Here is a 112,159-nt window from a genome sequence, read left to right on the forward strand (position 1 = left end):
CGGGCACCCGCGGGCCCCGTGCCCCTGTCGCACACCGGACGGCGGCGCCGACTGCTCCGTATGGTCCGTTCGGCCCTGTCGGGTACCCGGCGCGCGCGGGAGGGTGGGGGAGTGCGGACCGGCACGCCACCGCCCGACACCAGATCCGGAAGGGACCCGACATGTCCGTCGACACCCGGCAGGCGCCCACTCGGCTGAGCGACGAGGAGCTCAGGACCCTGGACGCCCACTGGCGCGCCGCGAACTACCTGGCAGTCGGCCAGATCTACCTCATGGCCAACCCCCTGCTGACCGAGCCGCTGCGGCCCGAACACGTCAAACCCCGGCTGCTCGGCCACTGGGGCACCTCACCTGGCCTCAACCTCGTCCACACCCACCTCAACCGGGTCATCCGTGCCCGCGATCTGAACGCCCTGTGCATCTGGGGACCAGGGCACGGCGGGCCCGCGGTGCTGGCGAACGCCTGGCTGGAGGGCTCGTACACCGAGACCTACCCCGACGTCACCCGGGACGCCGCCGGAATGGCCCGGCTGTTCAAGCAGTTCTCCTTCCCCGGGGGCGTCCCCAGCCACGTCGCGCCCGAGACGCCCGGCTCGATCCACGAGGGCGGCGAGCTCGGCTACTCGCTCTCCCACGCCTACGGCGCCGCCCTGGACAACCCCGACCTGACCGTGGCGTGTGTCATCGGGGACGGAGAGGCGGAGACGGGACCGCTCGCCGCGTCCTGGCACTCCAACAAGTTCCTCGATCCCGTGCACGACGGCGCCGTCCTGCCGATCCTCCACCTCAACGGTTACAAGATCGCCAACCCCACGGTCCTGGCCCGGCTGCCCGAGAGCGAGCTCGACGATCTGCTGCGCGGCTACGGCCATGACCCTCTGCACGTCACCGGCGACGACCCGGCGGCCGTGCACCGCGCGATGGCACAGGCGATGGACACCGCTCTCGACCGGATCGCGGCGCTCCAGCGGGCCGCCCGCGAGGAGGGCGCCGACGAGCGCCCCCGCTGGCCGGTGATCGTGTTGCGCACCCCGAAGGGCTGGACCGGCCCGCCGGAGGTCGACGGCCTGCCGGTGGCCGGCACATGGCGCTCGCACCAGGTGCCGCTGGCGGCCGTCCGCGACAACCCTCAGCACCTGCGGCAACTGGAGGCGTGGCTGCGTTCCTACCGGCCCGACGAACTCTTCGACGAGCACGGCCGCCCCCACCCGGACGTCCTGGCCTGCGTCCCCGACGGCCCCCGCCGCCTCGGCGCCACCCCGCACGCCAACGGCGGGCTGCTGCTGCGTGAACTCCCGCTGCCCGCGCTGGAGGAGTACGCCGTCGGCGTCGACAAGCCCGGCACCACCCTGCACGAACCGACCCGCGTCCTCGGCGACATGCTGCGGGACGTGATGGCGGCCACCGAGGAACGACGCGACTTCAGGCTCGTCGGCCCCGACGAGACCGCCTCCAACCGCCTGCAGGCCGTCTACTCCGCCAGCGGCAAGGCATGGCAGGCGCAGACCCTGCCGGTGGACGAACATCTGGACCGGCACGGCCGGGTGATGGAGATCCTCTCCGAACACACCTGTCAGGGCTGGCTGGAGGGTTACCTCCTGACAGGCCGTCACGGGCTGTTCTCGTGCTACGAGGCGTTCGTGCACATCGTGGACTCCATGGTCAACCAGCACATCAAGTGGCTCCGGGTGACACGCCGGCTGCCCTGGCGCGCCCCCATCGCCTCCCTCAACTACCTGCTCACCTCACACGTGTGGCGCCAGGACCACAACGGCTTCTCCCACCAGGACCCCGGCTTCGTGGACCACATCCTCAACAAGAGTCCCGAGGCCGTCCGCGTCTATCTGCCGCCGGACGCCAACACGCTGCTGTCGGTGGCCGACCACGTCCTGCGCAGCCGCGACTACGTCAACGTCGTCGTCGCCGGCAAGCAGCCGTGCTTCGACTGGCTCACCATGGAGCAGGCGAAGGCGCACTGTGCCCGCGGGGCCGGGATCTGGGACTGGGCCGGCACCGAGGACGGCGCCCGGGAACCCGACGTCGTCCTCGCCTGCGCGGGGGACGTGCCCACCCAGGAGGTCCTGGCGGCGGCGCAACTGCTGCGCCGGCATCTGCCGCAGCTCGCCGTGCGCGTGGTCAACGTCGTCGACATCGCCCGGCTCCTGCCCGCGGAGGAACACCCGCACGGCATGAGCGACTTCGAGTACGACGGGCTGTTCACCACCGACAAGCCCGTCATCTTCGCCTACCACGGCTACCCGTGGCTCATCCACCGGCTCGCCTACCGCCGCACCGGCCACCCGCACCTGCATGTACGCGGATACAAGGAGATCGGGACGACCACCACGCCGTTCGACATGGTCGTGCGCAACGACCTGGACCGCTACCGTCTCGTCATGGACGTCATCGACCGCGTCCCCGGCCTCGCGGTACGCGCCGCGGCCCTACGACAGCGCATGGAGGACACGCGCCTGCGCCACCACGACTGGATCCGGATCCACGGCACCGACCTGCCGGAGGTCACCGACTGGACGTGGGACGACGCCTGACCGCCGTGCGCACGGGTGACGGTCCGGCCACCGGCCGCCCCGTGACTCTTCACGGCCGCCGCCGACACGCGCGATGCACCTCGAGGTGGGACGTCCGGGAGGCAGAGCCTAGGCGTCCGGGTTCCGCGGCAGGAAGTACAGCGCTGTGTCCAACTCGCGCGGGCTCCAGGCGCGGAATCGGTCCGGGGCTGTGGTCAGCAAGCGGTCGACGGTCTCGATGTAGCGGCCGTAGCGCCCGCGGCCGTCGGTGAGGGAGATGTGGAGGGAGCGCAGTCCGGCGTGGGCGCGCCGGTCGTAGACGGCCATGCGGTCGGGTGCGGCAGCAGTCAGCACGGCCGACGCCAGGGCGTCTCCGAAGCGGAACCCGGGCAACTCGGCCAGCGCCGCGCGGCCGGCCCGGGCGGCCGCGCCGGGGCTCAGGGAGGTGTCGCGTACGGCGGTGACGGCTGCGGCTGTCACCTTGCGTACGGTGCCGTCGGCGAGCGCCATCAAGTCGCCCGCCCAGCGGGTGTCGCCCCGGAGGCGTTTCCACAGCAGCAGGGCGCCGATGTCGGCCTTGCCGATGGACCCCTCGCGGTGCGCGCGCTCGGTGACCTGGTGCAGGACCTCGTCGTAGTGCGGGCTGACGGCGTCGCTGTATGCCTGGCGCGCGGTCGCGAGCCGTTGCCACTGGGTGTCGGAGAGCGCAACGTCCTGATCGTTCGGGTCCACCTGTGTCCTCCGTCAGCGGATGGTGTCCGGGCAGCGTGCGGCCGGCCGGCCGGTCGCGGGGCGGGGCCCGCCCCGCGACCGGTCTCATGCCGTGCGAGGCTCAGCCGTGGTAGGTGATGTAGCCGTTGCCGTCCCGGTCATCGGAGCTCTTGGTGTAGGAGTGCACATCGGCGCGGGCGCCGCCCGGCTTGTACAGGTAGATGGTGTCCTTGTCGTTGTTCCATATGAAGTTGCAGTTCTGGCGGTAGACGACGTTGTAGCGGTCGGAGTCGGTACCGCGGCCGCCGCGCAGCTGCACGTAGTCGCCCGGCTCGAGAGTGTGGTTCGCGGTGAACGCGAATCTGTTGCCGGCGGCGTCCTTGACGACGTAGCCCTTGAGGTTGACGGTCGTGCGCGAGTAGTTCTTGATCGTCAGATACTCGTTCCTGGTGTTGCCGCCGTTGCAGCGGTTGTCGTCGCGGCCCGGTGCGTCGTACTGGACGCCCTTGATCTTCAGGGCCGAGGAGTACTCGGCGGCCTGGGCGGGCGCGGCGGTCACGACGGCCATCATCGCGGCGGAAGCGGCGGCGAACGCGACAGCGTGGCGCAAGCGGATGCGCATGAGGTGATCCCCCCTCAGTTGTGGCAGCGGTGCGGGCTGGAGCCTACCGGTCGTATGAGATGTGTGGCGGCCGTGTGAGGAAAATGTGAACGGCCGGTCCCGGCCCTGTCGGGCGCCGCCTCGGCCGCGAGCTGGTGGCGCTGGGTCGTCGGGCGGTCGGTGTCGTGTCGGAATCGCACTGTGCGGCGCGCTCGCCGCTATGCAGGGCTCCACGGCGGGGATGCGCAATACGCATGATTCATGCCTGTTGCGCGGTAGAGTGGCCCCGTGGTGATGGGTCTCGATGAGCGGGTGCGGTCGGCTGTGGCCGCTCTGCTGTATGCCTCAGGGGAATCGCAGGGGATTCTCGCTGCCGGGCTGGGGGTGAGTCAGGCCCAGGTCAGTCGACGTCAGTCCGGTACGGCCTCGTGGAGCCTGGCGCACTGCGACGCGGTGGCCGCGCACTACGGTATCGACGTGCTCGACCTTCTTGCCGGACCGACCCGGGCCGTTCAGGCGCTGCCCGACGAGCGCCGTCGCGTGCCCGGCCGTAACACCGCCACCGCACGCCCCGAGACCGTAGGGGACGGTGGAGCGCGGTGACCGACTTCGAAGCGATCGACGCCCTGCTGGCCGGCGCACGCACAGAGGCACCGCTGCCGCCCGCGGAGGAGCGGCGCGCCCTGCGCGAAGGACTGAACCTCTCGCGCGCCCAACTCGCGCAGGCCCTGAGTGTCAGCCCGTCCACCGTGGCGGGCTGGGAAAGCGGACGGGACCCGAGCGGCGACGTACGCGAGAAGTACGCGTACTTCCTCAAGGGCGCGCGGACCAAACTGGAGGCCGGCGCGGCGCAGGCCAGGCCCGAAGAGGCCGAGGAGAAGCCCGCAGAAGAGAACATGGCCGCCGACTTCCCGGTCGCCCAGCCCACTGCCGCGGAAGACCCGTACGCCGGTCAGGACGACGTCGAGGCACTGGCCGCACCCGAGCCATGTGTCCTGTGCGGGCAGCCCGCCCGGCATCAGGTCGCGGGATTCCCACAGCACCTCGACCCCGCCGAATGCGGCACGTCCCGGCCCGCGCCGACCGTACGCCCCCCGCAGCGAGGGCAGGCGGCCGCGCAGGCCCCGTACACCCGGCGGTCGGCGCCGGCGGACCGGCCCGGCGCGCAGAAGGTCGTCCCGGTCGGCCGCCGGCTGAAGAGCGCCGACACCCCGGACATGATCGGGACGGCCGTGTCCGCCGCCCTGGCCGAGCACGGCGGCGACGTCGACGCGGCCACGAAGGCGCTGGTGAAGCGGGCCATTCCCGATGCGATGGCCCTGCTGGACGCCACCCGCAAGGGCGGCCGGTACGACATCGTGGCCCACCCCTGGCTGCCCGACATCCTGCGCAAGCAGACCGCGCGCGGCGCCGACGAGATCTGGGAGGCCCGGCCCAAATGGTCGCGCACCCACCTCCCGGCCGGTGAGCACGAGGTGACCGCCCTCGACATCAACGGCGCCTACCTGTCCGCGCTCAAGACACATCTGCCGCTCGGCCAGCTGGAGCACAGCGTCGGCGACCAGCACGACCGCCGCCGTGCCGGAGTCCACCTCATCACCCCGCCCGCATGGGAGCACGACGCCTACCTGCCCAACCCGATCGGCAGCCGGGACGAGCCGGGGCCGCTGTGGGTCACCGAGCCCACCCTGCGCCTGCTGCTGCGCCTGTCGGGACCCAGGTACGGCCTGTGCGACCCGCCGGAGATCCACGAGTCCTGGACGTCGGGGGCCACCGAGGGCCTGCTGGAGAAGTTCCGTGTCGCGTTGAAAGATGCCCGGGAACGCGCCCTCGCCGAGGACGACACGGTCACGCTGGAGTACGTCAAGGCGATGTACTCGAAGTTCGTCTCCACGATGGGGGAGTCGAACTACAACCGTGAGCTGTACCGCACCGACTGGATGCACCTGATCCGCTCCCAGGCGTTCGTGAACCTGTGGTGGAAGGCGCACCGCGCCTACGACGAGGGCCTGCTGGTCGTCCGTGCGATGGGCACGGACGAGCTGCATGTGATCGGTGACTGGCGCGCGGTGTTCCCCGAAGGACGCGGCGTCACCGAGGTGAAGGTGAAGGACGTCTACACCGTCGGCACCCCGGCGGCGGCGGACGAGGACCCCTCGCTGCGTTAGCGTGCGTGGCACCGGCGGCACGCTCGCGCCGCCCTACCCGCAGCCTGCGCCCGACGACCCGTCCGCGGGGACCCGACGACCCGTCCGCGGGGAAGAGAAGGTGTGACCGTCTTCAGCAGGGCGGACCGCACGCCGGCGGGCTGGGCAGCCGCGTACAACGCGACGACCTGAGCGACGCAGGTCTCCATGTACCGCGGTCTCAGCCCGCGTCGGTGAGCCGTTCCGCGAACCCTTGGTCGTCCGCCTTCCGCTGTGCCAGGACCGCGTTGTAGTCCCGCACCGCTGCCAGCCACCGCCACGGCCTGATCTCGTCCAGCGTCAGCCCGGGACAGGCCAGCTGGTGCGGGATCCGGCAGGTCTCGCCGGGGCGTGGCTCGTCCAGTCCGGCGTTGAAGGCGACACCGTTGCCGTCGACATGCCAGCGGTGCCCGCCGGGAACGAGATGCGCCGGCACGCTGAGCCGGGGTTCGAGGAGCACGTGCTGCCCCGTGTAGGTGCGGAGGCGGTCACCGCTCAGACCGCAGTGGGGACACAGGGGAGGGGCGGGCGGCTCGGGGCCGGTCGCGCCGTCACGGGCGGCCTGCGCGCGGTCCGCCTTCTCCCACGGCAGGGGCGTGCCCGGCGGCCGCTGCCGCTGTCCGTCCGGGCCGGGTAACGGGATGATGCGTTCGGTGTCGTCCCCCATGGCCTCGAGCGTGCAGGCGGCTGCCCCGACGGGGAAGGGCGCTATCCGGGCGCAACGGGAGCATGCGGGCGGGGCACACGGGGTCGCTCGGGTGCCGTGCGGGCGGCCGTCCGGTGCGGTACGACGGCCCACCCGCCCGCTTCCGGCTAGCCGTTGATGTCGAGCGCCGTCCCGTACAGCCGGTCCACCTTCAACCGGACGACCACACGCCGCTCGGCGACCAGCTGCTCCAGGAAGTCCTGTTCATCCGCCGGCCGCGCGTCCTGCGGGATCATGCCGAGCAGCTCCCGGCCGACAGCGTCACCAGGGACGGTCGTGGCCTGCGAAACCTCCGCCTCGCCCTCGGCGACGGCGAACGACCAGACGTCGCCGCCCTGCACATGCAACGCCGCACGCGGGTCGCGGCGCAGGTGCGTGACCTTGATGCGATCGGCGGTCGTCGAGAACCGCGCGATACGAGCCTCGGCATCCCAGCTGTACAGCATCGTCGTCAGATGCGGGTGACCACTGCGCTTGACGGTGGCGAGCGTACCGAAGCGCTGGGAGCCGAGCAGTTCCGAGAGGGCGTCGTCGGACAGCGGGCGAGGGGCGGGACCTTGAGTCATGACGTGACCAACACGACGGCCCCGGCCGATATTTCGCGGTCGGGTGTCAGCGAGCAGCACCGGGCCACGGAGTGTCGGTGTCGGTGGGGCCGGACGGGACGTGCCGTCACTTGGCTCCCGGTCGTACCCAGTCCGGGTCGCCGGCCGACAGGCGGTGGACCGTCACCGATGTCACCGCGAGCAGCGCCAGGGCCAGGATGAGGGTGAGGACCAGGTGGCCGTGCAGGACGAGGGCCGCGCCGACGAGCGCGCCCAGGAACATCGCCAGCACCGACAGCAGGCGCCGCCCGGGCCGGGACGTCTGCCCGCCGGCCGCAGTGGAGTCGGCGGCCAGTCCCGTCAGGGTCTGGGTCAGCACCGTGGTGGTGAGGTCGGGGACGGCGAGCCGTCGGGCGACCGCGTTCTGCAGACCCATGGCGAGCCCCAGGAACGCGATCAGCGCGTAACGGACGCCGGTCGTGACCTGCCCCTCCCCGGCCGCGGCGACCGCCACGGTCACCGCGACCAGGACCGTCTGCACACCCGTCGCCGCGCGCAGCAGGCGCCCGCGGTGCGCGGCGTGCCGTCCGCCGACCCGGCCCCCGGCCAGCGCGCCGGTGAGGAACGCGCCGAGCGACACGACGGACGCGAGCGCGGACAGGCTCGTGCTGCCGCCCAGGGCGAAGCCCAGGAGAACCACGTTGCCGGTCATGTTGGCGACGAAGACGTGCCCGAGGGCGAGATAGCTGACGGCGTCGACGAGCCCGGTGACCACGGTCAGCGTCAGCAGCAGCGGCGGCAGCGGTCCGTGCCGGCCGTCCCGGGGCGGCACCAGGGTGCGCAGGACGTCACTCGGCGAGCGGCGCATACGGCTCTCCTCCCACGACGGCGGACGGCGGACGGCGGCCGGCTCTCCGGCCCCTGCCGCAGACTTGCACCCCGTCCCGTGCACTTCCAGGACATCGTGCAGGCCGCCCAAGGTCAGGCGCGGACGCGCGTCGTGCAATCCCCGCACGAACCAGCCGGAAAAGCACCGCGTGCACTGTCGGAAAAGGGGGCGTGCGCGCGTCGGCAATCCGCCCCCCTCGAGCGGATCTAGCGTGGCTCACCGGCGCAATCGAAACACAGAGCCAGGAGACCGGACATGCCCGATGCCGTCGAGCCCGTACACCCCGTGCTGGAACCCGCAGCCGCCGCGTTCGCCGAGGCGACCGCCAACCCGCCCTACCTCTTCGACCTGACCCCCGCCGAAGGCCGCAAGGCCGTCGACGAGGTGCAGTCCGGCGAGATCGCCAAGCCGGCGATCGACGAGGAGTGGGTGACCGTCCCGGGCGGGCCCACCGGCAGCGTCCGCGCGCGCGTCGTCCGGCCCGCCGGCGCCACCGGCACACTGCCGGTCATCCTGTACATCCACGGAGCCGGCTGGGTGTTCGGCAACGCCCACACCCACGACCGCCTGGTACGCGAACTGGCCGTCGGCGCCGAGGCCGCCGTGGTCTTCCCCGAGTACGACCTGTCGCCCGAGGCCCGTTACCCGGTCGCCATCGAGCAGAACTACGCCGTCGCCCGCTGGATCGTCGACGAGGGCGCCGGCCAGGGCCTGGACGGCACGCGCCTGGCCGTCGCCGGTGACTCGGTCGGCGGCAACATGACCGCCGCCCTCACCTTGATGGCCAAGCAGCGCGGCGGGCTTCCGCTGCGTCAGCAGGTCCTGTTCTACCCGGTGACCGACGCGAACTTCGACACCCCGTCCTACCACCAGTTCGCCACCGGCTACTTCCTGCGCCGTGACGGCATGCAGTGGTTCTGGGACCAGTACACGACCGACGAGGCCGAGCGCGCCCAGATCACCGCCTCCCCGCTGCGCGCCACCACCGAGCAGCTGGCCGGCCTGCCCCCGGCGCTCGTCATCACCGGTGAGGCGGACGTGCTGCGCGACGAGGGCGAGGCCTACGCCAACAAGCTCCGCGCCGCCGGCGTCCCCGTCACCGCCGTCCGCTTCCAGGGCATCATCCACGACTTCGTGATGCTCAACGCGCTGCGCGAGACGCACGCCGCCGAAGCCGCCATCACGATGGCCGTCCGCACCCTGCACACCGCCCTGCACGGCGCCTGACCCTCAAGGAACCCCGCTCATGACCACTCCCACCGTCCTCCTCGTCCACGGCGCTTTCGCCGACGCCGGCAGCTGGACCGGCGTCATCTCCCGCCTGCAGGACCACGGCGTCCCCGTCATCGCCCCGCCCAACCCGCTGCGTGGCCTCGCCTCCGACGCCGCCTACGTCGCCTCCGTCGCCGCCCAGATCGACGGGCCGGTCGTGCTGGTCGGGCACTCCTACGGCGGCGCGCTCATCACCGTGGCCGGCACCACCGAGAACGTCGTCGGTCTCGTCTACGTCGCCGCCTACGTCCTGGAGGAGGGCGAGAGCCTGGGCGAGCTGCAGGGCCGCTTCCCGCTCTCCCCGCTGGTGAGCAACCTCAAGCAGTGGACGTACCCGGTGCCGGGCGGCGAGCCGGCCGTCGAGGTCACCATCGCCGAGGACGCCTTCCCGTCCGTCTTCGCCGCGGACGTACCGGCCGAGACCACCAAGGCCCTGGCCGCGGCGCAACGCCCGCTCGCCGCAGCGGCCTTCGAGGAGACCGCCTCCGCCGCCGCCTGGAGGACCAAGCCGTCCTGGGCGCTCGTGGCCGGCGCCGACCAGGCGATCAACCCGGAGGTCGAGCGCTTCGGCGCGAAGCGGGCCGGGGCGACGATCGTCGAGCTGGAGGGTGCCTCCCACGCGGTGGCCGTCTCGCAGCCCGAGGCGGTCGCCGACCTGATCCTCGAGGCGGTCCGCGCGACCGGCTGACCGCACGGCCCGCGACCCGGCCGCGCAGGCGACTCCCCCCGCCTGCGCGGCCGTTCGGCATGCCCGTACGCAGTCCGCCGCGGCCGAGAACCACCTCTGCGCTGACGCGCACACGGCCATGCGCTCTCGGACAAGGCAGCCAGGACGGCGGCACCTAGCGTCACCGGTGTACAGAGCGCACACACCGCAGGAGGCGGACATGACCACCGACACCGCGCACGCCGGCAGCCAGCCCCGGCTGCACCAGAAGGGCCGCGTCATCCAGGAGTTCGGCACCGTCAAGCAGTTCCCGCTGGCCCTGTCCTACGAGGCCCGCATGTACTCCTGCCAGCGGCTCAACAAGGTCCTCGCGGACACGCAGATCCTCCACGGCCTCTACAAGAAGCACCACTGGCTGATGCGCGGCGCGACCTTCTACCAGCTGCACCTGGTGCTGGACAAGCACGCAGGCGAGCAGCTGGAACTCGTCGACACCCTCGCCGAGCGCGTCCAGACACTGGGCGGCGTGGCCGTCGGCGACGCCCGCCATGTCGCCGAGCTGACCTCGGTCCCGCGCCCGCCCGACGGTGTCGAGGAGGTCCCCGCGATGCTCTCCCGCCTGCTCGAGGCGCACGAGACGATCCTCACCGACGCCCGTGACGCGGCGGCCCGTGTCGCGGAGCTGGGCGACGACGGGACCAACGATGTGCTGGTCTCCCAGGTGATCCGCACAGGCGAGCTCCAGACCTGGTTCCTGGCGGAGCACCTGGTCGACACGCCCCTGGTGCGGGCGTAGCTCCGAAGCGCTCAGGGCAGGATCGAGTCCACGTACCCGCCGTCCACCCGCAGCGCCCCGCCCGTGGTGGCGGACGCCTGGTCGGAGCTGAGGTAGACCACCATGTTGGCGATCTCCTCCGGCTCGATCAGCCGCTGCAGCAGCGACTGCGGCCGGTGCTGCCGCATGAACGCGCGCTGGGCCTCCTCCCAGGGCAGGTCCCGGCCGACCAGCTCGTAGACGAAGTCCTCCACGCCGCCCGTGTGGGTGGGTCCGGCAATGACCGAGTTCACCGTCACACCGGTGCCGGCCGCCTGCTTGGCGAATCCACGGCCGACGGCCAGGAGCGCGGTCTTCGACATGCCGTAGTGGATCATCTCCGCGGGGATGACCACGGCCGAGTCGCTGGCGATGTACTGCACCCGCCCCCAGCCACGTCGCGTCATCTGCGGCAGGTACAGGCGGGTCAGGCGGACGGCGGCGAGCACGTTCACCTCGAAGTAACGTCGCCACTCCTCGTCGGTGATCTCCAGCGGGTCGGCGGCGCCGAACACGCCGAGGTTGTTGACGAGGATGTCCACGTGGGGGAGGGCTTCGGCCAGCCGGGCCGTGCCCTCCTCGTGCGTGACGTCCGCGGCGACGGGGACCACGTCGGCGCCGGGCACCTCGTCGGTCAGCCGGGCCGCGGCCTCGGTCACGCGCTGCTCGGTGCGGCCGTTGAGAGCCACCCGGGCTCCGGCCCGGGCGAGGCCGGCGGCGATGGCCGCGCCGATGCCCTGCGTGGAGCCGGTGACCAGAGCGGTACGTCCTGTCAGATCGATGCGCATCCCTACGACTCTCCTTCAGGCGTCCTTGCTTGCATACGCATGCTAGACGCGCGTGCGGGCAAAGGGCGTGCGCCATGAGGCGGCCGGGTGCGAGCCTGGCGCTCAGCGGGGAGGTGCCGGGCGTACGGGGTGCTTGCTCATGACGGAGACGCGGTTGAAGGCGTTGATGGTGATCGCCACCCAGATCACGGCGGAGATCTCGTCGTCCGACAGGACGGCACGGGCGAGGTCGTACGCGGTGCTCTGTGCCTCGGCGTCCGCCGGGTGGGTGGTGGCTTCGGCCAGCGCCAGCGCGGCGCGCTCGCGCGGTGCGAACAGCTCGGTGTCACGCCAGGCCGGCAGCACGCCCAGCCGCTGTGTGGTCTCCCCGGCGCGCAGGGCGGCCCGGGTGTGCAGGTCCAGGCAGAAGGCGCAGGCGTTGAGCTGCGACACCCTGATGTTGACCAGCTCGACCAGGACGCGGTCCAGTCCCGCGTCGGCGGCGACCTTGCGGACCGCTTCGGCGGTGGCGGTCATCGCGCGATAGGCGTCAGGGCTCTGCTTGTCGACGTACACCCGTCCGCCGGTGGGCGCCGTCACGGTCTCCGCCACGTGATCTCCTTCATCGCGCGATCTTACGATGTACGTCCTATCATCAACGAGTGAATGTTGAAAATCGAACTTTCCTTTTCGGGGGAGGAGCAGAACGGTGAGCAACACAGAAGCACTGCCCGCCCCCGTCGCGTGCGGCGGCGAGGCCGACGGGCCGGCACCCGCGGACATCGAGGTCCTCACCCCGCGCGACGTACCGCTGGGCGGCCCCCGGGCCATGCGCGTACGCCGCACCTTGCCGCAGCGCGCCCGGACGCTGATCGGTGCCTGGTGCTTCGCGGACCACTACGGGCCGGACGATGTCGCGTCGAGCGGTGGCATGGACGTCGCCCCGCATCCCCACATCGGCCTGCAGACCGTCAGCTGGCTCTTCAGCGGTGAGATCGAACACCGCGACAGTCTCGGCATCCACGCCTTCGTGCGTCCCGGCGAGCTGAACCTGATGACGAGCGGCCACGGCATCTGCCACTCCGAGGTGTCCACCCCCGCGACCACGATCCTGCACGGCGTGCAGCTCTGGGTCGCCCTGCCCGCGGAACACCGCGACACCGCCCGGGACTTCCAGCACTACGCCCCCACGCCGGTGCCCTTGGACGGCGGCGAGGCCCGGGTCTTCCTCGGCACCCTCGCCGGGGACACCTCGCCGGTGCGCACCTTCACCCCGCTGCTGGGTGCCGAGCTGCACGTGGCCCCCGGCGCCACGCTCACCCTCGACGTGGCCCCCGACTTCGAACACGGCGTCCTGGTCGACTCCGGGCGCATCGTCCTCGACGGAACCGCGCTCCAGCAGGCGGAACTCGGTTACGCCGCCCCGCACCGCACGACCCTCACCCTGACGAACCCCACCGACGAGCCGGCCCGCCTCATCCTGCTGGGCGGCCCGCCGTTCCAGGAGGAGATCGTCATGTGGTGGAACTTCATCGGCCGGTCGACGCAGGAGATCAGCCAGGCGCGCCGGGACTGGACGGAAGGCCGGCGCTTCGGGGAGGTGCAGGGTTACGACGGTGATCCGCTGCCTGCTCCCGAGCTGCCGACGGTACCGCTGAAACCCCGGGGGAACCGGCGCTGAGCTGCGCGCCGACGTGGGATGGCGGTGTTCGCCTGGTCGCCTCCCGGCTCTCCCACGAGCGGCGCTCTTCGGGCTGACGGTCATGTACGGCCTTGCTCAGCTCCAGCCCCCGGTCCGGGTCGTCGCAGCCGGCCCCCGGTGTCGCATAATCCTCGCGTGTCCGAGATCATCGTCCCGATACCGGCTGATGCCGTGCCGCTGGGCACGCCCGCCTGGAGGTCCGCCGACGCCTCCCGCTGGGGCGAGATACGGGCGGCGTCCTGGGCGCGGCCGCTGTGGGCGATGGCAGCCCTGGTCGGTGCCGTGGCCTGGGCGATCGTCGCGGAGCCGGACGTACCTTGCAGCGATACGGCGCCCTGTGGTGCGGACTGGCCGGGCCTGGTGGAGATTTCACTGGTCCTCGGTCTGCTGTGTTGGCTCGCCCGACTGCCCGAGCTGGTTCTGCCTGCCGCGACCGCTCTGGCTGTCACCGTGGCCTGGACCGAACTGCCGGGCGCCGGGGCAATGTCGATGGCCGCCAACCTCGCGGTGCTGGCGGCCCTGGGCTTGGGCTGTGCCTCGGCCGGCGCGCGGCTGGCGGCGCGCCGACGGCAGAGGCGCCTTGCCGAGGCGGTTGCCGGCGTACGGCACCGGCTGCCCGAACCTACCGGTGCGGTAGGGCGCGGCGTCGCGCCGATCGTGATCGGTCTTGTCTTCTGCGCGGCAGCCGGCTTGGTACTCGGCCAGGGGATCGCGGGCGTCCGAGCGGACGAGCGCCACGCGGCCCGGGCCACGCGCACCTCCGCAACCGTGACGGCCCGGCACGAGGACGCGGTCGGGGTGCGCACCAAGGACGGACGTCGGCTCACCGTCGGCTCGGCCTACCCAGAGGACTACCGCATCGGCGGCTCCGTCACCGTGTTGGAGGATGAGTCGTCGTGGCGGCGCCTGAACGCCGAGCCGCACGACGCTTTCGGCCGGCAGCTGCTGTTCCTGGCCACTGGGCTGCCCGGACTGTCCCTGCTCGCCATGGGCGTCCTGCGCCGCCGCCGCGCCGCCTCACTGCGGCGCGTCCCCCAGCCCACCCTCCGGGTGCTGCACCGCACGGACCAAGAGTTCACGACATGGGTCTATGCCGCGGACGACACCTGCGCGGAGAAGCCGCTCTTCACCTGTCTCTTCACGGCGGTTGCTCCCGAGGATCACGCGTGCGGCGAAGGCGCGGATGTGAGACGGACAGTGGGGGCATCCGCGGAACCGGCGGCGAGCGGTGCCGATGACGACGAGGACACCTGTGACGTCATCGACACCCGCCTGCACGAAGCCGTCCTCTTCGGCGCGCCGTACGAGTGCGGTGAACTCGTTCTCCTCACCACCGACGCGGACGCGCGTGCGGTCCTGCTCCGGACCGCAAGCCCCGTCCGACGGCCGAGGCCCGGCACGAGGCCGCGTCTCGACGCCGGAGTCCCGGAAACGGTTCCGGGTGCGGTATCGGCCGCCTACAAGGCTCGGGCGGACGAGGTCGCAGCGGCGATGACGCCCACCCGGCGCCCACTGCGCTGGGGCCCCGGCCTCCGCTCCCGCGTCGGCGGGCTGGCCATGACCGCGGGTGTGCTGGCCGGCACCGGCTTCCTCACCCGATCCGTCGCCACGGACTGGCCCACCTGGCACGTGCTCCCCTTGCTGGCCCTCTTCGGCCTGGGACCCCAGGCGGCCCACACGCTCAATTGGCGCGTCGCCGCGGACTGCTCGGGGCTGTGGCTGACCGGTGCCTTCAGACGGCGGCACATCCCGTGGGGACGGGTGCGCTCGGCCCTTTACACCGACGAGGGCAGGGCGGAGATACACCTCGCCGACGGCACCGAGTGGCACGTGACCGGCTTCGGAATGCGGAGGTTGGAGAAACGGCTCAGCCACCGCCCGTCGTACGTGCGCATGGTCGAGGAAGTCGCGGCCCTGCACAGCCATCCGGAACTGCGCCCGGCCGAAACCGGCTCCCCTTCCGAGTACGGCAGACCCCTGGGCCCTGCCGTACTGCTGCTCATGGGCTTGGTCGCCGGAGCCGTACTCATGTGGTGACCCGCTCGCTCGGTTCGGGCTCGTGGGCGGTCGCGCAGCGAGGACCGATCGGCATCCGTTCGGAGTTCCGGCGCCCCGCCTTCGTGGAGGTGCCGTCGACCTGCAGGCCGACGCGGCCCAGCCGACCGACACCCTCATGGATCCCGTCATCCGGGGCCGACACGCGCGCCGGAACTTGGTGCTGGGGGCGACGGAGGTGCGTCCGCTTGAGTCGATCGGCACGCCGGCGCCACGGGGGTGTGGCTCCACGCGTGCCGCTCATCCCTCCGGCTGCTTCCTGGCCGCGCCTGCGCTCATCGAGAGCGAGTGCCGCAACGGCACCCCTGACGTCAGCCCCGCGCCGAGTGCCACAGGTGGACCGGCGTGGATTTCGAAGACGTTCGCGAGGCGTACGTACCGCAGGATCCGCAGGAACCCCGGATCGTCGGAGATGAGCCGCAACCTGCCCCAGCGGGCCAGCACCCGGTTCCTGGCCCGGCACAGCACGCCCAGTCCGGAGCAGTCGATGAACGAAACCCCCCGCAGGTCGAGCACGACGTCCGGCCGGCGGCCCGCTGTGAGCTCGTCCAACCGCACCGTCAGGGACGGCGCCGTGAGCATGTCGAGGTCACCCCGCAGCTCCACCAGCATCGTGCCGCCGACGACGCGGACACCGTGCTCAGCCGCGGACGCGGCATGGGTTTCGTCCATGACCTGAGACAACCTCGCCGCACCGGTCCGCCGACAGGGCCGTTCGGCCCACGTACCGGGCCGGCAGGGCCTGGCGGGGCCCCGCGCGACGCAAGGTCTGTCGGCCGGGGACCAGGGGCCGACCGGCCCAAGCGGCACCCCCACGCCCCGACGACGCTGGGGACATGGGAAATGCCCGCGGGTCGGAGGAGAAGGATCGTCATGAAGGGTTACGTCTTCCACGGCCCCGGCCAGTCCTCCTGGGAGGACGTGCCGGACCCGGTCGTCAAGGAGCCGGCCGATGCGGTCGTACGGGTTGACTGCGTCACCATCTGCGGGACCGACCTGCACATCCTCAAGGGCGACGTGCCCGAGGTGTCTCCCGGCACCGTGCTCGGCCACGAGGCCGTCGGGACGGTGGTCGAGGCCGGCCCCGACGTGCGCACCGTGCGGCCGGGCGACCGGGTCCTGGTCTCCTGCATCACCGCCTGCGGCCGGTGCCGCTACTGCCGCAGGGCGATGTACGGCCAGTGCCGGGGAGGAGGCGGCTGGATACTGGGCCACCTGATCGACGGGACCCAGGCGGAATACGTCCGTGTGCCGTTCGCCGATCTCTCCGTGCACCCGCTGCCCGAGACCCTCGCCGACCAGGACGCGGTGCTGCTCGCGGACATCTTCCCGACCGCCTACGAAGTGGGCGTCCTGAACGGCCGCGTACGGCCTGGTGACACCGTCGCCGTCGTCGGCGCCGGCCCCATCGGGCTCGCCGCGATCGCCACCGCGCGGCTGTACTCACCCGAGCGCATCATCGCCGTCGACCCGGCCGCCGCGCGCCGCGAGGCGGCCCGGCGCCTGGGCGCCGACGCGGTCGCGGACCCGGCGGAGGCCCCCGAGGAGCTCATCGCCGACCTCACGGACGGACTGGGCGCCGATGTCGTCATCGAGGCGGTCGGCCTTCCGGAGACCTTCGAGCTGTGCACCCGCATGGTCCGACCGGGGGGATGCGTGGCCAACGTGGGCGTGCACGGCAGGCCCGCCACGCTGCACCTCGAAGACCTCTGGATCAAGAACGTGACCATCACCACGGGCCTGGTCGACACCCACTCCACGCCCACCCTGCTGCGCATGGCGGCGGCGGGTCGGCTGCCCACACCGGCCCTGGTCACCCATACCTTCCCCCTGGAGCGCATGGAGGAGGCGTACGACGTCTTCGGCCGGGCCGCTCAGACCGGCGCGCTCAAGGTGGCACTGGGTGCGCAACCGCCCAAGGACCTGGCCGTCCGTGCGGCCTGAGAAAAGGAGGTGAGCACCATGGCCGAGCGCCACACCGCCCCGGGCCCGGTGCGTGACATCCCGGTGGGCGACCTCGGACACCGCGTCGCACTGCGCCGCAACCAGCTCGGACTCACCCGGGAGGAGACGGCCGTCCGTGCGGGCATGGCCACCGGCTACCTGCGCCACCTGGAGGAACACCCCGACGCGGTGCCAAGTGCCGGCACGTTGCTGCGGCTGGCCGGAGCGCTTCAGACCACGGTGACCGAACTGACCGGAGGCAACGCAGAGCGGCCACCCGGGCCGGGCCGGGCCGTCCGTGGCGCCGACCTTCGCGGGCTGGACGCCGAGGAGTGCTGGGCGTTGCTCGGTACGCACGGGGTGGGCCGGATCGCGGTGCCCACAGTCGAGGGGCCGGCCATCGTGCCCGTCAACTACAGCGTCGTGGACGGCTCCGTCACCTTCCGTACCGGCCCGCATGCGACACCCGCCCGGGCGGCTGGCCGCCGCGTCGCCTTCGAGGTGGACCGCATCGACGAGGCGTTCAGCCGCGGCTGGAGCGTCCTCGTGCGGGGCACCGCCCGGGAGGTCACCGACCCCGACGAGGTGCGTCGGCTGGCCGAGCGGGCTCAGGGCGAGCCCTGGGCCGGCGGACAGCGCCCGCTCTGGTTGCGCATCGACGCGACCGGCATCAGCGGACGCAGGATCACGGTCTGACGGACGGCCGCGAGGCCAGGGACGGACACCGGATGTACCGCAACGACGGATTTCGTGAACTCGACCGGCAGGAATGTCTCCGGCTGATGGCGAAGGCGCCTGTCGGCCGCATCGTCCATACCCGGGGCGCGCTCCCCGCCGTCCTGCCGGTCAACTTCCGCCTGGAGCCCGACGGGACGGTGGTGCTGCGCACCTCCGCCGAGTCGGAACTCGTGCGCGCCGTCGACGGCACCGTGGTCGCGTTCGAGGTGGACGAGATCGATGTCGTACGGCAGAGCGGCTGGAGCGTGGTCGTCACCGGAACCGCCTCGGTGGTCACCGATCCGGCCGAGCGCGAGCGGCTGATACGCACCGGTCCGCGGTCGTGGGCGCCCTCCCGGCAGGAGGTCTTCATCCAGGTCTCGTCGGAACTGGTGACCGGACGCGAGCTGGTCGGCGGCCGCAGCCTGTACGGCCTGGACCGCTCGTGAAGGCGGATTCCGTTCCGCCGTATCCCTGAGTGCGCGGTCGCCGCACTCTATGGGTACCTGGTCCAGGGCATGCGCGGCCCTACGGAACAGGGCCGAACGGCCCTGGCCCTCGGGCCCGCACCGGCGCGATGATCGCAGCCGAGGCCACTCTGCGCGCCGGCGCGGCCCGTCACGACAAGGAGCGACCGATGGCGGACAGCCAGGCACCCGGCCATGACGAAGCCATCCGCGTTTTCCTGCTGGACGATCATGAAGTGGTGCGCCGTGGGGTGCACGACCTGCTCGACGACGAGGCGGACATCACCGTGGTCGGTGAGGCCGCCACCGCGCAACAGGCGCTGGTGCGGGTCCCCGCTCTGCGTCCTGACGTGGCCGTTCTGGACGTCCGCCTGCCGGACGGCGACGGCGTCACGGTGTGCCGGGAGCTGCGCTCGCGCATGCCGGAGCTGGTCTGCCTGATGCTCACCTCCTTCGACGACGAGGAGGCCCTGCTGGACTCGATCATGGCGGGTGCCTCCGGCTACGTGCTGAAGCAGATCAAGGGCTCCGACCTGGTCTCCGCCGTCCGTACGGTGGCGGCGGGGCAGTCCCTGCTCGATGCCAGCGCCACCACGCGGCTCATGGCCCGGCTACGCCACGAACAGGAGCCCGAGAAGGAGGCCGACGCGCTGCCCGGGCTCACCGAGCGTGAGCGGCAGATCCTCGCCCTCATTGGCGAGGGACTGACCAACCGGCAGATCGGGCAGCGGTTGTTCCTCGCGGAGAAGACCGTGAAGAACCACATCTCCCGCCTGCTCGCCAAGCTCGGTGTGGAACGCCGCATCCAGGCCGCCGTGATCGCCACCCAGGTGCAGGACCGTATCCGCCGACAGGGTGAGTGACGCCGCCGCACCATCTGCAACGTTTCGTGGTCCTCCCGTGGCCGGGCGGCTACCGTGGCACATGAGGGGACGGCGGCCCGCACGGCGAGCGGATCTGGAGGACCACGCGTGGCAGGCTCCGGGGAGAAGGAGGCCCGCGTCCGGTTGCCGCAGCTCAAGCTGGACGAGCTGCTGGCCGAGTTGCAGGCCCGGCTGGACGCTGCCCGTGGCACCCGGGACCGGGTGCACAGTCTGCTGGAGGCGGTGCTGTCCGTCGGGCGGGAGCTCGACCTGGAGCAGGCCCTGCACAGCATCGTCGAGGCCGCCGCCGTGCTGGTCGACGCCGAGTACGCCGCCCTCGGCGTGATCGGCCCGGACGGCAGGCGACTGTCGGCGTTCCACACCATCGGCGTCAGCGAGGAGCAGATCGCGAAGATCGGTCCGTTCCCCGAGGGGCACGGAATCCTGGGGGAACTGATCCGCGACCCGGAGCCGCTCCGCCTGCCGAAGCTCTCCCAGCACCCCGCCTCGTACGGCTTTCCGTCCCATCACCCGCCGATGAACAGCTTCCTCGGGGTCCCCATCCGGGTGCGCGAGAAGGTGTTCGGCAATCTGTATCTGACCGAGAAGCGTGGCGGCGCGGAATTCGACGAGGAGGACGAGTCGGTCCTCTCGACCTTGGCCGTGGCCGCCGGAGTCGCGATCGACAATGCCCGCCTCTACGAGGAAGCCCGGTTGCGGGAGCGCTGGCTTCAGGCGAACGCCGAGATCACGCACAGCCTGATGTCGGGCAGTGACCAGACCGCGGTCCTCCGGCTGATCGCGGACCGTGCCCGCGAGATCGCCGGCGCCGCGCTGGCCGTGGTGGCCATGCCGATGGAGGGCACCGGCTCGCTGACGGTCGAGCTGGCGATCGGCGTGGAGGCGGAGCGCCACCGGGGACTGGTCCTGCCGGTCGACGGCAGCCTGATCGGTGAGGCCTTCTCCAGCGCGGCCCCGGTGACCAGCGGCGACGTCTCCGAGGATGCGAGGGTCTCGGCCGGCCCCAGGCGCTTCATCGGGCTCGGTCCGGCCGTGGCCGTACCCATCGGCACGGCCGAGGGCGTACGGGGTGTGGTCCTCCTCGTACGCGAGGCCGGGCAGACGGCCTTCTCGAGCAAGGAGATCGAACCGCTGCAGGGCTTCGCCGCGCAGGCGGCGGTCGCCATGGAGCTCGCCGAGCGCCGCCGCGACGCCGAAGAGATCGCGGTCCTGAAGGACCGGGACCGCATCGCCCGCGATCTGCACGACCTGGCGATCCAGCGGCTGTTCGCGACCGGGATGACCCTGCAGAGCGCGGGCCGGTTCATCGAGCACCCGGAGGCAGGCGAGCGCGTCGCGCGGGCCGTGGACGACCTGGACGAAACGATCAAGATCATCCGGTCTACGATCTTCGGCCTGCGGGCCCGGGAGTCCGACCGCGGATCCGGCCTGCGCGCACGTGCGGTGCGGACGGCCGGCGACGCGGTGCCGGCGCTGGGCTTCGCGCCGAGTCTCCGCATGGAAGGCCTCCTGGACACCCATGTGCCCCGGGAGGTCGCCGACCAGGTGGTCGCGGTTCTGTCCGAGGCGCTGACCAACGTCGCCCGGCACGCACAGGCCGACCGAGCGGACGTGGTGCTGGAGACCGACGGCCGAGAGGTGCGGCTGACCGTCACCGACAACGGCGTCGGCATCCCGCCCGAAGGCCGGCGCAGCGGTCTGCGCAACATGGGCGAGCGAGCCGAGCAGCTGGGCGGAAGCCTGGAGTGGCGGGCGGCCGAGAGCGGAGGCACACACCTGCAGTGGCGGGTCCCGCTGCCGCAGGAGTGATCGCGTCGGTGCCCCTGTGACACGGTCGCTCCCCGCGGTGTGGCGCCCTTCAGATCCGGCTCGGCCTTGGCCCGCTCGCCGCCTGCGGCAATCGCGTCGACAACCAGTCGCGGGTCAGGTCGGCGACCGCCGCCAGGGCCGCGGCCCCGGTCAGCAGGTGGGTGGCGCCCGGGACCACCACGATCCTGTGCTCGCAGCGCATCCAGTCGACGGCGAGTCGACTCAGGCCGAGCACACGGGTGTCGAGCGACCCCACGACGAACAGGGCGGGCGCGTGCACCCCGGCGAGCGCGGCCGGAGAGGCGAGGTCCGGACGCCCGCCGCGTGACACGATCGCGAACAGACCCGGAGTCGCCGCCTCCAGCGCGGCGGCCGCTCCCGTGCCGGCGGCGAGATAGGCGTACGGCAGGCCGGTCTGCCTGTGCAGCCACGTGGCGGCCGACCGCAGACGGCCGGCCAGCAGCGCCACGTCGAAGACGTCATGAGGGCAGCTCGCCTCGTCCTCGGTGAGCAGGTCCGCCACCATGGTGCCGAACCCGGCACGGCGCAGCGCTTGGGCGAGACACCGGTCGTCCGGAGTCCTGGCTCCCCCCGGAGCCAGGACGACCACGGCCCGGTCGGCATCGGTCAGACTCAGCTGGGCGGCCAACCGAACCCGGCCTGCGGGCACCTCGATCTCCGAGTCCTCCCCGGCCGGCGGGATCCGCGTTCCCGCGGCCGGCCCGGTGCCCCGAACCAAGGCTCCGTCCAGATTCCCTGCCCGGGCAACCGAGGTCCCGTGCGGTCCTGGAAACGCATCGGGACACCTCCTTGGGGCGCCGGTCGCGGTCATCTCAGGCCTCCGCTGCCGTACGGCCCGTACAGGTCGAGGAGCCGGGTGCGGGCCGTGTGCAGCCGGTGCGCGACGACCTCGCCCACCCACTGCGCGACGCCCCGGCCGAACTCCGGGTCGTCGGCGCACATCGCGCGGACCGCCCGTGCGTCGAACTCATAGGCCCGCACCGGGGTCGCGGCCTGCGCGCCCAGATGCCAGATGTGCGGGGCGAACAGCCAGGACCAGCCCACCAGTTCGTTGGGCCCGAGGGATTCGATGACGGCCGGCCGCCGGCCCGGTACCCGCATGTCGAGGTCGACGGTGCCGGTCCGGATGATCCAGAACCGGTCGGCGTGGCCGCCCTCAGGGATGAGGCGAGCGCCCATCGTGAACGCCACGTCACGGGCGGTCCCCAAGAGCCTCTGCCGGTGCTCGTCGGGCAGCGCCCGCGGCAACATCGTCGTGAGGGGAGCGTTCATGGCACGCCTCCGGGAAACTGATGGACCGGTCAACTCCAGGTTGGGCTGCCGGCACCGGCTGGGCCATGGGCCACCTGGCCCTTCGGCCGGGCCGTCCGGAGTCGGTGCCTGCCTGCCCGACGCTTCGCCCTGCGCTGATCTGCCCAGGGCGACCGCGTCGAAGGCGGCGGTACGCCATCGGCCGGTCGGATCGGGTCCCCCGGCCAGGCCGAAGCGGGGAGGGCCGGTCGGCCCACGCCGGGGACCTGCGGCCCCTGCGGAAGCCGGGTGCGGTCGACGAGGCTCGAAACACACCCCCCGATCCGGAGGAGCCCATCATGGTCCGCACTGTTGTCGCAGGACTGGACGGCTCGCACGAGAGCCGCGCAGCGGCCGAGTGGGCGGCGCGCGAGGCGAAGCTGCGCGGTCTGCCATTGAAGATCGTGCACGTCTGGGAACCGATGCCCGAGCCCCTGGCGCAGGCCCATCTGCTGGGTACCGAGACGGAGGCCCACTGGCGGGAGCGTGTTCCCCGGGAGGCGGCCCACGGCATCAAGGCGCACCATCCCGGCCTCGAGATCACCATGGAGCAGATCTCCGGCCGGGCCGGAGAGGTCCTGCCGGAGGCGGCCGAGGGCGCCGAAATGCTGGTGCTCGGCTCGCGCGGTATGAGCGGCGCCGGCGGTTTCCTCGTCGGGTCGGTCGGCCATGCGGCGATCGCGCACACCGAGGTCCCCGTCGTCCTCGTGCGGGCCGGTGAACAGGCCGACGACGAGCGCGAGCCGGACCCGGTCGGCGTTGCGTCCGCCGCCACGCGCTTCCGGCCGGTCGTCGTCGGCGTCGACATCAGCGGCTCGGCGGACACCCTGCTCGCCTTCGCCTTCGAGGAGGCAGACCGCCGGGACACCGGCCTCGAGGTCGTCCATGGCTGGAGTTTCCCGCCGTACTACGTGTACGGACTCGCCGCCGACCCGGAGTGGCACGACGAGGTCGCGCGCCAGGAGGCGGCTCGGCTCACCGAGGTACTGAGCCCCTGGCGGCACAAGTATCCGTCCGTGGACGTGATCGCACAGTCCCGCTCGGGCAGCGCCGCCGGCCACCTGGTCGACGCCGCCGCTGAGGCCTCGCTCGTCGTGGTGGGCCGCCGCATCCGGCGCCGCCCCTTCGGCGTCCACATCGGTTCGGTCACGCACGCCGTCCTGCACCATGCCACCGCCCCGGTCGCCGTCGTCGCGCACGACTGAGCCACCGCCCGCAGGAAAGACGCATCATGAAGGCAGCAGTCGTCCGTTGCACTGGGCCGGCCTCTGGTCATCGAGGAACGCCCCGACCCGGAGCCAGGTCCCGGACAGGGTCCGGGTGTGCCTGCGGGCCTGCGGATTCGTCGCTCACTGATGGCGGAGTCCTCTTCCGGCCACGTCTGCCCGTGCGCGGTGCTGCCTCACGTCCATGGCGGCCGGCCCCGCGTTCAGCGGTGGCCCTGGTCGGCCGGTTCGGTCTGCTCCAGATGGGTGGCGAGCACGGCGGCCTGCACCCGGCGCTGCACGCCCAGCTTGGCCAGCAGCCGGGAGATGTGGTTCTTGACCGTCTTCTCGGACAGGTAGAGGCGCATGCCGATCTCGCGGTTGGTGAGCCCGTCACCGATGAGTGACAGGATCTCCCGCTCACGGTCGGACAGCCCGGCCAGCTCGGACGGGACGTCGGTGGTGTCAGCGGGTCCGGCGCGTAGCGCGCGCATCAGCCGGGTCGTGGTCGCCGGATCGAGCAGCGACTGGCCGGAGGCCACCGTGCGTACCGCCGACACCAGGTCCGAGACCCGGATCTGCTTGAGGACGTAACCCGACGCTCCGGCCATGATGGCGTCCAGCAGGGCTTCCTCGTCGTCGAACGAGGTCAGCATCAGCACGCCCAGTTCGGGCATGCGGCTGCGCAGTTCGCGGCAGACCGTGATGCCGTCGCCGTCGGGCAGACGTACGTCGAGTACGGCCACGTGCGGTCGTACCGCGGGCGCCCGTACCAGCGCGTGGCCGGCGTTCGCGGCGTCGCCGACGACGGAGATGTCCGGCTCGGCGTCCAGCAGGTCGGTCAGCCCCCGCCGTACGACTTCGTGATCGTCCAGGAGGAAGACGCGGATGGGGTTCTGCGCCGTGAAGGTGCGTTCCTCGCTCATGCCGGGCCTCGCTCCTCGGTGTGCGGTGGTCAGCCGGCCACCGCTCCGGACACGATCGTCACTCGGCTGGTCCGGGAGCACCAGGGCCGTCCGGCCCTGGCGGCCCGGTCAGCGCGGCTGGGGCTCGGACGGGTCGAGCTCGAACCGCACGTCGACCACGCCTTCGACGGCCCGCACCAGCCGTGCGGCCGCCGGTACCAGGGAACGGTCTCGCATCCGGCCACCGAGGCTTACGACCCCGTCGTGGACGTCGACGCGGACATCGGACGCCGGCCCGGGGAAGAGGCAGGCGGTCACCTCACGCCGGACCTGCTCGGCGATGTCCTTGTCGTCGCGGAGAAACACCTTCAGCAGGTCGGCGCGGCTGACGATGCCGAGCAGACGGCCGGTGTCGTCGACCACGGGCAGCCGCTTCACGCGGGCCCGCGCCATGACGCGCGCGGCCTGGGCGAGCGTGGCAGCGGGAGCGATGGTGATCGCGGGGGACGTCATCAGCTCCTGCGCGGTGTCCGAACCGGCCTTGGCGAGATCGGCCAGTCGGCGCAGCTGGGTGCGGCGGTCGGGGTCCCGGTCGCGGAACTCCTCCTTGGGCAGCAGGTCCGCCTCGGACACGATGCCGATTACGCGTCCGGAGCCGTCCAGGACCGGCAGTGCGCTCACCCGGCGGTCCTGCAGGGCCCGGACGATGTCCTTGAACGCGGTCTCCAGACCGACGGCGGCCACCGAGCGTGTCATGACGTCGCTCACCAGGTGGACGAAGCCGTATGCCGCCTGCGCCTCAGCGCCCCTGTCCTTCTCGATCCCGGATCCGGTCATCGCAGGCCTCCGCTGCCGTAGGGGCCGTACAGGTCGAGCAACCGCGTGCGGGCGGCGTGCAGCCGCCGGGCTACAACGCTGCCCACCCACTGTGCGATGCTCCTGCCGAACTCGGGGTCGGCCTCGCACAGCGCGCGCACGACGGTGGCGTCGAACTCGTAGGCGCGCACCGGGGTTGCCGCCTCCGCCCCCAGGTGCCACCGGTGCGGGGCGAACAGCCAGGACCAGCCGACGAGTTCGTTGTGGCCGAGGGAGTCGATGACGGCTGCCCGGCGGCCCGGCACCTTCATGTCGAGGTCGACCGTGCCGGTCCGGATGATCCAGAACCGGTCGGCGTGGCGGCCCTCTTCGAAGAGGCGGGTGCCTGTCGTGAAGGCCACTTCGCGGGCGATCCCCATCAACCGCTGCCGGTGTTCGGCGGGCAGGACCCGCGGCATGCTCGTCGTGACAGGAGCGTTCATGGCGCGCCTCCAGAGCTCCGTGGCTTTCCCTTTCCAGCGTCGTCGCCCGTGGCGGGACGGTCCATGGGCCACATGGCCTCTTCATGGGCAGACCGCCGGCTGGGACCACTGGGGCCGGTCGGCCCCGGCACAGGACATGCGGCCCCTGTGGCGGTGGCCCCTTCGCCGCGAGGCTGAAGGCAGAAGCATTCCGACGAGGAGGCGTCATCATGGTCCGCACCGTTGTCGTAGGGCTCGACGGTTCGCGTGAGAGCCGGGCCGCGGCCGAGTGGGCGGCACGCGAGGCGAAGCTGCTGGGCCTGCCACTGACGATCGTGCATGTTGCGGAGCCGGTCCCGCATCCCTGGGCCCAGGCCCCGTTGTTGGGTGGGGAAACGCAGGCGCAGTGGTCCGAGCGGATCCCCGGGGAGGCCGTGGACGGCCTTCGTCTGCGTCACCCCGGAGTCGACGTCAGCCTGGTGCGGTTGTCCGGCGGGGCGGCCGAGCTGCTCGCGGCCGCGGCCGCGGACAGCGAACTGCTCGCTCTCGGTTCCCGCGGCATGAGCGGAGCCGGAGGCTTCCTGGTCGGGTCCGTGGGCCAGGCCGTCATCGCGCGTACCGACGTGCCTGTGGTGGTCGTACGGGCTGGTGAGCAGGCCGCCGACGAGCACGAGAGCGACCCCGCGGGGATTCCGTCCGCAGCCACCGCCTACCGGCCGGTGGTCGTCGGTGTCGACACGGAGAAGCCCGCCGACGACGTGCTCGCCTTCGCTTTCGAGGAGGCCGACCGCCGACGCACCACCGTCCGAGCCGTCCACTCCTGGTACCTGCCGGCGTACTGCGTCTACGGCCTCTCCTTCGACGCCTCCCTGCACGACGAGATCGTGCGTGAGAAGGCGGCGGAGCTGGCCGAGGTGATGCGGCCCTGGCGGCAGAAGTACCCGTCCGTCGAGGTGAGCGAGGAGTCACGGACCGGCAGCGCCGCCGACCGGCTGGTCGACGCCGCGCGCAGCGCGTCGCTGGTCGTGGTCGGCCGTCGTGTCCGGCGCAACCCCGTCGGTGTGCACATCGGCTCTGTCACCCACGCCGTCCTGCACCACGCCACCGCCCCCGTCGCCGTCGTGGCACATGAGTGACCCCTGGTCTCACTGGGACCCCTCGTAGGAGAAAGGGTGAGGAGGATGGAACTCCCCGTCGTCGTCGGAGTGGACGGTTCCGAGCAGAGCCTGAGGGCCACCGACATGGCGGCCGGCGAAGCGGCCCTGCGGGGCCTGCCGCTGCGTGTGGTGTACGCCTCGCTGTGGGAGCGTTATGAAGGCTCCGCGCTGGCTGATGATGTGGGCAAGCCCGCGGAGGAAGTCCTGGGCGAGGACATCCTCGACACCGCCGCCCGGCGGGCTCGGCAGCGGCAGCCCGATCTGAAGGTGTTCACCGACCTCGTGCCGGACGAGGCGGAGCACGCGCTGGTGCACGAGAGTGCCGACGCCACGCTCCTCGTCCTCGGCAGCAGAGGCCGCAGCAGCATCGCCGAGAGCCTGCTGGGGTCGGTGAGCATGGCCGTGGCCGCCCGTGCCGCATGTCCGGTCGTCGTGTTGCGTGGCAGCCACGACAACCAGGCGGCCGAGGCGGTACGAGGCCGCGTCGTCGTGGGCATCGGAGACGGTGCTGAGGTGAGGGCCGTCGTACGGTTCGCTGCCGAGGAGGCACGGTTGCGAGGTGTTGCTCTGCACGCCGTGCGGGCCTGGAAGTGCCCCGCACACGAGCCGGTCGACCACCCGCTCCTCGTCGGAGAACCCGCGCAGGTCTTCGAGCGGCGTGCCGGCGACGAGCTGGAGGCCGCGCTCGCGGCCCTCCCACCGGCACCGACGCTGTACCGGCATACCGCCGAAGGGCACGCACGCCGGGTGCTGAGCGCGGCCTCGCACGACGCCGACCTGCTGGTCGTCGGCGTGCGGCGAAGGCCCGACCACTACACGCCGCAGCTGGGACGGACCGCCCACGCGGTGCTGCACCATTCCGCTTGCCCGGTGGCCGTCGTGCCCCACCGCTGACGCGAGGCCTTGCTTCATCGGGGCCGACCGGCCCCCATCCGCCGCCGTACGGCCCATGGGCGGGTTCCCCGCTGTGCGGGACGCTCGAAGTGGAGCGAAGGCCCACGAGGAGGCCCGCGATGAAGGACGACATCCTCAGCCATCCACCGGGGCACGCCCTGCTGGCGGACGGCACCACCGTGTGCATCCGCTCCGCGCGGCCCGACGATCACCCACGCGTGCGACGCCTGTACGAGGACATGTCACTGGAGAACCTGCGGCTGCGGTTCTTCGCGGTGAGCCCGAGCTCCGCGACGGCTGCCGCCGACCGGGCGTGCGGTCCGCCCCGGCCCGGCTACCGGGCCCTGATCGCCGAACGGCACGGGCACCTGCTCGGGCTGGCCGAGTACGACACCGGTGGCAGCGGCGCCGAAGCCGAGATCTCCGTCGCTGTCGCGGACGGGCTGCACCACCGTGGCGTGGGCACGCTGCTCCTGGAGCACCTGGTGTCGGCTGCCCGCGCCGAGGGCGTCACCGCCTTCACCGCTGACGCCCTCAACGAGAACCGCCGGATGCTGAAGGTTTTCGCCGACCTCGGGCTGCGCACGGCTCGCCACTTCGACGGCCCCGAGGTGCACTGCACCATCGCGCTCGACGCGAGCGACACCTACCTGTCGGCCGTGGAGGAACGCGGACGAGCCGCCGACATCGCCAGCCTCGCCCCGCTGCTCCGGCCGGACACGGTCGCCGTCGTCGGCGCCGGGCGCCGTCCGGGCTCGGTGGGCCGCGCGATCCTGCACCACATCAAGACCGGTGGTTTCACACGCCGCCTGTTCGCCGTCAACCCGGCCGCTGCCTCCATCCTCGCCGTGCCCTCGTATCCGTCCGTGAGCGCCCTGCCGCTCCCGCCGGACCTCGCGATCATCGCCGTGCCCGCCGCCGTGGTGCCGACCGTCGCCGAGGAGTGCGGCAAGACCGGCGTGAGGGCCCTGCTCGTCGTCGCAGGACTCGACGCCGACCGGTCGCGGGAGCTCCTCGCAGCGTGCCGCAGCCACGACATGCGGCTGGTCGGACCCAACTGCCTCGGCGTCTCCACCACCGAGCCAGGCGTCAGCCTGGACGCCACCTTCGCTGCCGGCCATCCACGCCCCGGAACCGCAGGCGTGGCCGTGCAGTCCGGCGGCGTCGGCATCGCCCTGCTGGACGGGCTGTCCCGGCTGGGGATCGGCCTGTCCTCCTTCGTCTCGCTCGGCGACAAGTACGACGTCAGCGGCAACGACCTGCTGCAGTGGTGGGAGAGCGACGGCCGCACCGACCTCGCTCTGCTGCACCTGGAGTCCTTCGGCAACCCGCGGGCCTTCTCGCGCACCGCCCGCCGGGTCACCCGCCGGATGCCCGTGCTGACGGTCGACGCCGGACGCACCGACGCCGGCCGGCGGGCCGCCGCCTCGCACACGGCAGCCGCCGCGACCCGCACCCTGACGCGCCAGGCCCTGTTCACCCAGGCCGGCATCACCGCCACCCACTCGATCGGCGAACTCTTCGAGACGGCCGCCCTCTTGCACGCCCAGCCCCTGCCGGACGGACCCCGCGTGGTGATCGTCACCAACGCGGGCGGAGCCGGCGTCCTCGCGGCCGACGCGTGCGCGGAAGCCGGCCTGTCCGTGCCGTCGCCGACCCCGGCGCCGGCGGACGACCTGCTCGCCGTGCTCCCCGGCGGTGCAACCCTGGGCAATCCCGTCGATGCCGGCGCAGCCGTCACCGAGCAACAGCTCAGTGCCTGCCTCGACCGCGTCACGCGCCTCAGGGATGCCGATGCGGTCCTCGTGGCCCTCGTCCCCACCGCCCTGGCCGCGGCGACCGGTGACGATCTCGTACGGGCCGTCACCGGCGCCGTGGGCCGGGGGAGGAAGCCGGTCGTCCTCGTGCGCCTCGAACAGGCCCTCCCCGTCGAGCTGCTGCCCGCCGCGGAAGGCACCCGCGTGCCGTCCTACGCCGAACCCGGGGCCGCCGCCCGGGCCCTGGCCCACGCAGCCCGCAGGGCGGCCTGGCTGGCGAGGCCGGCGGGCACCGTACCGGCCCTGCCGGACGTGGAGACGGAACGGGCCCAGCGTCTGGTGGACGCGTACCTGGACGCCCACCCGGACGGCGGCTGGCTGGAGCCGCACGAGTGCGCCGGCCTGCTCGCCTGCTACGGCATCCCGCAGTCGCCATGGGCCTGGGCCGACACCGAGGCTGCCGCCGTCCTCGCCGCTCAGCGGCTGCGCGGCCCCGACGGGCGAGTGGTGATGAAGGGACACTGGCCCGGACTGCTGCACAAGAGCGCCCAGCATGCAGTCCTGTTGGACCTGCGGAACGACGCGCAGGTGCGGGCCGCCTACCGGGACTTGAAGACCCGGTTCGCCGGCCTGCTCACGGGGGTCGTGGTGCAGCCACTCGCCGACCGCGGCATCGAACTGTTCGCCGGTGTCGTCCAGGACGACGTGTTCGGCCCGTTGGTGCTGTTCGGCTCGGGCGGAACCGCGACCGAGGTCCTGGCCGACCACGCCGCCCGGCTCGCCCCGCTCACCGACCACGACGTCCATGACCTGATCACGTCTCCGCGGTGCGCCCCGCTCTTGCTGGGAGGCGAGGGCCGCTCGCCGGTCGATCTCACTGGACTGGAGCAGGTGTTGCTGCGGCTGTCGCGGATGGCCTGCGACCTCCCGCAACTGACCGAGTCGGACTTCAACCCTCTGCTCGCCACATCGGGTGGTGTCAGCGTCCTCGATGCCCGGGTGCGCCTGCTGCCTCGTCGGCCGCGGGATCCGTACCTGCGGCGCCTGAGGTGAGGAGCAAACGCACTCAGACATGACACGAGCGCCGGTCGCCCGGCCGCGCCCACCGGAACGAGAGAACGGCACCTCATGACCGCGAACGTACTGGTCGCCTACGGGACGACCAATGGCTCCACCGCACGCATCGCCGAGACCGTCGCCGATGTCCTGCGCAAGGAGGGACTGACCGTCCGGACCGCACCGGCGGCGACAGTGAGCGACGTGACCGCGTACGACGCCGTCGTCGTCGGCGGCGCCCTGTACACGGGACGGTGGCACAAGGACGCCCGCCGGTTCGTGCGCCGCAACCGGCGTGCCCTTCAGGAGCGCCCGGTGTGGCTGTTCAGCAGCGGGCCGCTGGACCCGTCGGCCGCCGAGCGGGACATCCCGCCCGTGCCCGGCGTGCGGCGCGTCATGCTCCGGCTCGACGCCCGGGACCACGTCACCTTCGGCGGCTGCCTGGAGGAGGGTGCCAGGGGTCGTATCGCCCGGATGATCCTGCGCAACGGCAAGGGCGGCGACTTCCGCGACTTCCCTCGCATCGAAGCGTGGGCGGAGCGGGTCGCCGCGGACATCACCACGGACATCGACGCCTGGAAGGCGCATGCAAGAGGACCGCGATCCTGGTAGCCCCCGAGCCCCTTCAGCGCGACGATCCCGCCGGCGGCAACCGTGCGCACCGCGGCGCGCAGAGCCTCCTGGCCATGGAACCGTCCCAGGCCGGCCGCGGGCCACGCGCCGGGCAGGCGACGGGCTCGGCGTCCGAACGCCGGTCGCCGGGACCGGCGTACTCGGCCGCGTCGGCCGCGCACACCGTCGTCGCGCCGGAAGTCGTTGCCGACGCCGATGACGGCGATGCGCCGGCGCCTGCCCATGGCTCCTCATCGCATACGACCTGCGCGAGGAGGGCACCATCAGCGCCGACGAGGCGCTGCAGCGGATCGACGGCTGCGCCCTCACCCGGCTGAGGTTCCCACGCTTCGACATCACCTCGGCGGACGTCCCCCTCGCCCACGGCGTGCCCGCCTCGCCGGGCGCGGCGGTCGGCGTCGCCGTCTCCGACTCCGCCGAGGCCAGTCGCCGGGCAGCCGCAGGCCAGGACACGGTACTGGTCCGCCGGGAGACCACCCCGGACGACCTGCCCGGCATGATCGCGGCTCGGGCGGTGCTGACCAGCCGGGGCGGCCAGACCAGCCACGCGGCCGTCGTCGCCCGCGGCATGGGCAAGGTGTGCGTCTGCGGGGCCGAGGAACTGACCGTGGACGCCACCGCGCGCGTTTTCACGACCGCCGCCGGGGTGGTCGTCGAGGAGGGCGACACCGTCTCCGTCGACGGCACCGCCGGAACCGTCCACCTCGGTGCGCTCCGGTTCACCGCCTCCGACGTCGGCCGCGCTCTGGAGACCGGCACCGCGGTCGACGCCCTCAGCGGCGCGGTCCTCACCACGCTCGGGCATGCCGACGCGGTGCGCCGGTTGGAGGTACGGGCCAACGCCGACTCCCCCGATGACGCCGTCCGTGCCCGCGCGCTCGGCGCCCAGGGGATCGGGCTGTGCCGTACCGAGCACATGTTTCTCGGTGAGCGCCGGGAACCGGATCCTGCTCGGCGTCAAGGACGTGGACACGAGTGCGGAAGCCGTCCGGTTGGCCTTCCGGGAGGCGCAGGCGCGCGGCTGTGAGCTGGACGTCGTCCATAGCCGGCGCTGCCCGGCATCGGAGGAGGCGGATCACGGGGCATCGGCTGGGGAACCGGCCCACCAGCATGAGCAACGTGCCGTCGCCGTGATCGACTCGCTGATCGCCGAGGCGGCCGCGGATCATCCGGTCGTGCGGATCCGCCGCACCGCGATCGAGGGTCCGGCCGGCAAGGTGCTGGTGAGCCGCTCGGCCGCCGCGGACCTCGTGATCGTCGGGACACGCCGCAGGTCCGGCCACTTCGGACTCCAGCTCGGCCGAGTGACGCACACCCTGCTGCATCGAGCGGCCTGCCCGGTCGCGGCCGTCCCGCAACGGGTGTGAGAGGAAGTGGCCCAGCCCGGCCACCGCGTGGGCCCCAGCCCGGCCATGACACGCCGGTGCCCCGACCCGGGGCACCGGCGTGACGTGCGCTGCGGGGTGACACTGGTCGGCAGGAACCTTCATCCGGGCTTTTCGGACGGAGCGGCGAAGGGGAACCCGCATGACGGCCTGGACCTGGGAGTACGACGGATACGAGCCCGTGGGCGAACGCCTGCGTGAGTCGCTGTGCACGCTGGGCAACGGCTGCTTCGCCACCCGCGGGGCACTGCCCGAGTGCGACGCGGACGACGTGCACTACCCGGGCACGTACACGGCCGGTTGCTACAACCGGCTCACCTCCGTCGTGGCCGGGCGCCGCGTCGAGAACGAGGACATGGTCAACCTCCCCAACTGGCTGCCGCTGCGTTTCCGACCGGAGGGGGGAGCGTGGCTCACGCCGGACACCGCGCCGGTGATCGGGCACCGTCAGGTGCTCCACCTCGATTCGGGGCTCCTGGAGAGGGTCACCCGGTACGGACTCGACGGGGGAGGCACGCTGTCGGTCCGCCAGGAACGCCTCGTCCACATGGCCGATCCGCACATCGCCGCCCTGCGCACCGCGTTCACCGTGGACGGGGCGCAAACGGACCTCGAAGTGGAGGCGGCCCTCGACGGCGGAGTCACGAACGCCGGAGTGCCCAGGTACCGCGGCCTGGAAGGGCGCCACCTGACCCATGTGCACACCGGCTCCGTGGGGCAGGACACGGTATGGCTGCGCTGCCGTACCATCACCTCGGACATCCGCATCGCCATGGCCGCCCGGCTCACCTCGGACGCGCCTGTCACCGACGCGCACGAAGGCGCTCGTGCCGTGCAGCGGGTGCGTCTCCTGCTGGAACCCGGCGGTACCCGGACCGTGGACAAGACCGTCGCGCTGCACACCTCACGCGATCCGGCGATCAGCGATCCGTTGCAGACGGCCGTGGATCGCGTGACCGCCGCACCCGGGTACGGGGAACTGCTGGAATCCCATCTCACGGCATGGGACCAGCTGTGGCGCCGGGCGGAGATCGACGTCACCGGGGAGCCGGGCGACATCCTGCGTCTGCACCTCTTCCACGTCCTGCAGACCTTGTCCCCGCACACCGCAGACCTCGACGTCGGGGTACCGGCCCGGGGACTGCACGGCGAGGCCTACCGCGGGCATGTCTTCTGGGACGAGGTGTTCGTACTGCCCTATCTCAATCTGCACTTCCCGGAGGTCTCGCGCGCCTTGCTGCGGTACCGTCACCGCCGCCTCGACCGGGCTTGCGCGGCAGCGCGGGCCATCGGCCGACGGGGGGCGTTGTACCCGTGGCAGAGCGGCAGTGACGGGCGTGAGGAAACCCAACGGCTCCACCTGAACCCGCGATCGGGGCGCTGGCTGCCGGACCACACGCATCTTCAGCACCACGTGGGGTCCGCGATCGCGTACAACGTCTGGCAGTACTGCGAGGCGAGCGGCGACACGGAGTTCCTGCACACCAAGGGCGCCGAGATGCTGCTCCAGATCGCGCGTTTCTGGGCGGACTCCGCCACCTGGGACGAGGACTTGGGCCGGCACCGCATCCGCGGCGTGGTCGGCCCCGACGAGTACCACGAGGCCTGTCCCGGGGCGGCTGCGCCGGGCCTGGACGACAACGCCTACACCAACGTGACCGCCGCCTGGGTACTGACCCGGGCGCTGGAGGTGCTGCGGGCCCTCCCGGCACCCCGTCGGCGTGAGCTCTTCGAGCGCACCGCCCTGGACACCGGTGAGTTGGAGCAGTGGGAGGACGTCTCCCGCACCTTGCACGTCCCCGTCCACAACGGTGTGATCAGCCAGTTCGATGGCTACGGCGATCTGGCGGAACTCGACTGGGACGGCTACCGCAAGCGGTACGACGACATCCGTCGGCTCGACCGGATCCTGGAGGCGGAGGGCGACTCCGTCAACCGCTACAAGGCGTCCAAACAGGCCGACGTGCTCATGCTCGGCTATCTCTTCTCGCCCACCGAACTCCGGGCCGTGTTCGACCGGTTGGGGTACGGCTTGTCCGAGGAGACCTGGCGACGCACGGTCGACTACTACCTGGCCCGTACCAGTCACGGCTCCACGCTCAGCGGCCTGGTGCACGGCTGGATCCTGGCCCGGGACCGGCGGGTTGAAGCATGGCCCTTCTGCCTGGAGGCCCTCAAGAGTGACGTGGCCGATCTTCAGGGCGGGACGACGGGCGAGGGCATCCACCTGGGCGCGATGGCCGGCACGCTGGACCTGGTGCAGCGCGGCCTCACCGGTCTGGAAACGCGGGAGGGGGCCCTGTGGCTGGCCCCCGTCCCTTTGCCGGAGCTCTCGTCGTACGGCTTCTCGCTGCACTACCAGGGGCACTGGGGTGTACGGCTGCGGCTGGAGAGCGGCCGACTGGAGATCAGCGTCCCGCCGTCCGACCTGCAGCCCATCGTCGTACGGCTGCCGGACCGCACCGTCTGCGTCCCGCCGGGGAAAACGGGTCGGCTACTGCTGCCCGACTGACCCCCGGACGGCCATTGACGGGCTGCAGAGGCGTGTGCTGGACGTGGGGGAGGAGGTGGGCCTGCGAGTCTTCGGCCCACCGCAGCCCGCGCAACTCCACCGACGGGTCCAGGAGTACTACGACTGCTGGACGAGGGAAGCCGCCCCTGCCTACCAGGAGGACGTCCGGCAATACATCGCGTCGGTTGCCGCGCTCGCGCGATCAGCGGCCGTCAGGAGCAAGAAGGCCAAGCCGACCCGATGACACCGGCCTTGGCTCCAGGGCCGGCCCTGGAGCCGCGGCATCCCCGTGACCCCGCGCAACGCGCACGCTGCCCGCACCGCTCACCAACTGCTCTTGGTCACTCCGGGCAGCTCACCGGCGTGGACCATCTCGCGTACCCGGATGCGGGACAGGCCGAAGGCGCGCAGGTGGCCTCGGGGCCGTCCGTCCACGGCGTCCCGGTTGCGCAGGCGGGTGGCGCTGGCGTCGCGGGGCTGCCGTCGCAACTCCCGCTGCGCCGCGGTGCGTTCGTCCTCGGGACTGCGGGGCGACGAGATGATCGCCTTCAGTGCGGCGCGCCGGGCGGCATGACGCGCCACGACAAGGCGCCGCTGCGCATTCTTCGCGATCTTGCTCTTCTTCGCCATCAGACCTTCCCTCCCCGGGCACGGATACGGGCCACCGCGGCCTCGATGCCGATCAGGTCGACCGTCTTGACGCCCTTGGCGGACAGGGTGAGCCGGACGTGGCGACCTTCGCTCGGCAGCCAGTAGCGCTTGCGCTGGATGTTCGGGTCGAAGCGGCGCTTGCTGCGCCGGTGCGAGTGGGAGATGTGGTGACCGAAGCCGGGCTGGCGGCCGGTGAGTTGGCAGTGCGCGGACATGGGTTCCTCCTCTGTGGGTCGACGAGGGCAGCACACTACAGCTAAGTGAAAATGAAAACCAATCTCGTGTATGGTGCCGACCATGGCTCGTGACGAACTCCGCCCGATCATCAAACTGAGGTCCACCGCCGGCACCTGCTACACCTACGTGACCCGCAAGAACCGCCGTAACGACCCCGACCGGCTGACCCTGCGCAAGTACGACCCGATCGCCGGCCGCCACGTCGACTTCCGTGAGGAGCGCTGAGAACCGTGAAGCCCGGGATCCACCCCGCCTACCGGCCGGTCGTCTTCCGCGACCGGGCCGCCGACTTCGCCTTCCTCACCCGCTCGACGGCCACCAGTGACAGGACCGTCGAGTGGGAGGACGGCAACACCTACCCCGTCATCGACGTCGAGATCTCCTCGGCGAGTCACCCCTTCTACACCGGCACCCAGCGCGTCCTGGACACGGCGGGGCGGGTCGAGCGCTTCGAGCGGCGCTACGGACGTGGGCGAGGTGAGCGGTGAGCGAGCTGCCCGTCGCGATCGTCGCGGGGCTGCATGCCGATGCCCGCCGGACGGCCGTCGAGGAGATCCTGCGGACGGTCCCCGGCGCGGTCGCGCTGCACCACGATCTGACGTCCGCCGCCGACAGCGCCGTACACCGCACCGTACGCGACGCCGACGGTCTGCTGGGCCGTGGCGACGCCCCCCTGGTGAACGACTGCGCCTGCTGCGCGCTGCGTGAGGACCTGGTACCCGAACTACTGCGGCTGGCCGAGGACGGCAGACACCGGCCGGCCGTCGTCGAACTGTGGGACTCCGTCGAGCCACAGGCGATGGCAGCGGTGATCGCCGCCGCGGCCGCGCCGCTGAAGCTGACCGGCGTCGCCACCGTGGTCGACCCGGCCCTCGTCCTGCCCTACCTCTCCAACGGTGACGACCTGGCCGACGTCGGTCTCGCCGCCGCCCCGACCGACCGGCGCACCGTCGCCGACACCTTCGCCCGGCAGTTGGAGCATCCCACGGTGATCGCCGTCGTCGAGGACGGTCCGACCCGGGAATGCGGCGAGAGTGCCGACGACACCGACCATGCATTGCTCGCCCAGCTCACCCCGGGCGCGCGGAAGGTGCGCGTGGACAATGCTGCTCTGGGACCCGCTCTGCTGGCGGGCTTCGACGTGGCAGCGGCCGCCGCCCGCCTGCACCCGGCGTGCGCGCTGCTGCCGCAGGACTGCGACGAGCACGGGGTGACCAGCTTCGTCTGGCGACGCACCCGGCCCTTCCACCCGCAGCGCCTCTACGCCGCACTGGAGGAGCTGACCTGCGCTGCCGCCCGCAGCCGTGGGCGCTTCTGGCTGGCCGACCGCCCGGACACGCTGCTGTCGTGGGACGCAGCGGGCGGCGCCCTCTGCGTGGAGTCGGGCGGCCCCTGGCTGGCCGCCCTGCCCGACGCCGCATGGGAGATGGTGCCGGCCGAACGCCGCCTCGCCGCCTCCCTGGGCTGGCACCCCGAGCACGGCGACCGCTGCCAGTACCTGACCTTCACCTCACCCGGCCTGGACCGTGACGGTCTGTCGGCCCTGCTCGACGCGTGCCTCCTCACCGACGACGAGTACGCGGCAGGCAGAGAAGGATGGAAACAACTCCCGCATGTCTTCGACGACTTGCTCGACCCGGTGACCTGAAGGAAAGGATCGACACCATCACGCCCCGACGGGTGAACAGCGGACGGGACCTCGCGAAGCGACAGCGCGCCGGCCCGCTGGACGCGGCCGGTATCAGCTACCTCGACTACGAGGAGACCGTACCCGGGTGCCGTTGTCACCGTGGGTGACGAGGCTGATCACCGCCATGCGAAGGCCCTCCTTGCTCCCCGCCGCAGCGGGACCGGCGTGTGTGCGGGGCTGAGGGCCGTCTTCGACTTATGGTCGGTCAGACGCTGACATCCGGAGTGAACATGCAGAAAACGGATGAAATGGTTGATCGAGCGGCGGGAACGGCAGTCGCCGCCGTTCCGGCCGCACCCCGCCTCCGGCCGCGGTGGCCCGTGCGAGCCGCACTCGCGGGGACCGCAGGCGTGGCGGCCGTGCTGCTTCTCGCGGACACCGGGTGGCTGAACCACCCGGCCGTCCAAGCCTGGCGCACCGTCTGCCTGGCCATCACCGTCCAAGCGCTGCCCTTTCTCCTGCTGGGCACGGCCTTGTCCGGCGCCATCAACGCGTTCGTGCCGGCGGAGCTGTTCACGCGCTTGCTGCCCAAGCGGCCCGCGGTCGCCGTTCCGGTGGCAGGCGTCGCAGGGGTGGTACTGCCCGGCTGTGAGTGCGCGTCCGTTCCCGTGGCGAACAGCCTGATCGGCCGCGGGGTCACCCCGGCCGCCGCCTTCGCCTTCCTGCTCTCCGCTCCGGCCGTCAATCCCGTCGTGCTGACCGCCACCGCCGTCGCCTTCCCCGGCAACCCCGCCATGGTCGCCGCTCGCCTGCTGGCCTCGCTCGCCACCGCCGCCGTCATGGGCTGGTTGTGGCTCTGGCGTGGAAGGGAGGAGTGGCTCAGGCCCACCGCCCGGCACACCGGGCACCACCCGGGGCACAGCCGCCGGCGGGAGTTCGTGGAGGGCTGCCGGCACGACTTCCTGCACGCCGGCGGCTTCCTCGTCCTAGGTGCCATGGCCGCGGCCACCTTCAACGTCGTCGTGCCGCGTTCCGTCCTGGACACCTTCTCCGCCTCGCCCTGGCTGTCGGTGCTCTTCCTCGCCGGGCTCGCCGTCGTCCTCGCCGTCTGCTCGGAGGCCGACGCCTTCGTCGCGGCGTCGCTCACCGGCTTCTCGCCCACCGCACGGCTCGCCTTCCTGGTGGTCGGGCCGATGGTCGACCTGAAGCTGATCGCCCTTCAGGCGGGAACCTTCGGCCGGGCCTTCGCCTGGCGCTTCTCCACGGCGACCACCGTGGTGGCGGTCGCCGCGAGCGCCCTGATCGGAGGGGTAGTGCTGTGAAACGCCCCGCACAGGCACTGCTTCTGGGCCTGACCGGCATCGGCCTGCTGCACGCGGCCCTCTTCACCGATCTCTACCTGCGCTATGTGAAGGAGGGGCTGCGCCCGCCGCTGATCGTCTCCGGGGTTGTGCTGTTGCTCCTCGCTCTGGCCAGCGCGGTGAGAGCCGAGAAGCACACCGGACACGCCGGCCACGTGCACGGCCACGACCACTCCCGTGTGCCGGGCGTCGCCTGGCTGCTGTTCTTCCCGGCCCTGAGTCTGCTCCTCTACTCCCCGCCGGCGCTGGGCGCGTACACGGCGGCGCGGTCCAACGACAAGGCGGTCAAGGAACAGAAGGCGTTCGATCCGCTGCCCGCGACCTCACCGCTGCCCATGACCCTCGGCGACTTCACCGCCCGGGTCCAGCAGGACCGCGATCGAAGCATCAGGGGCCGCGCCATTCAGATGACCGGCTTCGCCACCCCGGCTGGGCACGGCGGCGGCTGGTATCTGACCCGGATCATCTTCACGTGCTGCGCCGCCGACTCGCAGACCGTCAAGGTGCGGATGTACGGCACGCAGGCACCGCCCGCCAACACATGGCTGGCCGTGACGGGAACGTGGCATCCCCGGGGCACACTCGGCACGAGGACCGCGGAAGCCGCCCTCGACGTCCGCAGCACCAAGCACGTTGCCCCACCGGTCAACGCCTACACGGACGACCTGCCGCTCGTGCCCTCCTAGGCGACACCGCGGGGGCCTCGTCATGCTCTGGCGGCAGCCGGGTAGTTGAGGGACATGACCCTGCCCAAACCGCTGAAGACCGTGTTGCTCGTCGCGTTGACGTACGGGTGCATCGTGCTGATCATGCGCTACCGCAGGGACGGCATGGACTGGGGTCCGGCACTCCTGATCGGCCTGCTCGCGACGCCGCTGGCGCTGCTCATGTCGTGGGGGCGCAACCACCTGATGACCGCGGCGCGAGGAGCGGGTGAGCGGGCGCGGGAACGCCGCCGCCGGGGCTCGGCCGACTGAGCCACCGAGGCCTGGGGCGCCCGGTGTGCCGTTCGGGGGACGGCGTGCGTGTCCCCTGCCCACCCATGATCGTTACGTCCGGTGCCGCCGCAGGGCGGCGGCACCGGGTCCTTGCAGCGGACCCGGCAGCGAGACGCAACCGGGTGTGGTGACCGCAGGGAGTCGCTGGTGGGAGGCTGGATCAGTGTCGGGTTCGGGGCAGTTGCCGCTCTGTGTCCGTTTCCCCAGCACGGTGACGTCGGCGTGATCGTCGACCACACGTCGACGGCCGGGCGGGTCGTCGTATGCGCTCCCGACGTATGGATCGATGTGCGCGACGGCGAGACCGCGGCCGGACCGCCGTGCCGGCCGCCTGCACCCGCGCCCGCCCTCTCAGAACTGTCGACACCGTCCGCACCGCCCTCTTCGGTCGCGGAGCCGCCCCGGTCCGCGACCCGAGGTCCGCGACGGCAGAACCCCATGGACCGGCTCCGGGTTCCGGCGGAGCCGCCTCGACATCAACCGGCCCCGCCGGCCACGCCCGAAAAACCCGCGCCCGAACCCGCAGCCGCGCCCGAACCCGCGCCCGCACGTCCCCTCGCCCTGAAGCCGGCCGTCGCGCGCACGTCACCGAAGGTGTTCCGGTGGCTGCCCCGACGGCACTACACCGGCGGCCCGCGGCGGCCGGTCCGAGCGGGGATGCCCACCACGATGTCCACCGTCGTCGTCACCACCCCGGCCATCCTGGCCGCGGCCGCGTTGCGCCCCGCTTCCCGCCGCCGCAGCCGACGCTGACCGCCCGCCGCGACCGCCCACCGCGACCGGCCGTCGCGGCAATCGCGGACGGACGGCCGCACCCCGTCCGCCCCAATCACCCCATTCCTACCTGGAGTTGCGCTGTGCCCGAGTGGCTCGTCTACACCGTGGCGTCCGTCCTGGTGTGCCTTCTCGTCATCGTCGCCACGGTCGTGCGGCACCGCCGCGTCGCCGACGACGAGGACACCTCCGAGACCCCGGACGTGCTCGAGTACATGGTCATGATGGTGGGAGTCGTCTACGCCATCGTGGTCGGCCTGGCCATCGCGGGCGTATGGGAAGCCCGCGGCGCGGCCGAGGACACCGTCCAGCGGGAGGCGCAGGCCCTGTACGAGGTCGACCAGCGCCTGGACGTCTATCCGGTCGCCTTCCGCACCCAGGTGCAGCAGCACATCGACGACTACACCCGGCACGCCGTCAGCACCGAATGGCCTGCCATGCAGGACGACAAGCCCGTCGATGCCTCCGGCGCCACGCTGCTGCGGCGCATCCGCAGCGACATCGCCCACCACACGCCGACCGACGAACTCCAGGCCCAGGCCTACCAGCCCCTCCTGGACCAGGTCGCCGCCGCGGACGACGCCCGCCACCAGCGCCTGGACAGCGCAGGCACGACCTTGCCGGGGGCGGTCTGGTTCGGCCTCGTCGCGGGCGGCGTCGTCACCCTCGGTCTGCTCTACACCCTGCAGATCCGCCGCTCCACCCGCGAACTCCTCCTCGCCACCGCCTTCAGCGCGCTGGTGGTCTTCCTCCTCTTCCTCGTCTGGAGCTTCGACGCCCCCTTCGGCCACTCGGGAACGGAATCCGCCCAGCCGTTCACCGACCTGCTGACCAACCTCTGAGAGCGCAGGCGGCGGTCAGGCGTCCGCGAGGAGCGGGTCGTACGCGGTGGAGCTGCGGCGGCCGGACATGAAGGACAGGAAGTCCTTGACGAACGCGCTGCGGGTGTACGCCACCTCCGTGCCGGCCGTGTCGCGCAGGAATGCGGTGTGGAACAGGGTGCGGTATTCGGCGGCGTCGATCGTCTGGTCGCCGTCCTTGTCGGTGGCGTCGAAGAGGACTTCCGCGACCTTGATGAGCGCCGGGCCGGCCAGTGAGGGGACGGCCGCGGCGTACTCGTGGACGCTGATGCGGCCGTCGCCGTCGGTGTCGAGTGCGGACTGCAGTTCACGCCACCAGTCGGCGAACGCGTTGTAGAGCCTGGTCTCCTCGGGCTCGTCCAGGTCGAGGCGACCGGACAGCTCCCGGGCCATCGCCGCGAGGTCGGGCCAGTCGAGGTACCCGTTGCCGGTCTGGTCCAGCACCTCCGCGAAGAACTCCTCGGCGCTGCGCTGCATGCCGTCCGCGGCCGGCTCCGGTTCCGGGGGAAGGGGGGTGATCAGCCGGATCAGCGCTCCGGCCCGCTTCATCTTGTCCCGCAGGGCAGTGATCGTGCGTGCTCGCGGGTCGTCGCTGTCGGGGGAGAGGGCGAGCAGGTCGGTGATGCCCTCGGCCGAGACCCACCCCTCCGGCAGAAGGCGTGCCAGTCCGACGGCCAGGTAGGCCCCCTGCATCAGGGTCTGGGTGCCCGGCAGCTCGGGCAGGCCCGCCCGGCGGCGGAACGGCTCGGGCAGGGACGCCACGGTGATGGCCCCGATGACGGGGCCGGCGACCGCACGGCCGGCGGCCCAGAGGGTGGGCAGGCCGTGCAGCAGCGGCGGCGCCGGGAGGTGGTCGAAGAGCTTGTAGAGGATGATGCGCATCGCCTCCGTGTTCTCCAGCTCCTCCTCCACCACCCGTTCGTAGTAGCTCCAGAACTCGTGCAGGGAGGGCGGCAGATGACCCCCGTCGTCGCCGAGGGCGGCGAGGTACGCCCGGAACTGCGCGTACAGCTGCTCCGTCTCCTCCTGGTCGAGGGGCTGCCCGCTCATCCGGCACATCGTGACGGCACTCTCGAACAGCGTGGCGACCACCCAGGCACGCACCGCCGGGTCCAGCGCGTCGTACGGACGGTGCCGGGCGTCGGTGCCGTTCAGCCGCGCGTGCAGCCGGTTGAGCCGGGCCGCCTCCCGCTCCCGGACGTGATCGTCGGGGCCGAACATGCGCTGCAGGCTCAGTAACGTGTTGCGCAGCCGGCGCCACGGATGAGTCACGAACGTGGAGCTGTCGAGCAGGGCGGCACCGATCTGCGGGTGTGCCGCCTCCAGTACGGTCGCCCGGATGATGGCGAGAGCCCAGCGCGGGTCGTCGAAGAGTTCGCGGAACCGCGAACCGGGCCCGAGCAGGCCCCGCGCCCCCGGCTCGGCACCTGGTCGCGAAGAGTGCCCGTCGCGCTCCGTCGCGCCGGCACTGGTGCTGTCGGGCGAGCCGCTGTCTGCGTGGGTCACCGTAGGGGGTCTCCGTTCTGGTGCGGGAGCACGCCGCCGAAGCGGCGATCGCGTCGCTGATAGGTCTGCAGGCACTCGAGGAAGTGCGGTGCGCGGAAGTCGGGCCACAACACCGGTGGGAAGACCCATTCGGCGTAGGCGACCTGCCACAGCATGAAGTTGGAGATGCGCTGCTCCCCGGACGTCCTGATCACCAGATCGACGTCGGGGGTGTCCGGGAAGGGCAGGTGCGCGGCGAAGTGCTCCTCGTCGACGGCCTCGGCGGGCACGCCGCTTCGGATCAGGGAGCGTGCCGCCTCGACGATGTCCCTGCGCCCGCCGTGGTCGAAGGCCACGGTCAGCGTCATGCCCCGGTTGTCGCCGGTCAGCGTCATCAGGTCTTCGAAGTCCCGGGCCAGCGCCGGGGGGACGCGCGGATCGGTCACGCCGAGGAAGCGGCAGCGGATCCCGCGCGCATGCAGCAGAGGTGCGTGTTTGCGTACGACGCGGCGCACCAACTGCATGAGGAAGTCGACCTCGGTGTGCGGCCGACGCCAGTTCTCGGTGGAGAACGCGTACAGGCTCAGCCATCCGACTCCGGCCGAGCGGGCCGCCTCGATGACGTCGATCACCGACGTCTCGGCGGCCCGGTGCCCCGACGTCCGCGGCAGCGAGCGCCGTGCGGCCCAGCGTCCGTTGCCGTCCATCACGCAGGCGACGTGACGGGGCACCTCGAGCGGTGGGTCAGTGTCCACACCGGGGGAGGGGACGGCCCCGACCGCATGCCGATGTGTCACATCCGCCCCCCCATGAGCCGACTGTGGTCCCTCTTCGTGATCACTCTCAGCAGGGTGCCAGCGCAAGACCCGCCAGGCAGTCCCCGCTGCGGTACTTCACCCTTGGTACGCCTGTACGACGTCGGGACGCACAACGGTCCCCGGCTCCCGGAACGCTGCCCGGGCGGCCGGAGACCGCAGCTTGCGTTGGTGCTCTCCAGCTCTGTGCCTCAACTCCCGTCGGCCTGCTCATGCTTGCGGAGCCGGCCCCGGAAGCCGAGGTTCAGATCTTGATCCCCCACGCCTGCACCGGCGTCCTGAGGGACGAGCGGTAGGACGAGCAGTAGGCGTACGAGGTGGTGCCGGATGCGGCGGCTGCGCCCTGTGCGATGCGGCCGTTCTTGCACTTGGCCGCGGCGATGAACGTGCCGCCCGTGCACTTCACGCCCGCCGTGTTCCTGTCGTGCCACACCAGCTTGCAGCTGAACGCCTTGGCGCTCGCGGGAGCGGCGGTCGCCGCTCCCGTGCCCGCGGCCGCACCCGACAGAGTGAGAGCGGCGACGGTCAGGACACCGGCCAGCCTGCGCTTCATGGTTACCCCCTTGTGGTCGTTGCCGGAGGTCATCCCGGCTGGGACAAGAACTTACGCAGCCTGGACGGACGCCACATCAACCGTCCGTTGGCCCTGTCGTAAACCCTCGCGGTAGCCGCGGGCCGACCGCTGCCGTACCACGGACGGTGGACCGCGCGCCGACGGACACGAGGCGCGGGACGGCGGTTCCTCCCCGTATGGGGGAGTGGCACCACGACCTCGCCCGTTCGGATGGCCGTGCTCGCCGTGGGGCGTACACGTCGCGCCCGTATGCCCTCCACCTCGTGAAAGTAACGCGCCGATCGGGTGTTTGTCGGGGCGGGAGCAGAGCACACGACGGCCAGGAGGTTGATAACGATGGTTCCCCTGCTTCTGGTTCTGCTGCTGGCTCTGGTTCTGTTCGGTGCGGGCTTCGCGCTCAAGGCCCTGTGGTGGGTCGCGGTGATCGTGCTCGCGGTGTGGCTGCTCGGTTTCGTGGTCCGTCCGGCGGGCGGCGGCGGCCGCCGGGGTCGCTGGTACCGATGGTGATGACCGGTACCGCGCACTGAGCGGTTCGCGGACGGCGTCACAGGCGACGGCGCCCGTGGGGTGGGTCGGCCCGGAAGGGCCGGCCCACCCTTTTCTTGTGCGTCCCGGGCGATGTCGAGATGGGGCCGTCGGGCAGAACAAACCGGGCGTACGGCTTGGTTGGGGCGTACCGGGCGGGCCGGCGGGTACTGGAGGGCGAGTCGGCCCCCGTGGACTCCGCAGTGGGAACCTGCGCCTCCTGGTTCACGGGGGCCGATGCCGCGGCGCAGGAAGGCGGCCCCCGGTTCAGTCGCGCGCCGCGCCGCCGGGGGTGGCCGGCTCCCGGGGCGCGGCCAACTCCGCCAGGTGGCGCAGCGAGTTGCCGAGGTGCTCGGGGCCGAACGGCGGGAACCGGATGCCTCGCGCCCGGATGTACTCCGGCACCGCCGGCCAGTCGTAGGTGAGCGTGACCTCCGTCTCCGACTCGGTCGGACCGAGCGGCTCGAGGTCGTACCGCCAGAGCCAGCCGCCGAGTTCCAGGCTTCCGTCGTCGTTCTCCTGCCCGGTCAGCCAGCCGATGACGTTCGGCTGGTCGAGCACTTGGACCTGGTTGACCACCTGGTAGTCGCCGTTCGGATGGCCGGAGTGGTACATCGCCATCCGGAAGATCTGTCCCACCTCGCTCAGCGGTGCCGGGTCGACGGGCTCCTGGACCCATCCGGTGCCGTCGATCGACGCGTGGGTCTTCGGGTCCGCCAGTACCGCGAACACCCTGGCCGCGGGTGCGGGGACCGTCAGGGTGGCGCTCACGTGCTCCTGGTCCGGCTCCATGGGGCTCACGCTCCTTGTGATCTCGTCCCGGGCCTCCTGCGGACGCGGGACGTTCCCCCTGCCGACCCCGCTGCGGGGCGGAACTCATCGGTCCCTGTCGCGTGACCCGCCCCGCTCCGTGCACGGGTCCGCCCCGAAGTGAACAGACCGGCCGGCCTTCTTGATCAAAAGCACTTCCGACATCTCCTACAATGTTCAAGTAATAGGGCGGGTGGAAGGGGCGGATATGTCCGCGCACGACGGGGCCTTCGGGCCGCTGCTGCGGGAGATGCGACTGGCGAAGTCGTTGACGATCGAGTCCTTGGCGGACGCGTCCGGCGTCAGCGTGCGCGGTATCGGTGATCTGGAACGCGGACGGCGGGCCGCCCCGCAGCGGCGGACGGTCGCCGCGCTCGCGGACGGGCTCGGCCTCGACGACACCGAGCGGGAACGGCTGCTCGCCGCCGCCCGGCTCGGCCGTAGCCCCGGATACAGCCCCGTCGGCGTGCGGTCCTTCCCCCGCGGCATCGACGACTTCGTCGGCCGCGCGGACGAACTCGCGGAGCTGGAGAAACTCGCCGAACCGCCCGCGGAAGACGGCGCCGGAGCAGGAGGCGGCGCCACGGACGCCCAGCCCGTCGTCGTCACCGTCCACGGCGCGCCCGGCACCGGCAAGACCACCCTCGCGCTGCGCGCCGCCCGCCGGCTCGCCGACCGCTTCCCGGACGGTCAGCTCATGCTGGACCTGCGGGGGACCGACGACACCCCGCCGGCCCCCTCGGAGCTGGTGGTCCGGGTACTCAAGGCGTTCGGCGTCCCCGACCGCGACCTGGCCAAGTCGGGGCCCCAGGCCCATCCCGCCCTCTACCGCCAGGTCCTCGCCGACCGCCGCTGCCTGCTCGTCCTGGACAACGCCCGCGACGAGGCGCAGGTACGCCCGCTGCTGCCCGGCGCCGGCCACACCCTGGTCCTGGTGACCAGCCGCCGTATGCTCACCGGACTCGACGGCGTGCACCGGTTGCCGCTCGGCCGGCTCGACCCCGCCGAGTCTGCAGCCTTCCTCACCGCCCTCGTCGGCGAGGACCGTGCGACGGCCGGACCGGAGGCGCTGCACGAGGTCGCCCGGCTGTGCGAGCATCTGCCGCTCGCCCTCCGGGTCGCGGGCAACTGGCTGGCGACCCGCACCGGTTGGAGCCTGCGCCGGCTCGCGGACCGGCTCGCGCACGAGGAACGGCGGCTGGACGCGCTGTCTGCCGGTGACATCCGGGTGGCCGGCGCATTCGACCTGTCCTACCGCCAGCTCACGCCCACCGCCGCCCGCCTGTTCCGGCGCCTGTCCCTGGTTCCCGGACCCGACGTCGGCGCGGCCTGCGCGGCCCGGCTCACCGGCCAGGACCTCTACGACGCCGAGGACACGCTGGAGGAACTGGTCGAGGCCGGCCTGCTCGGCACCAACGGCGACCGCTACCGGCTGCACGACCTGCTGTGCCTGTACGGCCGCGCCCGGCTCGCCGCCGAGGACAGCGACGACGACGTCGAGCGGGCCCGGCGGTCGATGAACCGCTGGCTGCTGGAGACGGCCGTCGTGGCCGGCCGGTGGTACGAACCCGACCACGGCGCGCCGCCCCCCACCTGGCAGGGCGCCGTCGACCTCTCCAGCGCCGACAAGGCACGCGAGTGGCTCCAGGCCGAAGCCGTCAACTGGCTGGCCGCCCTGCACGCGGCGGCCGCGGACGGTGAGCACGCCACTGTCGTCGAGGTGGCCGAGTCCCTGCACTGGTTCTCGGACCAGTGGATCTTCTGGGGACACTGGCCGGAGGTCTTCCGCGCCGCCGCACACTCCGCCGAAGCGCTCGGCGACCCGCTGCTCGAAGCCACCCAGCTCAACTACTACGCCTGGGCCGTGCTCCTGTGCGAGGGCCGGCCCCGGGACAGCCTGGAGCACTCCGCCCGCGCCCTCGCCGCCGCCCGGCGCGCGGGCGACCGCATCCAGCAGGCGTGGGCGCACCAGTACGCCGGGTGGGCACACAACCTGCTCGGAGAGCGTGACCAGGCCTTCGACCACACCGCTCAGGCCATCGCCCTGTTCGAGGCAGCGGGCGACCTGCACGGCGTGTTGCAGGCCCTGCTCGCCCGCGCGCTGGACCTGCAGGGTGCCGGGCGCGACGAGGAAGCGGTCGAGCTGTACCGGCAGTCCCTCGCGCGGCTCGACGCGGCAGCCGACGCGGTCCAGCCGCACATCGCCGCCGTCACCCGGGGCAACGCGCTGGCCGGCCTGGGCCGCAGCCTCGGCCGGCTCGGCCGCCGGGAGGAGGCGGTGGAGCACCTGCGGGCCTCGGTGGCACTGTGCCGGGCGGACGGCAACATCGCCCTGGAAAGCCGCTATCTCCTCGCGCTCGGTGACGTCCTCCTCGGCGCAGGCCGCGTTGCCGAAGCGCGTGAGGCGTTCACGCGCTGCATCGCCCTCGGCTCCGGCTCCGATCCCCAACGGGTCGCCGAGGCCCACTCCCGGCTCGCCCGCCTGGACACGCGGTGACCGCGGCCGCCGCCCGGCCGCAGGCGTCCCCGCCACCCTACGCGGGCCCGCATGTCACGAGTTGCCTGTGCGCGCACGGCCCTGTTCCGTACGCGCACACCCCGGCACCGCATCTTTCTGCCTGGAGAGTGCCTGGTGCCGGAACGGGCCCACCTGGTTGATTGCTGCCGAGGAGAGAGGGGAGAACCAGGTGGACCTCGTGCTGTCGACGGACACGGTGCCCGTCGGGGACGGACTCGACCGCTGGCGCGCCGCACTGGGCAGCGTCCTGCTCCCGATGGCCGTGACACCGCATGGCACCGGCCCCCTCGCCGGCCGCATCACCGGCCGCCGCCTCGGACACCTGCGCGTCTGCTCCCTGCGGGCCGACGGCCAGCGCGTCAGCCGCAGAGGGGCGGGGGAGGCTCTCGTGGCAATCGTCGTCCTGACGGCGGGCACGGCGACCGTGCTCCAGGACGGCCGGCATGCCGCCGCGGGCGCTGGTGACATGCTGGTCTACGACACGGCACGGCCGTACATCCTCGACTTTCCCGACCGGTTCGCCTGCCACATCGTCCACCTGCCCCGCCGCGGGCTGGACGTCTCCGACGACGACCTGCGCCACCTGACGGCGACCGCGATCAGCGGCACCGACGGCGTCGGTGCCGTCCTCAGCCCCTTTCTCGTACGGCTCCTCGACTCGGCCGGCTCGTACGGCCCGGCCGTGGCCGCGCGGCTTGCGGCCGGTGTCGAGGACCTCTTCGGCACGCTGGTGGCCGAGCGCACCCCGCTCGGCGGCGCCGACAGCGGACGCGGTGAACTCGTGCTGCGCATCCGCGGCCACATCGACCGCCATCTGGAGGACCAGGCCCTGACACCGGAGACGGTCGCCGCCGCCCACCACATCTCCGTGCGCTATCTGCACCGGCTCTTCGAGGACGAGGGCATCACCGTCGCCCGGCTCGTCCAGCGCCGCCGGCTGGAGGAGTGCGCCCGCGAACTGGCCCGTGGCGGCGGGGCCGCGCCTGCCGTGGCGGCCGTGGCGCACCGCTGGGGCTTCGGCAACGCCGCCCACTTCAGCCGGGCCTTCCGCCGGATGTACGGCCACTCGCCGCGCGAATGGCGGCAGTTGAACACGTCGGGGCTGGTGCCGAGCCAGGTGCACGGGGACCGGGTGCAGGACGGGGCCACCTCTCCCGCGTTGCGCGTCGAGCCCACTGCCGCCGCCGCGCCGGTGTCCCGCGCCGGGGGCACCGTCCCCACTGCCGGTGCGGTCTCGCGTGCTGAGCGCACCGCCCCCGCCGTCGCTGCGGGGGCCCGGGCCGGGCGTACCGCCCCCGATGCGCGACGGGACGCGGACCGTGCGGCCTGACGCGTCCCCGGCGCGGGCCGCCGTACGCGACGCAGCCGCGACCGGGGTAGGCCCGAACGCCCTCCTGCCGTCGCCGTCCGCGTCGGCCTCGGGCCGCGCCGCAGAGGCCGGGTCGCCGGGCGCGCTCCCGTCCGCCGCTCCACAGCCTCGGCACCGCCCGGCGCTCGCCGGTCGTGCCTCCGAGCAGGCCTTGTTGCGCCGGGTGCTGGACAACACCCGTTCGGGCAGCGGCGGAACCGGCACGCTCCTGCAGGGCGCCCCCGGCCTCGGCAAGACAGCCCTGCTGGACTGGGCCCACGCCGAGGCGCGCGCCCTCGGCTTCACCGTGCTGCGCGCGGTCGGTTCCGAGGCGGAGGCCGGCGTGACGTTCGGCGCGCTGCACCAGTTGCTGTGGCCGCTCACGGGCCGTATGCGCGCACTGCCGGAGCCGCAGCGGCGGGCGCTGGCCTTCGCCCTCGGGGAGGCCGCGGAGCCCGTGCGCGGCGGCTTCCTGGTGGGTGCCGCCGTGCTGGCGTTGCTCGCGGGGGAGGCGCGCATGCGCCCCGTCCTGGTCCTCGTGGACGACCTGCAATGGGTGGACTCCTCCAGCGCGGCCGTGTTCGCGTTCCTGCAGCGCAGAACCGCCGAGGTGCCCGTCGCTCTCGTCGGCGCGGGCCGTCCCGAGGGCCCGACGACCGAGAACAGACCCGGTACCGTCGTCGACCTGACCGCGCTGGCCGGCGACGACGCCCGCACACTCCTGCGTACCCGGCACCCGCATCTGGCCCTCACCACCGCCGACCGGATCCTCCAGGAAGCGGCGGGCAACCCGCTGGCCCTTGTCGAACTGCCCGTGCACCTCCACCCCGACCAGGCGCGCGGCGTCATGCCGCTGCCCCGAAGGTTCCCGCTCGGACAGCGGCTGGAGCGCCTGTTCGCACCCAGGCTGGAGCGGCTGTCCGGCGACGCCGCCCACGTGCTGCTGTACGCGGCGCTGGGCGGGACGGCGGCGACGTGGGTGACGCCGGCTCTGCTGGACGGCCTCGACGCACGGCGCGCCGACGACGTCCTGGACGAGATCGAGACCAGCGGACTGGCGCATCTGGAACCGGACGGCCGGCTCACCTTCCGGCACCCTCTGGTGCGCGGAGCCGTGGTCGCCCGGGCGTCGGGACCCGAGCGCCGGGCCGCCCACCGCCGGCTGGCCGCCGCCCTGCCGCACGACGACCCGCGGGCGCTCGGGCACGAGGCGGACGCGACCGTGCTGCCCGACGAGGACCTCGCCGGGCGGCTCCAGGAGGCCGGCCGACGGCTCGCGCTGCGCGGCGGCGACGCCGAGGGCGCCCTCCTGCTGCACCGCGCGGCCGCCCTGAGTACCGCCCCCGCCGCCCGCGCCCGCCGCCTGACCTGGGCCGCCGCCATGGCCGCCCGCGGCGGACGGCTGCCGTACGCCGCGGGGCTCGTCGAGGAACTGCGCGGCGCGCCCGTCCCCGCCGACAGCGCACCGCTGTACGCCTACGCCGTCGTCTACGTCGACCAGAGCCACCACGTCGACTTCGCGTCGTCGTTCACCCTGCTCCCGCAGGCCCTCACCGAGCTGGCCCGGACGGGCTCGGATGCCGGGCCGTTCGGCGACCTCGCCGAGCAGGTCTACTTCAAACTGCTGCTGGCGACCGTCTACACGTCGGACCCACGCGGGTGGGCCGCCCTGCGGGCCCACCGGCACCAGGTCTCCGCGCTGGCCGACCTGTGCCGCCGCGCCTGGTCGGACCCGGCCCGCACGGCGCACGGCACCGGCACCGAACTGCGCGCCATGGCCGCCGCCATGAGCCAGGAACAGCAGGCCGGCGCGGCCTGGCTGCTGCTGTGGACGGCCGCCGCCATCGACATGGCCGACGCCTCGCTGTGGCGCCGCTTCCTGGGCCAGCACGCCTACGCCACCCAGGGCAGCATCGCCAAGGCCGGCGGCTACCAGAACTACCTGCGCGGCGACTGGGACCAGGTGGAGGTGTGCCTGCGCGAGGCCGAGGCGGCCGACGCCCTCGGCTACCACTGCAACGCCCTGCTCTTCCGGCACCACTACGCCCATGTCCTCGCCGGACGCGGTGACGAGGAAGCCCTCCTCGCGCTGGACGGCGCCATCCGGCCGCCGGCCGAGCGGGCCGGGATGACGTTCGTGACGGACCATCTCACCCACCTGCGCGCCCTGGCCGCTCTCGCCCACGGCCGCGACGAGGAGGCGTACGCCGTCCTGGCCGGTCTGACCCCGCCCGGCGTGCTGCCGGCCGGCCTGCCCTGGTTCCATCTGCCGTTCTTCGACTTCGTGGACGCTGCCCTGCGCACCGGACGGACCGGGGAGGCGCGGGCGCACGTGGCGGCAGGCGTCGCGGCACGCATGGGTGACATCTCCCCGCACCACGCGTTCCTGCTCGCCGCCGCCCGGGCGCTCGCCGCCACCGACGAGGACGCCGACGCGCTGTTCGAGGCGGCGTACGCCGTGCCCGGTGCCGACCAGTGGGTGTTCGACATGGCCAGGCTGCGGCTGGCGCACGGCGTCCGGCTGAGCGACCGTCGCCGTCCGCAGGCGCGGCAGACACTGGAAGGGGCCCTCAAGACCTTCCGTGCCCTGCGTGCCGCTCCCTGGGCCGAGCGTGCCGAGCGCGCGCTGCGTTCCACCACCGGCCGCGAGGGCGGCGCCTGCTCGCTCACCGCGCAGGAGCGGCGCATCGCCCAGCTCGCGGCGGACGGGCTGACCAACAAGGAAATCGGCGCGCGGCTCAGCCTGTCCCCGCGGACCGTCGGGGGACACCTGGCGAAGGTCTTCCCCAAGCTCGGCATCGCCTCGCGCGCCGCCCTGGCGCGGGCGATGGAGAAGGGGACGGCCTAGCGGCTCAAGCGGGCCAGGCGTGCAGGGCCTCGTGCAGGGTGTCGAGCAGCTGGGTGCGTGCCGCCCGGGCCGCGGGGGTGCCGCGCAGCCGCTCGAACAGCAGGAAGCCGTGCACGGTGCCGTGGTAGCGCATCGACACCACCGGTACCCGCGCCCTCCGCAGCCGCGCCGCGTATCTCTCGCCTTCGTCGCGCACCACGTCGGCCTCCGCCGTGATCACCAACGTGGGCGGCAGACCGGCGAGTTCGGCGTCCGTCGCCCGTGCGGGAGACGCCGTGGCGGTCAGCCGGTCGGCGGCCTCGGGGACGTACTGCCGCCAGAACTGGTCCATGGCCTCGCGGTCGAGGAAGTACCCCGTACCGAACCGCCGGTAGGACGCGGTGTCCATGCGGGCGTCCGTCACCGGGCAGACCAGCACCTGATGGGCGAGCCGCGGCCCGCCGCGCCGGTTCGCCAGCAGGGCCAGCGCCGCGGCGAGGTTCGCCCCCGCCGACACCCCGGCCACCGCGAGCCGGCCGCCGTCCAGTGCGCGCTCACCGCCGTGCGCGGCCAGCCACCGCGCCACGGCGTACACCTGCTCCAGAGCCACCGGAAACCGGGCCTCGGGCGGGCGGTCGTACGCAGGGACGACGACGGCCGCGTCCGCACCGAGCACGAGGTCGGCGAGCAGACCGTCGTGCGCGCTCGCGTCCGTGAGCATCCAGCCCAGGCCGTGCAGGAACAGCACCACCGGCAGCGGGCCCGCCACCCCCGACGGCCGCAGCACCCGCACCCGGATCCGGTCACCGCGCGGACCCGGCAGGGCCAGCCACTCCTCGTCCACGCCCGGCAGCCCGCTACCCGGGCCGACCAGCACCGCCGCCTCGGCGCGCGCCGGACCCGGATCCGCGCCGCGAGGCACCACGGGACAGCGGTGGCGTCGTACGAAGTCCTCCGCCTCCCCCTCCAGCACAAGGAAGCCGTCCGGCGGTCGATCGGCATTCACACGCGTACTCCTGACTCGCCGCGGTCTGTCGGCATGACGGATGCGTCGAACCGGTCAACGTGTCGCGCCCCGACGGCTGCCCGGCCGACCCTAGCCGCGGCCGTCCCGCCGAACACGCCGCGCGTGCACCGGGACATGCCCATGAGCGCACACGTCGTGCCACCCCTCACGAAGGACAGGTCATATGACCTAACCCCTCTCCGATGCGCCCGACCAGGCTGAAGACGGCACGTATCCGTCCCGCCGGGACCGGACGACAGAAAGGGGACCGCCGTGCAGGACGAGGTCAGCACAGCGTCGATGCCGGGGCCGGACCGAGCCCGGCAGTGGGAGCAAGCGGTACGGCCGCGGCTGGCACCCGTGGAGGTCACCCTGCCCTCGGGGGCCGCGGCGTTCCACGGCACGCTCGGCTCCGGCGACGCGGGGCGGCTGCGGCTGCTGTCCATGAGGGCGGCACCGCTGCGGCTGAGCCGCAGCGCCCCCGCGACGTCTGCCGCCCGAGACGACGGCGTGGTCCTGCTCGTCCAGGAGGAGGGCACCGGTGCCGTCCGGCAGGACGGCCGCGAAGCCGTCGTACGCGGCGGGCAACTGGCCCTGCTCGACCTGCGCCGGCCCTTCGCGCTGGACCAGCACACGCCGTTCCACCTGTACGCCCTGCGCCTGCCCGAGCGCGCTCTCGGCCCGTCCGCGCTGCACGTCCCGCACGTCACGGGCCGCGCCATCCCCGCGGCCGACGGTGTGGCGGCACTGCTGCGGCCCCTCGCCACCGACGTCGCTTCCGGTGCCGCCGCCCTCGCCGGCCATGTCAGGGAACGCCTCGGCGGCCACCTCGCGGACCTCGTGGCCACACTCGTCGACGAACAGGCGCGTGGGTACGGCAGGAGCGCACCGGACACCCCACGCGATCTGCTGATCGCCGAGATCCGCGCCCACATCGACGCGCGGCTGCGCGACCCGGCCCTGTCACCGGCACGCGTCGCCGACGCCCATGGCATCTCGCTGCGCCACCTGCACGTGCTGTTCGAGGACGAGGACACCACGGTGCACCGGCTCATCCAGCAGCGGCGGATCGAGGAGTGCGCACGCGAACTGCTGCGCCGCGCACGCGTCAGCCGCACCGTTTCCGCCGTGGCCCGGGGCTGGGGCTTCCAGAACGCGGCGCATTTCAGCCGGGCCTTCAAGTCCGTCTACGGCTGCTCACCCAGCGAGTGGCGTGAGGCGGGGGTGCGCTGAGCGCGTAGCCCGACCGGCCGGACGGGCCACGCCGGGAGCGACGGGCGCGGTAACCGCCCCGACCGCTCATCTCAAGTCGGCCCTCGCCACCGGCATCGGTCAGCTGCGCGCGACGGGGGTGTGAGGCAGGAGTGTGACGCAGCGAGCGTGCGGTGGAACCGGCCGGACTGCTCACCGCGTCGGGCGGTGGTACCGCATCGCCAGGTGCCGCGCGCGCCGGACCGGACGGGGTTTCCGGCTCGACCGCACCACAGCGGCGGCCAAGACTGCCGAGCAGGCGCAGCCCCACGGCCTGAACGCACGGCTGCGAGGCTCAGCCACAGCGGACGCCGTCCGGCCCACCGCGCCGGCCTCCCTCGCAGGTCTGCCGTGACCGCCGCCAGCACCTGTTCGCGGTTCAGTCCCAGGAGTTGAAGAGGACTCCGCCCAGCACGCGGATGCCGTAGAAGCGGACTTCGCGCCATTCACCTGGGCTGAGGACCGACGCGTCGACGTGTGAGAGGGGCATGGTGAGATGCGCGCGGTCGAGCACGGTGAAGCCGAGGTCGCGGAAGACATGAGCCCAAGCGGGCGGTTCGAGGAACTCCGCGGTGTACCAGTCCCGGCGTTCCGCGGCGAAGGCGACCCACGGGTGGTGGGCATGACACAGGACGACATGCACCCCGGTGCCCGCGACGACTGTCGCCGTGTGGAACGTGCGGGGGTGGACCTGCAGCTCCACCTCACCGACGGTGCCTCCGGCGACACGGGCGGCCCCGTACAGCGCGGTGCGGAACACCCGTAGGTCGGTTGCCGGGCGTGGGCCGTCCGCGGAATCGAAGAAGCCCGTGGCGCCCGGCGGGACGGTGAACCGAGTGACGGTGTCGTCGCCCATGGCGCGGAGAGCGGGGCCGCTTCCGCGGGCCCGGTCAGCCGCGCGTCCGGTCACTGTCCGACCCGTCCGTCCACGCACTCGCGCAGCAGGTCCGCGTGGCCGCAGTGACGGGCGTACTCCTCGATCCGGTGGACCAGCAGTTCCCGTACGGCGATCCGCTCCCTGCCGACGTGCTCGCCCAGGTCCGGGTACGCGGCCAGCGCGGCGTCGGTCGCGGCCTGCTCCCGCTCCAGATCGGCGAACGCGGCGTCGACCACGGCCTGTTCGCCGACGGCGTCGTCGAAGTCCGCGTCACGCTTGCCGTACAGCTTCGGCAGCGGGTCTCCGTCGGTGATCCAGTTGCGCCAGTCCCGCTCCACCTCGGCGAGGTGCCGGACCAGGCCGAGCAGGGACATCGTCGACGGCGGAACCGACCGCCGGGCCATCTGCTCCGGGCTGAGGCCCTCGCACTTCATGCGCAGCGTCAGGCGGTAGTTCGTCAGGAAGTCCTGCAGCGTCGGCAGCTCGCCGTCCGGACTCGGACCTTCGCTGTTGCGGGGGTCGTCGTCCGGATTCGCCCACATGTCGGGGTACACGGTCGCCTGGGTCCATCGCGCGGGTCGCTCAGTCATGCGGGGCATGATCCTCCACAAGTTCCGCCCTCCGCCACCGAGTTATCGCCCCTCCGCACCCCGCCTGGGCCGCCGGGACTCGTTTCGTGGGGAGCCGCCGGGGCATCCGCGTACGCATGTACCACGATATGACGGTGCGGGCGTCCTCCGGGGGTAGCGGGACGAGCCCGGTCCTCGTTCCGCTGCTGTGCCTCTTCCTGGTGATGGGGCTGATCCAGGTCCTGCGCCCGCAACTGCTGTGGCGGTTGAACAGACGGCTTCAGCGGGGCTGGGTGAAGGATCCCGAGGCGACCGAACCCACGGCGAAGGGGTATGCGGTGCAACGCGCGACGGGGGTGCTCTTCCTCGCCATGGCCACTTGGATCCTCATCCAGCAGTTCTGACGGGACGTGCGGTCAGCGCAGCGTGATGTGCGGCTCGAACGCGTCCAGCAGCAGTTCCCGCATACGGGCCGTCGACATGTCGCCCGTGCCGGCCAGCACCTGGATCGCCAGGCCGTCGACCATGCCGGTGAAGCGCGCGGTCAGGGCCTCCGCGTCGGCGCCCGCCGCCATCCCCTCCCGCTGGCAGGCGCGCACCAGGTCGAGCACGATCTGCCGCCAGCGGGCGTAGACGGCGCTCTGTCCGGGGCGCAGGGTCGGGTCGAGGATGGCCTCGTTCCACGACTGCACCCACACCGACCACTCCTCCACGTCCTCCTCGCCGGCCGGCAACTGCACCTCGATCAGCCGGCGCAGCTTCTCCACCGTGCTGCCGGCCGTGCGGAACTCGGCCTTCAGACGGGTGTGGAAGCGCTCGGCGTAGTACAGCAGGGCGGCCCGCAGCGCGTCGTCCTTGGTCGGGAAGTGGTAGTGCACGGTGCCCGTGCTGGTGCCGCACGCGCGGGCGATGTCGGCGACGCGCACCTTGTGGAAGCCGCGCCGGGCGATGAGGCGGGCGGTGGCCTCGAGGATCTGGGCCCGGCGCGCCTCGGCGTCCAGCGCGTCGGCCCGTCGCCGCGGGCCCGCGCCGGCGGCGCTCTCGCGCGGCACGGGAGGCCGTCCCGCGCCGGTGCGCAGATACCGCAGCGACACCTTGCCGACCTGCGCGATGGCCGCGACCTCGTGCTCCTTCAGGCGGCGGCTGCCGCGCAGCGCCTTGGACAGCGCGGTGGGGTCCATGCCGATGCGCTGGGCGAACTCCCGCTGACTGATCGGAGCCGACGTCACGACCAGCCGCGCCCGGTCCGCCAGGGTCGAGGCCCCGCTCTCGGCGTCCCCCGCCGGGCCGTGCGTCGCGGTCATGCTGCGTGGTCCCTTCAGCCGTCCGCCTGCAGGGAGGCGATGACGTCGTCGGCGGCGCGGTAGCCCGAGGATATCGCGCCGTCGATGTACCCGTTCCAGACCGTGGCCGTCTCGGTGCCCGCCCAATGAAGGGGCCCGGTGGGTTCCCGCCAGCCGCGCCGGCCGTAGCCGGTCCAGCCGCCGGGGGTGGTGTACGCCTCGTACCCGCCGCGGGCGAAGGCGTCCCGCGACCAGACCTTCTCGGTGTAGCCGACGGGCCGTGCCGCCCCTTCCCCCACCACGCGGCCGAAGCTCGCCAGCACGGCGTCCCGGCGTGCTTCCGGCGCGAGGTCCGCCCACCGGGTGAGCCGGTCCCCGTACACGAACCCGACGAGCACGCCGGGGGTGCCCGCGGGCGGGGAGTTGTCGTAGACCACGCCGACCGGCCCGTCGTCGTAGAGCGTGGCCGTGCCGGACAGGCCGAAGGCGCGCCAGAACGGGGTGACGTAGACGGCGTGGACCTTGGCGACGCGGCCCATCGGGCTGTGTGCCAGCCATCCGTCCCGGCTGACCGGAAGTCCGGGTGTGAAGCGGATGGCGCGGACCGCGTGCGGCGGCAGCGCCACGATCGCGCGGCGGGCCTCGACCACCGTGGACGCCGTGTGCACGCGGACGGTGCCGGCGTCGTACTGGAGCGCGGTCACCGCCTCGCCCAGCCGCAGCCGCTCGCCGAGCAGGTCCGCGACCGCGCGGGCGGGACCGGCGGCCCCGGCCGTGAAGCGGCTGTCCTGGGCGCAGCCCTGCGTCTCCATCAGCTGCTCGTAGCCCCCGGCGGCGGCGATGTAGAACAGCACGTGGAACAGCGAGATCTCGTACGGCTCCGCGCACCACACCCCTTGGACGGCGAGGGCCAGCCGGCGCCGGGCGTCCGGGTCCGTGGTGTGGGCCCGGAAGAAGGAGTCCGCCGTGCACGCGTCGAACTCCTCGAAGCGCGGGGTCCGCCAGGGGGCAACGGTGTCCACGCTCCGCGCGAGGTCGTCCAGGAGCGCGGTGACGCGGTGGTACTCCGCGATGCCGGGACCGTCGTCCGGCGCCGCCCCGGCGTAGGGGACGCAGGTGCCGTCGTGCCACACCTCGATGTGTTTGCCCGTCTCCCAGGTGGGGAACGTCCCGCAGCCGAAGCGGGCGGCGAGCGAGAGCAGATGCTTCTGCGTCGGACCGACCCACTGACCGCCGTGATCCAGCGTCAGCCCGTCGGCCCGGGGCTCGCTGAGCACGCGTCCCCCCACCCGGTCGGCGGCCTCCAGGACCGCGCAGTCGAGGCCCGCGTCCTCCAGTCGCAGCGCCGAGGCGAGCCCGGCATAGCCGGCTCCCACCACCACGACCTCGGTTTCGATCAGGTCCATCCCTGTCTCTTCCCACATGGCGGCCGAGCATGACGCAAGTCTGACGCATGAGTCAACGCTTGCGATTCATCCCGTCGGCGGCATTGACACCCCGCACCCGGTCCGCAACATTGACCGAGGAATCAGCATTGCGATTCCGACGATGTAGGGCGCCCTTCGGCCGAGGCCGGTGCGCGCCCCGTGGAGGCCCGCGCACCGGCGTGTCCGGACGCCGTGAGGGCCCACTTGTCGCGAAAGGCGCGGCCCGGACCGCGGGCCTTTCACCGCTCGAGACCCTGGATAGGGGGTCGATGATGGCAACCACCGCACACACCACATCGGACGAGGACGCCGGCGGCGGCCTGCGGACCGGCGCACTCTCGATGGCGACCAGTCTGATCCTGTCCGTGGCGTCGGCCGCACCCGCCTACAGCCTCGCCGCCACGCTGGCCTTCATCGTGGCCTACGCCGGCTTCCAGGCGCCGGTGATCGTCCTGCTCGCCTTCGTGCCGATCCTGTTCGTCTCCTTCGGCTACGCCGCCCTCAACCGCCGGGACCCGGACTGCGGCACGATCTTCACCTGGGCGGGCAGCGTCCTCGGTCCGCGCGCCGGCTTCATGGGCGGCTGGGCCGTCATCGCCTCCTTCGTCCTGGTGATGGCGAGTCTGGCCCAGGTCGCGGGGCAGTACGTCTTCATCCTCTGCGGCGCGGACGGCATCGGCTCCGACCCCTCCAGCCCCTGGGTCCTCGCCGTGGGGCTGGGCTGGATGGCCCTCATGACGGCCGTCTGCTACCGCGGCATCGAGGTGGCCGCGGCCGTCCAACGCGCGCTGCTGTTCCTGGAGTTCGCCATGCTCGTGGTGTTCTCGGTGGTCGCCCTGGTGCGCGTGTACTCCGGACATGGCGCCCCCGGCTCCCGGCGGCCGAGCCTGGCGTGGCTGAACCCGTTCGAGATCCCCTCGGCCGGCGCGTTCGTCAGCGGCCTCGTCCTGATGCTCTTCATCTACTGGGGCTGGGAGACGGCCGTCACCGTCAACGAGGAGACCGCCGACCGCCGCCGCACCCCCGGCCGGGCGGCGGTGTGGTCCACGATCGTGCTGCTGGCGCTGTACCTGGTGGCCACCGTCGCGACCCTCGCCTACGCCGGCGTCGGAACGACAGGGGTCGGACTCGGCAACCCCGACAACTTCGGCGACGTCTTCTCCGCCATCGGGCAGGCCGTCTTCGGCACCGGCGCGGCCGGAACCTTCCTGTGGCACCTGCTCGTCCTCATGGTGCTGTCCTCCGCCGCCGCGTCCACCGAGACGACCGTGCTCTCGCTCGGGCGCACCCTCCTCGCCATGGGCCGGCAGGGTGCCGTACCGCGCGTCTTCGCCAAGACCCACCCGCGCTACGCCAGTCCGCATGTCGGCACCGTCGCGATCGGGCTCGCCGGAGCCGTCTGCTATGTCGTGATGAACCTCCTCGCCGACGGCCAGGTCATCGGCGACGCCGTGTCCTCGTGCGGCTTGATGATCGCCTTCTACTACGGCCTCACCGGCCTGACCTCCGCCTGGGCGTACCGCGCCGGTGGGCGACGCGGCGCCGGTGACCTCTGGCTGCGCATCGTCCTGCCCGCGCTCGGGGGAGTGGTGCTGCTCGCGGCCGGTGCCTGGAGCCTCGTGAACGACTGGGACCCGGCGAAAAGCTCCACGTCCTGGACGCTGCCGTTCGGGCCCCACTGGCACATCGGCGGGGTCTTCCTCATCGGCGCGGGCTCGCTCGCGGTCGGCTGGCTGCTGACGGTGGTCGGCGCGCGCCTGGCGCCGCAGTACTTCCACGGGGCACCTCGCCACCCTCGGGTCGCCGCCCGCACCGCCCCGGGCGACTGATTCCTGAACTGAATCACTATTCAGTACGCACACTCGTTGACAGGGGTGGCCCGCTCTCCGAATACTGACTGGCGATTCAGTAAAAGCTTCCCCCGTGAAACGTCGAAACGTCGCACGTCGAGACGTCCCCTTCCTCGTGTCTGGAGAGGTCATGTCAGAGCTGCCCACCGAGCTGGTCCCACTGACCCGGGAACAGCGGGACATCATCGATCTCACCCGCTCTTTCGCCCGGGAGGAGATCCGGCCGCGGGCCCGCGCCGTGGACGAGGCCGACACCGAGACTCCATGGGACCTGTGGCGCAAGGCCGCCAAGGTCGGCATCACCGGATTCATGCTGCCGGCCGAGTACGGCGGGGGCGGCTTCACCGACGTCTTCACCCAGGTACTCGTGCAGGAGGAGCTGTGTGTCGGTGACCTCGGCATCGGCAACCTGCTGTGCTCCAACGGCTTCTTCGCCGACCCGCTGCTGGAACTCGGCACCGAGGAGCAGAAACGCACCTGGCTCACGCCGCTCGCCGGCCCCGACACCCCCATGACCTCGCTGGCCACCACCGAGCCCGGCGCCGGATCCGACGCCGCCTCCATCACCACCACGGCCACCCGCACCGCCGGCGGCTACCGCCTGAACGGCCAGAAGGCGTGGATCTCCAACGCGGGCGAGGCCGAGAGCTACGTCGTCTTCGCGAAGACCGACCCGGCGCAGCGCTCCCGCGGCGTGACCGCGTTCCTGCTGCGCAAGGGCACGGACGGGATGGAGTTCGGCGAGCCGATGCGCAAGATGGGCCAGCGTGCCATCGTCTGCCGGGAGATCTTCCTCCACGACGTCTTCGTCCCCGAGGCGGACCGGCTGGGGGAGGAGGGCCGGGGCTTCCACGGCCTGATGCGCACCTTCGACATCTCCCGCGCCGTGCTCGGCGCGGCCGCCACCGGCGTCGCCCGCGCCGCGTACGAGTACGCCCGTGACTACGCCAAGAGCCGTGTGCAGTTCGGCAAGCCGATCGTCGAGCACCAGGCGGTCGCCTTCCGGCTCGCGGACATGCGCACCCGTATCGAGCAGGCCCGCCTGATGACCTGGCGCGCCGCCAAGCGGCTGGACGCCGGTCTGGACGCCACCGCCGAGGCGGCGATGGCCAAGCTCACCGCCTCCGAGACCGCCGCCTACTGCACCTGGGCGGCCGTGCAGACGCTGGGCGGCTGGGGCTACTCGCGCGAGTACCCGGTGGAACAGTGGATGCGGGACGCCAAGCTGGAGGAGATCGAGGAGGGCACCTCCGACATCATGCGCCTGGTCATCTCGCGGAGCCTGTGATGACGTCCGTGACCACCGCGACCGCGACCGCACCCGGGGCCGGGCGCCCGAGTGCCCCTGATGCCTCGCTCACCGGCGGTGAGGCCCTCGTGCGGGCGCTCGCCGCCCACGGCGTGACCCGGGCGTTCGGCATCCCCGGCACCCACAACCTGGAGATCTACCGGCACCTGTCCGGCTACGGCATCGACCACGTCAACCCCCGCCACGAACAGGGCGCGGGCTACGCCGCCGACGCCTACGCACGCGTCAGCGGGAACCCCGGCGTGGCCCTCACCACCACCGGACCCGCCCTGCTGAACATCGCGGCGGCCGTCGGCCAGGCGTACTCCGACAGCGTGCCGCTGCTCGTCGTCTCGCCCGGCATGCCGCTGCGCCATCCCCGGCAGCCGACCGGGCTGCTGCACGAGATGCGCAGCCAGACCGACGCACTGCGCGGCGTCGCCGCCTTCAGCCACCGCGTCTCCTCGGTGGACGAGATCGGCGCCGCGGTCGCCCGCGCCTTCACCCTCTTCCGTACGCAGCGGCCCCGGCCGGTGCACATCGAGGTGCCGCTGGACCTGCTCACCACACCCGAGCCGGCGGGCCCGGTCAGGACCGCCCCGTCGGCCGACCCGGCGCAGCCCGCCGCAGGCGCCCTCGCCGCAGCCGCCGAGGCCCTGCGCGCGGCAGCCCGCCCGGCGATCGTCCTGGGCGGCGGCGCACGCGCGGCAGCCGCCGAATGCCTGAGGCTCGCCGCGGCGTTGGGCGCGCCAGTGGCGACCACGGCCAACGGCAAGGGCGTCGTCGCGGAGACCCACCCGCTGTCACTCGGCGTGTCCCTGCACAGCCGCGCTGTACGGCGGTGGCTGGAGGAGCGGGACGTGGTCCTCGCCGTCGGCACCGAACTCGCCGAGTCCGACCTGTGGGACGCCCCGCCAGCTCTGCGCGGCACCGTCATCCGCGCGGACATCGACCCCGCGCAGATGTACGCCGCCCTGCCGGCGGACATCCCGCTGGTCGGCGACGCCCGAGCAACCCTCCGCGCGTTGCTGGCCGCCCTCGGGCCGGACGACGACGCCCCGAGGACGGACAGCGACGACACCCCGAGGCCGGACAGCGACGACACCCCGAGCGCGGACACGGACGCCGCCCACCGCTCGGTCGCCGCGCTGCGCTCCGAACGGGACGCGGAGACGCACACCCGGGACGCGCACCTGCTGCCGTATCTCGCGGCGATCCGGTCGGTGCTCCCCGACGACGCGGTGCTGACCTCGGACAGCGCCCAGTGCTGCTACTACGGCGCCCTCCCGCACCTGCCCGTCGGCCCGCGGGGCCGCTATCTGCACCCGACGGGCTTCGGCACCCTCGGCTACGCCCTGCCCGCGGCCATCGGCGCCAAGACCGCGGACCCCGGCCGGGCGGTCGTCGCGCTCAGCGGCGACGGCGGCCTGCAGTTCTCCGTCCAGGAACTCGCCACCGCGGCACAGCTCGGACTGCCCCTGCCCGTCGTCGTCTTCGACAACGGCGGTTATGGCGAGATCCGCGACGAGATGCTCCAACGCGGCGACCGTCCCGTCGCGGTCGACCTGCCGCCCGTCGACCTGCCCGCCCTGGCCCGCGCCTACGGTGGCCACGGCGTCCGTGCCGGCACACCCGACGCGCTCGCAGACGCACTGCGCCACGCACTGAACACCCCCGGCCCCACCCTCATCACCGTCCCCGAGGAGCCCTCGCGATGACCACGACCCGCACCACCTCGCCGGCCGCCGCCGTGCACACGGCGAGCGGACCGCGGCCGCCGGGGACGGACGCGCCCGTGCCGCTGGTCTCCCTCACCTGGACCGACCACGAGACCGGCCGGCAGGGGTTCCTCGTCATCGACCGTCTGGTGCGCGGCGTCTCCAGCGGCGGCCTGCGCATGCGCGCCGGATGCACCCTTCAGGAGGTCACGGGCCTGGCCCGCGGCATGACGATGAAGGAGGCGCTGCACTACAACCCCCAGGGCCGCTACATCCCGCTCGGCGGCGCCAAGGGCGGCATCGACTGCGACCCGCGCGACCCCGCCGCCTACGGCGTCCTGGTCCGCTACCTGCGCGCGGTACGCCCCTACATCGAGCACTTCTGGACCACCGGCGAGGACCTCGGCCTCACCCAGGACCTCGTCGACCGGGCCGCCGCCGAAGCCGGACTGGTCTCCTCCATCCAGGCGGTCTACCCCCTCCTCGACGACGAGGAGGCCGCTCGCAAGCGGCTCGCGGACGCCTTCGCCATCGACGTCGACGGGATCGGCCTGGACGAACTCGTGGGCGGCTGCGGGGTGGCCGAATCGGTACTGACCGCGCTGGACCGCGCCGGCGTCCCGCACGAGGGCACGCGGGTGTCGGTGCAGGGACTGGGCACCATGGGCGGCGCCACCGCCCGCTTCCTGGCGCGCGCCGGGCTGCGCGTCGTCGCGGTCGCCGACATCAAGGGCACCATCGCCAACCCGGACGGACTCGACGTCGAGGCGCTGCTCGCCGCCCGGGACGGCCACGGCAGCGTGGACCGCGTCGCACTGCGCCCCGAGGACCGGGAACTGCCGGCCGGCGCCTGGCTGACCGCCGACGCCGAGGTGCTGGTGCCGGCCGCCGTCTCCTACGCCGTGGACACCACCAACCAGGCCGGTGTCACCGCCCGCTGGATCGTCGAGGCCGCCAACATGCCCGTGGTGGCGGAGGCGGAGGAACTGCTGGCCGCCCGCGGCATCACGGTGCTGCCCGACGTCGCCGTCAACTCCGGCACCAACGCCTGGTGGTGGTGGACGCTGTTCGGCGACATCGGTGCCGACGCCGACGAGGCGTTCGCCCACACCCGGCGCTCGATGCGGGCCCTGGTCGACCAGCTCCTGGCCCGCGCCGAGGCCGAGGGCTGCACACCCCGCGCCGCCGCACATGCCCTGGCCGCCGACCGGCTGCCGGTCATCACCGAGCGCTTCGGAGTCTTCCGTTGACGGCCGCGGACATCGGGCGGGCCACCCGCCCCGGCGAGCTCAGCTCGCTCTTCGAACCGCGGTCGGTGGCCGTCGTCGGCGCCTCCGACAACCCGGCGAAGTGGGGGTACTGGCTCGCCTCGGGCGCGCTGAGCGGCCGCCACCGCCGCACGGTGCACCTGGTCAACCGGCGGGGCGGCGCCCTGGACGGGACGCCGTTCCTGACGGACCTGGCCGCGCTCCCGGACGCGGTGGAGCACGTGGTGGTGGCGGTGCCCGCCGCCCAGGTGCGCGGCGTCGTCAGCGACGGACTGGCCGTCGGCGCGCGCTGTTTCACCGTCATCACCTCGGGCGGCGCCGGTGCCGACGAGGAGCGGGCGCTGGCGCGGCTGGTGACCGGACGCGGCGCGCGCCTGCTCGGACCGAACTGCATGGGGGTCGTCGACACCAGGGCCGAACTGCGGCTGAGCTGGGGTGACTTCCCGGCCGGCCAGGTCGGGCTGGTCTCGCAGAGCGGCAACCTCGCCCTGGAGATCGGCCGCCTGTTGGCCCGCGCCGGACAGGGGTTCTCCCGCTTCGTCTCCCTCGGCAACCAGCGGGACATCGACGCCACGGACGCCCTGGAAGCCCTCGTCGACCACGAGCCGACCAAAGCCATCGCCGCGTACGTCGAGGACTTCCGTGACGGCCGGCGCCTGGCACGCGCACTCACCGCCGCGCACGCCGCGGGCAAGCCGGTGCTGCTGCTCACCGTGGGCCGCAGCGAGGCCTCCGGACGGGCAGCGGCCTCCCACACCGGCGCCCTGGTCACCGCCCGCGCGACGGTGGAGGCGGTGTGCCGCGACGCCGGTGCGCTGCTGCTGGAGTCGGCGGGCGAGGTCGTGGACACGGCCGTGTGTCTGCTGGCCGGTGCCGGTGCCGGTGCCGGTGCGGGTCCGGGCGCGGGCGGTGCGGCTGCCGGTGCGGGTCCGCGTCAGCGCGCCGGCACGGTACGCCGAGCACCCGGTGCACAGGACGCGCCCGGCGCCCGCCGCGCCCGCGTGGCTGTCGTCGGCGACAGCGGCGGGCAAGGCGCCCTGGCAGCGGACGCCTTCGCCACCCGCGGCCTGGACGTGCCGTCCCTGTCCGAGCACACCCGCGCCGCGCTCGCCGCGCATCTGCCCCCCGGTGCAGGCTGCGGCAACCCCGTCGACCTGGCCGGCGCGGGCGAGGCGGACCTGACGGCCTACGCCCGCATCGCGCGGACCCTGCTGTCCTCCGGCGAGGCCGAAGCGGTCGTCCTGACCGGCTACTTCGGTGACTACGCCACCGCCAACCCCGCGCAGGAACAGCAGGAATGCGCCGTAGCAGCCCAACTCGCCGAAGCCGCCGAGCAGTCCGGGAGCACCCTCCTGGTCCACACCATGGCCCGGGACACGGCCGCCCTCACCGTCCTGCGCGGCCGCGGCATCCCCGTCTACGAACGCATCGAGCACGCCGCGGCCGCCCTCGCGGGCACCGAACACCTCCGTACGACACTCCCGGCGCCCCCGGCGCCGCCACAGCCGCCGCCGACCGCGCCCCCCGTGACCGACGGCGGCTACCGCACCACCCGTGAGCTGCTGCGCCGTTACGGACTGACCTTCCCCGACGCCGAGTTCGTGCAGAGCGCCGACGACGCCGTGCGCGCCGCCCGCCGCATCGGGCAACCGGTCGTCCTGAAGGCCATGGGCCTCGCGCACAAGACGGAGGCGGGCGGCGTGGCGCTCTCGCTCACCGACGAGCACGCCGTGCGTGCCGCCTTCACCACGATGCGCGCCGCGACCGGCGCCGGCCATTACGCCCTCGAGGCGATGGTCACCGAGCCCCACGCAGTCGAACTCATCGCCGGAGTACGGCGCGACCCGGCGTTCGGCCCCGTCCTCATGGCCGGCATCGGCGGCGTACGCGCCGAACTCCTCGGCGACGTCGTGCTCGCCCTCGCGCCGCTCACCCCCGAACATGCCCGCGACCTGCTGCGCTCGCTGCGCCACGCGCCGCTGCTCGCGGGCTGGCGCGGCGCCCCGGCCGTCGACGTGGAGGCGGCGGCGCAGGCGCTGTGCGCCCTCGGCCGGGCCGCGGTCGACCACCCCGAACTCGCCGAGCTGGAAGTCAACCCGCTGCTCGTCCACCCGGGCGGCGCCGTCGCCCTGGACGCGCACGCCGTCCTCACCCCGACCGAGAGGCCCCGCCCATGACGACCCGCGACACCGCGGAGTTCACCGGCCGCACGTACATCGTCACCGGCGGCGGCAGCGGCATCGGCCGCGCGATCGCCCTGGCACTCGCCGCGGCGGGAGCCCGGCCCGTCGTCGCCGGACGCACCCCCGAACGCCTCGACGAGACCGTGGCCCTGATCGAGAAGGCCGGCGGCAGCGCTCTCGCCGTCCCCACCGACGTACGCGACCCGCTGGCCGTCGACGCACTGGTGGCGGCCGCGGTGGACCGCTACGGACGCCTGGACGGGCTGGTCAACAACGCCGCGGGCAACTTCGTCACGCCCGGCATCGACCTCAGCCCCAACGGCTGGCGCGCGGTCGTGGACATCGTCCTCAACGGCTCCTACTACTGCACCCGCGCCGTGGCCCGCCACCTGCGCGAGGCGGGCAGCGCGGGCTCGATCCTCTCGGTGATCGCCACCTACGCCTGGCACGGCCACCCGGGCACCGTCCACTCCGCCGCCGCCAAGGCCGGGGTCCTCGCGATGAGCCGTACCCTCGCCGTCGAACTGGCCCCGCTCGGCATCCGGCTGAACTGCATCGCGCCCGGACCGACGGAGACGGACGGGGCAGGCGCGGCGCTCTGGGCGACACCGGAGGCGCGTGCCGACGTCATCTCCTCCGTCCCCGCAGGCCGATTCGCGAGCGTCGAGGAGGTCGCGGACGCGGCGCTCTTCCTGCTCGGCGACCGCGCGTCCTATCTGACAGGCGAGTGCCTGACGCTCGACGGCGGGCAGTGGCTGGGCAAGCAGATCTACGGCCGCACCCCGACGACCGCGTAGCTCTCCGGCGGATGACCGGCGGCGCGGCCATCGCCGTGCCGCCGCTCAGCCATGCCCTCCCCGTGCCGCCACTCGGCCATGCCCGGGCGCGCCCAGCGGCCCGGGAGCGCACCAGGGCATCGGTTCGAGAAAAACCTGCTCCCGCTCTCTTGACGGACCGGTGCGACGCACGCCACAGTCGCCCACTACTAACTGGTCATTCAGTCAGTTGGCCTAGGTCGTCCACCCCCCAACGGTCCTACCCACACCGCCACGTCCCCCAGGAGCCGTGCACGTGACCCAAGCGACCCCGAACCCCGGCCCGAGCACCCCCGACCTGTCCGAGGGATGGAGCGAGCAGCGCTCCCACCTCCACAAGGACCTGCGCCGTCTGGATGTGCTCTTCTTCCTGATCTGCACGCTCGTCGGTCTCGACACCATCGGCTCGGTGGCGGCCCAGGGCCCGCAGGGACTGACCTGGATGGCCGTCCTCGCGCTCGCCTTCTTCCTGCCCTACGGCCTGCTGGTGGCGGAACTGGGCTCGGCCTTCCCCGTCCAGGGCGGCCCCTACGTCTGGACCCGGCTCGCCTTCGGACGGCTCGTCGCGGGCCTCAACCAGGTCCTCTACTGGCTCTCCAACCCGGTGTGGCTCGGCGGCAGCCTGTGCATCATCGCCCTGACCACCTGGGAGGAGTTCTTCACCCCGCTGCCGGGGCTGTGGAAGTACGCGGCCGGCCTCGCCTTCATCTGGCTCGGCGCCCTCGCCGTCATCCAGTCCGTGCGGGTCGGCAAGTGGGTGCCCACCGCCGGTGCCGTGGCCCGGATCGTCCTGCTCGGCTTCTTCCTCGTCTCGGTCGTCGTCTACGCCGCCGAGCACGGCGTGCACGCGCTCCCCGCCGCCGAGTTCAGCCCCACCTACGCCGGCTTCGTGGCCCTGGTGCCCGTCCTCATCTTCAACTACGTCGGCTTCGAACTGCCCAGCTCCGCCGCCGAGGAAATGACCAACCCCAAGCGGGACATCCCCCTGTCCATCCTCCGCTCCGGCTTCGCCTCGCTGGTCCTGTACGGCGGCCCCATCCTCGGCATCCTCTTCGTCCTGCCGGCCAAGGAGATCGGCAGCCTCTCCGGCTTCATCGACGCCTGCAAGGCGGTCTTCACGGTCTACGGCGGCCATGTCGCCGCCGACGGCACCGTGGTCCTGACCGGCGCCGGCTCGGTGCTCGGCGGCATCGCTGCGGCCGGGCTCATCATCGGCCTGCTCACCAGCGGCGTCACCTGGGCGATGGGCGCCCACCGGGCGCAGGCGGTGGCCTGCGCGGACGGGGCGGGACCCGCCTGGCTGGGCAAGCTCTCCGAGCGCCACGGCACCCCGGTCCGCGTCAACGTGCTCTCCTCCGTCCTCGCCTCCGTGCTGCTGATCGTCGCCCTCAACCTCACCAGCGGCGACGGTGAGAAGTACTTCGCCGCCGGACTCGGCCTCGCCATCAGCACCACCTTCATCTCCTACGTCATCACCTTCCCGAGCCTGATCGTGCTGCGCCGCAAGTACCCGGACACGCCCCGGCCGTACAGCGTGCCCGGCGGCCGCTTCGGTCTGTGGACGGTCACCGTGCTCGCCACCGGCCTGGTCGCCTTCACCGTCGTGGTCCTGATCTGGCCGGGCTTCGGCGTCGGCTGGTTCGGCACCGCGGGCTCCGCCGCCGACTCGCTGCCCCCGAGCTTCGCGGGCGAGCGCCTTCAGTACACCCTCAGCCAGGCGGTGCCGCTGGTGTTCTTCCTCGGGGTCGGCGCGCTCTTCTACGCTTGGGGCGCCCCGGCACGCCGCCGCGCACGCGCCGCCGAACGGGCCTTGGGACGCGCCCCCGGCCGCGGCGACCACGACCTGGCCGGCCACACGCGCAGCGCCGCCGCGGCCGAGCAGTGAGCGCCGTGCCGGCGGACCCGCCGGCGCATCGCCGCGTGCTTCGTCACTCGGGCGGAGGGTAGACCAGGTGCCCGTCGCGGACCTGCGCGTGCTCGTTGAGCACGGCCCGCTTCGACGTCGTGGCGGACATGATGTGTTCCACCTCGGCGCCGGCGACGAGCAGGGCGTCGGTGATGAGCCGACGGTGGCAGCGCCAGGGCACCGCCTCGCTGCACATGATCGCCGGCCGTTCGTTCTCGGCCAGTTGCAGGAGGTCGTCGAGGCCGGCCGCGAACTCCTCGCCGGCCATGTAGTCGGCGTAGTCGCGGAAGGCCTTGACGCGCCACACGCCGTTCTCGCTCGGCACACCCTTGGGGGTGTGCCGGCGGCCACCGAGCCGGCGGATCCAGCGGTACCCGATGTCGGACGGCAGGGACTCCTCGATCGCTGCCTGGTTCCACTGCGGGTACTTCCGCGACGACGGGAACGAGCGGACGTCGACCAGACAGGTCACGTCATGCGCCCGCAGCATCTCCACGACCTCGTCGAAGCCGCGCGTGGAGTGCCCGATGGTACAGATACGGTTGGTCATCCGGCCGGCACACCTTCGTCAGCGGTCCTCTGCTCCTGACACACGTACCCCATCGACCGGCTCGACGCCGATCAGCGCGGGCAGCGCCTGGGCCACCTGGTGGGCGTACCACTGCGGGGACGGGTCGCGCCCGTCCGCACTCATCGGACCGGTGATGGCCCGGTGGCCCGGGTACCACACTCCGTGGAGACGTACGCCGTACGAGCACAGGAGGGTGGCGCCGCGGGGACGTACACCGGTGACCCCGGTCGGGCCTCGCGTGCGTCGCGCCCGGAAGAGGAGACATGACACGCACGGAACGCCTGTCGGCCGTGTTCCACCCCGCTCCCCCCTCTGAGGGCCGGTCCGTCCCCAGGGAGGCGGTGGTGCGATGAACCAGAACGGGATGTCGTTGGTCTACCTGTCGGCGGCGTTCGGACTGTGCGCGGTCATCGGCCTGGAACGCGAGTACCGGCGCAAGTCGGCAGGCCTGCGCACGCACGTGCTTGTGGGGCTGGGCGCGGCGCTGTTCATGCTGGTGTCGAAGTACGGCTTCGCGGACATGCTCGGCCGGCCCGGCGTCGCACTGGACCCGTCCCGCGTGGCCGCGCAGATCGTGTCCGGCATCGGGTTCATCGGCGGCGGTCTGATCTTCGTCCGCCGGGACGCGGTGCGGGGCCTGACGACGGCGGCGAGCGTCTGGCTCGCGGCCTCGATCGGCGCGGCCGCGGGCGCGGGGCTGCTCGTGCTGGCCTGCGGAGTGACGGTGGCGTACCTCGTGGTGGCGTTCGTCTTCCCGGTCCTCGCCCGGTGGCTGCCCAGGTCACCGACGGAGACGGTGCTGCTGCGCATCAGCTATCTCGACGGCCGCGGACTGCTGCGCGACATCGTCAGCGAGTGCACCGGGGCGGGCTTCCACGTGGCGGGCCTGCGCACGGCGGCCTCCGTACCGACGCAGACGGCACCCACCCAGGTGGGAGTCCTGCTGGAACTGACCGGCCACGGCACCCGCGAAGAGCTGGTCCCCCGCCTGTCGCACCGCGAGGGCATCACGGAGGTGACCTTCCTGGAGGACGAGGCGGACTGAGACGAGGCAGCCGTGTGGCCGCTGTCGCCTTCTGACGACCCGTCCAGGAGTGCCGTACGGCTGAGCAGGTCCGGAAGGTCACCGGGCGGGGCCGCGGTGCCCGGCGAGGGAAGGAGTGATGAGCGTTTGGTCGTCCTGATCCTGTTCTTCCTGTTCATCTGACGGCCCTCTCTCGCCATCGCCGCGGCATGGCGCCCACGCGAGGGAGGCCCACGAAGCTGCTCGCCCGCGCGGCGAGCGAGCGGCACCGGCGCCGCACCCCGCGACGGTGATGTGCCTCGGCACGCAGGAGGTGGCCCGCACCCGCCGCTCGGGTGCGGGCCAGCTCCTGCTGCTGCGACACCCACCGCCCAGCCGGGCAGGGGCTGTCACCCGGCCATGGCCGTGAGCCCGGCGATGCCCAGCGCGTACAGCACCAGGACAGCGAGACTGTCGACGCCCATCCGCAGGTACCGGCGCCGGGGCCGGAAGATCAGCCCGGCGATGTAGACGGTGGTGAGCACGATGCCGAGGGCGGTGAGGTAGATGTCGGTGTCGTGGGCGCCCGGCAGGACCGGCTTGCCCGAGATGACCGTGGCCAGCAGGAACAGCACCGGCAGGAACGCGTTGCCGCCGAAGATGTCGCTCATGGCCAGTTGGTAGTCGCCCAGCTTCGTTGAGGTCAGCCCGGTACTGATCTCGGGCAGCGAGGTCGCGACAGCGAGCACGGTGGCGCCGAACAGGATGCCGCCGAGCCCCTGACGGGCGAAGAACTCCTCCCCGCTGCGCTCGATCACGACACCGGCGACCAGCGTCGCCACCGCCGCGGTGGTGAAGACCAGAGCCGCACGGGCCGTACCGACACCCTGGCCGGTGGCCGCCTTCTCCTTCTTGCCCTTGGAATGGCCGCGCGGCTCCGGCTGAGCCCCGGGCGCGTCCCCGCCCTCACGCCACGGCAGCCCCTTGCCCGCACGGTCCAGCAGCACCAGGCCTATGACCCACATGGCCGCGATCACCAGCGGCGCGGGGCCGAGCCGGGCGAAGAACAGATCACCCGGCAACTGCGTGCCCATGACCACGACGGCCAGGACGGCGACGACCAGTGCGCCTTCCAGGACGAGAACCAGACTGGCGGCCAGGCGGGTGAGCGGCGGGCGCGGCCGCGCCCCGGCGGCGTCCAGGACCACCAGCACGACCGTCTGCACCGCGATGCCACCGAGGATGTTGCCCACGGCCACGTCGAGCTGACCGGCCATGGCGGCGCTGGCGGTGACGGCGACCTCGGGCAGGTTCGTGGCGATGGCCAGCAGGATCAAGCCACCCAGGGCGCTTCCCAGATGCAGCCGCTCGGACAGCACGTCGGTGGTGTCGGACAGCTTGACGCCTGCGTACCAGATCACCGCGGCGCTCACGAGGAACAGCACCAGCAGCACAGGTGAACTCAAAGATCCCATGCCGCCGCAGGTACCCCGCGATCACCGCCGGCAGGCCCCTGGGCACCTGGGCTCCGCGCGCTGCCGTCAGTCGAGCGGCGTGCCCGTCTCCTCGGCCAGGGCCCGCAGGAGACGGTCCTGGAAGCCCACGTCGTGGACCGCGCGATGCGGCTGCCGGAGTTCCCGGTGGTACCAGTATCCGCCGCTGGTCAGGGCTTCGGCTTCGTCGCTGACGGCGAGCCACTCCTGGGTCCGGTGGCCGAGCTCGAGATCGTCGGGGGCGCTCGGTCCGCCCATCTTCGTCGGCACCCAGCCCGGATCCACGGCGTTGCTCAGCACCCCGGGACGCAGCCGGGCCACCGCGGCCATGAGCGCCGTGACGTACAGCTTGCTGTCGGCGTACGAGCCCGCGCCGCGGCCCCGCCAGTCGACCCGGGCGAGGGAGTCGCGCCCGCCGAAGTGCGAGCCGCTGCTGAGGTACACCAGGCGGCGCGGCCCCCGCAGCAGGGCCGTGAGCAGGTACGGCGCGATGATGTTGACCGGCATGACGGCGGGACCGCTCCACACACCGGCGTTGTGGATGACGGCGTCGAAGGGTTTCGCGTCGTTCAGCTCGGCGGCCGTCCGCCGTACCGCGTCGCGCTCGGTGAAGTCGCACACCACCAGACCGGCCCCGCGATCGACCAGCTCCCGGAGCGTCGCCGCCCGCGCCGGGTTCCGGGCGTGCACCACGACCTCGTGCCCGGCCGACACAAGGGAGTCCGCGGCGGCACGACCGAGACCGTCGGCGGAACCCGTCACCAGGATCCGGCTCATGACCGCACCGCCTCCGAGGTCGCGGCCAGGGAGGACAGCAGACGCAGACCCTCCTCGGAGGCGGATCCCGGCTCGGCGGTGTAGATCGTGAGGGTCAGCCCGGGTTCGGCCGCCATCTCCAGACCCTCGAAGGCGAGCGTGAGGTCTCCGACGGCCGGATGGTGGAACCGCTTGGTGCCGGTGCCGTGATGACGCACGTTGTGGGCGCCCCACCGGACGCGGAACTCCTCGCTGCGGGTGCACAGCTCACCGACGAGGTCGTGCAGGTCCTTGTCGTGGGGGTTACGACCGGCTTCGGTGCGCAGAATGGCCACGGCCATGTCGGCGAACAGCTCCCAGTCCGGGTAGAAGCGCCGGGAGGTGGGGTCCAGGAAGTTGAAGCGGGCCAGGTTCTGCTGGTTGTCGGCGTGGGCCAGGAGGTCGGCGTAGAAGGCGCGGGCGAGCTGGTTGGCCGCGAGCAGGTCCAAGCGGCCGTTGCGGACGAAGGCGGGACCGGCGGTGATGGCGTCCAGCGTCCACTGCAGGCTGCGGTGCGGGGTCCACCGCGGTCCGGTGCGGCGGCGCCGGGGGCGGGTGAGGACGTCGGAGCCGTCGGCGGCCTGCGCCAGATGGAGGAGGTGGGCGCGCTCGGCGTCGTCCAGCCGGAGGGCGCGGGCGACGGCCTCGAGCACGGCGGGGGAGGCGCCGGCGAGGTTGCCGCGCTCGAGTTTCGCGTAGTACTCGACGCTCATGTCGGCCAGGGCCGCCACCTCGCTGCGGCGCAGTCCGGGGACACGCCGCCTGTTCCCGGACGGCAGCCCGGCCTGCTCTGGGGTGATCTTCGCTCGCCGCGAGGTGAGGAACTCGCGGACCTCGTCATGGTTGTCCACACCTCGACCGTACGACTTGGGCGCCGCCGGAGGGATGTACCAGCGGTACACCCCTCACCGGTGACTCGCTGCCGCGCGGGAGAGGCCGGTTGCCCGGAGGCGCGGCACTCACCCGCCGCGACCCGCCCACGGCGCAGAGAGTGTGCCGCCCGTCCGGGAGGCGCACCCGCGGCCACGGCTGCCGCAACGACACCGGCCCCCTCGCCACAGCGGAACACCTCCGCATCGAAGCTGCCCGAGAAGCCGCTACCGTGGCTGCCGTGAAGGTGGGCACCGAAGAGTCCCGGCTGGTCGTCCTGCGCGGCAACAGTGCCTCCGGGAAGTCGTCCGTCGCGGCCGGCGTGCGCGAGCGGTTCGGCCGCGGGCTGGCCGTGGTCGGGCAGGACAACCTGCGCCGCGTGGTGCTGCGCGAACGCGACCGGCCGGGAGCCGCGAACATCGGCCTGATCGACCTCACCGCCCGTTACGCTCTGGACGCCGGATTCCACGTGGTGGTGGAGGGCATCCTGTACGCCGACCACTACGGCGACATGCTCGCCCGCTTGTGCGCCGACCACCGCGGAAGGACCCACGCCTACTACCTGGACGTACCGTTCACCGAAACGCTGGCCCGGCACGCGACCAAGCCCCTGGCGAGCGAGTTCGGCGAGAGCGAGTTGCGCGCCTGGTACCGGGAGCGGGACCTGCTGCCCGGCGGCATGGAGACCGTCATCGGCGCCGACAGCACACTCACCGCGACGGTCGAGCGCATCCTGCACGACACCGGCCTCGCCCACCTTCCGCCCGTGGACCGCTGACGGTATCGGCCGCAGCAGCGCACTTCCCGGTTCCGTCCTCACATCTTCCGCAGCAGCTCGGGCAGTTCGCGCATGTCGTGGAAGACGACCGTGCCGCTGCCTTCGAGGCGCTCGGCCGGGGTGAGGCCGCCCGCGTAGCCGAGAGAGCGCATGCCGGCGGCCCGGGCGGCCTCGACACCGGGGCCGCTGTCCTCGACCACCACACACGCGGCCGGATCGACGCCCATCCGCTCGGCGGCGTACAGGAAGAGGTCCGGAGCGGGCTTGCCGCGGGCGACCTCCGTGGAACTGTGGATGCGTCCCTCGAACCGCCGGTAGAGGCCGGTGCGGCCCAAGGTGTGCCGCATCTTCTCGTGGGAGCCGCTGGAGGCCACGCAGGTCGGCAGCGTGATCTCGTCCAGCGCTTCGAGCAGCCCGTCGACCGGCGCCAGTCCGGCGTCCACAGCCTCGCGGTGCAGCTGCTCGAACCGCGCATGCCAGACGGTGGCCGTCTTTGGGCCGAGCCGCTCGGCAACCTGTTCGCGGATGGCGGCGTGGGAGCGTCCGATGAACCGGGCCACCACCTCGTCCTCGGTGAGCGGCCAGCCCAACTCCGCGCCGAGGGCCACCTGGACCCGCACGGCGATGCGCTCGCTGTCGACCAGAACTCCGTCGCAGTCGAATATCACGAGGTCGATCGGCTTGATCATCCGAGCAGCATAGGGCGTGCGCCGACGGGCCGGCGGCCGCTTTTCTGACGGCAGTTGTTCAGGAGAGCGCCGTGAAGCCGGTGCAGAGCAGGCGGATGCTCCGCGCGAACTTCTCGTCCGGGTCGAGGCGTGGGATCAGCGGGCCCGTCACCAGTGGGAACCGAGCGCACAGGTCGGCGTAGAGCTCGGCGTTGAGGTCCGTCGGCGGTGCCGGCTGGTTCTGCTCCTGGAGCACGAATCCCGTGACGTGGCTCAGCAGGGTGTCGGCGGCGATGCCGCACTGGGCGGCGGGCAGGCCGGCGTCGAGAAGGGTGCGCAGCAGGCGCTCCATCAGGGAGAGGGCCCCGGGGCTGAGCACGCCGGGGCTCTCGGCCAGGAGTTGGGCACCGCCGGGGTGCTCCTTGATGCTCAGACGCAGGGAGGTGGCCTGGGCTGCGACGCGGTCCTGCCAGGAGGCGGTGGGCGGCAGGGCGGCGAGGGCGGCGGTGCCGGCGTCGTACGCCTGGTGGCACACCCGGTCGGCCATCAGGGCGAGGAGCTCCTCCTTGCCGCGCACGTGGTAATAGAGGCTGCCGGCATGGGCGTCGAGGCGGTCGGCGACCTGCCGCATGGACAGGTTCTGATAGCCGACCTCGGCGAACACGGCCATTCCCGCATCGACGATGCGCTCCTTGGTGAGCTTCATGCGTCCCACCGTACAAGGCGTTCCAACACCGTTCGAAAATCGTGCTAGCTTTGCGTCACAGATTTTCGAACGGTGTTGGAAACGCCGTGACCGGGGGAAGGGCAAGACAATGGGGGCGATCGTCTTCAACGTGACCACAGCGGCGCTGATGGTCATGATGCTCAACTGCGGCCTGGGTGTCGTCGGTCGCGACACCGTTCGCGGACGGCCGCTGCCCTGGGCGGCAATCGCGCTGACCGCGCTGGCCGTTGCCGGTGTGGTGCTCCAGCTGGGCTGGTCCGGCGCCATGGACGCGCTGGACGCGGACCCCGCGAAGTCGGGGTGGTGGCGCGAGTTCACCTCGGTGTTCCTGCAGAACGGCGGCCTCTTCGGCGGCCTGTGGAACCTCGTCACCCTGGCCGCCGTCGCCGCACTCGCCCAGTGGTACTGGGGCGGCCCGCTCACTCTGGCCTTCTTCCTCGCCGGCATCCTGCTCCCGGGCCGCATCGACACGGTGCTCGGCTTCGGCGACGGCCCCAGCACCGATCCCCGGAACTTCGCCGGCAGTTCCGGAGCCACCTACTTCCTCGGCGCCACCCTCGCCCTCGCCTTGCTCACCCGCACCCGCCTGCCGAAGGAAGTCGCCCTGGCGGCCGGCGTCCCCGCGCTCGGCCTCGTCATGTGGTGCGCCCAGGACAACGGCCACGGGCTGGTGTCCGTCTACGGTTTCGTCCTCGCGGCAGCGGTGTGGGCCGTCCGCCGCGTGGTCCGCCGCTCCTGACCCGCGTCGGCGGTTCAGCAGCGCAGGCGGACGATTCCCCAGCCGCGCCGTTCGGCCTCCAGAACCACTTCTCCCCAGTCGGTGAGAAAGCCGGCGAACTCGTCGAAGGCCCTGATCCAGCCGCCCGGCTCCGCGGCGTGCCGGGTGGACGGCTCCTGGAGTATCGCCAGACGAGGCGACGCCTGCTCCCGGCTCAGCTCTGCGGTACGTCCTTGACGAACACGAGGCCGTCGATGTCGGCCAAGTGGGCCGGATCGAGCGGTGCGTAGCCGAACCAGGGGGACGTGCGGGGCGGGGGCGCGGCGTCGCGGAGGGTGATGGCCAGCTGCGGGGCGTCGATGAGGTGACGGTCCCCGGGGAGTGCGTACAGGAGCCCTTCGACGGTGTCCGGCGGCGGCGTGCCGACCCCGTGGTGGCGGATCGTGCCGAGCGCCGTGGCCACGACGGCGTACTCCTCGCGGAGTCGGGCGCTCACCAGCGCGCCGGCGCTCCACCACTCCACCGGCCCCTGCCACATCCGCATCGTGCTCTTGCGCCGCTGGAGATGGCTGTTGTGGGCGTGGACGAGCACCGGGCCGCGTTCGGCGAGGGCGAGGAGGTTGTGGGCCATCATCTGGTCGCGCGCGCTCACCAGCCGGGTCATACGGGCCGGTGAGGTGTCGGCCATCCAGTGGTGGTAGCGCAGCAGACCGGTCGCGGTACGCCCGTACAGACGGGCGCGGTCCCACTCGTCCGGTGACGTCGCCGTCATCAGCTGCGGAGTGTGCTCGTCCAGCAGCGCCTCCAGATCGGCGGCGATGAGCCGCAGCGCAGCTGCCTCGGCCGACTGCCCCGCGGACCGGGCCGGGTCCGTCATCGCGGCGGGATGCGTCCACCGGTCGTCGGCGCCGAGCAGGCGGTCGAGCGTGTCCGCGGTGCAGGGAAGGAGCTGCGCGTCGACGTGGGCCGCGAGGTAGCCGTGGAGTGCGGTGAGGGCCTGGCGAGGGCTCGCGGCGCCGGTGATCTCCAGGGGGCCGTCGAACCCGGCGAAGCGAAGGCGGTCGGACGCGGGGCGGCTGTCGTTGTACTCGCGCATCCAGCGCACCAGCTCACGGTTGGCCTCATGGGCGCCCCAGCCGTGGCTGAACCCGCGTTCCATGACCGCGTCGAGCGTGCCGGCGCCGGAGGTGACGTAGGCGTCCACGGCCAGGCCCATGAGGCAGTCGCTCTCGATCGCGATCGTGCGGTAGCCCTCCTGCTCGACGAGTTGCCAAAAGACGTCGTTGCGCAGATCGAGCAGGGCCTCCTCGCCGTGGGTGGGCTCGCCCAGGGCGAGCAGCCGGGGCCGTGCGGGCAGGAGCCTCATGACGGCGGCAGCGTCGACGGTGCGGGCGACGTCCGCGATCTCAGTAGCCATGCGCTCAACGCTATCGTTGAACCTTCGGTGGAAACCTGGCCGCGCCATCGGCCGCGATATCGTCGGGGCCATGGGGCGGAACCTTCAAAACGGGGAGAGACTGAGGCCGGTCGATCTGGCGCGCGGACACGGTCTGTCCACCCAGGCGATCAGGAACTATGAGGCGGCCGGCATTCTCCCGGCGGCCGCGCGCACCCCGCACGGCTACCGCACCTACACCCCGCTGCACGCGGCAGCCCTGCGCGCCTTTCTCGCCCTGGTGCCGGGCCACGGCCATCAGACGGCGACGGCGATCATGCGGGCGGTGCATCAGGGCGCGGCCGACGAGGTCTTCCGCCTCATCGATGAGAGCCACGCCCAGCTTCTCGCCGACCGGCACACCCTCAAGGCCGTGGAAAGCGCCCTGCGCGACCTCGATCCGAGGCCCTCGACGGTGCCGGAGTCCGGTGAGACGCCCCGGCCGGGTGGAACGTTCATCGGACCGCTGGCGCGGCAGCTCGGCATCCGGCCCGCGACGCTGCGCAAATGGGAGCATGCCGGGCTGGTACGTCCGCGCCGCGACCCGCTCACCGGCTACCGCGTCTACGACGAAGCCGACGTACGCGATGCCCGCCTGGCCCACCAACTCAGGCGCGGTGGCTACCTGCTGGAGCAGATCGCCCCGGTGATCGCGCAGGTGCGGTCGGCCGGCGGACTGGAACCGTTGCAGGCCACCCTGCACGACTGGCACGATCGCCTGTCCGCCCGTGGCCGGGCGATGCTGGCCGGCGCGGCACAGCTGGACGCCTACCTGCGCGAACGCGGCTGAGGCGTTGCTCGGGCCGCCGGCGGCACCGGCGTCGTCACAGGACGTCGTACAGCAGGTGCGTTGCCGTGGAGGTGGGGGTCACGCTCCGCTGCACCAGTGTGCGCGGTGCCGTGCCGGTGAACAGCGGCGTCCCGGAGCCGAGCACGACGGGCGCGAGGTGCAGGCTCAGGACGTCGACCAGCCCGGCGTCGAACGCCGTGCCGATCGTGGCGCCGCCGCCCATGATGACCACGTCGAGGTCCTTCCCGCCGGCGGCCGACGCCGCCTCGGCGCGCTCGCGGGCGACGGCGACGGCGTCGGCCACCCCGGTGGTGACGAACTTCCAGTCGAGGTCGGTGAGCCGCACCGATTCCGGCACAGAGCCCGTCACGACCACGAAGGCGGGTTTGCCGACCTCGCCGGCGCCGTAACCGGTCGTGTCGTCCCAGCCGTCGGGCCCGTCGACCTGGTCGAACAGACGGCGGCCGAGGACGACGGCGCCCGAGCGGGCGGTCGCCTCGCGCAGCAGCCGGCGGTCCTCGGGGTCGTCGGAGAAGGCCCAGGTGTGCAGGGCCTCGCCGCCGATGCCCAGCCCGTGTTCCGGGCTCGGGTCGGGCCCCGTGACGAGGCCGTCGAGGGAGATCGAGATGTCAGCGATGATGCGGGTCATACCAGGCAGACCCGATGCGCCGCCGAAAGTCATCGCTCCCTGTCAAGGTGCGTGCGACACGGTCGGGTCGACGGCACCGGCGTCACGACGGCGGCGGAGCTGTCTCGGCGTCGAGGGCCGCTGCCCGGAGCGCGGCCGAGACCCGGAGGCCCGGCTCGGTCGGCGGGTGGGGAAGGCGGGCCAGGAGCAGGCGCCGCTGTTCCTGGGGGCCACCGCGGACGGGAAGGACACGGACGCCGGGTGGCACAGCGGACACGAGGACGGCGGGCACGGTGGTCAGTCCGCAGCCCGCGGCGACGAGTTGGAGCTTGGCGAGCCAGTCGCGGGCGGTGTGGGCGATCTCGGGCCGCTCGTCCAGGCCCGGCCAGACGCCCATCAGCCGGTCTTCCCCCGAGGAGGACCCGGTGATCCAGCGCTGCCCGCGCAGGTCGGCCACGTCCACGAAGTCGCCGCGCGCCAGGGGGTGCGTCGCGGGCACGGCCAGCCGGAGCGGGCGTTCGGCGAGTGTGTGGAGCGTGAGCGGGGGTGATTCCGCGTCCGGCGGCCGGAACGGTGGCGCCGAGGCGAGCAGCGCGAGGTCGAGGCTGCCGGCCCGCAGAGCGCGCACCAGCGCCGGGGTGGTGCCCTCGCGGCCGACTACGTGCAGGTCCGGATCCGTGCGGCGCAGCGCTGCCAGGGCGCGCGGGATCAGGACGGCGCCGGCGCTGGGGAACCACCCCACACGGACCGTGCCGGCCTGTCCGGGCAGGCCGGACAGCTCGCGCGCCGTCGCATCGATCTCCTCGAGCACGGTCGTCGCGCGGCGCATGACGACGCGGCCCGCCGGGGTGAGCCGCACGCCGTCGCGTCGCCGCTCCAGCAGCTCCGCGCCCGCGGCCCGTTCGATCGCGGCGATCTGCCGGGACACCGCCGACTGGGTGTAGCCCAGCGACCCGGCGGCCGCGGTGAAGGTCCCCTGTTCGGCCACCGCCCGGAAGACACGCAGCGCGGTGAGTGACACATCGGTGAAGTCCATGACGTCTACGCATACTAGCCGTGCAGAACTTTCGTTGGACGCATGGCTGTCGGCTTCCTAGCGTGGCACGCATGAACGCTTCTCGTATCGCCCTCGTCACGGGCGCCAACCAGGGACTCGGCCGCGCTCTCGTCGAGGGGCTGGCGGCCCGGATGAACCCCGACGACCTGGTCCTGCTCACCGGCCGCGACCCGCGGCGCGTGAGCGACGCCGTCCGCGAGATGCGTCGGCTGCCCGCAGGACGCGGCCGCGTCGAGGGGCAGGTCCTCGACGTCACGGACACCGACGCGATCGCCCGTCTCGCCGAGGATCTGCGGACCCGGCACGGAGGGGTCGACGTCGTCATCTCCAACGCGGTCGCCCGCGTGCTGCCGGGGGACTCGCAGTCGGAGCGGGCCGACGAGTTCATCGACGTCTCCAACACCGCCACGCACGCGATCCTGCGCTCCTTCGGCCCGGTCCTGCGTCCGGGCGGCCGCCTGCTCGTCGTGGCCAGCAGCCTGGGCACCCTCGGCCACCTCGATCCGCGACTGCACGACCTGTTCGACGGGGCGAGCCTGGAGCAGGTGGAGTACGCCGTGGAGTCGTGGCGCAGCGCCGTCCACCACAAAACCGCACAGGAAGCGGGCTGGCCGGTCTGGTTGAACGTGCCGTCCAAGGTGGCTCAGGTCGCCGCCGTCCGTGCCGTGGCCGCGCAACGCCGCGAGTGCGACCTCGCCACCGGGACGCTGATCGCGTCCGTGTGCCCTGGCATGGTCGACACCGCCACCTCGCGTCCCTGGTTCAGCGACCACAGCCAGGCGCAGTCGCCGGCCCGGGCCGCGTCGGCCGTGCTCGACCTGGTCTTCGCCGAGGGCGCCGATCCCGCGCTCTACGGTGAGCTGGTCCGCTTCGGCGAAGCGCTGGACTGGCACGGCGGCACACCGTTGGTGGAGCAGGACCGGATGCTGACGCCCTGAAGCAGCGACCAACGGAGGCGGGGTCTTCGTACCGAAGAAAATCCGGGGGAAATCCGCGTGCATATATCTGCGAAGCCCGGGCAGCAGCAGATTCAGACGTGCTCGGGGGAGTTGGTCCCCCCCCTCCAGCCCCGGGCACCGAGCGGTCCCGCCACCGATTCCCCCCGACGGTGGCGGGACCGCCTCCCTCCCCGGCCCGGGGAGGGACGTCAGGCGGCCCTTCGGCGCTGCTGCCGGATCGGCTCACCGACCTGATGCAGATGCGTGAGGGCCTCGCGGTACGACTGGATCAGGCCGGTCTCGTGGTAGGGCACGCCGATCTCCGCGCAGTAGGCACGGACGACGACCTGCGCACGCCGCAGATGGGGCGTGGGCATGCTCGGGAACAGGTGGTGCTCGATCTGGTAGTTGAGCCCGCCGAGCAGAACGTCGGTCATCCGTCCGCCGCGCACGTTGCGTGAGGTGAGCACCTGGCGGCGCAGGAAGTCGGGCCGCTCGTCGCCGCGGAACGTGGGCATGCCCTTGTGGTTCGGCGCGAAGGTGCACCCGAGGTAGACGCCGAAGAGACACTGGTGCACGGCGAGGAACGCCACCGCCTTGCCCGGGGAGAGCACCAGGAACAGGGCGGACAGATAGGCCGCGAGGTGCAGCAGGAGCAGCGCCGCCTCCAGCGTCCGGTGCTTCATGCCCGGCGAGCGCAGCGCCCGAAGGCTCGCCACGTGCAGGTTGAAGCCTTCCAGCGTCAGCAGCGGGAAGAACAGTCCCGCCTGGTGACCGCCGATGAGACGGGCCAGGCCCCGGCTGTCGCGGGCCTGGTCCGTGGACCACACCAGGATGTCCGGGGCGACGTCCGGGTCGAGTTCCTCGTGGTTGGGGTTGGCGTGGTGGCGGGTGTGCTTGTTCATCCACCAGCCGTAGCTCATGCCGATCCCGAGATTGCCGAAGAGCCGACCCCATGTCTCACTCGGCTTGCGTCGCCGGAACACCTGACGGTGCGCCAGATCATGTGCCACGAGAGCGATCTGACCGAACATCAGGGCCAGGAAGGCGGCCGTTGCCATCTGCCACCAGGTGTCTCCGAGCGCGACAAAGGCTCCCCATCCGCCCGCCGTCAGCGCGATCACCAGGCCCAGCCGCGTCGTGTAGTAGCCGGGACGGCGTCTCATCAGTCCCGCCTCGCTGATACGACGGGACAGCCGGGCGAAGTCACTGCCGGCTCCGGCATCGGAGGGGCGGGGCCGGGCGGCGGGCACGGTGGCCGCGACCGCGGCCTGCGGGGAAATCGTCATGCCACCGAGTCTCCGCGCCCGCGACCAGCCGAAACAGCCTGCCAGTCACCCTCTCGGACAGGGGGTTTCCCCCAGGACGGCGTGGGTGCTGCCCCGAGGCCACCGGGCCCTGAGAAGGTCCCCCAGGGCCGGTGAGGGGGCCGGCGGTCAGACGTCGCGCGTGGACTTGCGGCGGCGTGCGGCGACGACCGCGCCGGCGCCGAGTACGACGGTGGCGGCGCTGGTCAGGGCGATCGGCGCCATCGCCGAGGAGGAACCCGTCTCGGCGAGGCTGCCCTCGGCGCCAGCTTTCGTGGTCGTCGTCCCCGTGGCCTGCTGGGACGCGCCGCCCTGCGCCGAGGGAGCGGAACCCTTGCCCGGCTTCGCCGCACCGGGCCGCTTGTCGTCGTCCCCGCCGGGCGGGCCGGGCTTGGCGTCGCCGGCCGGGGCGGTCTTGCTCCCCGCCGGCAGGAGCTTGAAGTCGTAGCGCTTCATCGGGCCCAGGACGCAGGGGTTGTACGCGTCGGAGGCGTCACCGGCGAGGAGAGCGAAGGCATTGGCGTTCCTGGCCGCGGAGTCGACCTTCATGCGCAGCTTCACATCGCTGTGGCCGCCCGGCTTCATGACGTCGATGTGCGCGATGTGCTCGGGGTCCTCACCGGTCAGGGCCTGCCAGGTGGAGCCGTTGGACCACTCGACCTTCAGGAGGCTCTTCGCACCGCGGCTCTCCCCGGCCACGTGGAAGAACACCAGAGGGTCCACGGCCAGCGTGCGCTGGGTGCCGTTGGTCACGCGCAGGGTGAAGGCGACGGTGCTCCCGGCGGCAACCTTGGCGGGCAGCCCCACCGCGAGCGAGGTCAGCCCGTTCTCCCGGACGCATTCCTTGGCGGCGGCGAGCGCCTTGTCGGCGGCCTCCTTGGCCGCCCGCGCCTTGTCGAGGGCCTGCTGGATCCCGCTGTACTTGCGGGCCGCCGCCACACGGGCGTCGTCCAGTGCCGTGCCGGCCTTCTCAGCCGCCGCGTCGGCCTCCTGCTGGGCCGTGACCGCCTTCGCCAGGTCCCCTTCCGCGGCAGTGAGAACGCGCTGCGCCTCGGCCTTGTCGGAGTCGCTCTGCGCCGCGTCGAGCTTGGCCTTGGCGTCCGCGACGGCCTTCTCGGCAGCGTCCTTCGTGGCGGCCGCCTCCTTGGCGGCCTTGTTCGCGGCGATCGAGGCCGCCTTGAGCGGGTGCGTGTCCGAGTCCAGGGCCTTGAGGGTGGCTTCGACCTCCTTGCGCCCTTCCGCCTCGGCGGCGACGGCCTCGTCGTACGCCTTCTGCGCTTCGGTGGCGGTCTTCACCAGCTCCGCGTACGTCGGCTGGTTCTGCGTCGGCGCCGCGGACGACCCGGAGGCGAAAGCCGGAGCGGCGGTGAGCAGCGCGACGGGCGTGGCCACCGTGACGGTGGCGGCCACGGCGAGGGTACGGCAGAGCTTCACTGGGGTCCTTTCACGTCCAGGGCGGCGTTCATCGGGGCGACGCACTTCGGCAGCCTGGAACGCGTCGATCTTATAGTCCGGGTAAAGTGAATGATCAGCTCGTTTTTCGGACACAGCGCCTGGCCCGGCTGAAGGGCCGGCCGCCCCCGTGAGGCAGGGACAACTCCCCGGAGTCCGGCGCGTGGTGCTGCTCTAGGCTGCCCTCATGATCGCCAAGTTGCAGTGCGTGGTGCTGGACTGGGTCGAAGACCACCGGCCGCCGAGGTGGCCGGACCCCGGCCAGGCCCCAGCAGTTCCATCTGGACCTGGAGACCGACGACCTGGACCGGGCCCAGGCAGAGGTCCTCACCAGGGGAGCCACGCTGCTCGACGCGGGTGACGGACAGCGGAGTTGGCGCGTCTTCGCCGACCCCGCCGGGCATCCGTTCTGTCTCGTCCGGCACTGACCGGACAGCGGTCGCCGGCGGGTCCCCAGCCGTTCCCCGAAGAGCGGACGGAGCCCAGGGGCATTGCTGTGCCGGGTGTGCCGGCGCGTCAGGGGGCGCACGGTGCGCCCTCTGCGCGGCTCGACCTGCCCTCGTCGTAGGCGCCGCAGACCAGGACGGCCTTCGGCTCGTCGCCGAGTTGCCGCAGGATCACCAGTGTCTTGTCGACGGGCGGTGCGTTCCCGCCCTGACCGTAGGAGACCTCACCGGTCGCGCCGTTGAAGTGGATGCCGCCGCTGAGCGCGACCAGCACCGAACTGCGGTCGATGTCCTTGTCCCGCAACCACGCCTGGGCCACCGCCTGCGACAGGACGTGGAAGGCGTCGTAGGACACCGCGGAGTGGCCGTCCTGCCGCCACGGGTCGGTGCCCCGGGTGCCGGCCCGTACGAACGCGTCGTACGCCGACACGAACAGGCGTGTCCTGTCGCTGGCGTACTCGCTGGTGACCGGCAGCCGGTGCGCCGAGTAGTACAGGCGCAGCCAGTTCTTGTTCGCGAAGGCACCCGTCTGTGCCACGTTGGTCAGCTCGTTCCCGCCGAGCACGGTGACGGGGTGGTCGATACAGGTGCCGCGGGTGTCCATGGCGGTGATGAACGCGGTGAAGTCCTTGGCCCGGGCCGACCAGTACACGACCGACTGAGGCTGTTCGGCGAGCGCCTGGCAGAGCTGCTCGGCGAGCACGTCGGCGCTGGACAGGTTGGGCGCGCCACCGGGCGGCTGCGGGTCGAAGTCACCGTCCTGGTTGAAGTTGAAGATCCGGGTGGTGCCGGAGAACGCCTCCACGAACCGGCCGGCCAGACTGCGGCTGTACAGGTCGGCCGAGGACTCGATGACGATGGCCTGGCGGGCGGGGGAGCAGCCGGCGCCGTCGTCGCCTCGGGCGATGATGTTGGCGCCGCGTGCGAAGTCCGCCTCGATCCGGGCCTCGCGGCCGTTGTCCGGCGTGAACGGCCAGTAGGTGAGGCTGGCCGCTCCCGCCAGCATCTCGTTCGCGGTGGCGGTCGTGCCGACGGTCGGGATCTGGCCCTCGCCGAGGACCTGGAGGGCGGCCCGCGTCTCGTCGCGGCTCTGGGCGTACGCGAGAACGCCGACGACCTTGGTGTCGTCCTCGGCCCTGCCCTCGGCCCGCACCTCGGCGACCAGTTTCCGCGCCTCCGGCACGGCGTTGCGGAACCCCTCTCCGGTGGGGCGCACGTCGACGCGCAGCGGCACGAGGTTCTGGTCGGAGGACGCGTCGGAGTTCAGTTTCTGCTGCCACATGGCGATGCCGCGCAGCTCCGGGATCGTGCCGTCGAACCGCGTCTCGTCCTCGGTGCGTGGCCGGCTGGACACGAATGCGACGACGGTGCGCACTTTGCGGCCCTGGCGGGCGTAGTCCTCGGCGCGCTTGTTCTGCCGGCTGATCGCCCGCAGCGCGGCGTCGTACCAGCCCTCGGGGTCCAGCGGGACGGGGCTCGTGCGGGCTGCCGCGGCCACGGACGCGCTGCCGCCGAGGCAGGTGTGGTCGCCGCCGTCGCGGATGTGGTCCACGGTGATGCCGCCCGCGGTGACGGCGAGGGCGGCGGTGACGGCGAGGAGCGAGGCCGTGGTGCGCCAGCTGGTGCGGAACCGGCGGTGCGGTTCGACCTGGGCGACGGGCAGGCCCGGGCCGGTCAGGGAGGGCTCGCGGAAGACGACCATGACGGGGCCGCCCTCCTGTGTCCCCAGCGCGCTCGCGGCCTGTGCGAGGGTGCACTCGCGCGGCTGCAGCTCGGCGAGGAGTTCGGGGGACGGCTTGCCCACCGCGACGACGAGCGGTCCCGGGCGTGGGGCGGTGTCGTGCAGCGCGTGCAGGACGCGCAGGAATCGCTCGGCGCGGCGGGCGCCCTCCGTGCCGGGCGGCGGCACTTCGACGAGCAGTACGGGCCGTGCGGTGCGACGGCGCCGCTTGGGCAAATACCGGCCGATCCTCGGGGTGGCCAGGTCCTCCAGGAGGGCCCTCAGCAGGATCCTTTCCAGGGCCTGCAGCGCCTCCTCGTGGCGCGGCTCGCCGGCCGCGCCGCGCAGCCGCGGTGCCTGCATGCCGGCGACATGGGCCATCGCCCGGTACAGGTCCGTGCGTCCCCCGGCATCCGGCATACCGCCGAGCCAGCGCCGCATCACCTTCCGTGAGATCCACCGGGACCAGGCCCAGCGGGGGAGATAGCTGGTGAAGGACAACCAGAAGACCCTGACCAGCCAGCCCTTCAGGTCGGCGCCGTCGGGCGAGATGTCCGTCGAGGCAGGTCGCGGCAGATGCCCCAGCAGGCCGCGCCGCTCGGCCTGCTGGCGGTCGCAGGCGTGCCGGCGCAGTTCGTCGGCGAGCCCGCCGACCGGCTGGCGGGGGTTGGTCCGGATGTGGGTGACGAGTGACCGCACGACGTCGAAGTGCGGGTACCGGTCGGGCGTCATGTGGCGCGGCGTGCCGTCCGCGAGCGCCAGACCGGCCTCCTCGGAGAGCAGCACGGGCTCGTCGGCGGCATGCACCCACGCGTACGGGACGAGCTTGCCCCGGTCGTCGAGGGGCCTGCGCAGTGCCTCGAGGATGCGTGCCGTGCCGTCCTCGTACACGCTGCCCTCGGCGTCGACCCGGAAGACGACCAGCGGCGGTCGGGTGGCCAGCCGGGCGGGATCGGAGGGTGCGACGGCGGTCGGGTACTCACTGACGAAGGCGTCGGCCCTCGCGTTGTCCGGGTCGGGAAAGAGCTCGTCGGAGTCACTGCGGAATGGCGTCATGCGCAAGGCCCCCGTTGCCGACTGCTGTCGCCGTAGTAGCGGGGGGACAGGTTACGCGTCCAACCGCCCCGGTAACAACGGGTGTTCACAGGAACCCTGCATGGCAACAGCGGGCCGTCGGATCCGGACCTCACCCGCAGATGTCCTCGTCACCCACCACGAATCGCTCGTCAGGGCCGCGCCGTCCGTCCCGTCACGGTGCCCCCGCGCCGGAGGTCGCCAGCAGGCGCAGCACGTCGGCGAGCGCCTCGCGGACTCTCGGGTCGCTGATCACGCCGCTCTCGCCGACCGTGCTGCGGTCCACCGGGATCCTGACGCAGGCGGGCTCCACGACATGGGCGCCGGTGTAGCCCAGTACCGTCCGCAGCGTGGCCTGCGCGCCCTCTCCGCGGCCGGGGGCGGCGGCGTTGACCCAGGCGGCCGGCTTGTCGCAGATCTCCGTTCCGCCGACGGTCCAGTCGAGCAGGTTCTTGAACGAACCCGGCAGTGTGCCCGCGTACTCGGGCGTGCACACGAGGATCCCGGCAGCCTCGTCGATCGCCGCACGCAGTTCGGCCACCGGCGTGGGCAAGGGGTCGGTGTCGTCGTCGGGGTCGAAGTGCGGCAGCCGGGCCAGACCGTCGTACAGGACGGCACGCACGTCGACGGACGGCGCCACGTCCTGCGCGGTGCGCAACACGGTCTCGTTGGTGGAACCTTTTCGCAGGCTCCCCGACAGCAGCAGAATCACCGGTGGTGCGGACATCAGCCCAAGCTACCGTCTCTCCTCGGGCTTTGGCCAAGGACAGCCAGGCCGCCGCCGACGCGGGGGCGGCACCCGGGAGGAGCCCCGGATGCCGCCCGTCATCCGTGCGATGTCAGCTGACGTTGACGGCGGTCCAGGCCGCGGCGACCGCCTTGGACTCGGCGCTGTCGGCGCCGTAGAGATCGGCGGCCGCCGAGAGGGTGCCCTTGCGGGCGTCGGCGTAGTTGGTGGTCGACGTGAAGTACGTGGTCAGGGCCTTGTACCAGATCTGCAGTGCCTTGTCCCGGCCGATGCCGGTGACGGTGGAGCCGTCCTGGGTGGGGGAGTCGTAGTCGACCCCGTTGATCGTCTTCTTGCCGCTGCCCTCTGCCAGCAGGTAGAAGAAGTGGTTGGCGACGCCGGAGGAGTAGTGCACGTCCTTGCCGCCCACGGAGGAGGACCAGTAGTCGGCCGAGCCGCCGTCCTTGCTGGGCTTGTCCATGTAGCGCAGCGGGGTGCCGTTGCCGTTGATGTCGATCTTCTCGCCGATGAGGTAGTCACCGACGTCGCTGGAGTTGTTCGCCGCGAACTCCACGCCGGTGCCGAAGATGTCGGAGGTGGCCTCGTTCAGGCCGCCGGACTCACCGGAGTACTCGAGGCCGGCGGTGTTGGAGGTGACGCCGTGGCTCATCTCGTGACCGGCGACGTCGAGCGAGGTCAGCGGGTCGTTGTTGCCCTCGCCGTCGCCGTAGGTCATGCAGAAGCAGCTGTCGTCCCAGAACGCGTTCACGTACGCGTTGCCGTAGTGGACGCGCGAGTAGGCGCCCACGCCGTCGTTCTTGATGCCGTTGCGGCCGAAGGTGTTCTTGTAGAAGTCCCAGGTCTGCTGCGCGCCGTAGGCGGCGTCCGCGGCGGCGGTGGCGGCGTTCCCGGCAGTGCCGTCGCCCCAGGTGTCGTTGTCCTGGGAGAACAGCGTGCCGGTGCCCGAGGAGCCGTGGTCCAGGTTGTACGTCTTGTGGCCACCGCGCGTGGCATCCGTGAGGGTGTAGGACGAGCCGGACTGCGTGCTCGTCAGGTCGACCTTCCCGCTGTACTTGGTGTTTCCGACGCCTGTCTCGATGCCCTGGTACTGGAAGAGCTTCTTTCCGGTGGCGGCGTCGGTGATGACGTGCAACTGGTTCGGGGTGCCGTCGTCCTGGAGCCCGCTGACGACGGTCTCGTAGGCGAGGACGGGCGTGCCGGATCCGGCCCAGACCACCTTGCGCGGCGCCTGGTCCGCACGGGACTTCGGCGAGCCTGCGGCCTTCGCCAGCCCCAGCGACTGCTGTTCGGCCCGGGCGGGGGCGATGCGCGGGGCGAGCGAGGCGAGCTTCAGCGTGCTCTTCGACGCTCTGGTCACGCCCTCGGTCCTGCCGGACTTCGCGGTGTGCACGATCAGGTCGCCGCCGAGCACGGGCAGGCCGGCGTAGGTGCGCTCGTAGCGCGTGTGCACGGTGCCGTCGCCGTCCTTGACGACGTCCTTGACGACCAGCTTCTCCTGGGCGCCGAGTCCTATCGCCTTCGCGGTGCCGGCGGCCTCCGCCTGGGCCTGCTGGACGAGGGTGGTGCGGGCCGCCGCGGACAGGGCGACCGGTGCGGCGCCGGCCCGGCCCGGACCGGCGGGCTGGGCCGTGGCGGCGGTGCTGAGCGTGGTGCTCAGCAGCGCTCCGGCGGCGACAGCGGTGGCAACGGCCAGCATGGTGCGCTGGTGACGCGTGGAACGGGAGGTCACGCAGACTCCTTGGGTATGTGTGGGGGGTGGTCCGGCCGGTATGGGGCCGACCGGTTGGTTGTGGGGGGTGGTCGAAGCCGTGCCGCGGCATGACGAGACATATCTGTCATGCGCATGACATAAAGCGCGCCGGGTGACCACGTCGGTGGACGCTGACGGTACAGCCCTTCGCGTACGCAAGGGGCGACGGCGCCCGGCGAGTGCGGGCGGCGCGACTACGGTCTCCGGGCGGTGCCGAGGCTCACCGCGAGCCGCGCGGGCACACGGGTGGCGGGCAGCCGGAAGGCGGCGCGGCGCATGAAGTCTCCAAGAAGTGTGGGGGGTTGGAGAGGTGAACACGACACAACCCCAGCCGTGACGCCGCGCGCTATGCCCGACTCCAAGATCCGACAACTCTCCCACGCCTCCTTCACCGGCAGGACACACGACGGCGGTCTGGACCGTACCTTTCGCCGTGCGGCGGACATGGCCGGTCAGGCGGGGCTGCGCGGATGTGCCGCCGTGGCGGAGCGAGGGGGCCAGGAGTGCGGGGCGAGGATGCCGAGCACATAGGCGCGGGCCACCAGCGCCGGCCGGGTGGCGGCGCCCAGGAGGCGCCTGAGGCGGGCCAGATGGTAGTCGACCGTCTGCCGCGACAGCCGCAGCGCCTCGGCGATGCCGGCGTTGCTGTGCCCGGCGGCCAGCAGCGCGAGGATCCGCACCTGGGCGGCGGTCAGCGCGAGGTGCGGCTCGTGGCTCAGGCCGGGCCGTGTGACGACCGCCCACACACCCAGGTCCCGGCCCCGGGTGCGGCTGACGACGCTCAAGTGGACCCATACGCGCCGCCGGCGCCGGTCCCCGTCGACGAGTACGGCACTGGACTGCGCGCTTCTGCGCCGGCCGCCGGTGAGGTCGTCCCAGATGGCGTGCAGCGCGGCACGTTCCGGTGTCGCGGCCAGCAGGGCGTCGGCCGGCGACCCCACCAGGTCGCGCAGCCGTACGCGCAGCAGATCGGCGGCGGCGGTGCTGGCCTCCCCGACCACTCCGTCCCCGGACAGCCGCAGGCAGGGCAGACCGCTGTGGTCCCGCAGGGCGCGCAGGTCCTCCTCGGCCCGGCGCCGCTGGTCCAGCGCGTGGATGTACTCGCTGACGTCCACGTAGATGCCCGCCACGCAGCGCTGCGTGCCCCAGGCCACCGGGAAGCGGTATCCGGCCGCGTGACCGGGGGAACCGTCCGGGCGCCGGTAGACGAGCGTGTGCCGCACGGAGTGGCCGCCGGCGAGGACCTCCTCGTCGAGGGCGAGGAACCGGGCCGCGTCGTCGAGGTCGTCGAACTCGGTCAGGTGACGGCCGATCAGGCGGTCGCGCGTGGTGCCGTACAGATGGGCGTAGGCATGGTTGGCCCAGACGTAACACCCGGCGGGGTCGCGCACGAACACCGCCGCCGGGCTCAGGTCGGCGAACGACGCGTACGCTCCCGTACCCGCCGCCGCACCGCCCACCTCCACCGCGACTCCACGGCTGGGGCGGTGCCGCTCGCCGCCGCCCGGGGCCCACCAGTTGACGTCGAAGGTGCGGCCTTCGAACCGAGCCTGGCGCGCGCCGTCGTCGCACCTGGCCGACGGGCCGCCGAGGTCGGCCCGCAGCGCTTGCAGAAAGCGGCGGACGGTGCGCGCGTCGGCGAAGGCGCCGCCCCCGCTCTCGACCAGTCGCGAGCCGCCGTCGGTCTCCCACCAGGACACCGGCAGGGTTGCGAGCAGCGTTTTGAGATCGGCGTCGTCCACGGCTCAACTCCTTCAATCTTCGACCAATGTCACCGTGTGTGACACCTCATGCGTGTCCCGCAGGTGGCCTGACGCAACCTGATCGAGGACGACAACGCCCCCGCCCACTCAGGCATTTGCCTGAGACGTCCGTGCTCACCACGGCGAGCGACGGGAAACCGGACTGCTTCGCTGGAAGAGACCGCGAAGCAAGGTCCCTCAGAGCAGAAGGAGTTGGAGTCCCGTGGCGAAGGTGCTGTACGTGCATGCCAAGGGCGGGCCCCCGGTCGGGTACGCCCTGCCCAGGGTGGCCGCGAGGTCCGAGGTGCACCTGCTGGCACTCAGCGAACTGCCCGCAGGCCGTGCGCTCGAAGGGCACTGTGCCTCGGTCGTCGCGCGCGGCGCAGCAGGGGAGGAGGATCTCGTAGACGTCATCACCTCCCGTGCCCGCGAGGTCGGCGCGGACGCGGTCGTCACCTTCTCGGAGTACGCGGTGGTCGCGGTCGCCGAGGCCTCGCGCCGGCTCGGACTGCGGGGCGCCGGACCTGCCGCGGCCCTCGCCCGGGACAAGCGCCTCATGCGCGCCGCCTGGGAGCGCCGCGGCATCCCGCAACCCCGTTTCCGGCCCGTCGCCACCGCGCAGCAACTCGCGTCAGCCACAGAGGATTTACAGTGCCCGCTGCTGCTGAAGGCGGCCTGGAGCGCCGGATCGACCGCGCACCAGATCATCGCCACCCCCGCGGACGCCCCCGCGGCGTGGGCCCGTTCGTACGCCGTGATGACGGAGTCGGCGCGCCTGGGCTACGCCGAGCTGCATGTCGCGGGCGCCGGTGAGGACTTCATCGTGGAGGAGATCGTCAGCGGCTGCGCCGAGGAATGGTTCGAGGGACCGGGCTGGGGCGACTACGTCAGCGTCGAGGGGGTGGTGGTCGAGGGGGACTTCCGGCCCGTCTGCCTGAGCGGCCGGATGCCGACCGTGGCACCCTTCACCGAACGTGCCGGCATCACCCCGGCCGCCGTTGCGACCGACCCGCAGGCACGGATCGTGGACCTGGCCCGGCAGTCCGTGGCGGCGCTCGGCCTCGAGAACTGCGGCACCCACACCGAGATCAAGCTCGGTGCCCACGGCCGCATGTGGGTGATCGAGACGGCGGCGCGCTTCGGTGGCGCGATGACCGTGCCCCAGATCGAAGAGGTCTTCGGTCTCGACCTGATCGCCATGTTCACGGAGCAGTTGCTCGGCCGCTCGCCCGACTGGCCGTCCGAGGCACTGACCCCCGCGGACGCTAAGGGCGCGGCCGGATCGCTGGTCGTCCTCGCCGTGGACGGCTCGGGCGACCCGTGGCGCCACCGGCACGTGTGGGACTCCGCCTCGGTGGTGCGGTCCGCGCCGCTGAGCACGGGCAGCACGCTGTGCGTCGTGGGGGAGAGCTCGCTGCCGGACGGCACCATCGTCCCGGTCTACGACCCGGCCGCGGGCGCCAACACCATGGCCGGGCTGTGCCTGCTGTCCGCCGACCGGCCGCAGACCGTCGTCCGCGACTTCACCGCCCTCGTGGACGCCCTGCCGGACATCCTGCCCGTGCACGCCGCGCAGGAGGTGCGGGCATGACCTTCACACGGGAGAGGGCCGACGCGGCCGAGGCCGGCGTGGACCGCACCGTCGTCGGCGCCAACCTGTCGCTGCCGCTGTTCCGCACCCTGTCCGGGGTCCTCGCCGGACACCCGTACCTCAAGGTGGTGGTGGACCGGGCCGAGCGCACCTGGCACCTGCTCGACACCCGGGCACACCCCTTCCACGTCAACTACATCGCCACCCGCATCCTCGGCATGACCCTCGACGAACTCGACGCCCGGCTCGACGCGTTCAACGCCTCCGTGTACACCGACCCGGAACGCCGGTTCCTGCTGGGCGTGCTCTCCCTGCACACCGACCGCGCGGAGGACGGCTCCGAGTGCCCCTTCCTGGTGCTGGAGACCACCGAGGCGGACACCATGCACGGCCCCTTGCTGGAGGAGTTCCACCTCTATGTGCGAAGCCGGGTCGACGGACGGCTGCCGCTGCTGCTCAAGCCCGCCAACCACGGCCAGGAACTGGAACTCGCCTCGATCAGCGAGGCACACGTCCCGCGCATCCTCAGCCACACGCTGTTCGGCAACCGGACGCGCACCTGCCTGAACCCCGGCGAGACCGAGGGACGCCTGCGGCACTTCCGCACCCCGGCCGAGTACGAGGCAGCCGCCGCGGACCTCGGCTGGTCGGACATCGTCGCGATGCCCCGCCTGCCCGACGACGTGCCCAGGGTCGCCGGCTTCATCAACACCGCCCCCATCACTCCGCTCTCCCACACCAACGTGCTGGCCTCGGGATGGGGGATCCCCAACGCGATCGTCCGCGACCTCGACGCCCTCGCGCGGCGCGACGGCCTGGACGGCGCCTGGGTGCGCTACCGGGTGAGCGAGGACTCCGTCACCCTGGAGCCGCTCGCCGCCCCACCGGAGCTGAAGAAGCCCGCCTGGCACCAGCAGCGCATCCGCATCGAGACCCCGCTGCTTCAGGAGGCCCCCGTCCTGGCCCTGCACCGGCTGCGCCGCACCGACCGCGACAGCTACGGCACCAAGGCCGCCAACCTCGGAGAACTCCACCACGTCCTGGACAGCCGTACCGCCGACCTGACGGCGTTCTACGCCCGCCCGCGCCCGCCGCGCCGCGACCTCCTCGGCCATCTGGGCGCCCGGCTCGGCGAGCACGAGGCATCACGGGAACTCTTGCGAGCCGCCGCGGCCCGATGCGTGGCGGAGACGGTCCGCGCCCCCGAGGGCGTGGCGCTGCCGTTCCGCCTGCACCACCTGTTCCTCACCTCCTCACCCGCGCTCCAGCAAGGCATCGGCAAGCTGAAGATGGCGCTGGAACTCGAGGCGTTCGACGTCGTGGACCCGCTGTGCCTGCACCTCCAGCAGCTGGTGCGCGCCACACCCATGCCCGAGGAGGTGACCCGGGCGATCACGGCGTCCGTGCCCACGCTGCTGGACGGCGGCCACCGCATGGTGGTCCGCTCCTCCTCCAACGCCGAGGACCTGCCGGGCTTCTCCGCCGCCGGGATCTACGACTCGGTGACCACCGTCCGCGGAGCGGACCAGCTCATGGACGCCGTACGGCAGGTGTGGGCGTCGCTGCTGTCACCGCGCAGTGTGCGCCTGCGGCATCAGGTCGGCATCTCCCTGGACGACACCTACATGGGCGTGATCGTCCAGGAGTACCTGCCCGCGAGCCTCGGGGGAGTGCTGGTGACCTGCAACCCGACCCGGCGTGAGGACTTCCGCACCGTGTACGTGAACTGCACGCCGGGCTCGCCCGAGCGGGTGGTGGACGGCACGGTGCTGCCGCACCAGTACCTCTACAACACCGTCGAGGGCGGCGGACGCACCCTCGACGTCGGCACCTCGGGTCAGGACCTGCCCCCGCGGACCCGGGAGGCGCTGGCCCGACTGGCCCTCACCGGACGCCTGTTGCAGTCCCACTTCAGTGCGGACGACCCCGACGACGCCCTGGACATCGAGTGGCTGATGACCGACGAAGGGGCGTTCCGGCTGGTCCAGATCCGCCCGTACGCCCGGTGAGCGGCCGTATGCGCCACTCGGCCGCACGCCACAACCGCCGCGCCGAGCGGGCCGCCTCCCCGGCGGCCCGCCGGATCATCCGCCTGAACAACGGCTTCCAGCTGCTGTTCAACCTGCTGTGGTGGATGCCCGTCTTCTACGCGTACCAGCGCGACGCCGGTCTGTCCGACGGCCAGATCTTCGGCATCCAGAGCATCTACTACATCGCGTTCTGCCTGTTCGAGATACCGACCGGGGTGGTCGCCGACCGCATCGGCGCCCGCAACTGCCTGCGCGCGGGCGCGGTCGTCATGACGGCAGCGAACCTGGCACCCGTCCTGGCCCCGTCGTACACCGGCTTCCTCGTGCACTTCCTCGCCATCGCGGCCGGGCGCTCGCTCGCGTCGGGCGCCGCGAGCGCCTATCTCTACGACGGGCTGCGCGCCGAGGGGGCCGAGGCGCACTACCTGCGGGCCGAGGGCACCGCGCGATCGCTCGGTCTTGCCGCCAAGGTCGTCTGCTGGCCGCTCGTCGGCCCGCTGATGGCGCTGGCCACGCCGGCCCCGTACGTGCTCAGCGCGGCCGGCGCCGCCGGATCACTGGCGTGCGCCCTGGCGCTGCCCCGCCTCGCACCGCGCCCGGCCGACACCGGGCCGGGCGGACGCGGACGCCGTGGCGGCACCCTTCTGCGCGACACGGGCGCCGCACTACGGGCGCTGCGGCTCTCCCCGTGGCTGCCGCTGCTCATGGTGCAGGGTGTGGCGGTGTTCACGCTCTCGCGCATCTGCCAGGTGAACCTCTTCCAGCCCGTTCTCCTGCACCACGGGATCGGGGAGAGCACCCACGGCAGTGTGCTCGCGGCCATGACGGTGGCCGAAGCGGTGGCCTCGGCGCGCCCGCAGTGGCTGAGCCGCCGGCTGACGGCGGCCCAGTGGGTGTCCCTGCTGAGCGTGGCGCTCGCCGCCGTCCTGGCGTGCACCACCCTCGGCGGGCCCTGGCTCGTGGTGGCGTCGCTGTGCGCGTTCGCCGCGATCACCGGGTTCGTCTACCCGGTGCAGCGCAAACTCGTCAACGACGCCATCCCGGCGGACGCGCCGCGCGCCACGCTGCTGTCCGTGGAGAGCATCGTGGACCGCGGGGTGTGCGCCCTGGCCGCGGTCGCCGTGGGCGCCTACCTCGCGGCCGGCCGGCTCGACGCGCTGCTGTGGCAGAGCGCCGCGGTCACCTGTGTCCTGATACCGGTCCTGCACGTGGCGCTGCGCCGGGCGCGCCGGGCGGCACCACCCACGCGACGCGAGCTCGACGCCCCGGTCGGCGCGACAGAGGGCCACGGGGAGGGCTCCCCGGCGCGCCCCGCCCGAGAGCCGGAGGAGCCCGTGGCCCTGCCCGTCGACGAGTGCGCCGCGCAGCCGCCGTCGGGGCTCTCCCCGGGGGCTGCGACCCGGGGCCGCTGACGACTGCGTCCCCTACCCTCGTACACGAAGGACGCCGGACGGCGTGGGCATCCACTGCGGGGAGGCGATGGTGCTCGGTAGGGGCGCGCGTCTGCTCGCGGGCGCGGTGATCGTGGCGTGCTCGGCGCTCGTGGGTCCCAGCGCGCCCGTCGGGTCGGTGCCCGTCGCCGTCGCCAGGGACGTCGTACCGAACCGTGTCATGACCTGGAACCTCTGCAACCCGTGCAAGGTGAGGAACGTCGACCGGGCCGCGGAGATCGCCGCATACGCGCCCCAGGTCGTCGGGCTGCAAGAAGCTTGCGTGCGCGACGTCGAGAGGATCAGGGCCGATCTCCGGCGCTACTACGGGCTGCACTACCAGGTCGAGTACGGCTCGGTCCTGCGTAACTGGGGCCGCTGCGGGGGAGCGCCGTGGAGCCCGGGAGCCTTCGGGCAGGCGCTCCTCTCGGCGGCCCCGATGACCGACGTCGTCAGGGTGAGATACCCCGACGGCGGATCCGAGAACCGTGGCTACATGGCGGTCACCACCACCGTGGACGGCCAGCCCGTCCGGGTGTTCAACACGCACCTCGCCCAACGGCGTCAGGAGACGGTCCGGGCGGAACAGACCCGCGTGCTCGCCGCGGCCGTCGCCCGGCACGACCGCGCGATCGTCCTCGGTGACTTCAACGCCGTGCCGGCAGCCCCGGAGCTCCGTGCGATGTGGGCGCTGGCAGCGGACGCGGACCCCGGATGTCACCCCTTGCCCACCGGCAACTGCGAGCCGACCACCGACTGGCAGAGCACGTTCGACTACGTCTTCCTGCGCGGCCTCGTCCCACTCGGGCACCGGGTGCGCCCCACCCCGTACTCCGACCACCACCTGCTGCTCGCCGACCTACGGCGCACCGGTCCTCACCCCTGACCGAACACCGGGCGTCAGGTGTCCCCGTCGGTGCCGAACACCGCTGCGAGGTGACGGCCGAGGCGTGTGGTCCCGGGCTGCTCAAGCCGGGCGCCGAGGTATCCGTCCGGGCGTACCACGAGGGCCGTCGGCTCCTGCGCGCCGACGGCGTACCGCGAGGCGAACTCGCCACGCCGGTCCCGGTAAGCGGGGGCCGGGACGGGGACGCCGTCGAGTGGCTCGCCCGCCGGGAACACCGCGCACACGTCCACCAGCCCACCGGACTTCGGCCGCGCCTCCCCCACCAGCTCCTCGTACGAGGCGACGCCACCGGTGCCGTACGACGACGGCGGCCCGTACAGCAGCAGTACCGTGCCGCGGTCGCGCAGGACGTCGTAGAGGCGCATCGGGTAGGCGGCGATCGGGCCCCCGCTCAGTTGGTGCGGTCGGCCCCGGGGGAGGGCGAGGGCGACGACGAGGATGAGGGCGACGACGAGGGCGCGGCGGGCGGCATCGGCGGCAGGCCGGCCGCGAGGTCCGGCAGCAGGACGGGCTCGAGCCGGACCCGCTCCTGAGCAGTCAGGTACCGCCTCAGCTCCGGCGGACGGTAACCCGGGTCGCGGTCGTAGCGCTCCTTGGCAGGGACCGCCAGGAACTCGTTCCCGTCGGGCTCGTTCTTGTCGTTCACGGCGCTGCCCAGGGGGCGGTGGTAGTCCTTGGCCAGCAGATACAAACCCTTGCGGGACTCGTGCAGCGGACCCGAACCGTTCGGCTCGACCCGGAAGCCGACACTCTCCTGCGGCCTCATCACCCTCGGCCCGGACGCGCCGAGCGTGTCGTCGTCGAACTCCAGCCCGTACCGCCGGGCCTGGTCGACCATCCACACCAGAGTGACGTCGGACAGCCCCGTCTCCTTGTACCCGCCGCCGACATCGAGGTGCACCCCGGCGAACCAGACCTGCTTCAACTCCTGCCCCTGCCGGGCGGCGTCGGACTGCTGGTGCCAGAGCGTCGGCCGGAACGCCGAGCGCCTCTCATCGATGGCCAGCGCGTGGAACGCCCCGTTGATCCAGCCGCTCAGCTCGGTGTCGTGGAACGCCCAGCGGTGGTTGAACCGGTTCACCGCCGGCTGGAGCGGAGCGGCATCCGGCACGGGGATGCCGAGCGCACCGACGGTGTCCCACACCCCGATGAAGCGGATCCGCGTCTCGCGCGCGTACGAGCGGCGGAACAACGTGCATGCCGCGCCGTTCGGTTGCTCGGCCCGGTTGCGGTACAGGGACCACGCCTCCTGCATCCGGTCGGCGTGTTCCCGGCGCAGGATGCCACTGTTGCGCACCAGTCCGGCGAGGCTGCGCGCGGTGAACGCGCCCCGGCTGAACCCGAAGAGAAACAGTTCGTCGTCGGGCTCGTACGTCTCGACGAGGAACCGGTAGGCGTCCTCGACGTTCCGCGACAGCCCCACGCCGAAGGCCCCGCCCCGCAGCCGTTCCGACCGCTGCGTGCCGACGCCGCTGTGGTAGTAGATCCGCTGCTCCTTCCCGGAGGCGGACCCCTGGCGCACGGAAAGCGCGACCTTGGCCACGTTCGTCTTGCTGGGCTGATCGGCGAAGTTCCATGTGCCGTCACAGCAGACGACCAGACGTTTGGCCATGACCATCCCTCCTCGCGAGAGCGTGGAGTGGCGGATAGCACCACTTCCATGCTTCCACCACCCGGCGGGTCGCGCCAACGGGAAGGGGCCGCCACCGGAGACGGCCCGCCGCGTCGTCGGCCGACCGCACCGCGAGGACCGGTGTCGGCACCACCGTGATACGTTCGCTGCCGCCGTGCGCCGCAGCGAACCGAGGAGGTGAGACCGATCAACACTCATGACAGGTCGGGCCTCCCTTCTCCCGCATGGCTCGGGGAGTGCCCGTAGAGGCATCCCGAAAGGTTTGCATCGCTGTGCGTTTCACCTCTGAGACGTCCTTCGACGGCGTCCGCGAACAGCTCTTCGTCCTCGGTGACATTCCCGGTGCGCTGTGGACGCCGGACGCTGCGGCCGGACCTCGTCCCCTCATCGTGCTGGGACACGGCGGTGGTCAGCACAAGAAGGCTCCCGACGTCGTCGAACTCGCACGTCGCTTCGTCACCGAGTGCGCTTTCGCCGCAGTGGCGGTCGACGTGCCCGGCCATGGCGACCGGCCGGTGGACGAGGAGTACAACCGGATCGCGTCCGAGAACCAGGCGCGTGCGGAAGCCGGTGCGGACCTGGCGCCGCTGATCGCAGGCTTCCAGGCACTGGTGGCCCGCCGGACCGTTCCCGAGTGGCAGGCGGTGCTGGACGCGGTGCAGCAGCTCGGCCACGTCGGCACCGGTCCGGTGGGCTACTGGGGGGTTTCGCTGGGGTGTGGCCTCGGCGTGCCGTTTGTCGCCGCCGAACCCCGGGTCCGTGCCGCCGTGTTGGGACTTGGCGGGGTGCTGGGCAAGGCCGAGCACGCCGCCCGGATCACCGTGCCCGTCGAGTTCTTGGTGCAGTGGGACGACGAGCGCGTGCCACGGGATCAGGGCCTGGCTCTGTTCGACGCGTTGGCGTCGGTCGACAAGACGCTCCACGCCAACCCCGGCAAGCACGGGGACCTCCCGGCATTCGAGCTCGACAGCACGGTGAGGTTCTTCTCCCGGCACCTCGCCTGATCCCCAAACCGGCGCCTGCGGGAACCAAGTCCCCGCAGGCGCCGGAAGTACGAAGGCCGGCAGGAGTGTTCAGGCCGCTTGCAGGAGATCGTCCACGGTGCGGCGCACCTTGATGATGACGTCTTCGTCTCCCAGGCGCAGAGCAGTGTTGGCCGCGCAGAGCGCCGAATCGATCCGGAAGACCGCGAGGTCGACGTCGAGTTCCGCGATCTCGTGGGATGCGACGGCGGTGCGCAGTTCCTCGCCGATGGTGTCGAGCCATTCCTGCTGATGGCGAAGAAGGGCGTCGCGGATGCTTCCCGGCTTGCTGTCGAACCGGGCGATGTTCGCGACGCGGAAGCAGCCGCCCTCGAACAGCGGTGTCGTCGCGTACTCGATCCAGTGCTCGATCAGCGAGCGCAGCCGGTCGAGGCCGGGAGCCGCTTCCCTCGCCGGGCGGACGACCGCGTCGATGAACATGGCGCGCGCGTAGTCGATGGTCGCGAGCTGCAGTACTTCCTTGGACCTGAAGAGGGTCTGGATACCCGCCTTGCTCATGCCCGTGTCGGTGGCGAGACGTCCGAAGCTGACGTCGTCGAGTCCGTCGAGGGAGGCGATGTCGACGGCGCGCCGCAGGGCCGTCTCGCGCGTCCGCGCCCCTTTGAGCAGGCGCTTGTCGGTGATCGACACGGTGTCCGCCCCGGTGACGAACGTGCGTGCCCCAGTGTCCATACGGTCGATCGTACCTCTTGTGCGTGGTGCGGGAGGGAAGGTGATGCGGCAGGGAGGGGCCCGCTCACGCACGCCTCGCCGGCGTCATGGCGTGGCGCGAGCCAGGGTGGCGGCCAGTGCCCTGACCATCTCGCTCGCCATGACGGCTTGGCCCGATGTGGAGAAATGGATACGGTCCGCACTGAGCAGATGCTCCCGGGAGTTGACCGGGTGGTCCCACATGTCGACCACGACGGCGTCGTACTCGTCGGCAACGGCGCGCGTGAGGTCGTTCAGGGTGAGCACACGCTCCGTCCAGTCCGGGAAGACCGGCACGACGTAAGAGCGCCCGAGGGTGAACACCGTGAGTTGCGCGCCCGTGCCGGCCGCCAGGTCGTACATCCGGCGCAGGTCGCGCTCGATCCGCCCGAAGTCCGGGGAGCGGTGCAGGAGGTCGTTGGCGCCGCACGGGATGTGCAGCAGGTCCGGGGCGAAGTCCCGCATGCCGCCCATCTGGTGGTCGAGGGTGTCGAGCGTCGTGGCACCGACGGTTGCCGTGTTCCGGTAGGCCAGCCCGGGGCGCACCTGCCGCAGGACGTGCGCGAACCGATCCGGCCAGCCCTGATTCCCGTAGCCGACGCTCTCGTCTCCGGTCCCGGCGGAGAGGCTGTCGCCGATCACTCCGTAACGCCGCCATGGAGCGTCGAACAGCATCGCCGCAGCGTCGAGGGTGGCCAGGCAGAACGGATCGGTCTCCTCGGTGAAGGATCCAGCAGTCATAATCAAAGAATGCGGTCGGCCGTATGTAATGTCAACGTGCAGAGTGGGTCTCCCTGTATCGGACGCGTGTGCGAGAGAAGGTCGTGGATCGGCCTTGAAGAAAATCTGTCGCGGCGACAGTAGACATTGGTCCGTCGTGCGGTTACTGTTCTGGTGTACTCAGGAAGTCGAAGAGGGCGCGGCAGACACGTAACTGCCGCGCCGGCAGGTCAAGCAGGAAACGGCCCCTGGGGCCGCGAGCAGTACCAGCAGTACAACCGAGTAATCGAAGGTAAGGAGCAGAACGCCATCAGGATCGCCCGGGCGAGGAGCAGTCCGCCCGGGTACCGCAGGCCCCGGATTGGAAGGTGGTCCCCGGTCACGCATCCGCGATCCCCGCAGCCCGGCCTTTCGGCCGGAACCTGTGGACACAAAAGCCCGGCGTGGTTTGCCGGTAGATGGTGTTGAAAGCTCGGGGCCCGGGTGCCAGGACGGCACCCGGGCCCCCCGACGCGTCCCTCGAAAGAAGAGGTCTATGCCCCGTAGCAGTACCCGCGCCGTCAGTCCTCTCGACGACGACGACTATCCCGCCTACACCATGGGCCGCGCCGCCGAGATGCTCGGCACGACCCCCGCCTTCCTCCGGGCCCTCGGCGAACACCGTCTGATCACGCCGCTGCGCTCCGAAGGCGGCCACCGCCGCTACTCCCGCTACCAACTGCGCATCGCCGCCCGGGCCCGCGAACTCGTCGACCAGGGCACCCCCATCGAGGCCGCCTGCCGCATCGTCATCCTCGAAGACCAGCTCGAAGAAGCCCAGCGCATCAACGAGCAACTGCGCGCCGGCCAAGTCGTCGCGCCGCAGCCGAAGACCGCCACCACCTGATCGACGCACGAAGGGGCACCGGCCTCGCGCCGATGACGCCAGTACGGCTTGCCGGCCGTTACGCGCATGCCGGGCGAGGGGCGTGGAGTGAAGGGCGGAGCTGTGGGTACTTGCGGCCGGGTACGACCCACGCATCATCGCGGGAGGTATCCATGGGCAAGCTGGGAGACCTGGCGAACAAGGCCAAGGAGATGGCGAAGGGCCACCCGGACCAGGCCGACAAGGGCGTGGAGAGCGCCGAGCGGTTGATCGACGAGCGTACCGGCGACAAGTACGACGCCCAGACGGACAAGGCCGCGGACGCGGTGCGCCGCTCCTACGGAAGCGGCGGTGCCGAACAGCGCTGACCCGCAACCCCGGCCCCCGGCCCCCGACGCGTCACGTGCGGGGCCAGGGGCCGCTCCTTTCCCGGAGCGGAACTACGCGCCCCCGCCGCCCGGCGTCCGCCACGCGAACCAGCCGGCAAACTCCGCGACCAGTCGCGGCTCGCCGTCCAGCCGCAGGAGCCCCGCCCGCCGCGCCCCCTCGAGTGTGCTCGTACCGGCGACGAGCCGGTGCATCTCGGCCAGGTCGGCGCTCACCCATACGTCCACGTCGTACCCCGGATGCACCCGGCACGCGCTCACGTCGTCCCCCGAGCCCCGCCCCGACAGCACCAGCCACGCACGTTCGTCCGGCACCGCGCCCCCGTCCCGCCGGAGCACGAACTCCACGACCACCCGCCGCCCCGGCAGCGTCTCGGACCGCACGTACTGCCGCAGCCGCCACAGCAACCACCCGGCGTCGAGCTGCTCGCGCACGGGGTCGCCGAAGGACCAGCGGCGCGCCCAGTCGCCGAGCTGCCAGACGAGCGGTTCGAGCGCGGCGCCGGCGGCCGTCAGCCGGTACGCGGGCCGCCCGGCGTCATCCGTCACGCGGGCCACGAGCCCGTGAGCGCGCATCCGGCGCAGCCGCGACGAGAGCAGACTCCGGCTGATGCCGGGCAGTCCACGGTGCAGGTCGTTGAACCGCTCCGAGCCGAGAAGCAGTTCGCGCAGGACGAGCAGTGTCCAGCGATCGCCGACTGCCTCGACCCCGGCCGTTACGGGGCAGTACTCGATTCCGCGCCGCATCCGACCCCCTGGTCCAGATCTTGTACCACCCCGGCACCCCCGACCATAGGACGCTCGAAGCGTGACCTTCTCGAACACTTCCACCTGGGCGGCCGGCGACTACCCCGCGATGGCCCGCCTTCTCGTCCCCGCCGCGGAACGGACCGTCGCAGCCGCCGCGCCCGGTCCCGGCACAACCGTCCTGGACGTCGGTACGGGCACCGGAAACGCCGCCCTCGCGGCCGCCCGCACCGGAGCCGTCGTGACCGCCGTCGACCCCACGCCGCAGCTCTTGGCGGCCGCCGCCGACCGGGCGCGGGAGGAGGAGCTGCCGGTCACGTTCCGAAGCGCCGACACCGCCTGCCTGCCCGGCACTTACGACCGCGTCGTCACCGTGTTCGGCGCCATGTACGCACCTGACCACGCCGAGGCCGCCGCAGCCCTGGTACGCGCCTGCGCCCCCGGCGGGCGCATCGTGTCCGCCGCGTGGACGCCGGACGGTCTCATGGCCGCCGCGAACCGGGCGATCGCCGCCTACCTGCCGACCCCGCCGCCCGGCGGCACGCCGCCCGCACGGTGGGGCGACGAGGCGTACGTCCGCGCGCTGTTCACCGCTCACGGCGCCGCCGTGATGTCGGCGACGACCGGGCATGTGCCGTTCGCCTTCGACTCGCCCGTCGAGGCGGCCGAGTTCTGGGTCCGCACCGCCGGTCACCTCCAGGTCGAGCGCGACCGCCTGGAGGCCGAGGGCGCCTGGCTCGCCCTGCACCACGACCTCGCCGACGTCTTCGCCGCACACACGGCAGCCGACGGCACAGTACGGGCGGACTGCGCGTACCTGCTGGCGGAGATCGATCCCCGCATCTGACCCGGAGGACGGATCCTCACGACGAGGATCTGTGAATCACGCGATCCAGGAGTGCGGCGTCCAGAGGCGGGCGGCTGAAGGTGATGTGCGGGTTCCGCAAGCCGGCCACGAGGACATCGAGGTGCCGTTCCCAGGCGTCGGGCGCGAGCGTGTCGGCCGTGGCGATGACGCCTCGCAGCCCCCACACGGCGGCGGCGATGTCGGACAGGGCGACGTCGGCGGCCACCGCACCGGCTTGTTTGCTCTGCTCCAGCAGGTCGGCGGTGAGGGCGTAGATGCGTTCACGTTGTGCGGGGGACGCCATCTCGCCGAACGCATCCGGCAGGACGCTGTGGCTGAGGGCCAGGTGGAGGCCGACGGTGCGCAGGAAGCGTTCCAGCTGCTGGTCGACCGGCAGGCTGGGGATCTGCTCGGCGTGGGCCAGCAGCCGGTCGTAGAAGGCCTCGGCCAGTCTGCTGCGCAGGACGTCAGGGGTGGGGAAGCGCTGGTAGAGCGCGGCCGGTGTGAGCCCGGCCTCGCGAGCGACCTGGGCCATGCTCGCCAGCGGACCGAGCTTGCGCATCGCTGCCGCGATGTCCCACAGCGTCTTCTCCTCACCGGCTTGTGGGAGCCCCTCGTCCGGGGTGTCCGCCGTCATGCCGTCGTCATCCGATCGCTCACGCACACCGACTCCGCTCGATACACATCTCGTCCCCATGACCCTAGGAGAAATCACCACAGATCTGACATAGGCCAGGATCCGCCGATCGGTGGCCTCTCGCCGCTTGCGGGCACGCGTGGGCGCGCTCGCAGTGCACCGGCCGGCCGAGCCCGTGGGCGGCGGGCAACGGCCGCGGGGGCCACGGTGGCCGTCCCGGTGGCAGCACCACCGTCGAGCCCGCTGCCGGATCCGTCCTGTCGCCGATGGCACTGTGCACCGCGCCGTCGTCCGGAGCGGCTTGAGTGGCCATCCTCAGACGGTGTCTCCCTGTGGCCGGGTCAGGCCGTGGTCGTAAGCGAAGATCACCGCCTGGATGCGGTCGCGGGCGCCGATCTTGGACAGGACGCGCCCGACGTGGGTTTTCACCGTGGACTCCGCGAGGACGAAACGGCCGGCGATCTCGCTGTTGCTCCAGCCCTTGCCGATGGCGACGAGGATCTCGCGCTCGCGGTCGGTGAGGGAGGCCAGCCTCAAATCCTCGGCGCAGCCGTCGCCGGGGGGTGGCACGAGGCGGGCGAACTCCTTCAGGAGGCGGCGGGTGAGCGTGGGAGCGATCACGGCGTCTCCGGCCGCCACCGCGCGGATGCCTGCCAGGAGCTCGTCGGGGCGGGCGTCCTTGAGGAGGAACCCGCTGGCTCCGGCGCGCAGGGCGGCGTACACGTACTCGTCGATGTCGAAGGTGGTCAGGACGAGGACGCGGGAGCGGTCACCGGCGGCGACGATCCGGCGGGTGGCCTCGATGCCGTCCATCCCGGGCATGCGTACGTCCATGAGGACGACGTCGGGACGCAGTTGGGCCGCCATGCGCACGGCTTCGGCTCCGTGCCCGGCTTCGCCGACCACCTCGGTCTCGGGCACCGACTCCAGGAGCATGCGGAAGCCGTACCGCTGGAGCGGCTGGTCGTCCACGATCAGCACGGTCGTCACGGGGCACCGTCCTGGGGGGTGAGGTCGAGGTCGGCCCGTACCGTCCAGCCGGCGCCCGTGGGGCTCGAACTGACGTGACCGCCGTAGAGCGCCGCTCGTTCCCGCATGCCCACCAGGCCGTGTCCTTCCTCGTTCGCCGTGCGGGGACGGCCGGCCGTGGCAGGCGGCCCGGAGTCCTGGACGGTGACGGTCAGCCGTGTGTCCTCCACGACGACGGCCAGGTTCGCAGGCGCGCCGGTGCCGGCGTGTTTCAGGGTGTTCGTCAGGGCCTCCTGCGCGATGCGGTAGACCGTCAGCTGCACCCCGCTGTCGAGGGCGTCGATGTCCCCGGCCGTACGGTAGACGACCTCCAGGCCCGCGGCGCGCACCGCCTCGCACAGCGCGTCGAGGTCCGTGACACCGGGCTGCGGGCTCAGCTCGGGCTCGGCCGTCGAGCCGTCGGCCTCGCGCAGGACGCCGAGCACTCGGCGCAGTTCGCTCAGGGCCTGACGGCCGGTGTCCCCGATGAGGTGCAGGGCCTCCTTGCCCCGTTCAGGAGCGGCGCCTGCGGCATAGGCTCCCGCGTCGGCGAGGGTGATGATGACGGACAGGTTGTGGCCGACGATGTCGTGCATCTCCCGGGCCACCCGGGCCCGTTCGGAGGCGACAGCGAGTCTGTCCCGCTGGTCGCGTTCGATCTCCAGCCGTGTCGCGCGCTCGCGCAGCCCGGCGAGCTGGGCCCGCCGGATACGGATCACCATGCCGAGGGCGAGTGCCGCGGTCGCCGTGCTGAGCAGGAAGAACTGCGCGTCCCAGACCGACATCGCTCCCGCCGCCCGCGCCGCGACCAGGCTCAGCGCACCCGCTGTGACGGCGCAGGCCCAGGGCAGCTGCCGCAGCCGCCCGTGCAGGGCGAGGCTGTACAGGGCGACGAAGAGGGCGACGTCCGCGCGGAGTGCGGCGCCGAGGGACCACTGCAGGACGAACACCGCCGTGACGGCGCCGAAGGCGACGGCGGGTGCCCGGCGGCGCCACAGCAGCGGCAGCACCAGCCCGGCCTGCAGGGCGAGCATGCCCGCGACCGGCAACCGGGTGAACACCAGACGGAAGCGGCGCGGGCCGTCGCCGTCGCCGGCCCCGCCGATCACGCCGACCGCGTGCAGCAGGTCCGGCAGGCAGAACAGCAGGAAGACAACGACCACCACCGCGCTGTCCAGCACCCACGGACGCGCCCGGTCGGCATGCCGGAGGCGCTGGCCGGCCCGGCCGAGCCGGGCGACCAGCGGTCCCATCCCGCTGAGATCTTCGGTGGTCATGGAGGTCACCGGACCATGATGCGGGTGGCTGCCGCTCAGACGTCGCTGCGCAGCAGCCGGTACGCCGCGCCGGCCAGCGCCAGGCCCGTCCAGCCGAGGAAGACCAGCAGTCCGGCGACCGGCGACAGGGTGGTCGTGTCGTGCGTCAGGGCGAAGAGTGACTGGCCCGCGTTGCTGGGGAGGTAGGGGGCGATGTCTCCCTGCCACGAGCTGGGCAGCAGGGAGACCAGTCCGGGCACGAGCATGAGGGCGGCGACCAGGACGGAGATGCCGCCGGCCACCGACCGCAGCAGCGCGCCCAGGGCGGTGCCGATGACGCCGACCAGACCGAGGTAGAGCCCGGCGCCCAGCAGGCTGCGGACCACGCCGGCATGGCCGAGGCCCATGGCGGCGGGCGTGCCCGAGACGATCCGGCTGCCGATGAGGAAGGCGACGAACGCGCCGGCCGTCGCGATCACCAGCGCGACCAGGCCGAACACCGCCGCCTTGGACCAGAGCACGGGCAGCCGGCGCGGCACCGCGGCCAGTGTCGAGCGGATCATGCCGGTGGAGTACTCGCCCGCCGTGACCAGCACGCCGAGCACACCGAGGGCGAGCTGAGCGAAGTTCGTGCCGAAGAGGGACAGGCTCACCGCGGTCGAGCTGGCGAAGTCACGCTCCATGGGCCGGCCGGAGCCGAGGCCGGACTTGTAGTGGCTCGCCGCGATGACGCCGAAGGCGACGAGGAACAGCAGGCCCAGGCCGAGAGTGATCCAGGTGGAGCGCAGGGACCAGAGCTTGGCCCACTCCGAGGACAGCACGCGCCGTCCGGTCACCCGGTGGACGGGCCGGGGCGCGGCGGCCGCGGCGGTCCCAGGTGTCTCAGGGGTCTGGGGGGTTGCCGTGAGGGTGCTCATGCCGCGCTCCCGGAGGTCTCGGTGCCGGTCGTGGAGCCGTGGTACTCCACGGCGTCCCGGGTCAGTTCCATGAACGCCTCCTCCAGCGACACCGCCTTGGTGGTCAGCTCGAACAGGGGGATGGCGTGCTCGGCCGCCTTCAGGCCGATCTCGCGGGCGGAGAGCCCGCTCACCTGCAGCTCCTCCGAACCGATGCGTCCGGTGATCTCCACGCCCGGCCCGGCCAGCACGTCCCGCAGCCGTGCGGGGTCGTTCGTCGCGACCCGCACGGTGTCACCGCCGGCCTCGCGGACCAGGTCCCGCACGGTGGTGTCGGCCAGGAGTCGTCCCCGGCCGACGACGATCAGGTGATCGGCCACCAGCGCCACCTCGCTCATCAGATGCGAGGAGACGAACACCGTGCGCCCCTCCGCCGCGAGGGAGGTGAGCAGATTGCGGATCCACAGGACGCCCTCGGGGTCCAGCCCGTTGACAGGCTCGTCCAGCATCACGGTCTGCGGGTCGCCGAGCAGGGCGGCCGCGATGCCCAGCCGCTGGCCCATGCCGAGGGAGAAGGCACCGGCCCGCTTGTTCGCGACGCTGCCGAGACCGGCGAGTTCGACGACCTCGTCGACCCGGCGGCGCGGGATGCCGTGGGTCAGCGCGAGGGCACGGAGGTGGTTGCGGGCCGAGCGGCCGGGGTGGATCGACTTGGCCTCCAGCAGCGCGCCCACCTCCTGGAGCGGCGCCTCGTGGCGGGCGTAGCGCCGGCCGTTCACCGTGACGGAGCCCAAGGTCGGCGCGTCCAGACCGACGATCATGCGCATCGTCGTGGACTTGCCCGCACCGTTGGGCCCCAGGAATCCGGTCACCGTGCCCGGCTTCACGGTGAAGTCCAGACCGTCGACGGCGGTCTTTTCCCCGTACCTCTTGGTGAGCTGCTGTGCCTCGATCATTGGCGTTCTCTCTCTCGGGCTCCGGCGCCCACAACGCCCGGCGCCTCCTTTCTCACGCTAGGTCCAAGATCGGCCGGATCCGGTGGTACCGGGAGATGAACCAGGTCGGGCGGGTGGTACCGGGGTACTACGGCAGCGGTGCTCCGGCGCGCGTCAGGCGCCGTCGGCGAGGGAGGCGACGATCGATCGGACCGTCTCCTCGGTGATGCCGGGGTGGAGGAACGCCAGGCGGGCGACGAACCTTCCGGTGCTGCCCGCACTCACCCGAGAGCTGCACGCGTCGTCGGATGACGGCCGCCTCCTGAAGGGGCTCACGGCACGCAGTACGCGCAGCTGGGACGCAGCGGTGTGAAGGCCGGCCGCCTCGTCGCCGTCAGGTGCGGAAGCCGACGTGCACGTGGTCGTGATGGGTGGCGTCGCTGAAGAACTGGCCGGGGCCGCCGCCCGACAGCAGGACCGGGCCGCCGACGTTGTAGGACCCGGCCGCCGCCGCGTCCCGCATGAACCGTTCGAGCAGGCTCCGCGGTGTCGCGGGATCGACGACCGCGTGCCCGTCGATCCGCCACACGTCGAAGGCGCGGCCGTGCGGATGGTCGCTGGGCCTGCTCGTGCCGAACACGTCCAGTGGGTGTCCGGAACGCACCACGCTCACCTCCAGCCGGTACGTCCGCGCCAGCGCGAGCATCGCCTTCGCCACACTGGTGTGCACCTGACCGCTGCGCAGGTCCGCGGCCGCGGCCGGCGGCAACACGATCCGGTCGTCGGACAGCACGGCCCGGACATCCGGCGCCAGTGACCGGACGGCCGGCCCCGGGTGCGCCGGGTGCAGGGCGTCGACCGTCCAGCCGGACCCCGACCGGGCCAGCCGTACGTCGACCGTCGTCCCCGCGGCGACCACCCTGCCGCCGTGCCGGATCCACTGCCGGCACACCACCAGCACGCTGGCGGACCGCGACAGGATGCCGCCGTACTGCGCGTCCACGACCTGCAGCGCGGCCTGGTCCGCTGCCGGCAGCAGCGGTCCCGCCTGGCCGACGAGGGCCGCCGGCAGCCCTAGCCCGGCCACTCTCGCCCGCGCCGCAGCCGTCCCGCCCTGCCCCTCGCCCCAGGCACCGATCGCCTCCACCACCTGCACGGCCCGCAGCTTCGCCGCCGGCTGCACCTCCGCGGACGTGGGCCGCCAGGGCGTGGTGTGCGGCAGAGCGGGGGAGGGCGACGGCGTACCGCCGCCGGTCGTGGACCTCTGGGACGGGTGCGACGGGCACGCGGCCGAGGCGGTACGGGCGGAACACGCCGCGCCGACCACGACACCGGCGAGGGCCGCCAGCACGGTGCGGCGGCCGGGTGGAGGAGCGGCGGGCGCACGAGTGTGGGTCATAAGGCCCAGTGTCCGCCGCGCGGCGCAGGCCCGCCGCGCGCCGGAGCGACGGCCGGCCCGGCCGCTCCCCCTGAAACGGGCCGCCGCACCACGGGCGTGCCACCGATGAACCAGTCCTGTGCCCTCCCGGCCTCCGGACGAAGCGAGCGCGCATGTCCTGCGTTTTTCAGACGAGTTGGACAATCGGACCGGACTCCGGCCGTTGCCGGCCGCCGAGTT

The 112,159-nt window shown here is 72.3% G+C and carries 103 protein-coding genes and 3 pseudogenes; 55 read left to right on the plus strand and 51 right to left on the minus strand.

Annotation, left to right across the window (positions count from 1 at the left end; genetic code table 11):
• Positions 1-161 precede the first annotated feature (161 nt).
• Positions 162-2,549, plus strand: a complete 2,388-nt coding sequence (locus ACZ67Q_RS05600) for a phosphoketolase family protein (protein WP_471176781.1) — start codon at positions 162-164, stop codon at positions 2,547-2,549.
• 108 nt (positions 2,550-2,657) lie between these two features.
• On the opposite strand, the gene ACZ67Q_RS05605 is transcribed toward ACZ67Q_RS05600, so the two are convergent.
• Positions 2,658-3,260: a hypothetical protein gene (locus ACZ67Q_RS05605; protein ID WP_471176784.1), complete on the minus strand. Its 603-nt coding sequence runs from the start codon at positions 3,258-3,260 to the stop codon at positions 2,658-2,660.
• 100 nt (positions 3,261-3,360) lie between these two features.
• The gene (locus tag ACZ67Q_RS05610; RefSeq protein ID WP_471176787.1) at positions 3,361-3,861 is read right to left on the minus strand and encodes a lamin tail domain-containing protein; all 501 of its coding nucleotides are present in this window, start codon (positions 3,859-3,861) and stop codon (positions 3,361-3,363) included.
• A 273-nt stretch (positions 3,862-4,134) separates the two neighbouring features.
• Here ACZ67Q_RS05610 and ACZ67Q_RS05615 point away from each other — a divergent pair, with 273 nt between their 5' ends.
• Both ACZ67Q_RS05615 and ACZ67Q_RS05620 read left to right on the plus strand, forming a co-directional pair.
• Positions 4,135-4,443, plus strand: a complete 309-nt coding sequence (locus ACZ67Q_RS05615) for a helix-turn-helix domain-containing protein (RefSeq protein ID WP_471177712.1) — start codon at positions 4,135-4,137, stop codon at positions 4,441-4,443.
• Positions 4,440-6,008, plus strand: a complete 1,569-nt coding sequence (locus tag ACZ67Q_RS05620; protein ID WP_471176790.1) for a helix-turn-helix domain-containing protein — start codon at positions 4,440-4,442, stop codon at positions 6,006-6,008. The genes ACZ67Q_RS05615 and ACZ67Q_RS05620 overlap by 4 nt, the downstream gene beginning before the upstream one ends.
• Positions 6,009-6,207: 199 nt before the next feature.
• On the opposite strand, the gene ACZ67Q_RS05625 is transcribed toward ACZ67Q_RS05620, so the two are convergent.
• The 3 genes from ACZ67Q_RS05625 to ACZ67Q_RS05635 form a co-directional block, all read right to left on the minus strand.
• Positions 6,208-6,693: a DUF6083 domain-containing protein gene (locus tag ACZ67Q_RS05625; RefSeq protein ID WP_471176792.1), complete on the minus strand. Its 486-nt coding sequence runs from the start codon at positions 6,691-6,693 to the stop codon at positions 6,208-6,210.
• 146 nt (positions 6,694-6,839) lie between these two features.
• Positions 6,840-7,298: a TIGR03618 family F420-dependent PPOX class oxidoreductase gene (locus ACZ67Q_RS05630; RefSeq protein WP_471176794.1), complete on the minus strand. Its 459-nt coding sequence runs from the start codon at positions 7,296-7,298 to the stop codon at positions 6,840-6,842.
• Between the two features lie 106 nt (positions 7,299-7,404).
• Positions 7,405-8,145: a YoaK family protein gene (locus tag ACZ67Q_RS05635; protein WP_471176797.1), complete on the minus strand. Its 741-nt coding sequence runs from the start codon at positions 8,143-8,145 to the stop codon at positions 7,405-7,407.
• A gap of 276 nt (positions 8,146-8,421) precedes the next feature.
• Here ACZ67Q_RS05635 and ACZ67Q_RS05640 point away from each other — a divergent pair, with 276 nt between their 5' ends.
• From ACZ67Q_RS05640 to ACZ67Q_RS05650, 3 genes are all read left to right on the plus strand, one after another.
• A complete protein-coding gene (locus ACZ67Q_RS05640; RefSeq protein ID WP_471176800.1) occupies positions 8,422-9,393 on the plus strand; it encodes an alpha/beta hydrolase in 972 nt (323 codons plus the stop codon).
• Between the two features lie 19 nt (positions 9,394-9,412).
• Complete coding sequence (locus tag ACZ67Q_RS05645; protein WP_471176803.1) at positions 9,413-10,126, plus strand: alpha/beta fold hydrolase; 714 nt, start codon at positions 9,413-9,415, stop codon at positions 10,124-10,126.
• 199 nt (positions 10,127-10,325) lie between these two features.
• Positions 10,326-10,901 carry a Dps family protein gene (locus ACZ67Q_RS05650; RefSeq protein WP_471176806.1) on the plus strand — a complete coding sequence of 192 codons (576 nt, stop codon included), beginning with the start codon at positions 10,326-10,328 and terminating at the stop codon, positions 10,899-10,901.
• Positions 10,902-10,912: 11 nt separating this feature from the next.
• On the opposite strand, the gene ACZ67Q_RS05655 is transcribed toward ACZ67Q_RS05650, so the two are convergent.
• Both ACZ67Q_RS05655 and ACZ67Q_RS05660 read right to left on the minus strand, forming a co-directional pair.
• Positions 10,913-11,707 carry an SDR family NAD(P)-dependent oxidoreductase gene (locus ACZ67Q_RS05655; RefSeq protein WP_471176809.1) on the minus strand — a complete coding sequence of 265 codons (795 nt, stop codon included), beginning with the start codon at positions 11,705-11,707 and terminating at the stop codon, positions 10,913-10,915.
• A gap of 102 nt (positions 11,708-11,809) precedes the next feature.
• Positions 11,810-12,298: a carboxymuconolactone decarboxylase family protein gene (locus ACZ67Q_RS05660; protein ID WP_471176811.1), complete on the minus strand. Its 489-nt coding sequence runs from the start codon at positions 12,296-12,298 to the stop codon at positions 11,810-11,812.
• Positions 12,299-12,395: 97 nt separating this feature from the next.
• On the opposite strand from ACZ67Q_RS05660, the gene ACZ67Q_RS05665 reads away from it, so the two are divergent.
• Together ACZ67Q_RS05665 and ACZ67Q_RS05670 are read left to right on the plus strand one after the other, a co-directional pair.
• A complete protein-coding gene (locus tag ACZ67Q_RS05665; protein WP_471176813.1) occupies positions 12,396-13,367 on the plus strand; it encodes a pirin family protein in 972 nt (323 codons plus the stop codon).
• A gap of 156 nt (positions 13,368-13,523) precedes the next feature.
• The gene (locus ACZ67Q_RS05670) at positions 13,524-15,425 is read left to right on the plus strand and encodes a hypothetical protein (RefSeq protein WP_471176816.1); all 1,902 of its coding nucleotides are present in this window, start codon (positions 13,524-13,526) and stop codon (positions 15,423-15,425) included.
• A gap of 258 nt (positions 15,426-15,683) precedes the next feature.
• Here the strand turns inward: ACZ67Q_RS05670 and ACZ67Q_RS05675 are convergent, their stop codons facing one another.
• Positions 15,684-16,115 (minus strand): STAS domain-containing protein, encoded by a 432-nt coding sequence (locus ACZ67Q_RS05675; protein ID WP_471176819.1) that lies wholly within the window; start codon positions 16,113-16,115, stop codon positions 15,684-15,686.
• Between the two features lie 201 nt (positions 16,116-16,316).
• On the opposite strand from ACZ67Q_RS05675, the gene ACZ67Q_RS05680 reads away from it, so the two are divergent.
• From ACZ67Q_RS05680 to ACZ67Q_RS05700, 5 genes are all read left to right on the plus strand, one after another.
• Positions 16,317-17,387 carry a zinc-dependent alcohol dehydrogenase family protein gene (locus tag ACZ67Q_RS05680; protein WP_471176822.1) on the plus strand — a complete coding sequence of 357 codons (1,071 nt, stop codon included), beginning with the start codon at positions 16,317-16,319 and terminating at the stop codon, positions 17,385-17,387.
• 18 nt (positions 17,388-17,405) lie between these two features.
• Positions 17,406-18,083 carry a helix-turn-helix domain-containing protein gene (locus tag ACZ67Q_RS05685; protein WP_471176825.1) on the plus strand — a complete coding sequence of 226 codons (678 nt, stop codon included), beginning with the start codon at positions 17,406-17,408 and terminating at the stop codon, positions 18,081-18,083.
• A gap of 32 nt (positions 18,084-18,115) precedes the next feature.
• Positions 18,116-18,553 carry a pyridoxamine 5'-phosphate oxidase family protein gene (locus ACZ67Q_RS05690; RefSeq protein ID WP_471176828.1) on the plus strand — a complete coding sequence of 146 codons (438 nt, stop codon included), beginning with the start codon at positions 18,116-18,118 and terminating at the stop codon, positions 18,551-18,553.
• 188 nt (positions 18,554-18,741) lie between these two features.
• Positions 18,742-19,434, plus strand: a complete 693-nt coding sequence (locus tag ACZ67Q_RS05695) for a response regulator (RefSeq protein WP_471176830.1) — start codon at positions 18,742-18,744, stop codon at positions 19,432-19,434.
• Positions 19,435-19,542: 108 nt separating this feature from the next.
• Positions 19,543-21,264 (plus strand): sensor histidine kinase, encoded by a 1,722-nt coding sequence (locus ACZ67Q_RS05700; RefSeq protein ID WP_471176833.1) that lies wholly within the window; start codon positions 19,543-19,545, stop codon positions 21,262-21,264.
• Positions 21,265-21,313: 49 nt separating this feature from the next.
• Here the strand turns inward: ACZ67Q_RS05700 and ACZ67Q_RS05705 are convergent, their stop codons facing one another.
• Positions 21,314-22,003 (minus strand): dienelactone hydrolase family protein, encoded by a 690-nt coding sequence (locus ACZ67Q_RS05705; RefSeq protein WP_471176836.1) that lies wholly within the window; start codon positions 22,001-22,003, stop codon positions 21,314-21,316.
• Positions 22,004-22,092: 89 nt separating this feature from the next.
• A complete protein-coding gene (locus ACZ67Q_RS05710; RefSeq protein ID WP_471176839.1) occupies positions 22,093-22,557 on the minus strand; it encodes a cyclic nucleotide-binding domain-containing protein in 465 nt (154 codons plus the stop codon).
• Positions 22,558-22,874: 317 nt separating this feature from the next.
• On the opposite strand from ACZ67Q_RS05710, the gene ACZ67Q_RS05715 reads away from it, so the two are divergent.
• Complete coding sequence (locus ACZ67Q_RS05715) at positions 22,875-23,780, plus strand: universal stress protein (protein ID WP_471176841.1); 906 nt, start codon at positions 22,875-22,877, stop codon at positions 23,778-23,780.
• A gap of 224 nt (positions 23,781-24,004) precedes the next feature.
• Here ACZ67Q_RS05715 and ACZ67Q_RS05720 read toward each other — a convergent pair whose 3' ends face one another.
• The 3 genes from ACZ67Q_RS05720 to ACZ67Q_RS05730 form a co-directional block, all read right to left on the minus strand.
• The gene (locus ACZ67Q_RS05720; protein ID WP_471176843.1) at positions 24,005-24,706 is read right to left on the minus strand and encodes a response regulator; all 702 of its coding nucleotides are present in this window, start codon (positions 24,704-24,706) and stop codon (positions 24,005-24,007) included.
• A 108-nt stretch (positions 24,707-24,814) separates the two neighbouring features.
• Positions 24,815-25,522, minus strand: coding sequence for a CBS domain-containing protein (locus ACZ67Q_RS05725; protein ID WP_471176846.1), 708 nt, complete (start codon positions 25,520-25,522; stop codon positions 24,815-24,817).
• Positions 25,519-25,983, minus strand: a complete 465-nt coding sequence (locus ACZ67Q_RS05730; protein WP_471176848.1) for a Crp/Fnr family transcriptional regulator — start codon at positions 25,981-25,983, stop codon at positions 25,519-25,521. The genes ACZ67Q_RS05725 and ACZ67Q_RS05730 overlap by 4 nt, the downstream gene beginning before the upstream one ends.
• A gap of 209 nt (positions 25,984-26,192) precedes the next feature.
• Between ACZ67Q_RS05730 and ACZ67Q_RS05735 the strand changes: the two genes are divergently transcribed.
• The 7 genes and pseudogenes from ACZ67Q_RS05735 to ACZ67Q_RS05765 all read left to right on the plus strand — a co-directional run bounded on the left by ACZ67Q_RS05735 (position 26,193) and on the right by ACZ67Q_RS05765 (position 35,356).
• Positions 26,193-27,098: a universal stress protein gene (locus tag ACZ67Q_RS05735; protein WP_471176851.1), complete on the plus strand. Its 906-nt coding sequence runs from the start codon at positions 26,193-26,195 to the stop codon at positions 27,096-27,098.
• A gap of 45 nt (positions 27,099-27,143) precedes the next feature.
• Complete coding sequence (locus ACZ67Q_RS05740) at positions 27,144-28,013, plus strand: universal stress protein (RefSeq protein ID WP_471176854.1); 870 nt, start codon at positions 27,144-27,146, stop codon at positions 28,011-28,013.
• Positions 28,014-28,132: 119 nt separating this feature from the next.
• Complete coding sequence (locus tag ACZ67Q_RS05745) at positions 28,133-30,823, plus strand: bifunctional acetate--CoA ligase family protein/GNAT family N-acetyltransferase (protein ID WP_471176856.1); 2,691 nt, start codon at positions 28,133-28,135, stop codon at positions 30,821-30,823.
• A 75-nt stretch (positions 30,824-30,898) separates the two neighbouring features.
• Positions 30,899-31,438 (plus strand): flavodoxin domain-containing protein, encoded by a 540-nt coding sequence (locus tag ACZ67Q_RS05750; RefSeq protein WP_471176858.1) that lies wholly within the window; start codon positions 30,899-30,901, stop codon positions 31,436-31,438.
• A 253-nt stretch (positions 31,439-31,691) separates the two neighbouring features.
• Positions 31,692-32,399, plus strand: a pseudogene (locus tag ACZ67Q_RS05755) (PEP-utilizing enzyme); the annotation flags it as partial.
• A 1-nt stretch (position 32,400) separates the two neighbouring features.
• A pseudogene (locus ACZ67Q_RS05760) lies at positions 32,401-32,826 on the plus strand (universal stress protein); the annotation flags it as partial.
• Positions 32,827-32,986: 160 nt separating this feature from the next.
• Complete coding sequence (locus ACZ67Q_RS05765; protein ID WP_471176860.1) at positions 32,987-35,356, plus strand: glycoside hydrolase family 65 protein; 2,370 nt, start codon at positions 32,987-32,989, stop codon at positions 35,354-35,356.
• 324 nt (positions 35,357-35,680) lie between these two features.
• On the opposite strand, the gene rpsN is transcribed toward ACZ67Q_RS05765, so the two are convergent.
• Together rpsN and rpmB are read right to left on the minus strand one after the other, a co-directional pair.
• Positions 35,681-35,986, minus strand: a complete 306-nt coding sequence (gene rpsN / locus ACZ67Q_RS05770) for a 30S ribosomal protein S14 (RefSeq protein WP_471176863.1) — start codon at positions 35,984-35,986, stop codon at positions 35,681-35,683.
• Complete coding sequence (gene rpmB, locus ACZ67Q_RS05775; RefSeq protein ID WP_471176866.1) at positions 35,986-36,222, minus strand: 50S ribosomal protein L28; 237 nt, start codon at positions 36,220-36,222, stop codon at positions 35,986-35,988. The genes rpsN and rpmB overlap by 1 nt, the downstream gene beginning before the upstream one ends.
• Positions 36,223-36,304: 82 nt before the next feature.
• Here rpmB and rpmG point away from each other — a divergent pair, with 82 nt between their 5' ends.
• The 7 genes from rpmG (at position 36,305) to ACZ67Q_RS05810 (ending at position 41,849) form a co-directional block, all read left to right on the plus strand.
• Positions 36,305-36,469, plus strand: coding sequence for a 50S ribosomal protein L33 (gene rpmG, locus ACZ67Q_RS05780; protein ID WP_471176869.1), 165 nt, complete (start codon positions 36,305-36,307; stop codon positions 36,467-36,469).
• Positions 36,470-36,474: 5 nt separating this feature from the next.
• A complete protein-coding gene (locus tag ACZ67Q_RS05785; RefSeq protein ID WP_471176871.1) occupies positions 36,475-36,732 on the plus strand; it encodes a type B 50S ribosomal protein L31 in 258 nt (85 codons plus the stop codon).
• A 5-nt stretch (positions 36,733-36,737) separates the two neighbouring features.
• Positions 36,738-37,892: a CobW family GTP-binding protein gene (locus tag ACZ67Q_RS05790; protein ID WP_471177715.1), complete on the plus strand. Its 1,155-nt coding sequence runs from the start codon at positions 36,738-36,740 to the stop codon at positions 37,890-37,892.
• A gap of 272 nt (positions 37,893-38,164) precedes the next feature.
• A complete protein-coding gene (locus ACZ67Q_RS05795; protein WP_471176873.1) occupies positions 38,165-39,196 on the plus strand; it encodes a permease in 1,032 nt (343 codons plus the stop codon).
• Positions 39,193-39,921: a TIGR03943 family putative permease subunit gene (locus ACZ67Q_RS05800; protein WP_471176876.1), complete on the plus strand. Its 729-nt coding sequence runs from the start codon at positions 39,193-39,195 to the stop codon at positions 39,919-39,921. Before ACZ67Q_RS05795 ends, ACZ67Q_RS05800 begins: the two co-directional genes overlap by 4 nt.
• 54 nt (positions 39,922-39,975) lie before the next feature.
• Positions 39,976-40,212: a hypothetical protein gene (locus ACZ67Q_RS05805; RefSeq protein ID WP_471176879.1), complete on the plus strand. Its 237-nt coding sequence runs from the start codon at positions 39,976-39,978 to the stop codon at positions 40,210-40,212.
• 878 nt (positions 40,213-41,090) lie between these two features.
• Positions 41,091-41,849, plus strand: a complete 759-nt coding sequence (locus tag ACZ67Q_RS05810; protein ID WP_471176882.1) for a bestrophin-like domain — start codon at positions 41,091-41,093, stop codon at positions 41,847-41,849.
• 15 nt (positions 41,850-41,864) lie between these two features.
• Here ACZ67Q_RS05810 and ACZ67Q_RS05815 read toward each other — a convergent pair whose 3' ends face one another.
• The 3 genes from ACZ67Q_RS05815 to ACZ67Q_RS05825 all read right to left on the minus strand — a co-directional run bounded on the left by ACZ67Q_RS05815 (position 41,865) and on the right by ACZ67Q_RS05825 (position 44,720).
• Complete coding sequence (locus ACZ67Q_RS05815; RefSeq protein WP_471177718.1) at positions 41,865-43,271, minus strand: oxygenase MpaB family protein; 1,407 nt, start codon at positions 43,269-43,271, stop codon at positions 41,865-41,867.
• Positions 43,272-43,369: 98 nt separating this feature from the next.
• Positions 43,370-44,107 (minus strand): polyprenyl diphosphate synthase, encoded by a 738-nt coding sequence (uppS, locus tag ACZ67Q_RS05820; RefSeq protein WP_471176884.1) that lies wholly within the window; start codon positions 44,105-44,107, stop codon positions 43,370-43,372.
• A 304-nt stretch (positions 44,108-44,411) separates the two neighbouring features.
• On the minus strand, positions 44,412-44,720 hold the full coding sequence (locus tag ACZ67Q_RS05825; RefSeq protein WP_471176887.1) for a hypothetical protein: 309 nt from the start codon (positions 44,718-44,720) through the stop codon (positions 44,412-44,414).
• A gap of 357 nt (positions 44,721-45,077) precedes the next feature.
• Between ACZ67Q_RS05825 and ACZ67Q_RS05830 the strand changes: the two genes are divergently transcribed.
• Positions 45,078-45,248, plus strand: coding sequence for a hydrophobic protein (locus tag ACZ67Q_RS05830; protein ID WP_471176890.1), 171 nt, complete (start codon positions 45,078-45,080; stop codon positions 45,246-45,248).
• Between the two features lie 285 nt (positions 45,249-45,533).
• On the opposite strand, the gene ACZ67Q_RS05835 is transcribed toward ACZ67Q_RS05830, so the two are convergent.
• Entirely contained in the window at positions 45,534-46,058 is a 525-nt protein-coding gene (locus tag ACZ67Q_RS05835) for an SRPBCC family protein (protein ID WP_471176893.1), read from the minus strand.
• A gap of 226 nt (positions 46,059-46,284) precedes the next feature.
• On the opposite strand from ACZ67Q_RS05835, the gene ACZ67Q_RS05840 reads away from it, so the two are divergent.
• The 3 genes from ACZ67Q_RS05840 (at position 46,285) to ACZ67Q_RS05850 (ending at position 52,790) form a co-directional block, all read left to right on the plus strand.
• Positions 46,285-48,573 carry an ATP-binding protein gene (locus tag ACZ67Q_RS05840; RefSeq protein WP_471176896.1) on the plus strand — a complete coding sequence of 763 codons (2,289 nt, stop codon included), beginning with the start codon at positions 46,285-46,287 and terminating at the stop codon, positions 48,571-48,573.
• 190 nt (positions 48,574-48,763) lie between these two features.
• Positions 48,764-49,924 (plus strand): AraC-like ligand-binding domain-containing protein, encoded by a 1,161-nt coding sequence (locus ACZ67Q_RS05845; RefSeq protein WP_471176899.1) that lies wholly within the window; start codon positions 48,764-48,766, stop codon positions 49,922-49,924.
• A 64-nt stretch (positions 49,925-49,988) separates the two neighbouring features.
• Entirely contained in the window at positions 49,989-52,790 is a 2,802-nt protein-coding gene (locus tag ACZ67Q_RS05850) for an ATP-binding protein (protein ID WP_471177720.1), read from the plus strand.
• Between the two features lie 4 nt (positions 52,791-52,794).
• Here the strand turns inward: ACZ67Q_RS05850 and ACZ67Q_RS05855 are convergent, their stop codons facing one another.
• Complete coding sequence (locus ACZ67Q_RS05855) at positions 52,795-53,775, minus strand: alpha/beta hydrolase (protein ID WP_471176901.1); 981 nt, start codon at positions 53,773-53,775, stop codon at positions 52,795-52,797.
• A 273-nt stretch (positions 53,776-54,048) separates the two neighbouring features.
• Between ACZ67Q_RS05855 and ACZ67Q_RS05860 the strand changes: the two genes are divergently transcribed.
• On the plus strand, positions 54,049-55,008 hold the full coding sequence (locus tag ACZ67Q_RS05860) for a helix-turn-helix domain-containing protein (RefSeq protein ID WP_471176903.1): 960 nt from the start codon (positions 54,049-54,051) through the stop codon (positions 55,006-55,008).
• Between the two features lie 397 nt (positions 55,009-55,405).
• Here ACZ67Q_RS05860 and ACZ67Q_RS05865 read toward each other — a convergent pair whose 3' ends face one another.
• Both ACZ67Q_RS05865 and ACZ67Q_RS05870 read right to left on the minus strand, forming a co-directional pair.
• Entirely contained in the window at positions 55,406-55,882 is a 477-nt protein-coding gene (locus tag ACZ67Q_RS05865; protein ID WP_471176905.1) for a hypothetical protein, read from the minus strand.
• A gap of 50 nt (positions 55,883-55,932) precedes the next feature.
• Positions 55,933-56,493 (minus strand): DinB family protein, encoded by a 561-nt coding sequence (locus ACZ67Q_RS05870; protein WP_471176906.1) that lies wholly within the window; start codon positions 56,491-56,493, stop codon positions 55,933-55,935.
• A 116-nt stretch (positions 56,494-56,609) separates the two neighbouring features.
• Between ACZ67Q_RS05870 and ACZ67Q_RS05875 the strand changes: the two genes are divergently transcribed.
• Positions 56,610-56,876 (plus strand): DUF6199 family natural product biosynthesis protein, encoded by a 267-nt coding sequence (locus tag ACZ67Q_RS05875; RefSeq protein WP_471176908.1) that lies wholly within the window; start codon positions 56,610-56,612, stop codon positions 56,874-56,876.
• Between the two features lie 12 nt (positions 56,877-56,888).
• Here ACZ67Q_RS05875 and ACZ67Q_RS05880 read toward each other — a convergent pair whose 3' ends face one another.
• Both ACZ67Q_RS05880 and ACZ67Q_RS05885 read right to left on the minus strand, forming a co-directional pair.
• Positions 56,889-57,776 (minus strand): TetR family transcriptional regulator C-terminal domain-containing protein, encoded by an 888-nt coding sequence (locus ACZ67Q_RS05880; RefSeq protein ID WP_471176910.1) that lies wholly within the window; start codon positions 57,774-57,776, stop codon positions 56,889-56,891.
• A 14-nt stretch (positions 57,777-57,790) separates the two neighbouring features.
• Positions 57,791-59,161: a flavin monoamine oxidase family protein gene (locus ACZ67Q_RS05885; RefSeq protein WP_471176913.1), complete on the minus strand. Its 1,371-nt coding sequence runs from the start codon at positions 59,159-59,161 to the stop codon at positions 57,791-57,793.
• A gap of 293 nt (positions 59,162-59,454) precedes the next feature.
• On the opposite strand from ACZ67Q_RS05885, the gene ACZ67Q_RS05890 reads away from it, so the two are divergent.
• The 7 genes from ACZ67Q_RS05890 (at position 59,455) to ACZ67Q_RS05920 (ending at position 70,189) form a co-directional block, all read left to right on the plus strand.
• Positions 59,455-61,011, plus strand: coding sequence for an APC family permease (locus ACZ67Q_RS05890; RefSeq protein WP_471176916.1), 1,557 nt, complete (start codon positions 59,455-59,457; stop codon positions 61,009-61,011).
• Between the two features lie 151 nt (positions 61,012-61,162).
• Complete coding sequence (locus ACZ67Q_RS05895; RefSeq protein ID WP_471176919.1) at positions 61,163-62,320, plus strand: acyl-CoA dehydrogenase family protein; 1,158 nt, start codon at positions 61,163-61,165, stop codon at positions 62,318-62,320.
• A complete protein-coding gene (locus tag ACZ67Q_RS05900; protein ID WP_471176922.1) occupies positions 62,320-64,038 on the plus strand; it encodes a 5-guanidino-2-oxopentanoate decarboxylase in 1,719 nt (572 codons plus the stop codon). Before ACZ67Q_RS05895 ends, ACZ67Q_RS05900 begins: the two co-directional genes overlap by 1 nt.
• Complete coding sequence (locus ACZ67Q_RS05905; RefSeq protein ID WP_471176924.1) at positions 64,035-65,288, plus strand: Glu/Leu/Phe/Val dehydrogenase dimerization domain-containing protein; 1,254 nt, start codon at positions 64,035-64,037, stop codon at positions 65,286-65,288. The genes ACZ67Q_RS05900 and ACZ67Q_RS05905 overlap by 4 nt, the downstream gene beginning before the upstream one ends.
• Positions 65,285-67,483, plus strand: coding sequence for an acetate--CoA ligase family protein (locus ACZ67Q_RS05910; protein WP_471176926.1), 2,199 nt, complete (start codon positions 65,285-65,287; stop codon positions 67,481-67,483). The genes ACZ67Q_RS05905 and ACZ67Q_RS05910 overlap by 4 nt, the downstream gene beginning before the upstream one ends.
• Positions 67,480-68,286 (plus strand): SDR family oxidoreductase, encoded by an 807-nt coding sequence (locus tag ACZ67Q_RS05915; protein WP_471176928.1) that lies wholly within the window; start codon positions 67,480-67,482, stop codon positions 68,284-68,286. Before ACZ67Q_RS05910 ends, ACZ67Q_RS05915 begins: the two co-directional genes overlap by 4 nt.
• Positions 68,287-68,560: 274 nt before the next feature.
• Positions 68,561-70,189 carry an APC family permease gene (locus ACZ67Q_RS05920; protein ID WP_471176931.1) on the plus strand — a complete coding sequence of 543 codons (1,629 nt, stop codon included), beginning with the start codon at positions 68,561-68,563 and terminating at the stop codon, positions 70,187-70,189.
• A gap of 43 nt (positions 70,190-70,232) precedes the next feature.
• Here the strand turns inward: ACZ67Q_RS05920 and ACZ67Q_RS05925 are convergent, their stop codons facing one another.
• Both ACZ67Q_RS05925 and ACZ67Q_RS05930 read right to left on the minus strand, forming a co-directional pair.
• The gene (locus ACZ67Q_RS05925; RefSeq protein WP_471176934.1) at positions 70,233-70,760 is read right to left on the minus strand and encodes a DUF488 domain-containing protein; all 528 of its coding nucleotides are present in this window, start codon (positions 70,758-70,760) and stop codon (positions 70,233-70,235) included.
• 18 nt (positions 70,761-70,778) lie between these two features.
• Positions 70,779-70,904, minus strand: a complete 126-nt coding sequence (locus tag ACZ67Q_RS05930) for a hypothetical protein (protein WP_471176937.1) — start codon at positions 70,902-70,904, stop codon at positions 70,779-70,781.
• Positions 70,905-71,130: 226 nt separating this feature from the next.
• On the opposite strand from ACZ67Q_RS05930, the gene ACZ67Q_RS05935 reads away from it, so the two are divergent.
• Positions 71,131-71,826, plus strand: coding sequence for an MgtC/SapB family protein (locus tag ACZ67Q_RS05935; protein WP_471176940.1), 696 nt, complete (start codon positions 71,131-71,133; stop codon positions 71,824-71,826).
• A gap of 368 nt (positions 71,827-72,194) precedes the next feature.
• Here ACZ67Q_RS05935 and ACZ67Q_RS05940 read toward each other — a convergent pair whose 3' ends face one another.
• From ACZ67Q_RS05940 to ACZ67Q_RS05950, 3 genes are all read right to left on the minus strand, one after another.
• Positions 72,195-73,250 carry a sodium:calcium antiporter gene (locus ACZ67Q_RS05940; protein WP_471176943.1) on the minus strand — a complete coding sequence of 352 codons (1,056 nt, stop codon included), beginning with the start codon at positions 73,248-73,250 and terminating at the stop codon, positions 72,195-72,197.
• A 75-nt stretch (positions 73,251-73,325) separates the two neighbouring features.
• Positions 73,326-74,054, minus strand: coding sequence for an SDR family NAD(P)-dependent oxidoreductase (locus ACZ67Q_RS05945; protein ID WP_471176946.1), 729 nt, complete (start codon positions 74,052-74,054; stop codon positions 73,326-73,328).
• A complete protein-coding gene (locus ACZ67Q_RS05950; RefSeq protein ID WP_471176948.1) occupies positions 74,051-74,923 on the minus strand; it encodes a helix-turn-helix transcriptional regulator in 873 nt (290 codons plus the stop codon). Before ACZ67Q_RS05950 ends, ACZ67Q_RS05945 begins: the two co-directional genes overlap by 4 nt.
• Before the next feature lie 251 nt (positions 74,924-75,174).
• Here ACZ67Q_RS05950 and ACZ67Q_RS05955 point away from each other — a divergent pair, with 251 nt between their 5' ends.
• The gene (locus ACZ67Q_RS05955) at positions 75,175-75,720 is read left to right on the plus strand and encodes an AAA family ATPase (protein WP_471176951.1); all 546 of its coding nucleotides are present in this window, start codon (positions 75,175-75,177) and stop codon (positions 75,718-75,720) included.
• Between the two features lie 38 nt (positions 75,721-75,758).
• Here ACZ67Q_RS05955 and ACZ67Q_RS05960 read toward each other — a convergent pair whose 3' ends face one another.
• Both ACZ67Q_RS05960 and ACZ67Q_RS05965 read right to left on the minus strand, forming a co-directional pair.
• The gene (locus ACZ67Q_RS05960) at positions 75,759-76,409 is read right to left on the minus strand and encodes an HAD family hydrolase (RefSeq protein ID WP_471176953.1); all 651 of its coding nucleotides are present in this window, start codon (positions 76,407-76,409) and stop codon (positions 75,759-75,761) included.
• A gap of 58 nt (positions 76,410-76,467) precedes the next feature.
• A complete protein-coding gene (locus ACZ67Q_RS05965; RefSeq protein WP_471176955.1) occupies positions 76,468-77,094 on the minus strand; it encodes a TetR/AcrR family transcriptional regulator in 627 nt (208 codons plus the stop codon).
• Positions 77,095-77,203: 109 nt separating this feature from the next.
• On the opposite strand from ACZ67Q_RS05965, the gene ACZ67Q_RS05970 reads away from it, so the two are divergent.
• The gene (locus tag ACZ67Q_RS05970) at positions 77,204-77,854 is read left to right on the plus strand and encodes a hypothetical protein (RefSeq protein ID WP_471176958.1); all 651 of its coding nucleotides are present in this window, start codon (positions 77,204-77,206) and stop codon (positions 77,852-77,854) included.
• A 193-nt stretch (positions 77,855-78,047) separates the two neighbouring features.
• On the opposite strand, the gene ACZ67Q_RS05975 is transcribed toward ACZ67Q_RS05970, so the two are convergent.
• Positions 78,048-79,250: an erythromycin esterase family protein gene (locus ACZ67Q_RS05975; RefSeq protein WP_471176960.1), complete on the minus strand. Its 1,203-nt coding sequence runs from the start codon at positions 79,248-79,250 to the stop codon at positions 78,048-78,050.
• Between the two features lie 70 nt (positions 79,251-79,320).
• Between ACZ67Q_RS05975 and ACZ67Q_RS05980 the strand changes: the two genes are divergently transcribed.
• On the plus strand, positions 79,321-80,058 hold the full coding sequence (locus tag ACZ67Q_RS05980; protein ID WP_471176963.1) for a TioE family transcriptional regulator: 738 nt from the start codon (positions 79,321-79,323) through the stop codon (positions 80,056-80,058).
• Positions 80,059-80,092: 34 nt separating this feature from the next.
• Here the strand turns inward: ACZ67Q_RS05980 and ACZ67Q_RS05985 are convergent, their stop codons facing one another.
• Together ACZ67Q_RS05985 and ACZ67Q_RS05990 are read right to left on the minus strand one after the other, a co-directional pair.
• On the minus strand, positions 80,093-80,707 hold the full coding sequence (locus ACZ67Q_RS05985; RefSeq protein WP_471176965.1) for a dihydrofolate reductase family protein: 615 nt from the start codon (positions 80,705-80,707) through the stop codon (positions 80,093-80,095).
• An 82-nt stretch (positions 80,708-80,789) separates the two neighbouring features.
• Positions 80,790-81,722 carry a LysR family transcriptional regulator gene (locus ACZ67Q_RS05990; RefSeq protein WP_471176967.1) on the minus strand — a complete coding sequence of 311 codons (933 nt, stop codon included), beginning with the start codon at positions 81,720-81,722 and terminating at the stop codon, positions 80,790-80,792.
• A 71-nt stretch (positions 81,723-81,793) separates the two neighbouring features.
• Here ACZ67Q_RS05990 and ACZ67Q_RS05995 point away from each other — a divergent pair, with 71 nt between their 5' ends.
• Positions 81,794-82,681, plus strand: coding sequence for an SDR family NAD(P)-dependent oxidoreductase (locus ACZ67Q_RS05995; protein ID WP_471176969.1), 888 nt, complete (start codon positions 81,794-81,796; stop codon positions 82,679-82,681).
• Positions 82,682-82,890: 209 nt separating this feature from the next.
• Here ACZ67Q_RS05995 and ACZ67Q_RS06000 read toward each other — a convergent pair whose 3' ends face one another.
• On the minus strand, positions 82,891-83,970 hold the full coding sequence (locus tag ACZ67Q_RS06000; protein WP_471176972.1) for a fatty acid desaturase family protein: 1,080 nt from the start codon (positions 83,968-83,970) through the stop codon (positions 82,891-82,893).
• Positions 83,971-84,117: 147 nt separating this feature from the next.
• A complete protein-coding gene (locus ACZ67Q_RS06005) occupies positions 84,118-85,422 on the minus strand; it encodes a hypothetical protein (protein ID WP_471176974.1) in 1,305 nt (434 codons plus the stop codon).
• 241 nt (positions 85,423-85,663) lie between these two features.
• On the opposite strand from ACZ67Q_RS06005, the pseudogene ACZ67Q_RS06010 reads away from it, so the two are divergent.
• Positions 85,664-85,868, plus strand: a pseudogene (locus ACZ67Q_RS06010) (VOC family protein); the annotation flags it as partial.
• A gap of 88 nt (positions 85,869-85,956) precedes the next feature.
• Here the strand turns inward: ACZ67Q_RS06010 and ACZ67Q_RS06015 are convergent.
• The 4 genes from ACZ67Q_RS06015 to ACZ67Q_RS06030 form a co-directional block, all read right to left on the minus strand.
• The gene (locus ACZ67Q_RS06015; protein ID WP_471176976.1) at positions 85,957-88,662 is read right to left on the minus strand and encodes a type 1 periplasmic-binding domain-containing protein; all 2,706 of its coding nucleotides are present in this window, start codon (positions 88,660-88,662) and stop codon (positions 85,957-85,959) included.
• 193 nt (positions 88,663-88,855) lie between these two features.
• The gene (locus ACZ67Q_RS06020) at positions 88,856-89,407 is read right to left on the minus strand and encodes an NADPH-dependent FMN reductase (RefSeq protein WP_471176979.1); all 552 of its coding nucleotides are present in this window, start codon (positions 89,405-89,407) and stop codon (positions 88,856-88,858) included.
• 112 nt (positions 89,408-89,519) lie between these two features.
• Complete coding sequence (locus tag ACZ67Q_RS06025; RefSeq protein WP_471176982.1) at positions 89,520-91,157, minus strand: M4 family metallopeptidase; 1,638 nt, start codon at positions 91,155-91,157, stop codon at positions 89,520-89,522.
• Between the two features lie 473 nt (positions 91,158-91,630).
• Complete coding sequence (locus tag ACZ67Q_RS06030) at positions 91,631-92,920, minus strand: PAS domain-containing protein (RefSeq protein ID WP_471176984.1); 1,290 nt, start codon at positions 92,918-92,920, stop codon at positions 91,631-91,633.
• Between the two features lie 223 nt (positions 92,921-93,143).
• Between ACZ67Q_RS06030 and ACZ67Q_RS06035 the strand changes: the two genes are divergently transcribed.
• From ACZ67Q_RS06035 to ACZ67Q_RS06050, 4 genes are all read left to right on the plus strand, one after another.
• Positions 93,144-94,511, plus strand: a complete 1,368-nt coding sequence (locus tag ACZ67Q_RS06035; protein WP_471176987.1) for an ATP-grasp domain-containing protein — start codon at positions 93,144-93,146, stop codon at positions 94,509-94,511.
• Complete coding sequence (locus ACZ67Q_RS06040; protein WP_471176989.1) at positions 94,508-96,520, plus strand: PEP/pyruvate-binding domain-containing protein; 2,013 nt, start codon at positions 94,508-94,510, stop codon at positions 96,518-96,520. The genes ACZ67Q_RS06035 and ACZ67Q_RS06040 overlap by 4 nt, the downstream gene beginning before the upstream one ends.
• Positions 96,521-96,528: 8 nt before the next feature.
• Positions 96,529-97,953, plus strand: a complete 1,425-nt coding sequence (locus tag ACZ67Q_RS06045; protein WP_471176991.1) for an MFS transporter — start codon at positions 96,529-96,531, stop codon at positions 97,951-97,953.
• 67 nt (positions 97,954-98,020) lie between these two features.
• Positions 98,021-98,857 (plus strand): endonuclease/exonuclease/phosphatase family protein, encoded by an 837-nt coding sequence (locus ACZ67Q_RS06050; RefSeq protein WP_471177723.1) that lies wholly within the window; start codon positions 98,021-98,023, stop codon positions 98,855-98,857.
• A gap of 14 nt (positions 98,858-98,871) precedes the next feature.
• Here ACZ67Q_RS06050 and ACZ67Q_RS06055 read toward each other — a convergent pair whose 3' ends face one another.
• Together ACZ67Q_RS06055 and ACZ67Q_RS06060 are read right to left on the minus strand one after the other, a co-directional pair.
• Positions 98,872-99,243, minus strand: coding sequence for a hypothetical protein (locus ACZ67Q_RS06055; protein WP_471176994.1), 372 nt, complete (start codon positions 99,241-99,243; stop codon positions 98,872-98,874).
• Positions 99,244-99,269: 26 nt separating this feature from the next.
• Positions 99,270-100,490 carry a DUF2235 domain-containing protein gene (locus tag ACZ67Q_RS06060; protein WP_471176997.1) on the minus strand — a complete coding sequence of 407 codons (1,221 nt, stop codon included), beginning with the start codon at positions 100,488-100,490 and terminating at the stop codon, positions 99,270-99,272.
• Between the two features lie 293 nt (positions 100,491-100,783).
• On the opposite strand from ACZ67Q_RS06060, the gene ACZ67Q_RS06065 reads away from it, so the two are divergent.
• Positions 100,784-101,515 (plus strand): dienelactone hydrolase family protein, encoded by a 732-nt coding sequence (locus ACZ67Q_RS06065; protein WP_471177000.1) that lies wholly within the window; start codon positions 100,784-100,786, stop codon positions 101,513-101,515.
• A 69-nt stretch (positions 101,516-101,584) separates the two neighbouring features.
• Here ACZ67Q_RS06065 and ACZ67Q_RS06070 read toward each other — a convergent pair whose 3' ends face one another.
• Positions 101,585-102,226 (minus strand): TetR/AcrR family transcriptional regulator, encoded by a 642-nt coding sequence (locus ACZ67Q_RS06070; protein ID WP_471177003.1) that lies wholly within the window; start codon positions 102,224-102,226, stop codon positions 101,585-101,587.
• Between the two features lie 84 nt (positions 102,227-102,310).
• Positions 102,311-102,985, minus strand: a complete 675-nt coding sequence (locus ACZ67Q_RS06075) for an SGNH/GDSL hydrolase family protein (RefSeq protein WP_471177005.1) — start codon at positions 102,983-102,985, stop codon at positions 102,311-102,313.
• A 514-nt stretch (positions 102,986-103,499) separates the two neighbouring features.
• Here ACZ67Q_RS06075 and ACZ67Q_RS06080 point away from each other — a divergent pair.
• Both ACZ67Q_RS06080 and ACZ67Q_RS06085 read left to right on the plus strand, forming a co-directional pair.
• Positions 103,500-103,850 carry a MerR family transcriptional regulator gene (locus tag ACZ67Q_RS06080; RefSeq protein ID WP_471177007.1) on the plus strand — a complete coding sequence of 117 codons (351 nt, stop codon included), beginning with the start codon at positions 103,500-103,502 and terminating at the stop codon, positions 103,848-103,850.
• Between the two features lie 152 nt (positions 103,851-104,002).
• Positions 104,003-104,197 (plus strand): antitoxin, encoded by a 195-nt coding sequence (locus tag ACZ67Q_RS06085; RefSeq protein WP_471177009.1) that lies wholly within the window; start codon positions 104,003-104,005, stop codon positions 104,195-104,197.
• Positions 104,198-104,269: 72 nt separating this feature from the next.
• Here the strand turns inward: ACZ67Q_RS06085 and ACZ67Q_RS06090 are convergent, their stop codons facing one another.
• Positions 104,270-104,962: a winged helix-turn-helix transcriptional regulator gene (locus ACZ67Q_RS06090; RefSeq protein WP_471177012.1), complete on the minus strand. Its 693-nt coding sequence runs from the start codon at positions 104,960-104,962 to the stop codon at positions 104,270-104,272.
• A gap of 61 nt (positions 104,963-105,023) precedes the next feature.
• On the opposite strand from ACZ67Q_RS06090, the gene ACZ67Q_RS06095 reads away from it, so the two are divergent.
• Positions 105,024-105,809: a class I SAM-dependent methyltransferase gene (locus tag ACZ67Q_RS06095; protein WP_471177014.1), complete on the plus strand. Its 786-nt coding sequence runs from the start codon at positions 105,024-105,026 to the stop codon at positions 105,807-105,809.
• A 16-nt stretch (positions 105,810-105,825) separates the two neighbouring features.
• On the opposite strand, the gene ACZ67Q_RS06100 is transcribed toward ACZ67Q_RS06095, so the two are convergent.
• The 6 genes from ACZ67Q_RS06100 to ACZ67Q_RS06125 form a co-directional block, all read right to left on the minus strand.
• Positions 105,826-106,473 (minus strand): TetR/AcrR family transcriptional regulator, encoded by a 648-nt coding sequence (locus tag ACZ67Q_RS06100; RefSeq protein WP_471177016.1) that lies wholly within the window; start codon positions 106,471-106,473, stop codon positions 105,826-105,828.
• Between the two features lie 288 nt (positions 106,474-106,761).
• Positions 106,762-107,436, minus strand: coding sequence for a response regulator (locus tag ACZ67Q_RS06105; RefSeq protein WP_471177019.1), 675 nt, complete (start codon positions 107,434-107,436; stop codon positions 106,762-106,764).
• Positions 107,433-108,731: a sensor histidine kinase gene (locus ACZ67Q_RS06110; protein ID WP_471177021.1), complete on the minus strand. Its 1,299-nt coding sequence runs from the start codon at positions 108,729-108,731 to the stop codon at positions 107,433-107,435. Before ACZ67Q_RS06110 ends, ACZ67Q_RS06105 begins: the two co-directional genes overlap by 4 nt.
• 35 nt (positions 108,732-108,766) lie before the next feature.
• The gene (locus ACZ67Q_RS06115; protein ID WP_471177024.1) at positions 108,767-109,627 is read right to left on the minus strand and encodes an ABC transporter permease; all 861 of its coding nucleotides are present in this window, start codon (positions 109,625-109,627) and stop codon (positions 108,767-108,769) included.
• Positions 109,624-110,562, minus strand: a complete 939-nt coding sequence (locus ACZ67Q_RS06120; protein WP_471177027.1) for an ABC transporter ATP-binding protein — start codon at positions 110,560-110,562, stop codon at positions 109,624-109,626. Before ACZ67Q_RS06120 ends, ACZ67Q_RS06115 begins: the two co-directional genes overlap by 4 nt.
• Before the next feature lie 373 nt (positions 110,563-110,935).
• Positions 110,936-111,940 carry a hypothetical protein gene (locus ACZ67Q_RS06125; RefSeq protein WP_471177030.1) on the minus strand — a complete coding sequence of 335 codons (1,005 nt, stop codon included), beginning with the start codon at positions 111,938-111,940 and terminating at the stop codon, positions 110,936-110,938.
• Positions 111,941-112,159 lie beyond the last annotated feature (219 nt).

Source organism: Streptomyces sp. NPDC036813 (assembly GCF_055609245.1).

Excerpts from the sequence above, each read along its gene's own strand:
- ACZ67Q_RS05900 (WP_471176922.1), top strand. The coding sequence starts at position 62,320 with ATGACGTCCGTGACCACCGCGACCGCGACCGCACCCGGGGCCGGGCGC.
- ACZ67Q_RS05945 (WP_471176946.1), bottom strand. The coding sequence starts at position 74,054 with ATGAGCCGGATCCTGGTGACGGGTTCCGCCGACGGTCTCGGTCGTGCC.
- ACZ67Q_RS05675 (WP_471176819.1), bottom strand. The coding sequence starts at position 16,115 with ATGGACGAAACCCATGCCGCGTCCGCGGCTGAGCACGGTGTCCGCGTC.
- ACZ67Q_RS05735 (WP_471176851.1), top strand. The coding sequence starts at position 26,193 with ATGGTCCGCACCGTTGTCGTAGGGCTCGACGGTTCGCGTGAGAGCCGG.
- ACZ67Q_RS05835 (WP_471176893.1), bottom strand. The coding sequence starts at position 46,058 with ATGGAGCCGGACCAGGAGCACGTGAGCGCCACCCTGACGGTCCCCGCA.
- ACZ67Q_RS05890 (WP_471176916.1), top strand. The coding sequence starts at position 59,455 with ATGGCAACCACCGCACACACCACATCGGACGAGGACGCCGGCGGCGGC.
- ACZ67Q_RS05805 (WP_471176879.1), top strand. The coding sequence starts at position 39,976 with ATGACCCTGCCCAAACCGCTGAAGACCGTGTTGCTCGTCGCGTTGACG.
- ACZ67Q_RS05655 (WP_471176809.1), bottom strand. The coding sequence starts at position 11,707 with ATGCGCATCGATCTGACAGGACGTACCGCTCTGGTCACCGGCTCCACG.
- ACZ67Q_RS05990 (WP_471176967.1), bottom strand. The coding sequence starts at position 81,722 with ATGGACTTCACCGATGTGTCACTCACCGCGCTGCGTGTCTTCCGGGCG.
- ACZ67Q_RS06000 (WP_471176972.1), bottom strand. The coding sequence starts at position 83,970 with ATGACGATTTCCCCGCAGGCCGCGGTCGCGGCCACCGTGCCCGCCGCC.
- ACZ67Q_RS05690 (WP_471176828.1), top strand. The coding sequence starts at position 18,116 with ATGTACCGCAACGACGGATTTCGTGAACTCGACCGGCAGGAATGTCTC.
- ACZ67Q_RS05625 (WP_471176792.1), bottom strand. The coding sequence starts at position 6,693 with ATGGGGGACGACACCGAACGCATCATCCCGTTACCCGGCCCGGACGGA.
- ACZ67Q_RS05640 (WP_471176800.1), top strand. The coding sequence starts at position 8,422 with ATGCCCGATGCCGTCGAGCCCGTACACCCCGTGCTGGAACCCGCAGCC.
- ACZ67Q_RS06120 (WP_471177027.1), bottom strand. The coding sequence starts at position 110,562 with ATGATCGAGGCACAGCAGCTCACCAAGAGGTACGGGGAAAAGACCGCC.
- ACZ67Q_RS05870 (WP_471176906.1), bottom strand. The coding sequence starts at position 56,493 with ATGACTGAGCGACCCGCGCGATGGACCCAGGCGACCGTGTACCCCGAC.
- ACZ67Q_RS05875 (WP_471176908.1), top strand. The coding sequence starts at position 56,610 with ATGTACCACGATATGACGGTGCGGGCGTCCTCCGGGGGTAGCGGGACG.
- ACZ67Q_RS05695 (WP_471176830.1), top strand. The coding sequence starts at position 18,742 with ATGGCGGACAGCCAGGCACCCGGCCATGACGAAGCCATCCGCGTTTTC.
- ACZ67Q_RS05610 (WP_471176787.1), bottom strand. The coding sequence starts at position 3,861 with ATGCGCATCCGCTTGCGCCACGCTGTCGCGTTCGCCGCCGCTTCCGCC.
- ACZ67Q_RS05615 (WP_471177712.1), top strand. The coding sequence starts at position 4,135 with ATGGGTCTCGATGAGCGGGTGCGGTCGGCTGTGGCCGCTCTGCTGTAT.
- ACZ67Q_RS05980 (WP_471176963.1), top strand. The coding sequence starts at position 79,321 with ATGGGGCGGAACCTTCAAAACGGGGAGAGACTGAGGCCGGTCGATCTG.
- ACZ67Q_RS05970 (WP_471176958.1), top strand. The coding sequence starts at position 77,204 with ATGGGGGCGATCGTCTTCAACGTGACCACAGCGGCGCTGATGGTCATG.
- ACZ67Q_RS05930 (WP_471176937.1), bottom strand. The coding sequence starts at position 70,904 with ATGAGTGCGGACGGGCGCGACCCGTCCCCGCAGTGGTACGCCCACCAG.
- ACZ67Q_RS05885 (WP_471176913.1), bottom strand. The coding sequence starts at position 59,161 with ATGGACCTGATCGAAACCGAGGTCGTGGTGGTGGGAGCCGGCTATGCC.
- ACZ67Q_RS05745 (WP_471176856.1), top strand. The coding sequence starts at position 28,133 with ATGAAGGACGACATCCTCAGCCATCCACCGGGGCACGCCCTGCTGGCG.
- ACZ67Q_RS05960 (WP_471176953.1), bottom strand. The coding sequence starts at position 76,409 with ATGATCAAGCCGATCGACCTCGTGATATTCGACTGCGACGGAGTTCTG.
- ACZ67Q_RS05795 (WP_471176873.1), top strand. The coding sequence starts at position 38,165 with ATGCAGAAAACGGATGAAATGGTTGATCGAGCGGCGGGAACGGCAGTC.
- ACZ67Q_RS06115 (WP_471177024.1), bottom strand. The coding sequence starts at position 109,627 with ATGAGCACCCTCACGGCAACCCCCCAGACCCCTGAGACACCTGGGACC.
- ACZ67Q_RS05905 (WP_471176924.1), top strand. The coding sequence starts at position 64,035 with ATGACCACGACCCGCACCACCTCGCCGGCCGCCGCCGTGCACACGGCG.
- ACZ67Q_RS06060 (WP_471176997.1), bottom strand. The coding sequence starts at position 100,490 with ATGGCCAAACGTCTGGTCGTCTGCTGTGACGGCACATGGAACTTCGCC.
- ACZ67Q_RS05710 (WP_471176839.1), bottom strand. The coding sequence starts at position 22,557 with ATGAACGCTCCCCTCACGACGATGTTGCCGCGGGCGCTGCCCGACGAG.
- rpmG (WP_471176869.1), top strand. The coding sequence starts at position 36,305 with ATGGCTCGTGACGAACTCCGCCCGATCATCAAACTGAGGTCCACCGCC.
- ACZ67Q_RS06085 (WP_471177009.1), top strand. The coding sequence starts at position 104,003 with ATGGGCAAGCTGGGAGACCTGGCGAACAAGGCCAAGGAGATGGCGAAG.
- rpsN (WP_471176863.1), bottom strand. The coding sequence starts at position 35,986 with ATGGCGAAGAAGAGCAAGATCGCGAAGAATGCGCAGCGGCGCCTTGTC.
- ACZ67Q_RS05750 (WP_471176858.1), top strand. The coding sequence starts at position 30,899 with ATGACCGCGAACGTACTGGTCGCCTACGGGACGACCAATGGCTCCACC.
- ACZ67Q_RS05925 (WP_471176934.1), bottom strand. The coding sequence starts at position 70,760 with ATGACCAACCGTATCTGTACCATCGGGCACTCCACGCGCGGCTTCGAC.
- ACZ67Q_RS05600 (WP_471176781.1), top strand. The coding sequence starts at position 162 with ATGTCCGTCGACACCCGGCAGGCGCCCACTCGGCTGAGCGACGAGGAG.
- ACZ67Q_RS05630 (WP_471176794.1), bottom strand. The coding sequence starts at position 7,298 with ATGACTCAAGGTCCCGCCCCTCGCCCGCTGTCCGACGACGCCCTCTCG.
- ACZ67Q_RS05865 (WP_471176905.1), bottom strand. The coding sequence starts at position 55,882 with ATGGGCGACGACACCGTCACTCGGTTCACCGTCCCGCCGGGCGCCACG.
- ACZ67Q_RS06015 (WP_471176976.1), bottom strand. The coding sequence starts at position 88,662 with ATGACGCCATTCCGCAGTGACTCCGACGAGCTCTTTCCCGACCCGGAC.
- ACZ67Q_RS05685 (WP_471176825.1), top strand. The coding sequence starts at position 17,406 with ATGGCCGAGCGCCACACCGCCCCGGGCCCGGTGCGTGACATCCCGGTG.
- ACZ67Q_RS05680 (WP_471176822.1), top strand. The coding sequence starts at position 16,317 with ATGAAGGGTTACGTCTTCCACGGCCCCGGCCAGTCCTCCTGGGAGGAC.
- ACZ67Q_RS05645 (WP_471176803.1), top strand. The coding sequence starts at position 9,413 with ATGACCACTCCCACCGTCCTCCTCGTCCACGGCGCTTTCGCCGACGCC.
- ACZ67Q_RS06045 (WP_471176991.1), top strand. The coding sequence starts at position 96,529 with ATGCGCCACTCGGCCGCACGCCACAACCGCCGCGCCGAGCGGGCCGCC.
- ACZ67Q_RS05720 (WP_471176843.1), bottom strand. The coding sequence starts at position 24,706 with ATGAGCGAGGAACGCACCTTCACGGCGCAGAACCCCATCCGCGTCTTC.
- ACZ67Q_RS05965 (WP_471176955.1), bottom strand. The coding sequence starts at position 77,094 with ATGAAGCTCACCAAGGAGCGCATCGTCGATGCGGGAATGGCCGTGTTC.
- ACZ67Q_RS06020 (WP_471176979.1), bottom strand. The coding sequence starts at position 89,407 with ATGTCCGCACCACCGGTGATTCTGCTGCTGTCGGGGAGCCTGCGAAAA.
- ACZ67Q_RS06125 (WP_471177030.1), bottom strand. The coding sequence starts at position 111,940 with ATGACCCACACTCGTGCGCCCGCCGCTCCTCCACCCGGCCGCCGCACC.
- ACZ67Q_RS06075 (WP_471177005.1), bottom strand. The coding sequence starts at position 102,985 with ATGACTGCTGGATCCTTCACCGAGGAGACCGATCCGTTCTGCCTGGCC.
- ACZ67Q_RS06080 (WP_471177007.1), top strand. The coding sequence starts at position 103,500 with ATGCCCCGTAGCAGTACCCGCGCCGTCAGTCCTCTCGACGACGACGAC.
- ACZ67Q_RS05830 (WP_471176890.1), top strand. The coding sequence starts at position 45,078 with ATGGTTCCCCTGCTTCTGGTTCTGCTGCTGGCTCTGGTTCTGTTCGGT.
- ACZ67Q_RS06055 (WP_471176994.1), bottom strand. The coding sequence starts at position 99,243 with ATGCGCCTCTACGACGTCCTGCGCGACCGCGGCACGGTACTGCTGCTG.
- ACZ67Q_RS05725 (WP_471176846.1), bottom strand. The coding sequence starts at position 25,522 with ATGACCGGATCCGGGATCGAGAAGGACAGGGGCGCTGAGGCGCAGGCG.
- ACZ67Q_RS06110 (WP_471177021.1), bottom strand. The coding sequence starts at position 108,731 with ATGACCACCGAAGATCTCAGCGGGATGGGACCGCTGGTCGCCCGGCTC.
- ACZ67Q_RS05740 (WP_471176854.1), top strand. The coding sequence starts at position 27,144 with ATGGAACTCCCCGTCGTCGTCGGAGTGGACGGTTCCGAGCAGAGCCTG.
- ACZ67Q_RS06050 (WP_471177723.1), top strand. The coding sequence starts at position 98,021 with ATGGTGCTCGGTAGGGGCGCGCGTCTGCTCGCGGGCGCGGTGATCGTG.
- ACZ67Q_RS06070 (WP_471177003.1), bottom strand. The coding sequence starts at position 102,226 with ATGGACACTGGGGCACGCACGTTCGTCACCGGGGCGGACACCGTGTCG.
- ACZ67Q_RS05635 (WP_471176797.1), bottom strand. The coding sequence starts at position 8,145 with ATGCGCCGCTCGCCGAGTGACGTCCTGCGCACCCTGGTGCCGCCCCGG.
- ACZ67Q_RS05825 (WP_471176887.1), bottom strand. The coding sequence starts at position 44,720 with ATGAAGCGCAGGCTGGCCGGTGTCCTGACCGTCGCCGCTCTCACTCTG.
- rpmB (WP_471176866.1), bottom strand. The coding sequence starts at position 36,222 with ATGTCCGCGCACTGCCAACTCACCGGCCGCCAGCCCGGCTTCGGTCAC.
- ACZ67Q_RS05840 (WP_471176896.1), top strand. The coding sequence starts at position 46,285 with ATGTCCGCGCACGACGGGGCCTTCGGGCCGCTGCTGCGGGAGATGCGA.
- ACZ67Q_RS05935 (WP_471176940.1), top strand. The coding sequence starts at position 71,131 with ATGAACCAGAACGGGATGTCGTTGGTCTACCTGTCGGCGGCGTTCGGA.
- ACZ67Q_RS05975 (WP_471176960.1), bottom strand. The coding sequence starts at position 79,250 with ATGGCTACTGAGATCGCGGACGTCGCCCGCACCGTCGACGCTGCCGCC.
- ACZ67Q_RS05995 (WP_471176969.1), top strand. The coding sequence starts at position 81,794 with ATGAACGCTTCTCGTATCGCCCTCGTCACGGGCGCCAACCAGGGACTC.
- ACZ67Q_RS05765 (WP_471176860.1), top strand. The coding sequence starts at position 32,987 with ATGACGGCCTGGACCTGGGAGTACGACGGATACGAGCCCGTGGGCGAA.
- ACZ67Q_RS06040 (WP_471176989.1), top strand. The coding sequence starts at position 94,508 with ATGACCTTCACACGGGAGAGGGCCGACGCGGCCGAGGCCGGCGTGGAC.
- ACZ67Q_RS05895 (WP_471176919.1), top strand. The coding sequence starts at position 61,163 with ATGTCAGAGCTGCCCACCGAGCTGGTCCCACTGACCCGGGAACAGCGG.
- ACZ67Q_RS05880 (WP_471176910.1), bottom strand. The coding sequence starts at position 57,776 with ATGACCGCGACGCACGGCCCGGCGGGGGACGCCGAGAGCGGGGCCTCG.
- ACZ67Q_RS05730 (WP_471176848.1), bottom strand. The coding sequence starts at position 25,983 with ATGAACGCTCCTGTCACGACGAGCATGCCGCGGGTCCTGCCCGCCGAA.
- ACZ67Q_RS05915 (WP_471176928.1), top strand. The coding sequence starts at position 67,480 with ATGACGACCCGCGACACCGCGGAGTTCACCGGCCGCACGTACATCGTC.
- ACZ67Q_RS05715 (WP_471176841.1), top strand. The coding sequence starts at position 22,875 with ATGGTCCGCACTGTTGTCGCAGGACTGGACGGCTCGCACGAGAGCCGC.
- ACZ67Q_RS05985 (WP_471176965.1), bottom strand. The coding sequence starts at position 80,707 with ATGACCCGCATCATCGCTGACATCTCGATCTCCCTCGACGGCCTCGTC.
- ACZ67Q_RS06090 (WP_471177012.1), bottom strand. The coding sequence starts at position 104,962 with ATGCGGCGCGGAATCGAGTACTGCCCCGTAACGGCCGGGGTCGAGGCA.
- ACZ67Q_RS05650 (WP_471176806.1), top strand. The coding sequence starts at position 10,326 with ATGACCACCGACACCGCGCACGCCGGCAGCCAGCCCCGGCTGCACCAG.